General features: G+C 65.8%; 83 protein-coding genes, 3 tRNA genes and 2 pseudogenes. 24 read left to right on the top strand and 64 right to left on the bottom strand.

The window, feature by feature from the left end; translation table 11 throughout:
* The first annotated feature begins 177 nt into the window (after positions 1–177).
* On the top strand, positions 178–840 hold the full coding sequence (gene grpE, locus ACN0T5_RS07670; protein WP_417768031.1) for a nucleotide exchange factor GrpE: 663 nt from the start codon (positions 178–180) through the stop codon (positions 838–840).
* 150 nt (positions 841–990) lie between these two features.
* Positions 991–1,614 carry a trimeric intracellular cation channel family protein gene (locus ACN0T5_RS07665; RefSeq protein WP_417768030.1) on the top strand — a complete coding sequence of 208 codons (624 nt, stop codon included), beginning with the start codon at positions 991–993 and terminating at the stop codon, positions 1,612–1,614.
* Between the two features lie 152 nt (positions 1,615–1,766).
* Here the strand turns inward: ACN0T5_RS07665 and ACN0T5_RS07660 are convergent, their stop codons facing one another.
* The 3 genes from ACN0T5_RS07660 to sppA form a co-directional block, all read right to left on the bottom strand.
* Positions 1,767–2,120, bottom strand: a complete 354-nt coding sequence (locus tag ACN0T5_RS07660; RefSeq protein ID WP_417768029.1) for a LapA family protein — start codon at positions 2,118–2,120, stop codon at positions 1,767–1,769.
* 113 nt (positions 2,121–2,233) lie between these two features.
* Positions 2,234–2,530: an integration host factor subunit beta gene (locus ACN0T5_RS07655; protein WP_306028187.1), complete on the bottom strand. Its 297-nt coding sequence runs from the start codon at positions 2,528–2,530 to the stop codon at positions 2,234–2,236.
* Positions 2,527–3,531 (bottom strand): signal peptide peptidase SppA, encoded by a 1,005-nt coding sequence (sppA, locus tag ACN0T5_RS07650; protein ID WP_417768028.1) that lies wholly within the window; start codon positions 3,529–3,531, stop codon positions 2,527–2,529. The genes ACN0T5_RS07655 and sppA overlap by 4 nt, the downstream gene beginning before the upstream one ends.
* A 196-nt stretch (positions 3,532–3,727) precedes the next feature.
* On the opposite strand from sppA, the gene panB reads away from it, so the two are divergent.
* Together panB and ACN0T5_RS07640 are read left to right on the top strand one after the other, a co-directional pair.
* Entirely contained in the window at positions 3,728–4,537 is an 810-nt protein-coding gene (gene panB, locus ACN0T5_RS07645) for a 3-methyl-2-oxobutanoate hydroxymethyltransferase (protein WP_417768027.1), read from the top strand.
* Between the two features lie 96 nt (positions 4,538–4,633).
* Positions 4,634–5,020 (top strand): DUF488 domain-containing protein, encoded by a 387-nt coding sequence (locus ACN0T5_RS07640; protein ID WP_417768026.1) that lies wholly within the window; start codon positions 4,634–4,636, stop codon positions 5,018–5,020.
* Between the two features lie 126 nt (positions 5,021–5,146).
* On the opposite strand, the gene rpsA is transcribed toward ACN0T5_RS07640, so the two are convergent.
* From rpsA to aroA, 3 genes are all read right to left on the bottom strand, one after another.
* Positions 5,147–6,856, bottom strand: a complete 1,710-nt coding sequence (gene rpsA, locus ACN0T5_RS07635) for a 30S ribosomal protein S1 (protein WP_417768025.1) — start codon at positions 6,854–6,856, stop codon at positions 5,147–5,149.
* A gap of 302 nt (positions 6,857–7,158) precedes the next feature.
* Positions 7,159–7,785, bottom strand: a complete 627-nt coding sequence (cmk, locus tag ACN0T5_RS07630; protein WP_417768024.1) for a (d)CMP kinase — start codon at positions 7,783–7,785, stop codon at positions 7,159–7,161.
* A complete protein-coding gene (gene aroA, locus ACN0T5_RS07625; RefSeq protein WP_417768023.1) occupies positions 7,782–9,137 on the bottom strand; it encodes a 3-phosphoshikimate 1-carboxyvinyltransferase in 1,356 nt (451 codons plus the stop codon). The genes cmk and aroA overlap by 4 nt, the downstream gene beginning before the upstream one ends.
* A 142-nt stretch (positions 9,138–9,279) precedes the next feature.
* Here aroA and ACN0T5_RS07620 point away from each other — a divergent pair, with 142 nt between their 5' ends.
* Both ACN0T5_RS07620 and ACN0T5_RS07615 read left to right on the top strand, forming a co-directional pair.
* Entirely contained in the window at positions 9,280–9,768 is a 489-nt protein-coding gene (locus ACN0T5_RS07620) for a TIGR02300 family protein (RefSeq protein ID WP_417768022.1), read from the top strand.
* 248 nt (positions 9,769–10,016) lie between these two features.
* Positions 10,017–10,092: transfer RNA gene (locus ACN0T5_RS07615), tRNA-Ala, on the top strand.
* A 111-nt stretch (positions 10,093–10,203) separates the two neighbouring features.
* On the opposite strand, the gene ACN0T5_RS07610 is transcribed toward ACN0T5_RS07615, so the two are convergent.
* Complete coding sequence (locus ACN0T5_RS07610) at positions 10,204–10,935, bottom strand: zinc ribbon domain-containing protein (RefSeq protein ID WP_417768021.1); 732 nt, start codon at positions 10,933–10,935, stop codon at positions 10,204–10,206.
* 29 nt (positions 10,936–10,964) lie between these two features.
* On the opposite strand from ACN0T5_RS07610, the gene ACN0T5_RS07605 reads away from it, so the two are divergent.
* Together ACN0T5_RS07605 and ACN0T5_RS07600 are read left to right on the top strand one after the other, a co-directional pair.
* On the top strand, positions 10,965–11,222 hold the full coding sequence (locus ACN0T5_RS07605; protein ID WP_417768020.1) for a hypothetical protein: 258 nt from the start codon (positions 10,965–10,967) through the stop codon (positions 11,220–11,222).
* Positions 11,173–11,637 carry a tetratricopeptide repeat protein gene (locus ACN0T5_RS07600; protein WP_417768019.1) on the top strand — a complete coding sequence of 155 codons (465 nt, stop codon included), beginning with the start codon at positions 11,173–11,175 and terminating at the stop codon, positions 11,635–11,637. The genes ACN0T5_RS07605 and ACN0T5_RS07600 overlap by 50 nt, the downstream gene beginning before the upstream one ends.
* A gap of 105 nt (positions 11,638–11,742) precedes the next feature.
* Here the strand turns inward: ACN0T5_RS07600 and ACN0T5_RS07595 are convergent, their stop codons facing one another.
* The 8 genes from ACN0T5_RS07595 to hisD form a co-directional block, all read right to left on the bottom strand.
* Positions 11,743–12,738, bottom strand: coding sequence for an aminotransferase class IV (locus ACN0T5_RS07595; RefSeq protein WP_417768018.1), 996 nt, complete (start codon positions 12,736–12,738; stop codon positions 11,743–11,745).
* Between the two features lie 34 nt (positions 12,739–12,772).
* On the bottom strand, positions 12,773–13,765 hold the full coding sequence (locus ACN0T5_RS07590) for an ABC transporter ATP-binding protein (protein ID WP_417768017.1): 993 nt from the start codon (positions 13,763–13,765) through the stop codon (positions 12,773–12,775).
* Positions 13,762–14,742: an ABC transporter ATP-binding protein gene (locus ACN0T5_RS07585; RefSeq protein WP_417768016.1), complete on the bottom strand. Its 981-nt coding sequence runs from the start codon at positions 14,740–14,742 to the stop codon at positions 13,762–13,764. Before ACN0T5_RS07585 ends, ACN0T5_RS07590 begins: the two co-directional genes overlap by 4 nt.
* Before the next feature lie 13 nt (positions 14,743–14,755).
* A complete protein-coding gene (locus ACN0T5_RS07580) occupies positions 14,756–15,649 on the bottom strand; it encodes an ABC transporter permease (protein ID WP_417768015.1) in 894 nt (297 codons plus the stop codon).
* 4 nt (positions 15,650–15,653) lie between these two features.
* On the bottom strand, positions 15,654–16,595 hold the full coding sequence (locus ACN0T5_RS07575; protein ID WP_417768014.1) for an ABC transporter permease: 942 nt from the start codon (positions 16,593–16,595) through the stop codon (positions 15,654–15,656).
* An 81-nt stretch (positions 16,596–16,676) separates the two neighbouring features.
* Positions 16,677–18,260 (bottom strand): ABC transporter substrate-binding protein, encoded by a 1,584-nt coding sequence (locus tag ACN0T5_RS07570; protein ID WP_417768013.1) that lies wholly within the window; start codon positions 18,258–18,260, stop codon positions 16,677–16,679.
* A gap of 116 nt (positions 18,261–18,376) precedes the next feature.
* Positions 18,377–19,858, bottom strand: a complete 1,482-nt coding sequence (locus ACN0T5_RS07565) for a M81 family metallopeptidase (protein WP_417768012.1) — start codon at positions 19,856–19,858, stop codon at positions 18,377–18,379.
* 37 nt (positions 19,859–19,895) lie between these two features.
* The gene (hisD, locus tag ACN0T5_RS07560) at positions 19,896–21,215 is read right to left on the bottom strand and encodes a histidinol dehydrogenase (protein WP_417768011.1); all 1,320 of its coding nucleotides are present in this window, start codon (positions 21,213–21,215) and stop codon (positions 19,896–19,898) included.
* 192 nt (positions 21,216–21,407) lie between these two features.
* Here hisD and ACN0T5_RS07555 point away from each other — a divergent pair, with 192 nt between their 5' ends.
* The 3 genes and pseudogenes from ACN0T5_RS07555 to ACN0T5_RS07545 all read left to right on the top strand — a co-directional run.
* Complete coding sequence (locus ACN0T5_RS07555) at positions 21,408–22,208, top strand: helix-turn-helix domain-containing protein (RefSeq protein WP_417768033.1); 801 nt, start codon at positions 21,408–21,410, stop codon at positions 22,206–22,208.
* 737 nt (positions 22,209–22,945) lie between these two features.
* Positions 22,946–23,224 (top strand): annotated as a pseudogene (locus ACN0T5_RS07550) (ParB/RepB/Spo0J family partition protein); the annotation flags it as partial.
* Positions 23,225–23,326: 102 nt separating this feature from the next.
* Positions 23,327–23,590, top strand: a pseudogene (locus tag ACN0T5_RS07545) (transposase); the annotation flags it as partial.
* Between the two features lie 151 nt (positions 23,591–23,741).
* Here ACN0T5_RS07545 and ACN0T5_RS07540 read toward each other — a convergent pair.
* Together ACN0T5_RS07540 and ACN0T5_RS07535 are read right to left on the bottom strand one after the other, a co-directional pair.
* Entirely contained in the window at positions 23,742–25,427 is a 1,686-nt protein-coding gene (locus tag ACN0T5_RS07540) for a methyl-accepting chemotaxis protein (RefSeq protein WP_417768010.1), read from the bottom strand.
* Between the two features lie 15 nt (positions 25,428–25,442).
* A complete protein-coding gene (locus tag ACN0T5_RS07535; RefSeq protein WP_417768009.1) occupies positions 25,443–26,051 on the bottom strand; it encodes a hypothetical protein in 609 nt (202 codons plus the stop codon).
* Positions 26,052–26,487: 436 nt separating this feature from the next.
* Here ACN0T5_RS07535 and ACN0T5_RS07530 point away from each other — a divergent pair, with 436 nt between their 5' ends.
* Positions 26,488–26,916 carry an Hsp20 family protein gene (locus tag ACN0T5_RS07530; RefSeq protein ID WP_417768008.1) on the top strand — a complete coding sequence of 143 codons (429 nt, stop codon included), beginning with the start codon at positions 26,488–26,490 and terminating at the stop codon, positions 26,914–26,916.
* Positions 26,917–26,990: 74 nt separating this feature from the next.
* The gene (locus ACN0T5_RS07525; protein WP_417768007.1) at positions 26,991–27,248 is read left to right on the top strand and encodes a DUF1150 family protein; all 258 of its coding nucleotides are present in this window, start codon (positions 26,991–26,993) and stop codon (positions 27,246–27,248) included.
* A gap of 120 nt (positions 27,249–27,368) precedes the next feature.
* Here the strand turns inward: ACN0T5_RS07525 and ptsN are convergent, their stop codons facing one another.
* From ptsN to ACN0T5_RS07470, 11 genes are all read right to left on the bottom strand, one after another.
* On the bottom strand, positions 27,369–27,833 hold the full coding sequence (gene ptsN / locus ACN0T5_RS07520; RefSeq protein WP_417768006.1) for a PTS IIA-like nitrogen regulatory protein PtsN: 465 nt from the start codon (positions 27,831–27,833) through the stop codon (positions 27,369–27,371).
* An 88-nt stretch (positions 27,834–27,921) separates the two neighbouring features.
* A complete protein-coding gene (gene hpf / locus ACN0T5_RS07515) occupies positions 27,922–28,497 on the bottom strand; it encodes a ribosome hibernation-promoting factor, HPF/YfiA family (RefSeq protein ID WP_417768005.1) in 576 nt (191 codons plus the stop codon).
* Positions 28,498–28,946: 449 nt separating this feature from the next.
* Complete coding sequence (gene rpoN / locus ACN0T5_RS07510) at positions 28,947–30,497, bottom strand: RNA polymerase factor sigma-54 (protein WP_417768004.1); 1,551 nt, start codon at positions 30,495–30,497, stop codon at positions 28,947–28,949.
* 220 nt (positions 30,498–30,717) lie between these two features.
* Positions 30,718–31,464 (bottom strand): LPS export ABC transporter ATP-binding protein, encoded by a 747-nt coding sequence (lptB, locus tag ACN0T5_RS07505; protein WP_417768003.1) that lies wholly within the window; start codon positions 31,462–31,464, stop codon positions 30,718–30,720.
* Positions 31,465–31,631: 167 nt separating this feature from the next.
* On the bottom strand, positions 31,632–32,186 hold the full coding sequence (lptA, locus tag ACN0T5_RS07500; RefSeq protein ID WP_417768002.1) for a lipopolysaccharide transport periplasmic protein LptA: 555 nt from the start codon (positions 32,184–32,186) through the stop codon (positions 31,632–31,634).
* The gene (gene lptC / locus ACN0T5_RS07495; RefSeq protein WP_417768001.1) at positions 32,183–32,956 is read right to left on the bottom strand and encodes an LPS export ABC transporter periplasmic protein LptC; all 774 of its coding nucleotides are present in this window, start codon (positions 32,954–32,956) and stop codon (positions 32,183–32,185) included. The genes lptA and lptC overlap by 4 nt, the downstream gene beginning before the upstream one ends.
* Positions 32,957–33,011: 55 nt before the next feature.
* Positions 33,012–33,647: a ribonuclease D gene (locus tag ACN0T5_RS07490; RefSeq protein WP_417768000.1), complete on the bottom strand. Its 636-nt coding sequence runs from the start codon at positions 33,645–33,647 to the stop codon at positions 33,012–33,014.
* A gap of 175 nt (positions 33,648–33,822) precedes the next feature.
* Positions 33,823–34,065, bottom strand: a complete 243-nt coding sequence (locus ACN0T5_RS07485; protein ID WP_417767999.1) for a restriction endonuclease — start codon at positions 34,063–34,065, stop codon at positions 33,823–33,825.
* Positions 34,032–36,626, bottom strand: a complete 2,595-nt coding sequence (locus ACN0T5_RS07480; protein WP_417767998.1) for a DEAD/DEAH box helicase — start codon at positions 36,624–36,626, stop codon at positions 34,032–34,034. The genes ACN0T5_RS07485 and ACN0T5_RS07480 overlap by 34 nt, the downstream gene beginning before the upstream one ends.
* Positions 36,627–36,630: 4 nt before the next feature.
* On the bottom strand, positions 36,631–38,346 hold the full coding sequence (locus tag ACN0T5_RS07475; protein ID WP_417767997.1) for a site-specific DNA-methyltransferase: 1,716 nt from the start codon (positions 38,344–38,346) through the stop codon (positions 36,631–36,633).
* Positions 38,347–38,592: 246 nt separating this feature from the next.
* Positions 38,593–38,679 (bottom strand) — tRNA-Leu (locus ACN0T5_RS07470).
* Positions 38,680–38,939: 260 nt separating this feature from the next.
* On the opposite strand from ACN0T5_RS07470, the gene ACN0T5_RS07465 reads away from it, so the two are divergent.
* The gene (locus tag ACN0T5_RS07465) at positions 38,940–39,938 is read left to right on the top strand and encodes a complex I NDUFA9 subunit family protein (RefSeq protein WP_417767996.1); all 999 of its coding nucleotides are present in this window, start codon (positions 38,940–38,942) and stop codon (positions 39,936–39,938) included.
* Between the two features lie 66 nt (positions 39,939–40,004).
* On the opposite strand, the gene ACN0T5_RS07460 is transcribed toward ACN0T5_RS07465, so the two are convergent.
* Positions 40,005–40,307, bottom strand: coding sequence for a DUF1127 domain-containing protein (locus ACN0T5_RS07460; RefSeq protein WP_417767995.1), 303 nt, complete (start codon positions 40,305–40,307; stop codon positions 40,005–40,007).
* A 155-nt stretch (positions 40,308–40,462) separates the two neighbouring features.
* Between ACN0T5_RS07460 and ACN0T5_RS07455 the strand changes: the two genes are divergently transcribed.
* Positions 40,463–41,476 (top strand): helix-turn-helix transcriptional regulator, encoded by a 1,014-nt coding sequence (locus tag ACN0T5_RS07455; RefSeq protein ID WP_417767994.1) that lies wholly within the window; start codon positions 40,463–40,465, stop codon positions 41,474–41,476.
* Here ACN0T5_RS07455 and ACN0T5_RS07450 read toward each other — a convergent pair.
* The gene (locus ACN0T5_RS07450; protein WP_417767993.1) at positions 41,459–42,265 is read right to left on the bottom strand and encodes an undecaprenyl-diphosphate phosphatase; all 807 of its coding nucleotides are present in this window, start codon (positions 42,263–42,265) and stop codon (positions 41,459–41,461) included. The genes ACN0T5_RS07455 and ACN0T5_RS07450 overlap by 18 nt on opposite strands.
* 187 nt (positions 42,266–42,452) lie before the next feature.
* Here ACN0T5_RS07450 and ACN0T5_RS07445 point away from each other — a divergent pair, with 187 nt between their 5' ends.
* Together ACN0T5_RS07445 and queG are read left to right on the top strand one after the other, a co-directional pair.
* On the top strand, positions 42,453–43,145 hold the full coding sequence (locus tag ACN0T5_RS07445; RefSeq protein ID WP_417767992.1) for a glutathione S-transferase family protein: 693 nt from the start codon (positions 42,453–42,455) through the stop codon (positions 43,143–43,145).
* On the top strand, positions 43,142–44,314 hold the full coding sequence (gene queG / locus ACN0T5_RS07440) for a tRNA epoxyqueuosine(34) reductase QueG (protein ID WP_417768032.1): 1,173 nt from the start codon (positions 43,142–43,144) through the stop codon (positions 44,312–44,314). Before ACN0T5_RS07445 ends, queG begins: the two co-directional genes overlap by 4 nt.
* Here queG and ACN0T5_RS07435 read toward each other — a convergent pair.
* The 17 genes from ACN0T5_RS07435 to ACN0T5_RS07355 all read right to left on the bottom strand — a co-directional run bounded on the left by ACN0T5_RS07435 (position 44,302) and on the right by ACN0T5_RS07355 (position 59,602).
* Positions 44,302–45,501, bottom strand: coding sequence for an acyl-CoA dehydrogenase family protein (locus ACN0T5_RS07435; protein ID WP_417767991.1), 1,200 nt, complete (start codon positions 45,499–45,501; stop codon positions 44,302–44,304). The genes queG and ACN0T5_RS07435 overlap by 13 nt on opposite strands.
* An 11-nt stretch (positions 45,502–45,512) precedes the next feature.
* Complete coding sequence (locus tag ACN0T5_RS07430; protein ID WP_417767990.1) at positions 45,513–46,277, bottom strand: SDR family NAD(P)-dependent oxidoreductase; 765 nt, start codon at positions 46,275–46,277, stop codon at positions 45,513–45,515.
* Between the two features lie 41 nt (positions 46,278–46,318).
* Positions 46,319–46,819 carry an RNA pyrophosphohydrolase gene (locus tag ACN0T5_RS07425; protein WP_417767989.1) on the bottom strand — a complete coding sequence of 167 codons (501 nt, stop codon included), beginning with the start codon at positions 46,817–46,819 and terminating at the stop codon, positions 46,319–46,321.
* Positions 46,820–46,986: 167 nt separating this feature from the next.
* Positions 46,987–48,165 (bottom strand): divergent polysaccharide deacetylase family protein, encoded by a 1,179-nt coding sequence (locus ACN0T5_RS07420; protein WP_417767988.1) that lies wholly within the window; start codon positions 48,163–48,165, stop codon positions 46,987–46,989.
* A 77-nt stretch (positions 48,166–48,242) separates the two neighbouring features.
* On the bottom strand, positions 48,243–49,580 hold the full coding sequence (locus ACN0T5_RS07415) for a S41 family peptidase (RefSeq protein WP_417767987.1): 1,338 nt from the start codon (positions 49,578–49,580) through the stop codon (positions 48,243–48,245).
* Positions 49,577–50,953 carry a murein hydrolase activator EnvC family protein gene (locus ACN0T5_RS07410; protein ID WP_417767986.1) on the bottom strand — a complete coding sequence of 459 codons (1,377 nt, stop codon included), beginning with the start codon at positions 50,951–50,953 and terminating at the stop codon, positions 49,577–49,579. Before ACN0T5_RS07410 ends, ACN0T5_RS07415 begins: the two co-directional genes overlap by 4 nt.
* A 255-nt stretch (positions 50,954–51,208) precedes the next feature.
* A complete protein-coding gene (gene rlmH / locus ACN0T5_RS07405; protein WP_417767985.1) occupies positions 51,209–51,691 on the bottom strand; it encodes a 23S rRNA (pseudouridine(1915)-N(3))-methyltransferase RlmH in 483 nt (160 codons plus the stop codon).
* A 99-nt stretch (positions 51,692–51,790) separates the two neighbouring features.
* Positions 51,791–52,201: a ribosome silencing factor gene (gene rsfS, locus ACN0T5_RS07400; protein WP_417767984.1), complete on the bottom strand. Its 411-nt coding sequence runs from the start codon at positions 52,199–52,201 to the stop codon at positions 51,791–51,793.
* A gap of 255 nt (positions 52,202–52,456) precedes the next feature.
* On the bottom strand, positions 52,457–53,101 hold the full coding sequence (locus tag ACN0T5_RS07395; RefSeq protein ID WP_417767983.1) for a nicotinate-nucleotide adenylyltransferase: 645 nt from the start codon (positions 53,099–53,101) through the stop codon (positions 52,457–52,459).
* Complete coding sequence (locus ACN0T5_RS07390) at positions 53,102–54,388, bottom strand: glutamate-5-semialdehyde dehydrogenase (RefSeq protein ID WP_417767982.1); 1,287 nt, start codon at positions 54,386–54,388, stop codon at positions 53,102–53,104. It abuts the gene before it with no gap.
* Positions 54,381–55,643, bottom strand: coding sequence for a glutamate 5-kinase (proB, locus tag ACN0T5_RS07385; RefSeq protein ID WP_417767981.1), 1,263 nt, complete (start codon positions 55,641–55,643; stop codon positions 54,381–54,383). Before proB ends, ACN0T5_RS07390 begins: the two co-directional genes overlap by 8 nt.
* 90 nt (positions 55,644–55,733) lie before the next feature.
* Positions 55,734–56,777 carry a GTPase ObgE gene (obgE, locus tag ACN0T5_RS07380; RefSeq protein ID WP_417767980.1) on the bottom strand — a complete coding sequence of 348 codons (1,044 nt, stop codon included), beginning with the start codon at positions 56,775–56,777 and terminating at the stop codon, positions 55,734–55,736.
* Positions 56,778–56,824: 47 nt separating this feature from the next.
* Positions 56,825–57,355, bottom strand: coding sequence for a GNAT family N-acetyltransferase (locus ACN0T5_RS07375; protein ID WP_417767979.1), 531 nt, complete (start codon positions 57,353–57,355; stop codon positions 56,825–56,827).
* Positions 57,352–57,930: a GNAT family N-acetyltransferase gene (locus tag ACN0T5_RS07370; RefSeq protein WP_417767978.1), complete on the bottom strand. Its 579-nt coding sequence runs from the start codon at positions 57,928–57,930 to the stop codon at positions 57,352–57,354. Before ACN0T5_RS07370 ends, ACN0T5_RS07375 begins: the two co-directional genes overlap by 4 nt.
* On the bottom strand, positions 57,912–58,532 hold the full coding sequence (locus ACN0T5_RS07365) for a GNAT family N-acetyltransferase (RefSeq protein WP_417767977.1): 621 nt from the start codon (positions 58,530–58,532) through the stop codon (positions 57,912–57,914). The genes ACN0T5_RS07370 and ACN0T5_RS07365 overlap by 19 nt, the downstream gene beginning before the upstream one ends.
* A 133-nt stretch (positions 58,533–58,665) precedes the next feature.
* Complete coding sequence (gene rpmA, locus ACN0T5_RS07360; RefSeq protein WP_306029127.1) at positions 58,666–58,935, bottom strand: 50S ribosomal protein L27; 270 nt, start codon at positions 58,933–58,935, stop codon at positions 58,666–58,668.
* Between the two features lie 46 nt (positions 58,936–58,981).
* A complete protein-coding gene (locus tag ACN0T5_RS07355) occupies positions 58,982–59,602 on the bottom strand; it encodes a 50S ribosomal protein L21 (protein WP_417767976.1) in 621 nt (206 codons plus the stop codon).
* A 551-nt stretch (positions 59,603–60,153) separates the two neighbouring features.
* Here ACN0T5_RS07355 and ACN0T5_RS07350 point away from each other — a divergent pair.
* Positions 60,154–60,243, top strand: a tRNA-Ser gene (locus ACN0T5_RS07350).
* A gap of 857 nt (positions 60,244–61,100) precedes the next feature.
* Here ACN0T5_RS07350 and arsB read toward each other — a convergent pair.
* Positions 61,101–62,153, bottom strand: a complete 1,053-nt coding sequence (arsB, locus tag ACN0T5_RS07345; protein ID WP_417767975.1) for an ACR3 family arsenite efflux transporter — start codon at positions 62,151–62,153, stop codon at positions 61,101–61,103.
* Positions 62,154–62,357: 204 nt separating this feature from the next.
* Between arsB and ACN0T5_RS07340 the strand changes: the two genes are divergently transcribed.
* Positions 62,358–62,690 (top strand): ArsR/SmtB family transcription factor, encoded by a 333-nt coding sequence (locus tag ACN0T5_RS07340; protein WP_417767974.1) that lies wholly within the window; start codon positions 62,358–62,360, stop codon positions 62,688–62,690.
* A 214-nt stretch (positions 62,691–62,904) separates the two neighbouring features.
* Here ACN0T5_RS07340 and ACN0T5_RS07335 read toward each other — a convergent pair whose 3' ends face one another.
* From ACN0T5_RS07335 to ACN0T5_RS07325, 3 genes are all read right to left on the bottom strand, one after another.
* Entirely contained in the window at positions 62,905–64,245 is a 1,341-nt protein-coding gene (locus ACN0T5_RS07335) for an NAD(P)-binding domain-containing protein (RefSeq protein ID WP_417767973.1), read from the bottom strand.
* 121 nt (positions 64,246–64,366) lie between these two features.
* Complete coding sequence (locus ACN0T5_RS07330; RefSeq protein WP_417767972.1) at positions 64,367–64,720, bottom strand: ArsR/SmtB family transcription factor; 354 nt, start codon at positions 64,718–64,720, stop codon at positions 64,367–64,369.
* Positions 64,707–65,993, bottom strand: a complete 1,287-nt coding sequence (locus ACN0T5_RS07325; protein WP_417767971.1) for a LysR substrate-binding domain-containing protein — start codon at positions 65,991–65,993, stop codon at positions 64,707–64,709. The genes ACN0T5_RS07330 and ACN0T5_RS07325 overlap by 14 nt, the downstream gene beginning before the upstream one ends.
* A gap of 203 nt (positions 65,994–66,196) precedes the next feature.
* On the opposite strand from ACN0T5_RS07325, the gene ACN0T5_RS07320 reads away from it, so the two are divergent.
* A complete protein-coding gene (locus ACN0T5_RS07320; protein WP_417767970.1) occupies positions 66,197–68,557 on the top strand; it encodes an EAL domain-containing protein in 2,361 nt (786 codons plus the stop codon).
* A gap of 15 nt (positions 68,558–68,572) precedes the next feature.
* Here ACN0T5_RS07320 and ACN0T5_RS07315 read toward each other — a convergent pair whose 3' ends face one another.
* The gene (locus ACN0T5_RS07315) at positions 68,573–69,199 is read right to left on the bottom strand and encodes a LysE family translocator (RefSeq protein WP_417767969.1); all 627 of its coding nucleotides are present in this window, start codon (positions 69,197–69,199) and stop codon (positions 68,573–68,575) included.
* A gap of 454 nt (positions 69,200–69,653) precedes the next feature.
* On the opposite strand from ACN0T5_RS07315, the gene ACN0T5_RS07310 reads away from it, so the two are divergent.
* Entirely contained in the window at positions 69,654–71,048 is a 1,395-nt protein-coding gene (locus tag ACN0T5_RS07310; protein WP_417767968.1) for a dicarboxylate/amino acid:cation symporter, read from the top strand.
* A 58-nt stretch (positions 71,049–71,106) separates the two neighbouring features.
* Here ACN0T5_RS07310 and ACN0T5_RS07305 read toward each other — a convergent pair whose 3' ends face one another.
* The 5 genes from ACN0T5_RS07305 to ACN0T5_RS07285 form a co-directional block, all read right to left on the bottom strand.
* Positions 71,107–74,262, bottom strand: a complete 3,156-nt coding sequence (locus ACN0T5_RS07305; RefSeq protein ID WP_417767967.1) for a multidrug efflux RND transporter permease subunit — start codon at positions 74,260–74,262, stop codon at positions 71,107–71,109.
* A gap of 362 nt (positions 74,263–74,624) precedes the next feature.
* Positions 74,625–75,812: an efflux RND transporter periplasmic adaptor subunit gene (locus ACN0T5_RS07300; RefSeq protein ID WP_417767966.1), complete on the bottom strand. Its 1,188-nt coding sequence runs from the start codon at positions 75,810–75,812 to the stop codon at positions 74,625–74,627.
* Positions 75,809–76,393 carry a TetR/AcrR family transcriptional regulator gene (locus ACN0T5_RS07295; protein WP_417767965.1) on the bottom strand — a complete coding sequence of 195 codons (585 nt, stop codon included), beginning with the start codon at positions 76,391–76,393 and terminating at the stop codon, positions 75,809–75,811. The genes ACN0T5_RS07300 and ACN0T5_RS07295 overlap by 4 nt, the downstream gene beginning before the upstream one ends.
* A 96-nt stretch (positions 76,394–76,489) precedes the next feature.
* The gene (gene amt / locus ACN0T5_RS07290) at positions 76,490–79,813 is read right to left on the bottom strand and encodes an ammonium transporter (protein WP_417767964.1); all 3,324 of its coding nucleotides are present in this window, start codon (positions 79,811–79,813) and stop codon (positions 76,490–76,492) included.
* A gap of 74 nt (positions 79,814–79,887) precedes the next feature.
* Positions 79,888–80,940 (bottom strand): LacI family DNA-binding transcriptional regulator, encoded by a 1,053-nt coding sequence (locus tag ACN0T5_RS07285; protein ID WP_417767963.1) that lies wholly within the window; start codon positions 80,938–80,940, stop codon positions 79,888–79,890.
* Between the two features lie 151 nt (positions 80,941–81,091).
* Between ACN0T5_RS07285 and ACN0T5_RS07280 the strand changes: the two genes are divergently transcribed.
* Positions 81,092–81,640, top strand: a complete 549-nt coding sequence (locus ACN0T5_RS07280; protein ID WP_417767962.1) for an invasion associated locus B family protein — start codon at positions 81,092–81,094, stop codon at positions 81,638–81,640.
* A 98-nt stretch (positions 81,641–81,738) separates the two neighbouring features.
* Here ACN0T5_RS07280 and ACN0T5_RS07275 read toward each other — a convergent pair whose 3' ends face one another.
* A complete protein-coding gene (locus ACN0T5_RS07275; RefSeq protein WP_417767961.1) occupies positions 81,739–82,515 on the bottom strand; it encodes a SapC family protein in 777 nt (258 codons plus the stop codon).
* Positions 82,516–82,648: 133 nt separating this feature from the next.
* On the opposite strand from ACN0T5_RS07275, the gene ACN0T5_RS07270 reads away from it, so the two are divergent.
* Positions 82,649–83,167: a hypothetical protein gene (locus ACN0T5_RS07270; protein ID WP_417767960.1), complete on the top strand. Its 519-nt coding sequence runs from the start codon at positions 82,649–82,651 to the stop codon at positions 83,165–83,167.
* Positions 83,164–83,466 (top strand): DUF6916 family protein, encoded by a 303-nt coding sequence (locus ACN0T5_RS07265; RefSeq protein WP_417767959.1) that lies wholly within the window; start codon positions 83,164–83,166, stop codon positions 83,464–83,466. The genes ACN0T5_RS07270 and ACN0T5_RS07265 overlap by 4 nt, the downstream gene beginning before the upstream one ends.
* A gap of 92 nt (positions 83,467–83,558) precedes the next feature.
* On the opposite strand, the gene ACN0T5_RS07260 is transcribed toward ACN0T5_RS07265, so the two are convergent.
* The 6 genes from ACN0T5_RS07260 to ACN0T5_RS07235 all read right to left on the bottom strand — a co-directional run.
* A complete protein-coding gene (locus ACN0T5_RS07260; protein ID WP_417767958.1) occupies positions 83,559–84,113 on the bottom strand; it encodes a GNAT family N-acetyltransferase in 555 nt (184 codons plus the stop codon).
* Between the two features lies 1 nt (position 84,114).
* Complete coding sequence (locus ACN0T5_RS07255; RefSeq protein WP_417767957.1) at positions 84,115–85,407, bottom strand: hypothetical protein; 1,293 nt, start codon at positions 85,405–85,407, stop codon at positions 84,115–84,117.
* Positions 85,408–85,514: 107 nt separating this feature from the next.
* Positions 85,515–86,039: a phage tail protein gene (locus ACN0T5_RS07250; RefSeq protein ID WP_417767956.1), complete on the bottom strand. Its 525-nt coding sequence runs from the start codon at positions 86,037–86,039 to the stop codon at positions 85,515–85,517.
* 13 nt (positions 86,040–86,052) lie between these two features.
* The gene (locus ACN0T5_RS07245; RefSeq protein ID WP_417767955.1) at positions 86,053–86,571 is read right to left on the bottom strand and encodes a phage tail protein; all 519 of its coding nucleotides are present in this window, start codon (positions 86,569–86,571) and stop codon (positions 86,053–86,055) included.
* Positions 86,572–86,616: 45 nt separating this feature from the next.
* Positions 86,617–87,132 (bottom strand): phage tail protein, encoded by a 516-nt coding sequence (locus tag ACN0T5_RS07240; protein ID WP_417767954.1) that lies wholly within the window; start codon positions 87,130–87,132, stop codon positions 86,617–86,619.
* Positions 87,133–87,426: 294 nt separating this feature from the next.
* Positions 87,427–93,611 (bottom strand): hypothetical protein (locus tag ACN0T5_RS07235; RefSeq protein ID WP_417767953.1); only part of this gene is annotated, 6,185 nt, incomplete at its 5' end.

Here is a 93,611-nt window from a genome sequence, read left to right as displayed (position 1 = left end):
GATCGAGACCGCATCTTGGGTCTGGTTGCGCCGGCGACCGAACGACTTTGGCGAATCGCGTGAGCTGCGTGCTGTCTTCTTCGGCGGCGTGCGATTCGCGCGATCCTTGCTTGAACATGGCGGGTCGTGCACAACTACGCTCCGGTCCGGGCCCCTGTCCCGGACCGGTATGCCGGAATGACTGAAAGTGCCGGAAAGACGATGAACGAGACAAACAACGAATCCGACGTCAATCCCGAGACGGCAGCCGAAGAGGCGGCCGCGGCCGATGCGCTTGCCGATGAGCAACGGGACGGAGATCCGACGGAGGCCCTGCTTGCCGAGAACGCGGATCTCAAGGACCGGGTGCTGCGCACCATGGCGGAGATGGAAAACCTCCGCCGCCGCACGGACAAGGACGTCCGCGACGCACGCCAGTATGCGGCATCGGGTTTCGCGCGGGACATGCTGGCTGTCAGCGACAATCTGCGTCGCGCCCTCGAAGCCGTGTCCGACGAGACGCGGGCGGCGGCCGACGATGCCATGCGCGCTCTGATCGAGGGCGTCGAAATGACCGAGCGGGAGATGCTGAACCAGCTCGAGAAGAACGGTGTCAAGCGGATCGACCCGGCCGGAGAGAAATTCGATCCGAACTTCCACCAGGCGATGTTCGAGGTGCCCAATACCGAGGTGCCCAACAATACGGTCGTGCAGGTCATGCAATCCGGCTACATGATCGGCGAGCGGGTCCTGCGCCCCGCACTTGTTGGCGTTTCCAAGGGCGGTCCCAAGGAACGCCGGCCGGAAGAGTCGCCGGGCGCTGCTTCCGAGCCCGGCTCGACCGTTGACCGGACCGCCTGAGGGCAGTCCCCGGGACGTGAACCGAAAACGCTGGCCTCTGGCCGGCGTTTTTGCTTGCAGGAGGGCCTCCCTCATGCCTGCATGATCTGCTGGACCGGGAGGTCCGCGGAAGTTCGCCCGTCACATCGCCGCCTGGATTGGCACCCGGTCATGATCATGATGCTTCAGATTCTCGATTTTCTCGGTGTGGCGGTTTTCGCGATCACCGGGACGATTGTCGCCTCGCGGCTGCGCCTCGACTGTCTTGCCTTCGTGTTCTTCTCCGTCTTCACCGGCGTCGGCGGCGGAACGCTGCGCGACCTTTTGCTGGATGCGCCGGTTTTCTGGGTCGAGAATCAGATTTATCTGGTCGTCTGCATCGCCATCGGAGGAGCGATGTGGTTTCTGGCCCCGTTCGTGGAAAAGCTCAGCAAACCGCTGCGCTGGGCCGATGCCCTTGGTCTGGCGGCCTACTCCGTCATGGGAGCGGCCAAGACGCTGAGCCTTGGTCATCCCTCCATCGTTGCAGTCCTCATGGGTGTCGCCACCGCGACCTTTGGCGGCATCATACGCGACACCATCGCCGGACAGCCCTCGGCCCTGGTCAAGCCGGAGATCTACCTGACATCCGCCTTTGCCGGGGCCGGGGTCTATGTCGGTCTTTGGGTGTTGGGAACGCCTGCCTGGCCTGCCGCACTGGGCGGGGTCTGTGCCGCGCTGCTGTTGCGGGGAGGGGCGATCATGCGGGGCTGGTGCCTGCCGCCCTATCGACCGCCGGAGGACCGGGGAGACTGAGGCGCGCCATACCTTGGGCGCGGCTGCCCGCAAAAAGCGGGTAAGGCTCCGCTCCCGTGATCCCCGGGCGAAGGATCAGTCGGGCGGTTTCCCGGTCTCGCCGCAGAAGCGTTGACCACGCTGCTTCGCAAGGGTCCCGGGACGACCTGCAATCAGGCGGCGGAACGGGAGGCGGGGGCAGCGAGCGCGGTGCCGGCCTTTTTCGGCTGTTGCTGCGATTTCAGCTTGTCGGCTTCCTGGTGCCAGCGATCGGCCTCGCGGCGCTTGACCCTGGCTTCCTTGCGCCACTTCCCCTGGGCTGCCCAGGATGCGACGCCGCCGACGAAGACCCCGAAGGCGACCGCTGCAAACAGGAACCAGAACATCGGTGCCTGGAGGCTCACTGCCGGCTCGGCGGACGAGAACGGATCCAGCGACAGGCGCACGTCGTGCCGGTTGGCCACCGCCAGTGCGATCAGAACCAGCGCGATCGGCAGCAACACAAGGTTCTTCAAAAAGCGTGTCAAAGGAAGTCTCCCGTCCAGGCGTCAGAAAACAGGCGCCGCGCGCCATCCTTCCGCCGATCAACCGCAGTCGCCATGTCGCGCGGGCGCGACAGGCCTGTCCCGGTTTCTGTCTGTCAGTCCTCGGAGCCGTCGCCGTCGTTGAGCCGCTCGCGCATTTCCTTCCCCGTCTTGAAGAAGGGCACGTATTTCTCGTCGACATCGACCTTTTGCCCGGTCCGGGGATTGCGCCCGGTTCGTGCCGGGCGGTTCTTGACCGAAAACGCGCCGAAGCCGCGCAACTCGACCCGGTTGCCGCTTCTCAAGGCATCGGTGATCTCGTCGAGAATGGCATTGACGATGTTTTCGACGTCACGCTGGTAGAGATGCGGATTTTGTTCGGCAATCCGCTGCACCAGTTCCGACTTGATCATTCGTGTCTCCCTGTCCGGTCGAGACCTTCCGTCGCGGCTTGAGCGTGCCAAACGGATACGACACCGTCAAGCGCAACCCCTTCCGGCACAATGCTGTTGGCGCCCTTGACAGTCTCCAGGATACCGTCCGCAAGGCCGCTGCCGACCCATTTGGCGATCCGGGCGGCGAAGGGCAGGCCGTCCAGTTCCCCGTTGCTCGACCAGTTGACGACCGGGAGGTCGGGGCTCACGCCGCGATCCTTCTCCAGCCAGGCGATGCTCGCCTCCTCGCCGCCGAGGGCATCGACAAGGCCGAGGCGCTTGGCCGCCTCGCCGGAATAGATGCCGCCCTCGGCGACGCCGCGGACAGCCTGTTCGTCCATCTTGCGACGCTCTGCCACCCGGGCGACGAACCACTCGTAGCTGTCGTTGATCACTGCCTGCAGATTGTCGCGCACGGCCTGGGGCGTGTCGGAATGGAAGTTCGGCTCGGCCTTCAACGGGCCGGAACGAACCACGTCGACCTTCACGCCGATCGTGTCGAGGAGACCGCCAATATTCCCGTACTGGATATAGACGCCAATCGAACCGGTGAGCGAGGTATGGCGCGCTACGATATGATCGGCGGCAATCGCCGTCATGTAACCGGCAGAGGCGCCAAGCGTTCCGATCTGGGCAACAACAGGCTTCTTCTCGGCCAGCTCGCGCAAGGCTTGGTAAAGCGCCTCGCCACCGACGGTGGAGCCGCCGGGCGAATTGATGTCGATGATCACCGCCGCAACGCGGTCGTTTTCGGTCAGTTGCCGGATCATCTTCAGCTTTGCGCGGTCGTCGATGATGACCCCGCTGACGCCAACCCGGGCGATATGCATCGACCGCTTCGACAGGGGGCCGAAACCGCCGGCCCAGGCAATGCCGCCAACGATCGCGATCGCGGCCAGAAGGAAGGCGGCGATGCGCCAGAACACGACCTTTCGGCGCAATCGCCGTCGGTCAACTATCGCATCCGCATCGAAGGACATGGACAAAGCCTTTCCGTCTCGTCGCTCGGGTGCCTATCGCTACATTGGCGGGACCTGAATGAAAAGCCCGACTTTCCACGAATAATGCTTTTGGGTGAACGCTCGCGGCATTGCTTTACGCTGCGGCGTCTGCAACTTGGCTCTGATCCGTTCCGGTCGATGGACGGAAGTCCTGAAACATGGGGGTGGCGCCAGGATGCCGCAGTTCACGCTTTCCACACTCGACAAGGCCAAGGCGGAGGGGCGTCGCTTTGCCATGTTGACCGCCTATGACGCGTCCTTCGCGCAGGTTGCGGCCGTGTCGGGCATCGAGACGCTGCTGATCGGCGACAGCCTTGGCATGGTCGTACAGGGACGGGGGTCGACGCTTCCCGTGACGATGGACGACATGATCTACCACACGGCCTGTGTTGCGCGCGGCGTCGAGACCTGCGAGCAACGCCCCCTTCTGGTCGCCGACCTGCCTTTCGCCGCCGCGAACACGCCTGTCGACGCGGCTGTGAACGCGGCCCGGCTGATGCAGGCCGGGGCAAACGTGGTCAAGATCGAGGGCGGCGGATGGCTGGCGGAGACCGTACGCCATCTGACCGACCGCGGAATTCCGGTTTGCGCCCATCTCGGGCTGACGCCCCAGACTGCGGACATGCTCGGGGGATTCAGGCTCCAGGGTCGTGACGAGGCGGCGGCGCGGCGCATCCGGGAGGATGCGGCCGTACTGGCGGAGGCCGGCGCCCGTCTGCTGTTGCTCGAATGCGTGCCGGACAGTCTTGGCGCGGCCGTGACGCAGGCCGCCCGCGTGCCGGTGGTCGGCATCGGCGCGGGACCGGCCACCGACGCGCAGGTCCTTGTCATGCACGACATGCTTGGCGTCACGAGCGGCCGCAAGGCCCGTTTCGTGAAGGACTATCTCGCCGGCCGGGGCAGTGTCGCCGAAGCTTTCCGCGCGTTCGCCGATGAGGTCAGGAGCGGTGCCTATCCGGCGCCGGAGCACTGCTACGGCAACTGACGCCGGCGTGCCGACGACGACACGGATGGACGGGCTCTCCCTTCAACGCGGGAGGTGCCCGTGTCATGCTCGCGGGTGGATGAGGGAGATCACACGATGAGCGTCAGGATCGTGCGGCTGGGGAGTGCCAGGACAGCCGGTGAAGGACCGCGCATTGGAACCGTGCGCCGCCCGCCGCGCGGTGTTCGCAAAGAGGATCACGCATCCGGCAACTGGTACGACACCTGGCTTCCCGAACTGTCCCCGAGCGCTGGCCTTGTCACCGAAGCGAGGGCCGTCGACACGGACAAGGACTGGCAGGCCTTCGTCAAGGCGTTCCGCAGGGAGATGGCGGAAGCGACCCCGGCCCGCCTGCTGGACATGCTGGCGCTCCTGTCACGCTCCGCGAATTTTTCACTCGGTTGCTACTGCGAGGACGAGGATCGCTGTCATCGCTCGGTTCTGCGCGCGCTGCTTGCCGAGCGCGGGGCGGATGTCGAGTGACGCGGGGTTCCGGTTGCCTCCGGAAGTGGCGTTGCCGATAAGAGCTGTCGAAGCGGCGCTCCTGAAACGAAAAGACCCCGGCCTTGCGGCCGGGGTCTCGCTTTTTGCTCGGGCCGTGTGGCCTGATCAGTCGTCGGTCTCGCGGGCCTTGAGGGCCGCACCGAGAATGTCGCCGAGCGACGCGCCGGAGTCCGACGAGCCGTACTGCGCGACAGCTTCCTTCTCCTCGGCGATTTCCAGCGCCTTGATGGAGACCGAAACGCGACGGGTCTTCTTGTCGAACTGCGTGATGCGGGCGTCGAACTTCTCGCCGACCGAGAAGCGCTCGGGGCGCTGTTCGGCACGATCACGCGACAGGTCGGCGCGACGGACGAAGGTGGTGATGTCGGAGTCGACGATCTTCGCCTCCAGGCCACCGTCCTTCACTTCGGTCACTTCGCAGGTGATGATGGCACCCTTGCGCAGTTCGCCGGCGGCTGCAGTGTCGAACGGATCGCCGCCGAGCTGCTTGATGCCGAGCGAAATACGCTCCTTGTCCATGTCGACGTCGAGCACGATGGCGCGAACCATGTCGCCCTTCTTGTACTCTTCGATGACCTGCTCGCCCGGACGGTTCCAGTCGAGATCGGACAGGTGGACCATGCCGTCGACGTCGCCGTCGAGACCGATGAACAGGCCGAACTCGGTCTTGTTCTTGACCTCGCCCTCGACCTCGGTGTTGACCGGGAACTTGTCGGCGAAGGCCTCCCACGGGTTCTGAAGCGTCTGCTTCAGGCCGAGCGAGATGCGGCGCTTGACCGGGTCGACTTCCAGGATCATCACCTCAACCTCCTGCGAGGTGGAGACGATCTTGCCCGGATGGACGTTCTTCTTGGTCCAGGACATCTCGGAAACGTGGATCAGGCCTTCGATGCCCGGCTCCAGTTCCACGAACGCGCCGTAGTCGGTGATGTTGGTCACGCGGCCGGTGAACTTGGCATCGACCGGGTACTTCGCCTCGATGCCGTCCCACGGATCGGCCTCGAGCTGCTTCATGCCGAGCGAGATGCGGTGCGTGTCCTGGTTGACACGGATGATCTGCACCTTGACGGTCTGGCCGATGGCCAGCACTTCGCTCGGATGGTTGATCCGGCGCCAGGCAATGTCGGTGACGTGCAGGAGGCCGTCGATGCCGCCGAGGTCGACGAACGCACCGTAGTCGGTGATGTTCTTGACCACGCCTTCCATGACCTGGCCTTCCTCGAGGCTCTGGACCAGCTCCGAACGCTGTTCGGCGCGGGTTTCTTCCAGAACGACACGGCGCGACACGACGATGTTGCCGCGGCGCTTGTCCATCTTCAGGATCTGGAACGGCTGCGGCGTGTGCATCAGCGGAGCCACATCGCGCACGGGACGGATGTCGACCTGCGAGCGCGGCAGGAAGGCCACGGCGCCGTCGAGGTCGACGGTGAAGCCACCCTTGACCTGGTTGAAGATCTGGCCGGTGACCTTCTCGTTCGCCTCGAAGGCGACCTCGAGACGGATCCAGCTCTCTTCGCGACGTGCCTTGTCACGCGACAGCACGGCCTCGCCGAGCGCGTTCTCGACGCGCTCCAGATAGACCTCGACCTTGTCGCCGACGGACACGCCGGCATCGTCGCCGTCGCGGCCCTTGACGCCGAATTCCTTGAGCGCGACGCGGCCTTCGACCTTCAGGCCGACGTCGATCACCGCGAGATCCTTCTCGATGGCGATGACGGTGCCGGTGATCACGGAGCCTTCATAGTGCTCCTGCTCCTCGAAGCTCTGCTCGAGAAGGGCGGCGAACTCGTCGCGTGTGGGATTCAAACTGTTCATCGAAACTCCTGGCAGCCAAACATGGCTCTTCGCCGGCGGGTTTGTGTTGCTCCTGGCGGTTCCTCCTTCCGGCAACGTCGCTCTGGACGATGCATCCGCGTGGGCCCCCGTGTCCGCATCTTGCGCGGGGACGAGGGATCCGGCGGGCCGGCGAGGCGAACGGTGAAACCGCACTCTCGAATAATCGCCAAGGTCGCCGGATGTCCGGTCAAAGACCGGACCGCGCCCGCGATCCTGCCGGTTGCCGCCCGAAGGCGGGCAATCCGGCACAGGCCATGGAAAAAACGCCGAGATCGTGTCCGCTACTCCGCGTACACGCTATCGACGATATCCACAGCCGCCTTGAACGCCGTTTCTATATCCATTTCCGATGTGTCGAGCAAGTGCGCATCGTCCGCGGCCTTCAACGGAGCCACCGTCCGGCTGGCATCGCGCTGGTCCCGGCGCTCCAGGTCAGCGAGGACCTTGTCGAAATCGGCTGGCTTGCCCTTGGCTTCGAGCTCCATGGTCCGCCGTTTTGCGCGCTCCCGGGCGCTCGCCGTGGCGAACAGTTTCACGTCGGCATCCGGACACACGACCGTGCCGATGTCGCGTCCGTCGAGAACGGCGCCAGGCGGTTCCATTGCGAACCGGCGCTGCAACTGCACGAGTTCCTCGCGAAGCCCCGGAAGAACGGCGATGCGCGACGCCGCCTCGCCGATCTCGTGGGCCGACAGCACGTCTCGGTCGAGTCTGGACAGGTCCAGGTTGCGGGCCGTGGCCACCGCGACGGCCTCGTCGCCAAGTGGCAGGCCGCGGGCCAGAAGGGCGGCTGCCACCGCCCTGTAGGTCAGCCCGGTGTCGAGATGGTGCAGTCCGTAATGCGCCGCCAGCCGGCGGGCAAGGGTTCCCTTGCCGGACGCGGCCGGCCCGTCGATGGCGATGATCATGCTGCCTTTACCTCCGCCGGGGAGAGGTCGCCGCCGAGTTCCCGGATCAGTTCCTGGAAGGTCGGGAAGCTGGTGGCGATCACCGCGCCGTCATCGACGGTCACCGGTGCATCCGCGGCGAGGCCGAGAACCAGGAAGCTCATGGCGATGCGGTGGTCGAGATGGGTGGCGACCGTGCCCCCGCCGATCTCGCTGCGCCGGCCATGCACGACGAGGCTCGTTTCGCCTTCCTCGCAATCGATGCGGTTGGCCCGCAAACCTGCCGCGACGGCGGCCAGGCGATCGGACTCCTTCACGCGCAGTTCCTCCAGCCCCAGCATCGTCGTTGACCCGTCCGCGAAGGCGGCGGCCACGGCCAGGACCGGATATTCGTCGATCATCGAGGGGGCTCGTTCGGCCGGCACGGTGATGCCCTTCAAGGCCGAATGGCGGACGCGGATGTCGCCAAGTTTTTCTCCGCCGGTCTCGCGGATGTTTTCGATGACGAGATCGGCTCCCATTTCCTGCAGCGACGTCAGCAGGCCGGTCCGGTGCTCGTTGAGAAGCACGTCGGCGACCGTCACGTCGGAACCCGGCGTGATCAGCGCTGCGACGATCGGGAAGGCGGCGGACGAGGGGTCCGCCGGCACGGTGATGTCCTGCGGCTGCAACTCGCCCTGTCCGGTGACGGTGATGATGCGTCCGCCCGAGCCGTCGGCCTCGACGTTGATTGCCGCGCCGAAGCCCATCAGCATGCGTTCGGTGTGGTCGCGCGTCGGGATCGGCTCGATCACCGTCGTCTGTCCGGGTGCGTTGAGGCCGGCCAGCAGGACCGCCGACTTCACCTGGGCGGACGGGACCGGCACCCGGTAGGTGATCGGTGCTGCCGTTCCCGGACCGCGCACGGACAGCGGCAGCCGGTCGCCCGAACGAGCGATGATGCGCGCGCCCATCTGGCGCAGCGGCTCGAGCACCCGGCCCATAGGACGGCGTGAAAGGGACGCATCGCCGATGAAAGTGGTGGCGATCGGGTGTGTTCCGGCAAGGCCGAGCGCCAGCCTGACGCCGGTGCCCGCGTTTCCGTAGTCGATCACCGTCTCCGGCTCGACAAGGCTGCCAAGCCCCGCGCCATCGACAGTCCAGACGCCGAGGGGGTCCCGGTCGATCCTGGCCCCGAAGGCGCGCATCGCGGCTGCTGTGTTCAGGACATCTTCCGATTCCAGCAGGCCGGTCACGGTGGTGCGGCCCACTGCGAGGGCGCCCAGCATCAGCGAACGGTGAGAAATTGATTTGTCGCCGGGTACGGTGACCCGGCCCTTCAGCGCGCTGCCTGAGCGCGCCACCATCGGCGCGACGGAAGTGGAATGGGACATGTTGCGATCCGGAGCTTGCAGGCCAAGTGTTGCGTCGCATCTCGTATCATGCTGGAACCGATACGTCACCGTGGCCGTTCCAGGCCGGGTGCCACTGTTGAACCGGCTTCCCGAGAGCTTTTGGGCAAAGGTCACAAAGCGTTTGACGAAGCAGGCCGGATTAGGCTTTGACATGACGTCGGGCAGCCTATATGCGAACGCCCGATTATCGAAAAAGACAAGGGTTGGAACCGTGGCGAAACCCGAACTTGGCACCAAGCGGCTGTGCGGCGGCTGCGGCGCGAAATATTACGATCTCAATCGCGATCCGATTACCTGTCCGAAATGCGGCACGGTCTTCGTCCTTTCCCAGGCGATGCGCGTGAAGGCAGCGGCCAAGGCGGCGGCGGTAGAGGAAGACGAGGACGACGACGTCGAGGCCGAGGATGACGGCGCCGAGCTGGTCAGCCTCGAGGAGGCCGACGCCGAAACCGAGGGCGATGCAGCGGTTTCGGTCGATGCGGACGACGACGAGGAAGACATCGACGACGATGATTCTGTCGATGACGTTTTCATCGATGATGAGGACGAGGAAGACGATGAAGTCCCTGGCATCGTTGTCGAGCGCGACGACGAGGACACGGACCGCTGAAACGGCGCCATCGCCGCCCCGCGCGGCGTTGGCACCAGCGACGGCAACCGGAGTTTGTCCACAGTCGTAGTGGTTTCCGGCGGGCGATGTTTGAACGAGCGGATTATTCCGCTTGACTTGAAGGGCGGAAGACGTATTTTCCGCCCGCATCGGCACGGCAGACCCAAACGCCGCGCCGCGATTTTCCGAAAGCGTGACAGCCTCTTCCAGGGAGTGCTTGAAGGTGTTTCGGAGAAAATCTGGAAGACGGGGCCATAGCTCAGTTGGGAGAGCGCTTGAATGGCATTCAAGAGGTCAGGGGTTCGATTCCCCTTGGCTCCACCAGTCTTCCCCTTGCAGGGTTTTGTCCCTCGGCAGTTTGATCCTCAAAGCAGCTTTGGCGGTTCGACACGTTTCCGCATGTGATGCCTGCGGCGTGCAGGTGAGGGCACCCTTTTAGCTCGGCACGGCCTTGCGATCATACAGCCCGCCAAGACGCGCTTCGTAGGCTTCCGCGAGCGCGCTGGTGCTGGCTCCCGTCACCCGGTCGACCAGCTGACGCACCTTCACCTCGACGCGCTGCAGCTCGCCGGCAACGGCACGGGCCATCTCCTCGCTGCGGGCAAGGCGGTCGTTCCACTGATCGCGCAGCATCTCGTAGATCGCGTGGAAGAGATGCGCGCTCGGCTTGAGCGCGGCCAGCAGCGTCTCGAACTCGCCCTCGATGATCTCCTGTCGCACTGATTTTCGGCGATCCGGGCAATCGCGTGTGTCGCAGAGATAGTAGGCGTAATGCTTGGTGCGGCCTTTCGACCAGCAGGCGGTCATCGGCTGGTTGCAGGAGGCGCAGCAGACGAAGCCGCGCAGCGGGAAGTCCTCGTTGAGGTCCTTGCGCACGGGAGCCTTGGGCGTGCCCTTGAGCCGCTCCTGCGCCCGCTGCCAGGTAGCAAGACACACCAGGGGCTCGTGTTTGGCCGGAATGAAGGACATGCCCCATTTGGGCACCTCGATATTTCCGGCATAGAGCATGCGGTTGAGCAGCTCGGCGACGCGCTCGAAGTGCACCTCGCCGCGATGGTCGCGCGGATAGGCGGGCTGGCTTTCCAGGAAGCGCTTTGCCTCGGCAACACTCTCCAGCCGGCCGCAGGCGAAGGCGACAGCGTTTGCCGCAGGAGTGGCTTGCCACATTCGATCGAGGAACGCTTGAGCGGACCAACGTGATCATCGACACACCGCGCGGAACGGGCGTCCCTCTCGCCGGCATCGTCTGGCCGCTGCAGCCGGACATTCTCGGCGAGTGGTTTGTGCTTTCCTCTCTGAACGGCGGCTTCATTGAGACGGAAGACCTATGTGAAGCGGCATGGAAATGCAGCCCCGCGCGCTTCTCGGCCTGTCTGCAGCGCTGTGTTCAGGATTTCCCGCTCCGTGCGGGAAACCCGCGAACTGCTGAACACTCCCTTTCCCTTGCCGGATGACGCCGCTCGCGCGGCCAGCGCGGTGATGATGTCGGGGCTGTTTGAGATAAATTGCCAGACGGTTTCACTGCAACTGCTGGAGCAATGCGAGGCGGCGGCGCTAGTGGATGAAAAATTAAAGGCGCATTCCCTGCTAGGATATTGCAAATTAAATGGTATTTGCTTCGATAAGAACGCAGAAGCCGGTTTTGCCCTGACAAAGAACGTTGCCGAAGCCGAACACGAGACCGCGATATTCAATCTTGGCGTCTGCTATGCAAGGGGCACGGTCGTCAAGGTGAATTTTAGGGAGGCGTTTCGCTGGTACCGCAAGGCGGCGGAGGCCGGAGAAACTGTTGCCATGCTCAACCTCGGCGCCTGCTACCAAGGCGGCACTGGCGTCGAGGCGGATTCCGAAGAGGAGGCGCGCTCGTGAGGCCCGCTGCGCGCCTCCCATTGGGTCCCTCCCGGCGGGGCTCTCGGTTTCACCTCCGTGGCCACTTGGCAGGGCTTCGTGTATGTCGCCTTCGCCATCGACGCATCAGCCGAGCCACTCCTGTGGAGTGGCGGCAGAATAGTCGATGGGGTCGCCCATGACGCCGTCCTCGCGCAGTGCCCAGTAGGCGGCGTGGAGCCGGGTGGTGAAGTTGCCCGGTGCCCCGTTGGCGACCGCCTTGCCGTCGACCGAGGTCACCGGAACGACGCCGCCGGCAGTGGTCGTCAGGAACACTTCCGACGCACCGCGCACCATCTCTGGCGACAGCGGCGCCTCCTCGACGGGAAGGCCTAGCTGTCGCGCCAGTTCCAGCACCGTGCGGCGGGTCATGCCGTCCAACATGTTGCGCGCCGGGGTCACCAGTGTGCCGTCGACGGTGGCGAAGATGTTGAAGCCCGGCCCTTCCACCACATTGCCGTCGCCGTCTGTCAGGACGACGGTCTCGCACCCCGCGTCATAGGCGTCGAGCAGGCCCATCTCGAAATCGAGCCAGTGATAGTGCTTGACCAGCGGGTCGGCGGAGGCGGGAGGAACGCGTAGACGCGAGGAAATGTGCAGGCTCATGCCCAGCGACTGCAGCTCCGGCGGCTTGAGCCACATGTAGGGCATGCAGAACGCCTGGAAGCGACTCTCGCACAGGCGCAGGTCGCGGCTGCCGATGGGCGGACGCCCGCGTGTGTTGATGATCTGCACATAGGCCTTGTCGTAGCCGCAGACCCGTACCAGCGCGTGGATGATCTCGCGGATCTGCGCCGGCTCGTAGCGGATCGGCATGCGCAGCCGCTCGCCGGAGCGGCTGAAACGGGCGAGATGATCGTCGAGGCGGAACACCTTGCCGTTCCACGCCGAAACGGTTTCCTGGAACGCGTCGGAGCGCAGGAAGCCCCAGTCGAGCAGCGGGATCCGCGCCTCCTCGATGGGGACGATCCGTCCGTCGATGAAGGCGGAGCCCTTCTCGAAGCCGGGCAGCGGTGCGCATGTCTGCGCGCCCTGGCCCGGTTCCGGCCAGTCCAGCGAGGGCCTGGTGTCCTGCAAGCTCATGTCTGTTTCCTTCCCAAAAATCGGCGTCATCATTTCAAGCGGTAGATTCGTTTTCCAGGAGATGGCAGGCGGCGGCGCCTTCCTCCAGCGCCGTCATTGCGGGCTCCTCGACATGGCAACGGTCGAAGGCATGCGGGCAGCGGGTGCTGAACCGGCAGCCCGGCGGCGGAGCGGTGGGGCTGGGCACGTCGCCCTGCAGGATGATGCGGCGGTCGGAGGCTGCCGGGTCGGGGACGGGCGCGGCGGACAGCAGGGCCTGCGTATACGGGTGGCCGGGCCTGGAAAAGACACGGTCGCGCGGCCCCTTCTCGACGATGCGCCCGAGATACATCACGGCCACCTGGTGGGAGAGATGCTCGACGACCGCAAGATCGTGGCTGATGAAGAGGATGGCGAGGCCGAGCCGCGTCTGCAAGTCGCACAGGAGGTTGATGATCTGCGCCTGCACGGAGACATCGAGCGCGGAGACGCTTTCATCGCAGATCAGCAGGTCCGGCTCGCCGGCAAGTGCGCGGGCGATGCAGATGCGCTGCCGCTGGCCGCCGGAAAACTCGTGCGGCCAACGCCGGCTGGACCCAGCCGGAAGGCCGACCAGCCCGAGCAGTTCCTCCACCCGGCCGGCGATCTTGCCGGCGGGCAGCAGCTTCAGGCTGCGGATCGGTTCGGCGACGAGCTCGCTCACGCGCTGACGCGGATTGAGGCTGGAGAAGGGATCCTGGAACACCATGCCCATGCGGCGGCGGTACGGGTGCAGTTGCGCCGCGCCGAGATCGTCGATGCGCTGTCCGTCGAGCCGGATCTCGCCGCCGGAGATCTTCTGCAGGCCGATGATGCAGCGGCCGACGGTGGTCTTGCCGCATCCGGATTCGCCGACGAGCGACAGGGTCTGCTCGCGCCGGATCTCCAAGTCGACCTTGTCCACCGCCTTGACGGTCCTGGTCGAACTGCCGAACAGCCCGCTGCGCAGGCGAAAGTGCATCTGGAGGTCGCGGACCTCGAGAATGGCGTCGTTGGTTCGCTCGCTCATGCGGCCTCCAGCGGATAGTGGCACGCGACCGAATGTCCTTCGCCCTGCGGGAGCAGCGCCGGGGCCACCGTGCGGCAGGTGTCCTGCACCCTGGCGCAGCGCGGGGCGAAGATGCAGCCTTCGTGACGCAGCCTGAGATCGGGCACGCTGCCGGGAATTTCCGCGAGCCTGCTCCTGTGCGAGCCGCGGGCCGAACCGATCTTGGGCACGGCCGCCAGCAGGCCGCCGGTATAGGGATGCATGGGCCGGGCGAAGAGCGGCCCGACCGGGGCTTCCTCGATCTTGCGGCCGGCATACATGACCACGACCCGCTCGGCGAACTCGGCGACGACCCCGAGATCGTGCGTGATCATCAGGACGGCGGAGCCGCGGCGCTTTTGAAGGTGCCGCATGAGGTCGAGGACCTGCGCCTGGATCGTCACGTCGAGCGCGGTCGTCGGTTCGTCGGCGATCAGCAGGGCCGGGTTGCAGGCCATGGCGATGGTGATCATCACCCGCTGGCGCATGCCGCCGGACAGCTCGTGCGGATACTGGCCGACCCGGTGTTCCGGCGAGGAGATGCCGACTTCCCGCAGCAACTCGACCGCCCGTTTACGCGCCTGCGCCCGGCTCATGTTCTCGTGCAGCAGCAGGGCTTCCTCGATCTGCCGGCCGACGGTCCAGACCGGATTGAGCGAGGTCATCGGCTCCTGGAAGATCATGCCGATCTCGCCGCCGCGCACCTGCCGCATGCGGCGCTGGGAGCGGTGCAGGAGATCCTCGCCGCGGAACAGGATGCGGCCGCCGATCCGGGTCGAGGCCTGTGGCAGCAGGCGCAGGATCGACAGGGAGGTCACGGACTTTCCGCATCCCGATTCGCCGACGATCGCCACGGTCTCGCCGGCGTCGACCTCGAGCGAGAGGCCGTCGACGGCGCGGTTGACGCCGCCGGGGGTCCGGAAGTGGATCTGCAGATCCGCTATCTTCAGCAAAGACATGTGCGGGTCCCCCTCACTTCGCCTGGCGCGGGTCGAGATAGTCCCGCAAGCCGTCGCCGACGAGGTTGACCGCCAGCACCGTCAGCGACAGGAAAACGGCCGGAAACGCCACGATATGCGGCTTGACCTGCCACAGGGCCCGACCCTCGGTCATGATGTTGCCCCAGGACGGGATGGTCGGCGGAGTGCCGGCGCCGATGAAAGACAGGATCGCCTCGATCACCATGGCGGAGGCGCAGATATAGGTCGCCTGCACCATCACCGGCGGCACCGCGTTCGGCAGGATGTGGCGGAAGATGATCGCCGGCGTGCGGGTGCCGGAGGTGATCGCCGCATCGACATAGGCCTGTTCGCGCAGGGTCAGCACGGTGGACCGCACGAGCCTTGCGACGCGCGGGATCTCGGCCACGGTGATGGCGAGGATGACGTTACCGACCGAACTGCCGATCAGCGCCATGAAGGCGACGGCGAGCAGGATTGAGGGAATGGCCATCAGCCCGTCCATCACCCGCATGATCACGCCGTCGAGCGGGCGCACAAAGCCGGCCAGCATGCCGATGGCAAGGCCGGCTGCGGTTGCGATGAGCGCGACGCTGAAGCCGACCACGAGCGAGACGCGGGCCCCGTAGACGACGCGCGAATAGACGTCGCGCCCGAGCATGTCAGCACCGAACCAGGCGGCTTCCGACGGGGAGGTGAGGCGGGGGACGACGTTCAGCGCGACCGGATCGGCGGTGGCCAGCAGCGGCGCGAAGACCGCCATCAAGAAGACCGCGGCGAGCAGGACGAGGCCGAGGCACATCGCCGGGTAGCGGCGGACCAGAATGGCCAGCTTCGAGTGGTCGGGCATCGTTTCGAACAGGTCCGGCAGCGGCCGTGCCTGCTGCGGATGTGTTGCATCGCTCATGGCGTCAGTACCGGATGCGCGGGTCGAGCAGCACGTAGCTGAGGTCGACCAGCAGGTTGACGAGGACATAGACGAGGCTGAACAGCAGGATCACGCCCTGGATCACCGGATAGTCGCGCTGCAGGATCGCATCGACCGTGAGCCGGCCGAGGCCGGGGAGCGAGAAGACGCTTTCCGTCACCACCGCACCGCCGATGAGCAGCGCGACGCCGAGACCGATGACCGTGACGATTTGCACCGAGCCGTTGCGAAGCGCATGCAGGAACAGGACGGCGAGCTCGCCGGCGCCCTTGGCGCGGGCGGTGCGGATGTAGTCCTGGTTCAGCACTTCCAGCATGGTGGTGCGGGTGATGCGCGCGATCAGTGCGATGTAGACGCCGCTGACCGACAGGACCGGCAGGATCATGTGGCGCAGCCAAGGCCACACACCTTCGGCGATCGGTCGGTAGCCCTGGACGGGAAGGAGTTGCAGCTTCTGCGCCAGGATCCAGGCGAGCAGGTAGCCGAGCACGAAGACCGGCACGGAGAAGCCGAGCACGGCTCCGGCCATGATGACATTGTCGAGCAGGCTGTTCTGCCGGTAAGCCGCGACGACGCCGATCGGCACTGCCACCAGGACCGCGAAACCGATGGTCAGGACCATCAGCGACAGGGTCGGCTCGATCCGCTGCCCGATCATCGTGGTGACCGGCTGCCTGGTGAAGACCGAACTGCCCAGGTCGCCGGACAGGACGTTGCCCGCCCAGGTCAGGAAGCGGGGAACGAAGGGCTGGTCGAGACCAAGGCTCTGGCGGATGCTGGCGATCTGCTCGGGTGTCGCCTGGTCGCCCGCCATCACCGCCGCCGGATCGCCGGGGGTCAGGAACAGAAGGCTGAAAACGATCAGGGCGACGATGCCGATGACCGGGATCGTCGCGAGAATCCGTTTGAGGATATAGCTTCCCATGCGTCGCTCCGTTCAGGGTGGGCGCCCCCCGCGTGCCGCGAGGGGCACGGGGAGGCGCCTGCCGGGGCGGATCATTCCGCGTCAGGCGACGTTCCAGAAGAACGAGGCTGAGCCGGGAATGACGCCGGAGAGCTCGTTCGACAGACCGCTGTTGACGTAGAACACGCCGAGCGGGACGACCGGCGCGCCTTCCATCGCGAGCTTCTGCACGCGTTCGAAAGCTTCCCTGGCGACAGCCGGATCGGAGGCGAACAGCCAGTCGTTGACGCCCTGTTCCAGGGCCGCGTCGTCGTACCAGCCGAACCAACCGGCCTCGCCCTTGCCGCGTACGTTGGCGTTGGTTGCCGGGTTCGAGATCGACGCGGAGGGCCAGTTGGTGTGGAAGATGCTCCAGCCGCCGTTCTCGACCGGTTCCTTCGACTGGCGGCGCTGGGTGACGGTGCCCCAGTCCATCGCCTGAAGCTCGACATTCAGCCCGAGCTTGGCCAGCAGGTCGGCGGTGATGAGGCCATGCGGCGCAAGGTTGGCCATATCGGTCGGATGCAGGATGACGACTTTCTCCCCGGCATAGCCGGACTCGGCCACCAGCTGCCTGGCCGCCTCAAGATCGGCCGGCATCATGCCCCAGTCGTCGGACAGGACGCCCGGCATGGTGGAGGGGAACATGCTCTTGCAGTCGGACCAGTTGTCCGGGTTGCTGCCGGTGATCGAGTTCATGTAGACGGCCTGGTCGACCGCCGCCAGAACGGCCCGGCGCAGCTTCGGATTGTTGAACGGGGCGACATGCGAGTTGAAGCGCATGTAGGCGGCAAAGCCCGTCGGGTCCTGACGCTGGACAGTGACGTTCGGTGCGGCGTCCAGCAGCGGCTGGAGATCCGGCAGGGCGATCTCGATCCAGTCGACCTCACCGTTCTGCAGGGCCGCGGTAGCGCTGGCCGCATCGGGGATGATGTGCCACTCGATCCTGTCGAACTTGGCAAGCTTGCCGCCCGAGGTCCATTCCGCCGGCTCCGAGCGCGGCACGTAGCCCTCGAACTTCTCGTAGACGACGCGGCTGCCGGAGACGTACTCCTCGGCGATGAAGCGGTAGGGGCCGGAGCCGATCATCTCGGTGACGGCTTCCGTCGGCGGTGTCTTGGCGATCCGCTCGGGCATCATCATGGCCGGCGAGGAGTGCGGTTTGCCGATGGCGGACAGAAGATGCGGGAAGGCCCGCTTCAGGCGGATGCGGATGGTCTTGTCGTCCGCCGCCTCGAAGGCCACTGTCGCATCGCGCAGTGACTGGCCGAACGTGTCGCGCTGGCTCCAGCGGTCGAGGCTGGCGGCGCAGTCGGCGGCGGTCACCGGTGCGCCGTCGTGCCAGACCAGGCCGTCACGCAAGGTGATGAGCCATTCGAGCCCGTCCTGCGAGACGGTCGCGCCCTCGGCCATCTGCGGGTGCGGCTCGAGATTGTTGTCGACGCCGTAGAGCGTGTCGAACACGCAGTAACCATGGGTCACGCTCACCGCCGCCGTCGTGAAGACGGGGTCGAGAATGGAAAGATTGGCTTGGGGCACAAATTTCAGGGTTTTGCCGGCATTGGCCAGGGCCCAGCCGGGACGGGCGACGATTGCCGTTCCCAGCATCGCCGCGCCAGCCTTCATCATGTCGCGTCTGTTGATCATGTCGTGATCCTCTGTTCCCAACGAATTCTTGTTTTTGTTCCCCGGCTTTTCGCCGGAGCTTGCTGCCGCCGGTCCGCTCTCCCCGTGAGGCAAGGGCGCGAGCGGACGACGTTCGTTCACATGAAAGGGGGAGCCTCGAAGTCGTCGCAGGGCCAGAACGGGCGCTGCTTGACATGCCAGTCGAGCCGCTCGAGCCGGGCGGCGGTCGGCCCCTTGCCGTCGACGCCGACGAACGCGATGCCCGGGCCCAGCAGGTTGCGGAAGTTCATCGGGTTCTTGAAAACCGCGATCCGCAGCTGGCGCCAGTCGATGCCCATCGATCGGTACTGCTCGTCGCCGTAGTCGTAGGTCGGGAAGCTGGCGACGAGGATGCGCAGTTCGCGGTGGCGCAGGACCACGCAGGGGCCCATGTTTCCGGACGGGCCGGCCATCGGGCCGCCGTCGTAGCTGAACCGGCCGTCGCCGATCCGCTCCACCTGTGCCTCGACCGGAACCGGAGCCCCGAACCGCTTGTCCTTGCCGGCCCCGACCGTCACCTGCACGGTGGCGTCGACGCCGGCGGCGATGGCCGTCTCGACGGCCTGCGGGTCCACCATCAGGATGGCCGAGGGCAGGTCGGGGGCAAAGCGCATCAGGGCATCAAGAACTTGCGGCAGGTCACCCGAAGAGCCGCCGCCGACGCAGTCGGGGGAATCCACCAGGATCACCGGCCCGGGCAAGTTCCGGGCCGCCAGGACGGCATCGTCGGCGTCCCTTTCCGGCAGGTAGAAGTCGTTCCGCCGGTTCCACATCTCGGTGACAATCCGGGTGGCGACGGCTTGCGCGCCGGCGTCGTCGCCGTCGGTCACCGCCAGTCCGCAGATGCCGATATCGGCAAGGTCCAGCCAGGGCTGGACGGGGAAGTAGCTGACGCACAGTGCCTCGCCGGCTGCTTCCATCTCGCGGGCCAGCTTGCGCACCTCACCCATCGGCTGGCCTTCGGCAGTGGCCCCGCCGATCACCGGCACGAAGGCATTGATGCGGCGGATGGCGAGCTTGGGCGAGATCTCGCCACGGATGGTGCGGACAAGAAGCCGGGCGGCGCGCTCGCCGGTGGAGTAGACGTCGTCATGCGGGTAGGTCTCGTAGCCGACGAGAATGTCGGCATTGTCGGCCTTCTGCTGCGTGACATTGGCATGCAGGTCCAAGCTGGCGGCGATGGGAACACCCTTGCCGACGATGCCGCGCACCAGCGCGAGAATGTCGCCTTCCGGATCCGGCCGGCTCTCGCAGATCATCGCGCCGTGCAGGGCGAGATAGACGCCGTCGAGCGATCCCGCGCCGGACAGGCCGTCGCGGATCGCGGCATGGATCTCGTCGAAGAAGGCGTCCTCGACTGCGCCGCCCGAACCGCCATAGGCGGCAACGATGGGCAGCAGCTCGGCGCCCGCTTGGCGCAGCACGTCGCAGCCGCCGGTCAGCGCGAGTGCACGCCCCTCGATCGCCGGCAGCACATCGGCGCCGAAGGCCAGAAGCCGCCGGGAGAATTCGCCGTGCCCGGCCCGCGTCAGGGAAAACGTGTTCCCTTCGAATTCAAAGCTGATGACAGCGACTTTCATTGCTCGTCCCGTTCTGCAGGTGATGGGGCATTCCGGCTCAGGAGGCGGAAAGGGGTTCGGCAGCCTGTGCGTAGGGAACATTGCGCCGGCCGTAGCGGCGGACGCGGACATTTGCCTGTTCGGCATGGCCGGCGAAGCCTTCCATCATGCACAGGCGCGAACATTTCTCGCCCAGCAGGGCGGAGGAGCTGTCGCTGTCGATCCGCTGATAGGTGCAGGTCTTCAGGAACTTACCGACCCACAAGCCGCCGGAATAGCGGGCTGCGCGCATGGTCGGCAGCGTATGGTTGGTGCCGATGACCTTGTCGCCATAGGCAACCGTGGTGCGCGGGCCGACGAACATCGAACCGAAGTTCTTCAGATTGCGGAAGAAATAATTGTCGTCCCGCGTCATCACCTGGACATGCTCGAAGGCGATCCGGTCGGCCTCGGCGAGCATTTCCTCGCGGCTGTCGCACAGGATGACCTCGCCGAAATCCGCCCAGGCTTTCGCCGCGATCCCGGCCGTCGGCAGGATCTCCAGCAGCCGGTCGATCTCGCGCAGCGTGTCACGGGCGAGCTTTTCGCTGTCGGTGATCAGGACTGCCGGCGAGTTGGTGCCGTGTTCCGCCTGGCCGAGCAGGTCGGTGGCGCAAAGCTCGCCGTCGACGGTCTCGTCGGCGATCAGCAGCGTCTCGGTCGGACCGGCGAAGAGGTCGATGCCGATGCGCCCGAACAGCAGGCGCTTGGCTTCCGCGACGAAGGCGTTGCCGGGGCCGGCGATCATGTCGACCGGCTCGATGCTCTCGGTGCCGAACGCCATGGCGGCAATCGCCTGGACGCCGCCGAGGACGTAGATCTCGTCGGCGCCCGCCAGATGCTGGGCGGCGACGATCAGCGGCGCCGGACGCCCGTCGAACGGCGGCGCGCAGGTGATGATCCGGTCGCAGCCGGCAACACGTGCGGTCAGGATCGACATGTGCGCCGAGGCGAGCAGAGGGTATTTGCCGCCCGGAACGTAACAGCCGACATTGGAGATAGGGATGTTGCGGTGGCCGAGCGTGACACCGGGCAGGGTCTCCACCTCTGTGTCGTGGATGGCGTCGCGCTGGACGCGGGCGAAGTTGCGCACCTGCTCCTGCGCGAATTCCATGTCTTCGCGCTGCTGGTGCGTCATCTGGTCGATGCAGGCGGCGATCTCGCCCGAAGAAAGCCGGTAGCTGTCGCGCTCCAGGCCGTCGAAACGCTTTGCCAGCTCCCGGACAGCCGCATCGCCGCCCCGCTCCACCATGGCAAGAAGTTGGTGCACTTTGGCCGTGAGGTCCGGGTTGTCGAACGATTGTTCGCCGCCGGCCGCCGCCTTGAGTCTGATCGCCATCGCTAGAAGGTTCCTCTGGTCGGCCGCCTTGCGCAGTCGGATCTGCTCTCCCTGCGGCCGCCTGCATCCGTCCTGTCCAGCCGAGTATGTCGACCGCCCGGCCTATCGACAATTTCGCACTTGCAGATAATCTGACGCGAAGTGACGCATTCTCGAGCGGCGGGGTGAAGCATCGTGAGCGATGGCGGGAAGATGGACGGACTACCTCGAAACCTCCGCTACCTGTGCGATAGCAAAGGGTCCGTTTCACATGTTTGCCGTGCAACGGGGGTGAACCGCCAACAGTTCAACAAGTACCTGGCGGGACTGCACAGGCCGTCGGCGACAAACCTGCGTCGGATTGCGCAATACTTCGGCGTGACGCAGCCGACGCTGGAAATGCCGCACGAGCAGTTCGTCTCGCTGATGGACGGCAACTATCCCCGAGTGCTCGACGAGTTGCGCAGCGCCCCCAAGGCGATGGACTTTCTCGATCACGCGATGAGAGGAGACGGGCCGCAGGGCGGTGAACTGCTGGGCCGGTACGACCGCTATCACTTCTCCAGCATCTATCCCGGCCGGATCCTGCGGGCGGCCTTCTGCATCTATCGGCACGGCTCGCTGCTGATGCACTACTACGTGGAGCGGTTCCCGGCCTACGACACGCCCGACAAGGCCGACTACGTCTTCAAGTATCACGGGATGACGATGCCGCTCGCGGGGCGCATCTTTGCGATCGACTACGAGAGCGCCCAGCGCAACGAGCTGACCATGTCGATCTTCGCCTCGCAGGACCGCTCTTCGCGGCGCTACCTGTTCGGCGTGACCAACGGCATCGCGGCGACGATGCTGCGCCAGCCGTTCTCCACCCGCGTGGTACTCCAGTATCGCGGAGAGGGGCTGCTGCAGCGCGAGGACCTGAAGCGCTCGACGGTGCTCGACCGCAACGATCCGCAGATCCCGTTCGAGGTGCGGGAGTTCCTGACCTCGAAGGAGGACATGATCATCCTGTGAACCGGTTGCTTCCGTGCGCACCGGAGGCCTGAAGTGAGACCGCAACGGCTCGCCTTTCACATGAGATTTACATTTTTTCTTGGGCTCTCCCTGTCTCTCAAACACTTATGTGGTTTCGCGCCACAGTCTCGGCACCATCGGTGACCGCCCGGCGATCACCCGCATTGGAAATGCGTGGAGCATGAACAGGCACCCTCCTTCGGACCGGGCTCTATCGCTTGGGGCTGCGCCCCTCGCGACCGAACCCCTTGGCCGGGCGCTGCGGGTTTCGGCCCATGCGGGTGACGATCCCTGGGCGGGAGAGTGGACGGCCGCAAGGCGGCCGGCATGTGGTTGGGGTGGTAGTCTTGTGGTTAGGCAGGCGGTCTGTCGCCGCCTGACCGGTGTTCTCCTGCGCGCCGGTTGCGCGCGTGATCCCCGTGTTCCGGCTTGCACCGACGGCGGGGCTCTCCGCCAATAGCCGAAGTCCGGGCGGGCCCGCTCCTTCGCCGGGTGCGCTTCGCGGTGCTCAGCTGCCCGTCTCCCGTGTGGCCCGGACCGCGTGACGCGCCGTTGCACGGTTCGTCTTTGGCCGCCCCGCCTTTCGGTACGACCGTCCCTTGCGTCGCCGCCGCCCGCCTGTCGGCGGCGGCGATGTTTCTATTTGTCTGGTCTGGGGACGCTCGCGCTGGCCAGGGGTTCATGCGCGGCCCTTCGGGGTCGTGCCTTCAACCCCCAACCGACAGGAGACTACCCCCATGAAACTCATTCACCTTACCCTTGATCAATTGTCCCCCTCGCGGGTCAATGTCCGCAAGAGAGGCGGCAAGGAGATCGCCGACCTGCTTCCCTCCATCCGGCGGCTCGGCATCCTGCAACCGCTTCTGGTGCGCGCCAGCGCAGACGGCTACGAGGTCGTTGCCGGACAGCGGCGGTTGGCCGCGCTCACTGCGCTGGCCGCAGAGGGGATTGCCAACCCCGTGCCCGTCATCGTCATGCAGGACGGGGACGATGCCACCGCGATCGAGGCTTCGCTCACCGAGAACATCGCCCGTCTGCCGATGGACGAGATCGACCAGTACAAGGCCTTTGCCGTCCTGCGCGGCGAGGGGCTGGAGATTGCCGGTATCATCGAGCCGGTGCTTAACGCCTATCAGGGATCGCAGTTCACATCCATCGACTTCACGGCGGTCTTGAAGAAGGCTGACATCGCCATCTCAATGGACGGCAAGGGCGCATGGCGGGACAATGTCTTTGTCGAGCGGCTTTGGCGGTCGATCAAATACGAGGAGGTCTATCTCCACGCCTATAAAACCGTGCCGGAGGCCCGAGCAGGCATTAGTCGATATCTGGCCTTCTATAACACCCGACGCCCACATTCGGCGATCGCGCTGCAGCCTCCGGTTTTGCTCGGACAGAGAGCGGGCCAGCCTTCGCCAATGGCGCCTCGCTACCGTCATCGCTTGTCAGGCGGAACGGCGGGGACAGGAAAACGGCCCCCGAGAATGCCGGAGGCCGTTTTGAGAGGCGCGGGCCGTCGTTTTCGGCGCCGGTTCAGGCGGCGCGGATCGTCGACAGGAACTCGTTCATCGCCGACTGCATGCGATTCGAGCGGTCATGCAGGTCGCGGATCGACTCACGCATCTCCGCGCTGAGGTCGCCGGTCTGGTTCGCCTGGTTGGACACCTCGACGATCGAACTGCTGACGCTCAAGGTGCCGCGTGCCGCCTCGGCCACGTTGCGGGCGATCTCGTTGGTTGCCGCGTTCTGTTCCTCCGTCGCAGCCGCCATGGCGGACGTGCGCTGGTGAATGGTCTTCACCATCTCGGCGACGGACGCCGTCGCGACGATCGAATCGTCCGCGGCCTGGCGCATCTCCGAGATTTGCGAGTCGATCTCCTCGGTCGCCTTGGCCGTCTGTTCGGCCAGTGCCTTGACCTCGGAGGCGACGACCGCAAAGCCGCGTCCTGCGTCCCCGGCACGTGCCGCTTCGATGGTGGCATTGAGGGCCAGCAGGTTGGTCTGCTCGGCAATGTCGGTGATCAGCCGGGTCACGTCGCCGATCTTGGCCACCACCTGCTGCAGCTTCCCGACAGCGTTGTTGGAGCGTTCGACCTCGCTGGAGGCTTCGGTCACCACCTTGGAGGAGGCGTGAACCTGCTCGTTGATCTCGGCGATGGAGGCGGAGAGCTCTTCCGTCGCACTTGCGACTGTGTTGACGTTCTCGGTCGCCTGCTGTGAGGCGGAGGAAACCGACAGGGCCTGGTCCGTCGTTCCGTGGGCGATATCGGCCAGAGATCCCGCCGAACCATTGAGCGCTTCAAGTCCGCTGATCATCTCCCGGGTGATGGTCAGGACGGTTTCCTCGAAGCTGCTCGCCACGGCTTCCATCTCGGCGCGCCGCCGTTCGGCCGTGTCGAGCCGCTGACGTTCGGTCTCCTCTTCCAGTTCGCGGGTCCGGATCAGGTTGGCGCGGAACACACCGAGCGCCTCGCCCATCTGGCCGATTTCGTCGGCGCGCTTGCCGAAGTCGACTTCTTCCTCCGTGTTGCCGTCGGCGAGTTTGCGGACGACGCCGGCAAGCTGGCCGAGCGGGCGCGACACGATCGCGAAGTTCAGATACCCGAGAAGACCGGCGAAGAGCGTGATCAGCAGGCCGCTGCCGAGCGCCACCATCTGCGCTGAGGCAAGTTCCGTCCTCTGCACGTCGAGCAGGGCGCTCTCGCGCTCCTTGAGCGTTGTCTGCAAGTCCGCGACACCCTCGAAGGTCGATGCGAGCAGGTTCGCGCCCGTTGCGGTCAGTTCCATCGCCCGCGCGAGGTCGACCGTCTCGGGAACCCGCATCAGCCGGATCTGCTCATTGGCGAAACTGTCGAACCAGGACTTCCAGGCCGTGCGGACGATCTCCGCCTGGCTGACAAGGTTGCCGTCCAGACCGGAAAGCCGTGCCTCCAGCCCGTCGATACGGGTCGAGACTTCGGTCGACTGGTTCTCGACCTTGCCCACCCAGTCGCGGTTTCCGGTCAGCAGGAAGTTCTTGACCCAAAGTGCCTGCTGGAGGACGGCCCGCTGCAACAGGTCGGCCTCGCGGGAGATCGAGGTGACGGTCTCCGCCTGCTGCACGGCCTCGGACGCGGTGATGGTTTTCGTGTAGGTGATGGCGCCGCCGATGGCGCCGATCAGCGCGAGGCAGGAGAAGGCGATGGCGCCCTTGGTCGAAACCGATAGCTTGGCGAACATGACGTTGTCCCTGATTTAGCTGGCGGGCGAGTTGCGACGCTGCAGTTCGGTGAGGTTGACCTCGACCGTGGCTGCACCGATCGGCTTGGCGGTCTCGGGATCGGTCAGGGCGAGGTTGAGTTGCGCGCGCCAGATCTTGCGCTCCTCGTCCCATTCGGCCTCGTCGATGAAGACCGCGTCGGCCCCGGCCGGGAACGTCTTTTGGAACTTGGCCTCGTCGCCTTGCCAGTAGTCGCCGGTGATTGCACTCTGGCCCACATTCAGACCATTCCCGTCCATCACGAAGATCTCGGTATAAAGACCGAGGGTCTGCGCCTGGATGCGCAGCAGGTAAATCGACAGCGGGGCTGACAGCGTGGCGGAAATCAGGGGCTTGTCGTCGCTCTTTCGCTCCGCCACCCACTGCTGGTCGAGTGCATCGATGGCGGTCTGGTCGAGGTTCCCGCGAAGGTCGTTCTGCGCCTTCACCGAAAGCGGGACGATCGGATTGGCCAGCCACTCGCGGGTCTGGGCGATGAAGGCATCGTCGATCAGGGCCGCGACATCGGGTGCTGGCGGTTCCGCCGCCGCCGACCCGGTCAGGGCAAGGATCGACAGAATGAGGGTACCGGCGATGCGTCGCATGTATGGCTCCTGTCTGAACAATGGCCACTTCACACTTCGGTCGCGCTGGTTAATGAGGCCTTTATAATATGACAAGAAAAATTCATATTAATGAAATCAATAAGTTAACCGGCTATCCTGTAGGAATTACGGAGCACTTCCGAATGGGGTGATTCGTAATTCCTGCAGGCGCTGCTTCGACGAGCGGTTTTCAGACGAAAACTGACGTTGCGTTAGGCAGGACTGCCGTCTTCGGCGATGTGGCGCCTGCGTCTCTGCCCTGGCGTTTCTTGAATCCGGCGCCGCATGTCGCCATATATACGACAACGGGGCACGCTGTCCCTGCCGGATGCCATGCTGGGTCCGGCTGTTCGAATGTCTCGGTCGCGTTCGGGTTCTTCGCCGCGCGGACGGGTCGTTTGTAAAATGGGCCGCTTTGAAAAAGGGCTTGATGCATATGACGCGCATGTCAGCGTTTTCCTCTCCGCTGCTCCTCGGCTTCGAGGATCTCGAGCGGATGCTCGACCGGGTAAGCAAGGGCGCCAATGACGGCTATCCGCCGTACAATATCGAGCGCCTTCCCAGGACCGAGACGCATGGAGAGACCATCCGCATCACGCTTGCGGTTGCCGGATTTACCCGCGATCAGCTCGATGTCAGCGTCGAGGAGAGCCAGTTGGTGATCCGCGGCCGGCAGGAGGATGACAAGTCTCGTCACTTCCTGCATCGGGGCATTGCGGCACGGCAGTTTCAAAGAGCCTTCGTTCTGGCGGAAGGGATCGAGATCCTCGGCGCCGAACTGAAGGACGGACTGCTTTCAATCGACCTTGTCCGCCCGCAGCCCGAGCGCATCGTGCGCCGGATCGAGATCGATGCGCGGGACTGATCCCGTGTCTCGGCTGTCCGGTTATCCGGGAAGGGGCGACGCGGCAAGTCCGGTCGCCGGAAAGGAGTAGTGCCATGACGCGTGACGAAGAACACCTCGAAATGCAGCCGGGCGAGCTGAAGGCTCTCGGCGCGGGGCAGATCGCTTATGTGAAGCGCATGACCTCGGACGATGTCTCGACGCTTTTTCCGCAAGCCCCGCATATGGAGCCGGGCCTGAACCTGTGGGTTCTGCTCAATGCGGACGGGACACCGATCATGCTGACCGACAGCCGCGAGGCGGCACTCGCCAATGCGGCGGAGCATGAACTGCACACGGTCGGTCTGCACTGACGTTAGCGAACTCTCCGGCCTTGACGACACAAAGACGCCCCGGTTCATGTGGATGAACCGGGGCGCTTCTGTTTCATCAGGGTGCGGCCGGCGAGACGGCCGCGGATCGTGCCTGAAGCCTCAGGCCGCGTTGGACGCGGCCGGCTGCGTCAGGATGGTGTAAAGCGCGTCGGCATCGCTGGTCGCCCGGAGCTTGGCGACGGTGCCAGGATCGCGCATCCGGCGGGCGATGCGCGCCAGCGCCTTGAGATGATCTGCTCCGGCCCCTTCGGGCGCCAGCAGGACGAAGACGAGATCGACCGGCTGGTCGTCGAGTGCATCGAAATCGATTGGCCGCTCCAGCCGTGCAAAAAGGCCGACCAGCTTGTCGAGACGGACAAGCTTGCCATGCGGAATTGCGATTCCGTTACCGACACCTGTCGATCCGAGGCGTTCACGCTGCAGCAGCGTATCGAACACGTCGCGTTCCGGCAGACCGGTGACCGCGGCGGCCTTGGCGGCCAGTTCCTGAAGCGCTTGCTTCTTGCTGTTCGCTTTCAGGCTCGGAACGATCGCTTTCGACGTGAGGAGATCGTTGAGATCCATAAGGCGACTCGTCGTTGGGGCAATGAGAGGCGATCGGCAAACCGCCGTACCCCCGGCCGGGGGTACGGCGGTGCCGGATGTTGCCTGACTACCTGGTTGCGTTTTCCGGGTCGATCCACCCGTAATTTCCGTCCGGACGGCGATAGACGACATTCACCGCCCCGCTTCCGGCATTGCGGAACACCACGACGGGCGCTTCCGCGAGATCGAGTTGCATGACCGCCATGCCGACCGTCATGGTCTTCACCTTGGCGGATGTCTCCGCCACGATAAGCGGTGTGAAATCGGCAGGAACTTCTTCCTCGTCCTCGACAGATGCGAGCACGTAGGATGTGGCGTCGAACACGTCGCGTCCGTTGGACGCGTTCCCGTGGTGGTCCTTCAGCTTGCGCTTGTAGCGGCGCAGGCGCTTCTCGATCCGCTCGGCGGCGGCATCGAAACTCTGGCGCGGATCCTGACTATCGGCGGAAACCTGCAGATCGATACCGGTGTCGAGATGCAGCAGGCATTCGGAACGGAAGCCGGAACCCTCGCGTCCGATGGTCACGTGGCCGGTATAGCCTCCATCGAAATATTTCGAGATACCTTCGGCGACGCGATCCTCGATATGCGTGCGCAGTGCGTCACCGACATCGACGTTCTTTCCCGATATCCGCAGTGTCATGGGAACCTCTTCTTGTTCTGGTCAATCCGACCCGACGATGAATATGACGCGATTCCCGCACATGTCATCGTCAGCCAACCCACTCTTGCAGACCGGGAGGCGGATTGATATCCGCAACCCGCCTAATTGCGTCCCGGTCCTGGGTTACACCTTTGTTGCAGCGGCGGATTGTCCGCCGTCCACGGGCCGGTTCATGCGCCCTGCCGGCGGCATCCTGCCGTGCGGGCGTCCTGAGACCACGCGTGCCGTTCCCGGCACGTCCGAGCGCGGCTCTATAAGCGCCCGGCCCGACGAAGTCAAATGCACTGCGGACCGGGGCCGGGCGCCGGATGTCCGCCGGGCCCGCAACGGCCTGCACAAGTGTCTGAAGATGCGAAGATTTCATCGCCCCCATATGCCGTGCCTTTCGTTCCGCGTTCCGAAGGCCAGTCCACCTCTGCGAGCTCGCGTCAATCCCGGCGAGCCTGCTTCTCCCGCCGTCTCTGGACGGAGGAGGGCAGGCGCAAGGACTCCCGGTATTTTGCAACCGTTCGGCGGGCGATGTCGATCCCCTCCGCCTTCAACACTTTGACGAGAGTGTCGTCCGAGAGCACGTCGGAGGGGCTTTCGGCCTCGATCAGCGCCTTGATGCGGTGGCGAACCGCTTCGGCCGAATGGGCATTGCCGCCACCGGCCGAAGGGATCGAGGCGGAGAAGAAATATTTCAGTTCGAAGATGCCACGAGGCGTCGCGATATATTTGTTGGACGTCACCCGGCTCACGGTGGACTCATGCATCGAGATCGCTTCCGCGATGGTGCGCAGGTTCAGCGGCCGCAGGTGCTGGACGCCCTCGGCCAGGAAGGCATCCTGTTGGCGCACGATCTCGCTGGCCACCTTCAGGATCGTTCGGGCGCGCTGGTCGAGGCTTTTCGACAGCCAGTTGGCGGTCTGCAGGCAATCCGTGAGGAAGGTCTTTTCCGTCTCGTCGCGCGCCTTCTTGCTGATCAGCGCGTAATAGGTCTGGTTGACCAGCACCTTGGGAAGCGTGTCGCTGTTCAGCTCCACCGACCAGCCGCCGTCGCGCGCCGCCCGCACGACGACGTCGGGCACGACCGGCTGGATCAGGGTCTCGCCGAAAAAGCTTCCTGGCTTCGGATCGAGGGCCCGCAATTCGGCGACCATCTCCTTGAGGTCTTCGTCATCGACGCCGCAGGCCGCTCGCAGGGCCGCATAGTCATGGCGTGCCAGAAGGTCGATATTCTCGATCAGCGCGGCCATCGCCGGATCGTAACGGTTCTTTTCCTGCAATTGCAGCTTCAGGCATTCGGCCAGAGAGGTGGCGAACACCCCCGTCGGTTCGAGCGTTTGCAGGAGCGACAGGATCCTGTCGAGGCGTGCCCGCTCGACGCCCATGCGCTCCCCCGTTTCGTCGAGATCCAGGCGCAGATAGCCGGCATCGTCGAGATTGTCGATCATCACCTGGGCGATCATCCGGTCCACGGGATCGGCGATGGCGAGCACCATCTGGTCGCGCAGATGCTGCTGCAGCGATACGTCGGACGCGACGAAGGCCTCAAGATTGTAGTCCTCGCTGACGTCGCCGCCGCCTGTCCGGCCGCCGAGTCCTGTCTGCCATTGGTCGGGCTGCTGCGTTTCGGCACCGCCCGCCGGCTGTTCGCGTCCGGTGCCGGGATCGTCCGGATAGATATTGCCGAGATCGGTGTCGAGCTGCGAGGCGATGTCACGGGAGCTGTCGGAAAGTTCCGCGCTCAACCATTCGCCGTCGCCTTCTCCGTCCCGCGGGGAGTTGCCCGTGTCCGCATCGGCGGCCTCGCCGCCCTCCGCCGGACCTGTGTCGGTCTCGACCCGCTCCAGAAGCGGGTTGCGCTCCATTTCCGCTTCGACATAGCTCGTCAGGTCGAGCGACGACATCTGCAGCAGCTTGATCGCCTGCATCAGCTGCGGCGTCATGATCAGGGTCTGGCCCTGGCGAATCTCAAGCTTTGGCGACAGCGCCATGCAGGCTCCCGGATTTCAGGGCACGTCACGCAAGGAGACATCCGTCCCGCCCGGCGTCAGCCCGGACAGGCGCGGCGGCGGACATGCCCCCTGTCCACCGTCTCCCGGACCGCTGCCGGCAACGGCGCGCCCTCGGCGCGTCCGTACGCGAGCGACCGGAACCCCTGGCCCCGTTCCGGTTGGTCCGCTTCTTGCTTTGTACCCTAAGGAAAGTTTCGCATCAAAGCGTAAACTGCTCGCCGAGATAGAGCCGGCGCACATCCGGGTTCGCGACGATCTCGAAGGGCGAGCCTTCCGTCAGCACCTCGCCGGCCGCGATGATATAGGCGCGGTCGATCAGGCCGAGCGTCTCGCGCACGTTGTGATCGGTGATCAGCACGCCGATCCCGCGCTGCGTGAGATGCCGGACAAGCTGCTGGATATCACCGACGGCGATCGGGTCGATGCCGGCGAAAGGCTCGTCGAGCAGCATGAAGGTCGGCCGACTGGCCAGCGCCCGGGCGATCTCGACGCGCCGCCGCTCGCCGCCCGAAAGGGCAATGGCCGGCGACTTGCGCAGATGCGTGACGCCGAACTCCTCCAGCAGGGACTCAAGGTCATGCGCGCGCTGCTTCCTGTCGGGCTCGACCACCTCCAGAACGGCGCGAATATTGTCCTCCACCGAGAGGCCGCGAAAGATCGAGGCCTCCTGCGGCAGGTAGCCGATGCCAAGCCGCGCCCGGCGATACATCGGCAGGCGGGTGATGTCGAAACCGTCGAGGCGGATCGTGCCGTGATCGGGCTGGATCAGGCCGGTGATCATGTAGAAGCAGGTGGTCTTGCCGGCGCCGTTGGGGCCGAGCAGACCGACTGCCTCGCCGCGCTGCACCATCAGGCTGACATGACGCACCACCTGCCGGCGCTTGTAGCTCTTGCCGATGCCGTCGACGATCAGCAGCCCGTCTTCCGCCGACGGGTCGTGGGGCATGGCGTCCGCCGCTGGGCCTTGCTTGCCCGAAGTAAGGAAGGAGAGGATCTTCACGTCGTGTCCGGATTTGTGCGCGGAGCGCGCCGTATCGTGTCGACGCCTCATGGCATGAAACGGGTATGGCATTCAATTGCATGCCCGCGCCGATCGGCGCGGGCATGCAGGTCTCAGTTCTGCGGCGCGCCGTTCTTCAGGCTGTTCGGCTGGATGAGAACCTTCACCCGGCCGCTCTTCGGCGCCTCCAGGTCGGCCTGTCCGGTCTTCAGGTTCACCGTCAGCTTGTTGCCGACGACAACGTTGGGCCCCTGCGACAGCACCACCTCGCTCCCGGTCATCACCATCAGCTGGCGGTTCATGTCGAAGGTTGCCCGCTCGCCCGTTGCGGTCTGGTCCTTGGACGAGATATAGACCCGGCCGCTCGCCTCCAGCCTGGAGATGCGCTGGTTGACGCCGCCGGCGGCGGATCCGTCATAGCGCACGATGAGCCGCTGGGTCTTCAGCACCGCATCGCCCTGTGTGACGACGACGTCGCCGCTGAACACCGCGCTCTGGTCCTTGTCCTGGACCTTTAGCTCCTTCGCCTCGATCTGGATCGGCTCGCGTTCGTTCGAGCCGAAGCCGGCAAACGCGTCGGAAAAGGTCTGGGCGCCGGCAAGGCCGGGCGCCAGCGCAAGCGCGACAATGGCAAGGGAGCCGATCAGGCGGCGCCGGAACTGGGTCATGGAGCTTTCTCCGCGTTCGGCGGCACCACCGTCATGGAGATGCCGTCGGTGAAGGTCAGTGTAGCGGCGTCCTGGTCGAAACGCATCCGTCCCGCTTTCAGCGACCCGAAGGAGGAGGTGAAATGCGTTTCCTCCTGGCTGGCGAGCCGGCCGGTCTTCAGCGCGACGTCAAGCGATCCGAAACGGGCCGTCTGGCCCTCGTTGGTGGTGACGTCGATGCCGTCGGTCAGCGACAGTGTTTCCTCGGCGCTGTTGTAGGTGCCGCGCGTCGCCACGATCCGCACGTGCTGGTCGGCGGACAGCCGCAGCTCGGCGGTGATCGCTTCCAGGTCGATGATGCGCGGATCGCTGATGCGCTGGATCGCGCGCCGCGCCGACACCCGGTACGACCGCTCGCCGTCATGGCCGGACAGCTCGGGACTGTCCATCACCAGCCCGTCGGTGGTCAGCGTGATGTTGCCAAGGCCGAGGCTGCTCAGGTAGCTGCTGATGCCGATCATGGCGAAGATGCCGAGCATCAGCACAAGGCCGACGCCGGGCACTGCCAGCCGCAGCCGGCGCACCCGCCTGCTGTGGCGCCGGGCCGCCTCCCGGGCGCTGGCGCGCGTCGCCGCGCGCCGCGCGTCCTCGCTGGGGCGCGGCACACCGTCATGCCCGTCAAACGCGGGGCGCAGCTGATGGGCCTCCTGGTCCAACCCTTGTCCGTTCGTTCCGGTCGCGGCGAAACCGGGCTCGCGCGCCGCGCTGCCGATCCGTCGATGCTGCAACATATATAGGTTGCCGTCGCGCGCTTGTCGCGACGCGGCGAACTGCTGGCACGCCACGTCAGCTGTGGGCGAAAATGTCCGTGTCGTCCCAGCCGGCGAGATCGAGCCGGGCGCGTGTCGGCAGGAAGTCGAAACAGGCCTGCGCAATCTCGGTGCGGTTCTCGCGCGCCAGCCGCGCGGCCAGCTGTTCGCGAATCGCGTGCAGATAGAGCACGTCCGATGCGGCATAGGCCAGCTGCGCATCGCTCAGGGTCTCCGCCGCCCAGTCCGAGCTTTGCTGCTGCTTGGAGATCTCGACGCCGATCATCTCCCGGGCAAGATCCTTCAGCCCGTGCCGGTCGGTATAGGTGCGCACCAGCCGCGAGGCGATCTTGGTGCACCACACGGGCGCGCAGTCGATGCCAAGGCCGTTGGAGAGGACGGCGACATCGAAGCGGGCGAAATGAAACAGCTTGGTCTTCGACGCATCGCCAAGGAGCTTGGCCAGGTTCGGTGCGCTCGTCTGGCCGGCGGCGATCTGCACCACATCGGCGGTGCCGTCGCCCGGCGACAGCTGCACGACGCAGAGCCGGTCGCGATGCGGCTTCAGGCCGAGCGTCTCGGTGTCGATGGCGATCGCGTCCGCCGACGCGTAGGCGGCAAGTTCGGAGGAGGAAAGGTCAGGCAGGTCGCCACGATGCAGGCGGATGGTCATGGAGGGTCCTTGTCTCGAAACGTGAGGCTCTTGATATCGGCCTTTGGGCCTTGCGTCCATATTGGCCGCGCCTGTGTGGCCGCCCCGCCATGAACCGCGCGTGAATGCAACCGCGCGTGAATGCGCCGGCGGAACGGGTTGGCAGGCGCGTTCACGCACACGGCCCAGCCGCCGTTCAAAGCCCGTCGAACCAGGCGCCGTCGATCGTCACCTCCTCGATCATGCGGGTGGCGACGCCGAGGTCGTATTGCTTGAGCAACTCGCACAGCCGCTCGCCGTCGATGAGGTCGATGGCGATGGCCCCGTCCCGGGTGGCTTCCTCCGAGGCCTGGCTGGTGAAGGCGCCGGTGGTGATGAACAGGCCCTTGTCGGCGTGACGCTCGGTTAACGCAGATGTTCTGGAAGTTTCGCCTTCCATTCGCTCATCAGGATCAAGGTGCCTTCTACGGTCTCGCCGTTACTGACCAGTTCCAGCTCGCCGACCGGCGTTGCCTCATCCCATTCGAAATGCTCAGAGAGGAACGACAGCGCCTCGCGCTTGTAGGCCGTGTCGAGGTTGTCGAGCTGGTCGCCCTTGGTTTCCAGCACCGTGATCCGCTTCGCTTCGCCATCGCGCTGCACGGCGAAGATGAAATCCGGATAGATTTTGGCCTTCTTCCACCCCTGAATGCCGTATTGCGTTCGCGCGACATTGCGGTGCCACCAGGCCAGAGTCTTCTCACCGTCGAGATAGACCGCCACATCCCGCTCGTCGCTGTTCAGCTCGTTCTCGTAGACCGGCGCGAACAGGCTCTTTTCGAGCGGGCCGCCCGCGCGGTTCAGGAGCTGGCGCGCGTTCTTCGGTTCCGTTGTTTCGATGCTGAACGGCATCCGCCAGTTGCGGCCATCGAGCCGCAAGCGGAACTGGATGCGTCCCGCTGCGACCTCGGTCTTGAACTGGGCTTCGGCGCGCGCGTTCCGCGCCGCTTCGAGGCCTTTGCGCAGCTCTTCCACGATCAGACTGGCGAGCAGGCCGAGCTTCGCGTCATCGAAGCCGCGCGTTCGCAGGGCCGCAACCGTCGCGCCGACAATCTCCCGGCCGACGAAGGGATTCGGCACGATGTCGGAAATCATCCGGACAGCATGCGCCGGATCGAAGGCGAGAATTTCCGCGTTGGCGGCGATAGTCTCGCCGACGAACAATTCGTCGCCGTCCTCGGCAAGTCTGATCCGTTGGAGCTGGCTTTCCGCTGCTTGGGCGTTTTCGGGTACCCGATCCGCGATGTCCTGCGGATCGAAGCCCCGCCAGTCGAGCGCGGAGAGCACATCCGTCTCGTAGTCAAGCTCGCGCGCGTTGCCGCTTTCCACCACCATCACCTTGGGCAGGTAGATTTCCGTGGAGGCGAAAGCCGGGCGGCGATTGATCGTGCGGGCCGTCTTGCCGGTCCCGCTCTTGTCGTCCTGCGTCACGCGCAGGACCAGATCGCCGAGACCGTCCTGTTCGAGGCCGTTTTTAATGGCACCGACGACCGTCGCGGTATCGGCGTGATGCGTGATGACATGGCACTCGTCGAGCGCTTCAACGTCCGTCTTGAGCGCGCCCGGCTGGCGGAGAATACGGCCGACAAGCTGGGTCATGGCCTTGAGATTGGCGCTGGCCGCAAGGCTGCACAGCACATAGGCGAAGGGGCAATCCCAGCCCTCTTGCAGGGCCTGCTTCGTGATGATCGCCCGGACTCGGTTGGTGGGCGACAGAAGGTTCTGATTTTCGGGATTGTTGAGATCGTTTTGCTGCGCGGTTTTGATCGCGATTTCCGCCTGATCGAAACCCGCCGTCAGGAGCCAGTCCTTCACGTCTTCGGCGTGGATATGGCTGCTTTCGCGCTGATCCGCGCCCGTGCGCTCGACCTGGATCAGCATGATGGGGCGAATATAGCGGCCCGTATCGGCCCGCAGTTGCCGGGCTTCGGTATCGAGCGCGTTGAGCTTGGCAAGCGCCGCGTTCAGCGTCGCCTTCCAGTCATTGCCCTGCCGGGGATCGAGGTTGAGCGGCATCTTTATCATGCCCTCGCGGTCCAGCTCGCGCCCCGTCACTTCCACCAGCACATTGGCATAGCGGCCTTCACGCGGACTGCGGCCGCCGCGCGGCTGCACATCCTGCGGCGTGGCCGTCAGCTCCAGCACGAAACACGGGTTGAATCCGTAGAGCGTGCCGAAGGCGAGATCGGAAATGGCGCGGTGGCCTTCATCCATCACGACCACGGGCCGGATGATCCGAAGGGCGTTCCCGAGGGAATCCTTCACCATCGGGAACATGCCCGTATAGGCGGAGAGGTTCGGGGTGCGGTCGATGGCGGCCTGATGCGCCTGTTGTTCGCCTTCGGGCGGGAAGAAGCCGTGCACGTCGCCCCGGTCCTGAAACATTTTCAGGGAATCCTGCGTCTCGCGGTTCGCGGATTGCAGCATCAGCAGCATGACGCAGAGATTTGTTTCCACGTCCCGCGCATCGAGCCGGTCGGTTTTCTCCATGATCTTCACGCGCCCCGCCGCCGCGCGGTCGAGCGCCTGGCGGTAGGGGTGCTGGCGATCCTTCAGGTGCTTGAGCGTCTGCGTATAAATCGCCTCGTTCGGTACAATCCACAGGACGAAGCCCGTGTTGCGGTCGAGATAGCGGCCCATCACGCGCGACACGGCGGAAACGGCAAGCCATGTCTTGCCGCCACCGGTCGGCACTTTCAGCACGGCATTGGGCACGGGCCGTTCGCAGCCGTCCATGCGCGGCGAGAACGGAATGGCGGCGCGGGAAGCAGGCAGCTTGCCCGCCGCCTTCATCGCTTCCCAAGCCTCTTTCGCAAAATCCGGAATGGCAAGGCCAAGGTCGGGGTCTTGTTCGGCGAGCGCTGCCACCTTGTCTGCACGTGCTTTCTTCTCCTTCAGGAGGTCCAAATAGGCGTCGAGCGTCGAGAGTACGCGGTCTTGATAATCGAGCTGGCGAAACACAGTGTCAGCTCCGATCTATCCGGTAGAGCGCGAAGGGCAGCGGCACGAACTCCACGGGGATGTTCTGTTCCGCCAGCATCTTCTGGCTCACGAAGCGCGCCGGGGCGAAGACAAGGTGTCGCTTGTCCGGATCGGACGCAGCGAATGCCTTGGCGCGCGCTAGTGTCAGGGCCGCTTCCGGCGATTTCAGCCAGTCGAGATCGGGCTTGTAGATCAGCCAGACATGCTGGTCTTCCATGGCACCGAGATAGAAATCATCCTCGCGCACAGCGGCGGGATCGAGCGCGTGATTGGTCGCCATATGGAACAGCGCCGCGCCGAGACCGGCATAGGGCGGCAGGGTTTCACCACTCAGCACCTTGTCCAGCTCGACGGGATCGCCGAGGGTGCAATAGGTGAAGGTGCCACCAAGGCCGGAGCGGAACGGTTCCTGTTCCGCTCCTGGAACCCCGCTTTGCACTCGCACGACGCGCTCTCGCGTCAGTTCATCCGCGTAGTCTTCTCCCTCAACCAGAATGAAGCGGCGTTGACCGCCATCTTTCGCATTGAGGTTCATAACTGAATGCGCTGTCGTTCCCGATCCCGCAAAGCTGTCTAAGACAAGGGAATCTTTTCTGGTCGCATACGAAAGAATCTTATCCACCAATTGAGTCGGCTTTGGATTGTCGAATGCTTTTTTTCGGTCGGGGAATAGCTGCCGAAGCTCGTATGCCGCCGTGCGCCCATCCAGCTCAATCACACTCGGAAGTTTGTCCAGAAAGTCTTTCGCGTAAACCTTCAGCTCGATGATCTTCTCGTGGTCGTCACCAAACAGGATTTTATCTTGAGCGAGTAAGTCGCGCATTGTCTCTTCGGGGAATCGATACCCCATAAGCGGTTGCTTGCACGGTTTTCCCGTTTTTGGGTGCATCACGTCATAGCGATACCCCTCTCTGCCGGGGTTGTGCACACTTTGACTTCCCGTGTAGATGCCATCGGCATCGATGTATTTGTACCGGTCAAGCGGCCAAAGCTCGCTTTTATGCTCACGAAACCATGCGGTATATGTCGCCTGCATTTCTTCCGGGTCCGGATGTTCGGTGGCGAACTCGGAGCCGATACGGACGAGCAGGTCCTTTACATCAGAGAATTGCGACTTCCATACCTTTTCGACGAAGTCCTTATTCTTCGAGAAACAAACGATATATTCGTGTTCAACGGCAATCCGAGTCGGATTGTTATCGGTCACGTTCTTCCAGACGATAGTGCCGATCCAGTTTGATGGGTTTCTGGAAAGCTCGTCCAGCATGAGCCGCAGATTATACAGCTCGTTGTCATCTATGCAGATGAAAATGACCCCATTATCGGAAAGCAAATCGAACAGGAGCCGCAGACGCGGCCACATCATGGCGCACCATTTGTCATGGCGTAGGCCATCTTCGATGCCGATGGGATTCGCTTCCAACCACTCCCGGATCATCGGGGCGTTGACGTTATCGTTGTAGCACCAACCCTCGTTGCCGGTGTTGTACGGCGGATCGACAAAAATGCAGTCCACCTTGCCCGCGTAGAGCGGCAAAAGCGCTTTCAGGGCGTGCAGGTTGTCACCGTGGATGACGAGATTGCCGTCGAGCGCGACGGGGCCGATGCCCTTTTTTTCATCGGGCACGAGCGGGCGGAAGGGTACCGCCAGATGGTGGTTATAGACAAACTCTTTGCCCTTGAAACTCAGCTCGGTCACATGTGCCCCATTCGATCAAACTATTGTGGTTGAAGTGCAGTGAATCCGATACCCGAGCCAAACGCAACCAAGCCTTCGGTTGCGCGCCTTCTATTGCTTCTGCCTGAGGGATTCTGCGATGAGATCGAACGAGACAGGTCGGGGAGGTAATCCATCCAGTAGCCGTCCGTCGCAAACGAAAAAAGGTCCGGAAAACCGGACCTTTTTCGCGCGGCATGACCGAATTGGGCGGCCTGCCGAAAATGTTGGTGCCCAGGAGAGGACTCGAACCTCCACGCCCTTTCGAGCGCTAGCACCTGAAGCTAGTGCGTCTACCAATTCCGCCACCTGGGCACGTGAGGGGCGCTTGTAAGGAACGCTCGCGACCTTGTCAACGGGGCTTTTGCGACCAAATGCCGATCATGCACAACTGCCCTTCACAGACGCCGGTGCAGGGGCTAAGAGACGCGAGGAGACTGGCCGTGCCCCGCCCTACGGGCGGCGTGTCTGGCCGTCGATCGGATCACCCCCCGCGGCACGCGGGCAATATCAACGTGGCGACGCGGCGCCCCCGCAAGGGCAGGGCGCCGGGCCACCGGCAGGGAGCGACAGCCATGTCCGCGGCATCTGGTTCGAAGGCCTTGAACGGCAAGCTCGTCACCGTCTTCGGCGGATCCGGCTTTCTCGGCCGACATGTGGTGCGGGCGCTGGCGCGGCGCGGCTACCGGGTGCGCGTTGCCGTGCGCCGTCCCGATCTCGCCGAGCACGTGCAGCCGCTCGGCGCCGTCGGCCAGATCATGCCGGTGCAGGCGAACCTGCGCCATCGCTGGTCGGTCGATCGCGCGGTGGAGGGGGCGGATGCCGTCGTCAATCTGGTCGGCGTGCTTTACGAGGCCGGCGCCCAGACCTTCGACGCGGTTCAGTCCTTCGGGCCGCGCGCGGTCGCCGAGGCCGCCCGGGCCGCCGGCATCGACCGCGTCGTGCATGTCTCGGCCATCGGTGCCGACCCGGCATCGTCCTCCGCCTATGGCCGCTCCAAGGCGGCCGGCGAGGCCGGTGTGCTGGAAACCGTGCCGGGCGCTGTAATCGTGCGCCCCTCCATCGTCTTCGGCCCCGAGGACGGTTTCTTCAACCGCTTCGCCGGGATGGCGCGCATGTCGCCGGTGCTGCCGCTCGTCGGCGGCGGCGAGACGAAGTTCCAGCCGGTCTTCGTCGGCGATGTCGCGGAAGTCGTCGCCCGCGCGGTCGATGGCGAACTGACGGCCGGCGCCGTGTACGAGCTTGGCGGGCCGCAGGTGCGCTCCTTCCGGGAGTGCCTGGAGCTGATGCTGAAGATCATTCGCCGCAAACGCATCCTGGCGCCGATCCCCTTTGGCCTTGCACGCATCAAGGCGCGGGTCCTGCAGCTCTTGCCGAACCCGCTGCTCACCGTCGATCAGGTCGAGCTCCTGAAGAGCGACAATGTGGTCTCCGAGGCTGCGCGTGCCGAAGGTCGCACGCTCGAAGGGCTGGGCATCGAGCCCCGCACCATGGCCGCGATCCTGCCGACCTATCTGGAGCGTTTCCGCGAGCACGGCCAGTACGACGCCAACCGCGCCGCACCCGAAAGCTGAGCCGGAAGGCCGGCCGCGTCCGCGGGTCTGGCACGCGCGACTTCGGCCGCCAGGCCCGCGGGCGCCTCAGCGCCACAGGCGCAGAACCGAGCCAGCTCGCCTTGCCCTGCGGTTCATGCCGTCCATCGGCTCATAACCGAAATAACCGCGCGACAGGCCGATGTCGCGCAACGTGGCCTCGTCAAGGCCCTCGAGCGCCCGGCGGGTCTGCTCTGCCGCCCGCCACAGGCGCCAGGCCGCGATGAGCCGCTTCACCTGTCGCCACAGCCACACGGTGGCAGACGGTCGGCGGACGACGGGGCAGGGAAGCATGGTCCCTGTCGAATCCGTCCTGATCGCGCCTTTCTGGTTCACCCGGATATCGGTCATTGCTTTCTCCTGTCGCTGCAGCCGGGCCTCAACGTCTCGGCGTTGTGGAAACCGGCGATGAAACGCAGGATGGCGGTTCAAACCTGACACCAGCGCGTCAGGTTTGATTTGCCGTTATGACGGCGGGGCGGTTTTTGTGACGGAGAGGGAAGACGATGAACGCGATCGAGCGGGCGCTTGGCATCCTGCTTCTCCTGACCGGCGGACAGCGCAGTGCCGTTGACCTTGCCCGGCGCTTCGACGTGTCGGTGCGCACCATCTATCGCGATGTCGACAGGCTGATGGCACTGGGCATCCCCGTCGAGGCCGAGCGCGGGGCGGAGGGCGGCTACCGGCTGGCACGCGACTATATCCAGCCGCCCGTGGCGCTGACGCGCGGCGAGACGGCGGCGCTGCTCGTCGCCCAGGCCCTGGTGCGCGGACTGAGGGCGACGCCGCTGGTGGCCGAACTCGACAGCGCCGAGGCGAAGCTGCTTGCCTCGCTGCCGCGTGCCGCGCGGGAGCTTTTCTCGCAAGGCGAGCGTATCGTCGGCATCGAGCGTCCGCCCGCCGACATCTTCCATACCGAGCCGGAGATCGCCGGCCCGGGCGACATGCAGCGGGCGGTCGACGGGTTCATGCATGGGGTGCTGGCCTCCCGGCGGGTGCGTATCACCCACGAAAACCCCTATCGCGCCCGCATCGTCGACTACGACATCGAGCCGCACGGCATCCTGTTCGACCGCGACCGCTGGTATCTCTTCGGCCATGACGTCGATCTGGGATCCGACAGGCTGCTGCGCGCCGACCGGGTGCGGGAGATCGAGGTGAGCGGGATGGCGTTCCGCCCGCGCGCGGCCCTTTCCGTGCAGAGCCAGATTGGCCGGGCGTGGCTTTCGCGCGCCATGCGGCGCTGGGAGCAGGAGGGGGAGGTCAGCGTGCTGCGCGTCACGGCGGCGCAGGCGGCCCTGCTGCGGCGCGACTGGTATTACCGCCACGCGCTCTTCCGTGCGCCGGAGGGCGAGCGTGTGGAGGTCCGCATTCCCAATGTCGACCCGGCCGTGATCCTGCCACTGGTCCGCTGGCTCGGCCCAGGTGCGGAACTTGTCGCGCCGCAGGACCTGCGTGCGCGCCTCGCCGGCGAACTCGCGTCGATGCGGTCGCTCTACCCGTCAACCGACGAGATATAGGCCGGCGAAACCCGCAAGCCCGACCGCGATGCGCCACCAGGCAAAGGGCGCGAAACCGTGCCGGCTGACGAAGTCCAGCAACCCGCGGACAACGAACACGGCGGTGACGAAGGCGGCGATGAACCCGATGCCGATGATGGTCGCGTCGTCGAGCGAGAGGATGTCGCGGTTTTTGTAGAGGTCGTAGGCGAAGGCGCCGGCCATGGTCGGCATGGCCAGGAAAAACGAGAACTCCGCCGCCGAGCGCTTGTCGGTGCCCAGCAGCAAGGCGCCCGCGATGGTTGCGCCGGAGCGTGAAACGCCGGGCACCATGGCGAGCGTCTGGAAGAAGCCGATCGCAAGGCACAGCCACAGCGGATAGTCCATTGCATTGGTGTAACGCACGCGCAGGGTCATCTTGTCGACAACAAGCAGGATTATGCCGCCCAGGATGAGTGTCGTGCAGATCAGCGCGGGCGACTCGAACAGCACCGACTTGATGAAACCGTGCGCCATGACGCCAATGACGGCGGCGGGCAGGAAGGCGAGCAGGATGCCGGCGACGAAACGCCGCGCGGCCGCCTGATGCGGCAGGGCAAGGGCGATGGAGAGAAGACGCTGGAAATAGACCGTGAGAATGGCCAGGATCGCGCCGAGCTGGATCAGCACCTCGAAAGTCTTGCCGGTGCTCTCGAATCCGATGAAATGTCCAAGCAGCAATATGTGTCCGGTGGACGAAACGGGGATGAACTCCGTCAGTCCCTCGACAAGACCGAGAATGAGCGCTCCGACCAAGGTGTCCGCTTGCATGGGAAGGATCTCCGGTATTCTCTCGCGCTTGTGTCGCGCCTGTGCGGCATCCGGGGAAAACCGGGGTCCGCGTCATGCTGGATGATTGCCGCGTTGTAGGATGGCAGCGCGGGGCGTATACGGGTCGCCTGCCGGTGCGGCCCTGTTTTGCACCGTTTGATTAACCGTAACCGGTTACGATCCTGTTATGCTGACATTGTATCGACACCCTTTCTCGCCCGTGTCGCGGTTCGTCCAGCTTGTGCTGTCCGAATACGGCGCCAAGGTGGAGCTCGTCACCGAACGTCCGTGGGAGCGGCGGCGGGGTTTCCTGATGCTCAATCCGGCAGGTTCCGTGCCGGTGCTGCAGGAAAATGACGGGCCTCCCGTGTGCGGCGCATTTGCCATCATGGAATATCTCGACGAGACGCGCGGCTATGCCGTCGGCGACCGGCGGCTGATGCCCGACCATCCCGACGCGCGTGCGGAGACGCGCCGTCTTGTCGACTGGGCCGTCAACAAGCTGGATGCCGATGTCGTGGGACCCTTCGTGCGCGAGCGGGTCTACAAGCAGGAAATGCGGGGGTCCGAGGGCGGCGGTTCTCCGGATTCTGCCGTCTTGCGCGCGGCGCGGTCCAATATCGGCCACCACTTGCGCTATTTCGGCTATCTTGCCGCCTCGCGCAACTGGCTTGCCGGAGAGCGGCTGACCTTCGCGGATTTTGCCGTCGCCGCGGAGCTTTCCTGCGCGGATTACCTGGGTGAGGTGCCATGGGCGGAGGAGGAAAACGTGAAGGTCTGGTACGCGCGCATCAAGTCGCGTCCGAGCTTCCGTCCGCTGCTGGCGGAAAAGATGCTGGGCATGCCGCCGGCGCCGGCCTACGCGGATCTCGACTTCTGAACATCGACCAGGCCCGGCGCCTCAAGACGGGCCTGCTGGAAAAGGCCGAGGCGCTCGGCTTTGACGCCGCTCGCATCGCCGATGCGGACGCTGTCCCGCAGGCGCCTGCCCGGCTCCGTCAGTTCCTGGCCGACGGCCATCACGGCACGATGCAGTGGATGCCGGAGACGGAGGAGCGCCGTGGAAGCCCTTCCGTGTTGTGGCCGGGTGTGCGCCGCATCGTTACGCTGGCGCTGTCCTACACACCGCAGGAGGATCCCCTTGCCGCCCTGTCGCAGGCCGATCGGGCGAACATTTCCGTCTACGCCCGCAACCGCGATTATCATGATGTCATCAAGGGACGGCTGAAGGAACTGGCGCAGCATCTGCTGGCCCAGGCACGGCGCATGGGCGTCGAGGGAGAGGTCAAGGTCTTCGTCGACACGGCACCGGTGATGGAAAAACCGCTGGCGGAAGCCGCCGGCCTCGGTTGGCAGGGCAAGCACACGAATCTCGTGTCCCGCGACCTGGGGTCATGGTTTTTCCTCGGCGAGATATTCACCGACATCGACCTGCCCGTGGACACGCCCGAGCGTGATCATTGCGGCTCCTGCCGGGCCTGCCTCGACGCCTGCCCGACGGATGCCTTTCCCGCGCCCTATCGTCTCGATGCCAGGCGCTGCATCTCCTACCTGACCATCGAGCATGCCGGGCCGGTGCCGGAGGAATTCCGCGCGGCCATGGGCAACCGCATCTATGGCTGCGATGACTGTCTTGCCGCCTGCCCCTGGAACAAGTTCGCGCAAACGGCGCGCGAGGCAAAGCTGGCGGCGCGCGCCGATCTCGTCGCCCCGCCGCTGGCCGATCTCCTGCAACTGGACGATGCCGGGTTCCGGGCCCTGTTTTCGGGATCTCCGGTCAAGCGAATCGGGCGCGACCGCTTCCTCCGCAACGTGCTCATCGCGGCCGGCAACTCGCGCGACCCGGAGCTTGTGCCGGGCATCGAGCCACGTCTCGCCGATGCAAGCCCGTTGGTGCGCGGCACCGCCGTGTGGGCGCTGTCGCGCTTGCTGGGGCCGCAGCGCTTCGCCGCGCTGGCGGACGGGCACGTGCCTGCAGAACCGGACAGTGATGTCCTGGCGGAGTGGGAGGCGGGGCGTCACCGCCTCCGGAAGGGTCAGCGCCAGTAGTCGTTTCCGGCCTGCTTGTAGAGCCGTGCCAGCACCATCTTGTGCACTTCGGAGGCGCCGTCGACGAGGCGGGCGGCCCGGGCGTAGCGGTAGATCCATTCGAGGATCGTGTCGGTCGAGTAGCCGCGTGCGCCGTTGAGCTGGATCGCGGTATCGGCTGCCTGATGCAGCGTATCGGCGACATGGATCTTGGCCGAGGAAACCTCGGCGCGCGCCTTGTCGCCCCGGTCGAGCTGCCAGGCGGCGTTGAAGACGAGCAGCCGGCCGATCTGGATGTTGTGGGCAAGCTCGCCGAGGGCAAGTTGCACCGATTCGCGCTCGCCAAGCCGCGAGCCGAACCCTTCGCGCCCGTCGACATAGTCCTGGGCAATCTCCATGCAGCGCTGGGCAAGGCCGAGCCAGCGCATGCAATGGGTAAGGCGCGCCGGGCCAAGGCGGATCTGGGTAAGGCGAAGTCCGTCGCCGATCTCCATCAGACGGTTCTCGTCGGCGATCTCCAGCCCGTCGAATTCCAGCTCGCACACCCCGCCATGCTCGTCCGGTCCCATGTTGCCGATGCGGCGGACGATCCGCCAGCCGGGCTGGTCGGCATGGAAGAGGAAACCGGTCAGATGGCGTCGCTTCTCGTCCTGGTTCGGATCGGTGCGGGCCATCAGGATGAAATGCTTCGCGACCGCCGCGCCGGAAATGAACCACTTCCGACCGTGGATCCTCCAGGTGTCGCCATGACGCTCGGCGCGAGTCTGGATCATGCCGGGATCGGAGCCCCCACCGGGGTGGGGTTCGGTCATCGCAAAGGACGAATTGACCTTGCCGTCGACCACGGGTTGCAGCCACCAGTCCTTCTGCGCCGGCGTGCCGACTGCCTCGATGACACGCATGTTGCCGTCGTCCGGCGCCGCGCAGTTGAAGCAGGCGGGGCCGAAGATCGAACGGTTGGCCTCGGTGTAGAAGATGCTCTGTCCGACCATGGAAAGGCCGAGTCCGCCGCGCGCCGTCGGCATCTGGGGGGCCCACAGACCGGCCGCCTTTGCCTTCTCGCGGACCTGGTCGCGCAACTCCATGCGCAGGTTCTCGAATTCGTTGTAGTTCGCCCGGTCGTCTTCCAGGGGGCGAATATGCTCCGCAACGAAGGTGCGGACGCGGTCGCGCAATTCCGCGTGATACGGGTCGATGGCGAAATCCATGGGGTTACTCCTCATGCAAGCAGATGGCCGCCGTCGACCGGGATGGCTGCCCCGGTCATGAAGCGCGAGGCGTCGCTGGCCAGGAGCAGGAACGGACCGTCGAGATCCTCGAACCGGCCGATGCGACGCATCGGGATCTGGCGGATCGTCGCCTTGCCCGCATCCGTGTCGAAATACCCTTCGTTGATCTCCGTTTCGAAGTAGCCGGGTTCGATCGCGTTGACGCGGATGTTGTTGCGGGCGAACTCGAGTGCCAGCGCCTTGGTCATCTGCACGACGCCGGCCTTGGACACGCAATAGCAGGCAGTGCCGAGGCTGACCCGCTCGCCCAGGATCGAGGCGATATTGATGATGTTGCCGGGCGTGCCGGTGTCGCGCCAGTGGCGGGCGGTCGAGATCGCCATCAACCAGACGCCGCGCAGGTTCACCGACATGACCGCGTCGAAATCCTCGGCCGTCTGGTCGATGGCCAGGCCGCTGCGGGCTATGCCGGCATTGTTGACGAGGATGTCGAGGCCGCCGAGTTTGGCTACCACGTCGGCGACGCAGGCATGGATCGACGCGCCGTCGCCGACATCGAGGGCTATGGCAACCGCCTCGGGCGCTCCCAGTTCGCTCAGTTCTGCGACGAGTTCCTCAAGGCGGTCCGTGCGGCGGGCGGCGACGGCGACGGCCGCCCCGTTTCGGGCCGCGACCCGGGCGAAGTGGGCACCCAGGCCGCTCGATGCCCCGGTGATGAGAATCTTCCGGCCGGCAAGATCGGCGTTGAAGGTCATGGGCCTCCCTTTCTTGGTTTCTGGAAAGCCTCGCCCGGCGGTTACCGGGTGAGCGTGGAAAACGCGCGCAACACCTGCTCGTAGACGCTGCGCTTGAACGGGATGACGAGATCCGGAAGCTCCGCCGCCGGCCTCCAGCGCCAGTCGCAGAACTCGGCCCTGTGGCCGTCCGGCGGTGTCAGGATATCGATTTCGGTCTCGTCACCCTCGAAACGAAAAGCATACCATTTCTGCGTCTGTCCCTTGTAGCGCGCCGTGTGCTTGGTGGAGACCAGCTCCGGCGGATAGTCATAAGAGAACCATTGCGGCGCCTCGGCGAGCAGCGTGACGCTGCGGATCGAGGTCTCTTCGTAGAGTTCCCGCCTTGCGGCCGGCAGCGGGTTCTCGCCGGCATCGATGCCGCCTTGCGGCATCTGCCAGCAATGGTCCGGGTCGGCGCCGCCATCGGCTGCGCGTTTGCCGGTCCACACGAGCCCGTCGCGGTTGAGAAGCACGATGCCGACGCAGGGGCGATACCGGGGCAGGGCGGTGGGGCTGAGCAAGACGGATCTCCGGACATGATGTTTCGCACGGCGCGTCGTCGACGGGCCGGGGGAATGTCGGCCGAAACGGGCCGCGAACTCAAGTGCGGATTGTGCCGGGATGCCTTCCGGCTGCGGGGAACGGACATGGGGAGGTCGCCGGAGCGGCCCTGTCGGGGCCGTTTCGGCTAGCGGCCGGATCGGTCGATCGATGCGGAGATCGGCACCAGCTGCAGGCCGCGTTCTTCCAGGTCGCGCGACCATTTCGCGAGTTCGTCGATGGTGACGGGCAGCGCACTGGCAACGCCTACGGCGATCCCTTGCGCCCGTGCGGTGCCCTCCAGCTGCAGCAACCGGGCGGTGATTTCCTTCGGTCGCGGCACATCGTCTATGACGAGGTCGGCATGGGAGAAGGGGGTACGCATGCCGCTCGCGGTGGCGGTTGCGTTGCTGCGCGAGGAGGAGCCGTCATCCACATACATCAGCCCGCGTCTGGTGATCTCGCCGAACAGCAGTTCCAGCGATGTTTCCGTCGCGGTGAAGCGCGCGCCCATATAGTTCATCACCCCGACATAGTTGCTCATCCGGCTGAGCAGCCAGGCGAGCCGGTCGCGCAGTTCGCCGGCCGAGTTGCTGACGAGCAATGTATGGGGGCCCGGATCGTTGTCGGGATAATCGAACGGTTCCATGGGCAGTTGCAGCAGCAACTCGTGCCCGTCACGTCGTGCCTGCTGCATCCAGCGGTCGATGCTGGCGCCATAGGGGGCGAAGGCAAGCGTGATGTCGGGCGGCAGCCGGTCGATCGCGGCCTGCGTTCCCGTCTGGGAAAGGCCCAGTCCGCCGACGATGATCGCGATCTTGGGAACGGAGGAGAATGACTGGCTCGCCGGTCTCGCATAGACGTCGAGCGGCCGCAGGCCGCTTTCCGAGACGGCGGGCAACGCTCCGTGCGGCCCCGCCTCGATGACGCGCGCGTCCGGCCGTACCGACAGGGAGGCGGTCGACGCCCTTGCGGCCTCGCTCGGGTGAGGACCCGAATTCTGCTCGCCTGCGGGCTTGGGTTCGAAGCGCGGGCCAAGCGTTTCGGCACGCTGGCCTGGCCCCTGGCCGGCTTCCTGTCCCTGGTCGGGCAACGAGGGCCGGATCTCGACGACACCGAAATCGCGGGCCGAGAGACCATCAAGCGAGCGTTCGAGCGGCACGGACGCGGTCGGTTCGCCGCCAAGAGGGTCGTTGACGACGCCGATCCAGACCATCGCCGTGGTCAGGAGCACGGTGATGACACCGGCGCCGATCAGGCCGAGAGGGAGGTTGAGATATCTTTTCTTGCCGAGCCCCAGCGGGGTCGACAGGTCATTCCCCGCCATGATGCCTCATCTTGGTTGTGACGGGCGGATGCGGCGGTCCCTCCCCAGGGCAGCCGCATCCGGTCAGTCGCGCGGGTTCAGTTCGGGACAGCGGCCTTCTGATCGCCGACCGGCGGGAAGGCACTGTTCAGCTGGACGCCGTTGAGCAGGTCAAGTGCCAGCTTGAGCTGGGCATCGTCCTTGGGATCCGGCGGCACATAGGCCTGGCTGCCGGAGCTTTCCTCGCCCTCGCCTTCGCCCTGAAGGTGGCCGCGCAGGCCTGCCTCGCCCTTGGTCTCGACGTTGCCCTTGAGCTCGTCGGGAAGCTCCTGCAGCACCTCGATGTCGGGGGTGATGCCCTTCGCCTGGATGGAGACGCCCGACGGCGTGTAGTAGCGAGCCGTGGTCAGGCGGATGGCGCCATTTGCGCCCAGCGGCACGATGGTCTGCACCGACCCCTTGCCGAAGGAGCGCGTGCCCAGCACCGTTGCGCGGCGATGGTCCTGCAGCGCACCGGCGACGATCTCCGAGGCCGACGCCGAACCGCCATTGACCAGGACGATGACCGGCAGGCCTTCGGTGAGGTCGCCGGAGCGGGCGTTGTAGCGCTGCGTCTCGTCATTGTTGCGCCCGCGCGTCGAGACGATCTCGCCCCGCTGCAGGAATGCATCGGACACCGCAATCGCCTGGTCGAGCAGACCGCCGGGATTGTTGCGCAGGTCGAGCACATAGCCCTTGAGCTTGTCAGGGCCGATCGTCCTGGCCAACTCTTCGATGCTGTCCTTCAGTCCGTCATAGGTCTGCTCGTTGAACTGGGTGACGCGGACGTAGCCGACATTGCCTTCCTCGCGGTGGCGCACGGAACGGATGCGGATCACGTCGCGGGTGATCGTCAGCTTGATCGGTTTGGCGGCGCCCTCGCGGCGGATGGTCAGGTCGATGCCCGTGTTGACCGGCCCGCGCATCTTCTCGACGGCCTCGGACAGGGTCAGACCTTGGATCTGCTCTCCGTCGAGATGGGTGATCAGGTCGCCGGCGAGCACGCCGGCCTTGAAGGCGGGTGTGTCGTCGATCGGCGTCACGACCTTGACGAGGCCGTCTTCCATGGTGACCTCGATGCCAAGGCCGCCGAACTCGCCGCGTGTCTGCACCTGCATGTCGCGGAAGTGCTTTGGCGAGAGATAGCTCGAATGCGGGTCGAGCGAGCTCAGCATGCCGTTGATCGCGGATTCGATCAGTGCCGCGTCATCGGGCACCTCGACATAGTCGGAGCGGACCCGTTCGAACACGTCACCAAACAGGTTGAGCTGCCGGTAGGTGTCGGAGGCCGCGGCATTGGCCACGCCACTGACGCGCACCGGCATCTGCGAGAGGGCGGTGATGGTCGCGCCACCAATGAGCGCGCCGACCAGCAACAGGGAAGCTTTCCGAATCATCCGCGAGCCTTTTCTTCTTCGGACCGAGCCCACCAGGGGGTGGGGTCGATCGAAACGCCGTCTTTCCTAAATTCAACATAGAGCACCGGTTGCGGTGCCGCGAGATCAAGCGTGGCGGCGCTGGCTACGCGCGTCTCGCCCATGGTGGCGACGGGTTCTCCCGCCAGCACGAACTGTCCCTGTTCCACATTCGTCCTGTCCATGCCGGCCAGGAGAATATGATATCCGTCGCCGGCGTTCAGGATCAAGACCTGCCCGTAGGAGCGGAACGGTCCGGCATAGACGACCCAGCCGTCCGCCGGGGCCACGACCTGGGCCCCCGTGCGCGCCGCGATCGACCGTCCCTGCGTGCGACCGCCGAACCCGTCATCCACGCCATAATCGCGAAGCACCGCCCCGGTGACCGGGTTGTTGATTCGCCCCTTCGCCTCCGTGAAGGCGAAGGCTGGCGCCAGCCGGCCCGGGTCGCGGGAGGGATCGGACGAGGCCGTTCGCGTCTTCCGCTCCTCGGTTGCCCGTTTCGCGGCTTCCGCCGCCTCGCGGGCGCTGGTTATGTCTCTCTCGAGTGTGGCGATCAGCTCCTTCAGCGAGCTTGCGTCCTGTGCCAGCTGTTCGGAACGGGCCTTTTCCTGAGCCAGTTCCGCCTCGCTCGTCTCGCGCTCGCGCTTTTTCGACGAAACCAGAAGTTCGACCCGGGTACGCTCCTCCGCGAGACGGCGGGCGTCGGATACAAGCCGGTCTCGTTCCGCGGCGCTGGAAACCTTGAGTTGCCGCAATGATGCCAGGTCGCTTGCGAGCGCCTGGGCCTCGAGGCTCAGTTCCGGCATCACCGCATTCAGCAGGAGTGCGCTGCGCACCGCGCCAAGCGCATCCTGCGGCCGCACTGCGAGAGGCGGCGGCGGATGCCGGCCGATGCGCTGCAGGCCCGAGAGCACCTCGGCCAGCACATCCTGTCGTTCGACAAGGGAAGCGCGCACTGCGTCCTCGTTCTCTCCCAGGCGACGCAACCGGTCCTCGGTCGCCGCCAGTTGCTCCTCCAGGCGCGTCACCCGCTGCGCCGTGCGCAGGAGATCGGCATTCAGCGCCTGCCGGTCGCGCTCGATGGCGCGAATGTCCCGGGCCAGTGCGGCCTGCCTGTCGGATGACAGCGACAGGTCGCGGGTCAGCGCCGAGAGTTCTTCCTCGCGTCGGGCCTTGCGCTTGGCGAGTGGCTCTCCGGTGGTTTCATTCCCGGTTGCCGTCTCGCCGGTGGCGTCCGTTTCCTCGCTCGCCAGTTCCTCGCTGGCCATGGCCATGTCCGGCATCAGATGCAGGACATGCACCACCGGCCCGGTGGCGAGGGCAAGGAAAAGCAGCACCAAGGCTGTTCGCATGGCTCCATCAGGCAGTTTGTCGCGCATCCACCACTCCGCCCGCGTCTGTCGCGGCGGCCCTGCACGACGGACTGCCATCCGGTATGCGCAAGACCCGCAGGACGGGCTGAAACTCGAGTGATCAGCTTGCCCCAGGGACGTTAACGAAACGTCAACCCTAACGAATGGTAAACCGTTCAATCCTGCCTCAGTCGACAGGCCTAGACGAGAAATAGGGCGGAATACGGGCAGGCACGGCTGCGAAACCCGGGGAGTTCAGCTTCGGTGATAGGGGTGTCCGGACAGGATCGTTACCGCGCGGTAGAGCTGTTCCGCCGCCAGTGCGCGCACGATCTGGTGGGGCCAGGTCATTGGCCCGAAGGCCAGCGTCAGTCGCGCCGCCTGCCGTACCGCCTCGCCATGTCCGTCCGGCCCCCCGATGGCGAGCACGAGATCGCCGGTGCCGGCGTCGCGGAAGGCGGCAAGCTGTGCGGCGAAGGCTTCGCTGGTCAGGGTCCTGCCGGTCTCGTCCAGGGCAAACACGACCGCTCCCGCCGGAATCGCTGCAAGCAGCGCCCGCGCCTCCTCGTTCTTGCGGTCCTCGGCGCGGGGGCTGCGCGATTCGGGGAGTTCGGTAACGGAGAGCGGACCGAGCGAAACGGCGCGCCCGGCCTTTGCCACGCGGCCGTCATAGCGGTCGAACAGGTCGCGTTCGGGTCCGGACTTCAGCCGTCCGATACAGGCGATATGCAGGCGCATCCGGTATCCGTGCCTTGCCGGGGAGGTGCGCAAGGATTTCTGTCCCGCCGCCGGTTGCGCGGCGGGTCCCCTTCCGGCGTGCTCCTCTGCCGTGTCGGCTCAGCCGGCGTAGTGTACCGGTGCGTTCACATCCGCAGACCACAGCTTCTCGATATTGTAGAAGTCGCGGACCTCGGGGCGGAACACGTGAACGATCACGTCGCCGGCGTCGATGAGCACCCAGTCGCACTGGGGCGCTCCCTCGATCTTGGCATTGCCATGACCGGCGTCCTTCAGGTCGCTCTGCAGGTGATCGGCGATGGCGCCGACATGCCTGTGCGAACGTCCCGAAGCGACGATGACCTGATCGGCCATCGGCGACTTGCCGGTGATGTCGATGGTGACGATGTCCTCTGCCTTGGAATCCGAAAGGGAGGCGAGAACGGTGTCGAGCAGGGCCGCACGCCCACGCGTGCCGCCTGCTGCGGGATGAGGAGCGGCTGCGGCCGTTGCCTCGGAGTCAAAGATCATGCTCAGACGGATAGCCTTTCATCCGGTTCGCCCGGCCGCCCGAAAGGGCTGGCGCCGGTCAGTCCTGCCGACCGCCTCGCCGCGACGTTCGCGTCCCGAAGGGCGGGTCTCGTCGTCGGTCGATCCGCGGATCGCGCCGATTGGGCACAGGACCTGCCGGCCGGCGGGTGTTCTGTACCCGGCCTTCTACGCCAGAACTCTGCCTAAAGCGACTCTTCTGACATGAGGATAGAGTGGCCCTGCTTGGTGGCGTTTTCAAGACATCCGTTTGGCGGCCTCTCCGGCCCGGATTCGCGTCGACGACGAGGGGTCCCTGGGACCATGCAGGAAGGTCCATGCCGGCGCCTGTGCCGAGGCCAGCATTGCCGCGTCTGCCTCGTCGATCCGCCACCTGGCGAATGTTTGCGCGGCGGGCGACCAGAGGGCCGACAGAGTGGCGCCCGGGCGGTCGATCACGGCGACCGGCATGCTCTCCATCAGCCCGCGCCAGTCCTGCCACCGGTGGAATCCGGCAAGATTGTCGGCGCCCATGATCCAGATGAACCGCAATTGCGGACGCTTTTGCGCCAGCAGGGCGAGCGAGCGGGCGCTGTAGCTGGTGCCGAGCCGCGCCTCGAGGGCGGTTACCCGCATGCGCGGATGGCGGGCAATGGCTGCGACGGCATCAAGCCGTTCACCCAGCGGGGCGAGCTGCGAATGATCCTTGAGCGGGTTGCCCGGGGTCACCAGCCACCAGAGCTGGTCGAGCCCGAGTCGCGACAGGGCGACATCGGCGACGAGCCGGTGTCCCGAATGCGGCGGATTGAACGACCCGCCGAACAGGCCGATGACATTGCCCGGTTCCGCATGCGGGATCGCCGTCCGCGGGTCGCCGCGCTGGCCGGTCGCGGTGGCGCGCATTCAGGGGCGCACCTGACCTGTACCGTGGACGCGGTATTTGAAGCTGGTCAGCTGCTCGACGCCGACGGGACCGCGTGCATGCATGCGTCCGGTCGCGATACCGATCTCGCCGCCCATGCCGAACTCGCCGCCATCGGCGAACTGGGTCGAGGCATTGTGGGTGAGAATGGCCGAATCCACCTCGGCGAAGAACCTTGCGGCGGCCTCCGCATCGTCGGTGATGATGCCGTCGGTATGATGCGAGCCGTAGGTCTCGATATGTCCGATCGCCGCGTCGAGGTCGTCGACCACGCGCACGGAAAGAATGCTGTCGAGATATTCCGTGCGCCAGTCTTCCTCGCTGGCCGGCACCGCCTCGGGGATGGCCGCGCAGACCTCGGCATCGCCGCGCAGTTCGCACCCGGCCGCGACCAGCGCCGTGCAGATCGGCGCCAGATGGGTGTCTTTCACCGCCCGGTCGACCAGAAGGGTCTCCATCGCGCCGCAGATGCCGGTGCGTCGCATCTTGGCATTGGCGGCGATTGCAACCGCCATGTCGAGATCGGCCTTGCGGTCGATGACGATGTGGCACAGGCCTTCCAGATGGGCGAAGACCGGCACCCGCGCCTCGTCCTGCACGCGGTCGACAAGGCTCTTGCCACCGCGCGGAACGATCACGTCGAGCGCGCCGCCGAGCCCTTTCAGCATTTCGCCGACGGCCGCCCGGTCGGTCACCGGCACGACCTGGATGGCGTCCTCGGGCAGTCCGGCTTCAGTGAGACCGGCGGCGAGCGCTGCGTGGATCGCCCTGTTGGAGCGGATTGTGTCGGAGCCGCCGCGCAGGATCACCGCATTGCCGGCCTTGAGGCACAGCGCACCTGCATCCGCGGTCACGTTGGGGCGGCTTTCGTAGATGACGCCGATGACGCCGAGCGGCGTGCGCACCCGCTCGATCCTCAGGCCGTTGGGCCGGTCCCATGCGGCGATCACCGTACCGATCGGGTCCTCGAGTGCCGCGACCGCCTCGATGCCGGCGGCGATCGCTTCGATGCGCTCTTCGCTCAAGGTGCCGCGGTCGAGATAGGCGGCGGTCTGGCCGTTCGCCGTCATCGCCGCAATGTCCTCGGCATTTGCAGCGAGAATTTCGGCCGCAGCCGCGCGCACCTTGCCGGCCATCGCGACCAGAGCGCGGTTCTTGGCACCTGCGTCGAGCGTGGCAAGCCTGCGCGCGGCCTTGCGCGCCCTCGCGCCCATATCCAGCATCAGCTCCGCGATGTCGTTGCTTCCGGTCGTTGCCCGTTCAAGCATCGTCCCGCACTCCCCTTGCTGTGCCGTGCTGCGCGGCCTGTCCTGTCTCGTCCATTTGCCCGCTTAGCACGAGATCGTCGCGATGCACCATCTCAGCCCGTCCGGCATATCCCAGGATGGCCTCGATCTCGCGGCTGTTGCGGCCCATGATCAGTTGCGCCTCAGGATGGTCGTAGGCGACGATGCCGCGGCCGATATCGCGTCCGTCCGGCCCGACGATGCGCACCGCATCGCCCCGGCTGAAGGTGCCGTCGACCTGGCGCACGCCGGCCGGCAGCAGGCTGCGACCGGCGACGACCGCCCGGATCGCGCCGGCATCGAGTGCCAGTGCCCCGCGTGGCTCCAGGTGTCCGCCGATCCAGGCCTTGCGGGCGCTTGCAGGGGTGGAGCGGGCAAGGAACCATGTCGCCCGTCCGCCGTCTTCCAGATAGGCCAGAGGATTGAGCCGCTTGCCGCTGGCGATCGCCATCGTCGTGCCGGCGGAGGTGGCGATCTTCGCCGCGTCGATCTTGGTGCGCATGCCGCCGCGCGAAAGTTCCGAGCCGGCGGCACCGGCCATCGCCTCGATCTCGGCAGTGATCGCCGGCACTTGCGGAAGGAACACCGCGTCCGGATTGGTCGCCGGCGGGGCGGTGTAGAGCCCGTCGACATCGGAGAGCAGCACCAGGCAATCGGCGCTCGCCATCGTCGCGACGCGGGCTGCCAGGCGGTCATTGTCGCCATAGCGGATCTCGGAGGTCGCCACCGTGTCGTTCTCGTTGACGATCGGCACGGCGCCGAGCTTCAGCAGCATGTTCAGCGTTTCGCGGGCATTGAGATAACGTCGCCGCTCCTCCGTGTCGCCGAGCGTCAGCAGCACCTGACCGGCGGTCAGCTGGCGCGCGCCGAGCGCTTCCGCATAGGCCTGCGCCAGCGCCACCTGGCCGACGGAGGCGGCTGCCTGCGCCTGTTCGAGTTTCAGGGGGCCGCGCGGCAGTTTCAGCACACCGCGCCCCAGCGCGATGGCGCCCGACGAAACGACGATCAGCTCGCAGCCGGAGCGGGCCAGCATGGCGAGATCGTCGGCGAGCGCGTCGAGCCAGTCGCGTTTCAGCCGGCCGTTCTCGACCAGAAGGGCCGAGCCGATCTTGACGACGACGCGGCGGTAGCCGGTGAGGCGGTTGCCAGAGGGGGGCGTGTGTTCGGGGGAGGTGCCTGTAAGGGAGGCAGCCGTGCCGTCCTTACCCGTTACGGCGGCCTCTTTGCTGGTGGACATGTGCGTCTGGGTCCGTGAGCTTCCTGCCCGAAGCGGGCGCGATGACGAAAGGGGCGGCATGGTGCCCGGGTCGCGTTCCCGGCAGCACCGTCACGGTCGCCATGGCTCGCTGGGAAGATGCGGCACCATGTTCGCCTCTTCCTCGCGGTCGCCGTCGATCGCCCTCTGGATCATGCGCAGCGTCCGCTCGACATTCTCGCCGCTGGCCGAGGACAGCAGCACCGGCTTCTGGCCGCTGGCTGCTTCCAGTTCAGCCGCGCGCGCTTCGCGCGTCTCCGGATCGAGCGCGTCGACCTTGGACAGCGCCACCACTTCGCGCTTCTCGTCGAGCCCGTTGCCATAGGCGGCAAGCTCGCCGCGTATCACCCGATAGGCCTCGCCCGGGTCTTCCTGGGTTCCGTCGACCAGATGCAGCAGCGTGCGGGTGCGTTCCACATGGCCGAGGAAACGGTCGCCGAGGCCGACCCCGTCATGGGCACCCTCGATCAGGCCGGGAATGTCGGCGATCACGAAGCCGCGCCCGTCGATCTCGACCACGCCGAGATTGGGATGCAGCGTGGTGAAGGGATAGTCGGCGATCTTCGGCCGCGCGGCCGATACGGCGGCGAGGAAGGTCGACTTGCCGGCATTGGGCAGGCCGACGAGACCGGCATCGGCGATCAGTTTCAGCCGCAGCCAGATCCACTTCTCTTCGCCTTGCAAGCCCGGATTGGCATGGCGCGGCGCCTGGTTGGTGGACGACTTGAAATGCGCATTGCCGAAGCCGCCATTGCCGCCCTTCATGAGCAGCAGGCGCTCGCCGACCGTCGTCATGTCGGCAAGCACCGTTTCGTTGTCGTCTTCCAGGATCTCGGTACCCACCGGCACGCGCAGCACCACGTCGTCGCCCTTGGCGCCGGTGCGGTTGCGGCCCATGCCGTGCATGCCCGTCTTCGCCTTGAAATGCTGGTGGAAACGGAAGTCGATCAGGGTGTTCAGGCCGTCGACGCATTCGACATAGACATCGCCGCCGCGTCCGCCGTCGCCGCCATCCGGCCCGCCGAACTCGATGTATTTCTCGCGGCGGAACGAAACCGCGCCGGCACCGCCGTCGCCGGAACGGACATAGATCTTGGCCTGGTCGAGAAACTTCATCTGTCTTGTCTTTCCGTTGGCCTGCCGGAATGCCGGTCAGGCCCCTGTCATGCCGATGTAAGACGGCGAAATGTGTCGCGGTCAAGCAGGCAGCGTCGTGCCGGCCGGCTCTCGTTGCAGGCAGCCGAGACACAGTCGGTTGCGCCGGCATCGGCGAAGCCGAGCTTCGCCAGAACCTTCAGCGAAGCCGTGTTTTCCGTCATGACGCTTGCCTCGACCGCGGACGTGGAATGGTTGTCGAACAACCAGCCGAGTGCCGCGGCCACCGCCTCGCTCATATAGCCCCGGCCCCAATAGGGACGGCCAAGCCAATAGCCGATCACTGGCGTTTCGTCCAATCCGCGAAGCGACAGCCCGCCGATCAGGCCGCTGCCGTCGTCGATGGCGAAATCGGCTCGCCCGGGATCGCCACCGATCCCGGCAAGCCACGCCTCGCCGTCCGACAGCGTATAGGGATGCGGCATCCGTTCCAGCATCCGTGCCACCTCGAAGTCGCCGGCAAGGAGCAGCAGCCGGTCGATGTCCCGGCCTGTCGGCGGCCGCAGCGTCAGTCTCGGGGTCTGAACGGTCAGGCTCATTGTGCTGCCTCCGCGAGTTGGCGCTCGTTCCGCTCCAGCCGCAGGACGACATTCTCCACCTCGCGGCCAAGAGCCCTCGACCGGCGCATCGTCCGCCCCGTCTCGCGAAAGCCGAGCCGCGCCAGCACCTTGCGCGAGGCGGCATTGTCGGCAAAGGCGCGCGCCGCGACGGCCTCGCAGCCATGTGCGGCAAACGCCCAGTCGAGTGCGGCGACGGCCGCCTCGCCGGCATAGCCGAACCCCTGGAAGGGCCGGCCGATCCAGTAGCCGAGCGTCGGGCAGTCCGGATGCTCGGCAAGGTCGCCGGGTGCCGTGATGCTGACAAGCCCGATCAGCACGCCGCCAAGTGTCACCGCGAAGGCCGCTTCGCCGCCCACCGGGTCCTGGTCCGTCGCCGCCGCGATGAAGCCTTCCGTCGCCCCGTCCTCGGGTGGCCAGGGCAGGCTTGTCATCCAGCGCAAGACCTCGAAGTCGTGGACGCACAGCGTGTCGATCGCATCCGCGTCCGCCGGGCGCAGCGGACGCAGGACGAGGCGCCGCGTGGCGAGATGGTCGCTCAGGCGCTGACGAGACATGACATCTGCCCCCAGCGCTTGAGGGCGCACCAGGTGCTGCGGTCGAGCGCGAAGCGGTCGACGGAAACCGGCCCGCCGGCGCCGCGCGAGACGATCATGCCCTGGTCGACGAACTGGAAGCCGCACTTCACCAGAACCCGGCGCGACGCCGGGTTGGTGACGCGGGCCGCTCCCGTCAGCCGCTCGATCCGCGTCGTGGAGAAGACATGGTCGATCATCGCCTGCGCCGCCTCGGTGGCGTATCCCTGACCCCAGAACGGTTCGCCGATCCAGTAGCCCAGATGCATCGGGCCGTCCTCGTCGAGCTGGCCGTAGCCGATCTCGCCGATGAAACGCCCGGTGGAGCGCATGCGGATCGCGAACTTGGCGCGGTTCACCGTGCGCGTCGCGGCTGCGGCGATCAGGTTGCGCCCGTCGGCGACGGTGAAGGGATGCGGCATCGAGGCGACCATGGTCGCGATGCGCCGGTTGTTGGCGAGGAAGACGATATCGGTGAGATCGTCCTGGCGCAGGGCATCGAGCCTGAGCCTTTCGCTGTCCTGTGGCCGGGCGGCCGCGCCCAGACTTTCCTCTTCCAGACTGTCTTCCAGATCCGCAACCATGGTGTCCTCCGGCGTTGCGACAAAGAAAAAGGGGAGATGGCGGCCCATCTCCCCTGATCTGTCGCGATCATGCCGGTTTTCTCAAACCGCCGGGTCGATGGGACGCCGGCGGTTGGAACCAAACACGTCGGCGTTACTCTGCTGCGTCTACGAGTGGCGTTACGGTAATAAACGTGCGTTTGTTGGCCTTGTTCTCGAAGGTCACCGTGCCCTCGACCATGGCGAAGATCGTGTGATCCTTGCCCATGCCAACACCCGTGCCCGGATGCCACTTCGTGCCGCGCTGGCGCGCGATGATATTGCCCGGAACGACTGCCTCGCCGCCGAACTTCTTGATGCCCAGACGTCGGCCCGCGGAATCGCGGCCGTTACGGGACGAGCCACCTGCCTTTTTATGTGCCATGACGAAACTCCTCGTCGAAACCTTAGCGTTAGCGTTGAACGGCGGCTTAGTTGCCGGCCAGCTCGCTCGCCTGCTGGACCCAGTTGTCGCGCTCGATACGGCCCTTGAAGGAAAGGGCGTCATCGACGCGGGCGATGTCTTCCGCGGTGAAGGCCGCGACCTGTGCGTAGGTCGTGATGCCCAGCGCGTTCAGCTTCTTCTCCAGCACGGGGCCGACGCCGGAGATCTTCTTCAGATCGTCGGCCGGTCCTTCCGGAGCGGTGAACAGCACCGGCAGCTCGCTCTCGGCGCCGGCGTCTTCAGCCTTCTCGGCCTTCGGCGCAGCAGCCTTCTTCTTCGGAGCGGCCTTGGCGCCACCCGTCAGGATATCGGTGATCTTGACGAGGGTGAAGCTCTGGCGGTGGCCGTTGCGACGGCGCGAGTTCTGCCGGCGGCGCTTCTTGAAAATGATGATCTTGCGGTTGCGGCCCTGGTCCACGACCTCGGCCACGACGCTGGCGCCGTCGACGACCGGGGAACCGATCGCGGTCGCGGTCTCGCCGCCGACCATCAGCACCTCGTCGAAGGTCACGGTCTCGCCCGGCTCGGCCGTCAGCTTCTCGATCTTGATCAGATCGTCCTGGGCGACGCGGTACTGCTTGCCGCCCGTCTTGATCACTGCGAACATGTCTCGCACGTCCTTCTTTTCGTTTTTGACACGACCCGGACCGGCGTGGCCCGGACGGCTTGCAGCCGCACCCTGTGGCGTCCCTTGCTGGCCGGCAACATGCCGGGGCGGGAACTTGAGTAAGCCGTCGGTGTCTCCTCATCGGGAACAACCGGTCCGGCCTGCCGAATTCGAAACCGTACGCGCGTCCTTGTCGGGACGGCTGTTGAGGGTTGCGGGGATCGGCGGAATGCCTCGGGCAACGGGGAGGGACACTTTCGGTCCCTTTGCGAAGCAGCGCGAATATACGGATCGGGAGGCCAAAGTCAACGCTTGCGCGTGCGGTTCCCGGCGCTTTTGTGCCGCTATCCGGGCAGCCTCCTTTGGCGGCGCGCGCCAGCCCGCCGGGACGGGGGCGCAGCGGCACCCGGCCCGCCCGTCACGCCGCCGCATGCACAACGCTCGGCAGGCATTGAAAAAACGGCGAGGAAAATCGCAATCCGCCCCTTGTGCGGCGCGCCGCACTTCGATATGTACCGTCGCACTTTGAGACCACGACATCTCGTCAATGCGGAGAGGTGCCGGAGTGGTTGAACGGGGCGGTCTCGAAAACCGTTGAGCGCGCAAGCGTTCCGAGGGTTCGAATCCCTCTCTCTCCGCCATTCTCTGACTTTGCGCTGTCGCCCTTCGGGCTTCGCTCCGGTCGGAGCCTCGCATGAGCTCGGACGGCTTTTTGCCTCGCGAGCCCTGCGGGTTCGAACTGTCTCCCCCAAATCTCCACCGGCCGCCGCATGCAATGGCTTTGTGCTGCCCGTCGCTGTCTGGCAAGAATGGCCGTTGTTTCCGTTCGGTGTTGCCGGCGCCCGCAGCCGAACAGACATACGCAGTCGATGCGAGAGAGGGCGGCCGCAAGGACTTTTCAGACATTGAGTTTTCAGGCGTCAGAGATATATTCGTGAAATGGAAGCGGCTCTGAGGAAACTTATTTTTCTGGTATCGCTGGGACTGTCTGCCATCTTCTGGTTTGCTTGTTATTCGTTCTATTTTAAATGGCTTGATTGTTTTGATGAACTGGGCGTGTGCTTCGACAGCGATGCTGGGGTGGTGTATTCGGAGCAGTCAAGACTGATCTGGCTGCCCTTGGCTGTACTGACGTCTTGTTTCTCGCTCTATCAGCTATGGCGATTGAGACGCTAGTTGAAGCTTCGGTATCCGGCCGAACCGTCGCCGCGTCGGGTGTGAAAGTCCGCTTCGGGAGTTTTGCTTGCCGTGAGACGCGACGCCATCGGGCCGGTTCGGTCATCTTGCGGGACCATGGCCCGGGTGTCGTCCTCGTTTTCGCCGGCTTCGGCCCGCCGGTTTCCGGGTCTTCGACAGATTGCAAAGCGTGCATGCCTGGCAGGGAGGCGAGGGCGTCGCCCTGCGCGCCCTTGAGTGCCCTCGGTGCGTGGCCGCCAGAGAACATGAAGACCGCTGCTTCAGCCGGTCTTCATGGGATTGTTTCGCCGGTCGAGAGCCGTCACGCTGAAGGATCCGGGAACCGGGCGCGGGTCCGGTTCGCGAAGGCGACCAGCGACAGCATCACCGGCACCTCCACCAGGACGCCCACCACCGTCGCCAGCGCGGCGCCGGAGTTCAGTCCGAACAGGCTGATGGCAACGGCCACGGCGAGTTCGAAGAAGTTCGAGGTGCCGATCATGGCGCAGGGCGCCGCGATCCTGTGCGGCACGCGCAGAATGTAGGCCGCGCCATAGGCCAACGCGAAGATGCCATAGGACTGAACGAGGATCGGCACCGCGATCAGCGCGATCAGGAAGGGTCGCTGCAGGATCACCTCGCCCTGCAGGCCGAACAGGATCGCCACCGTGGCGATCAGCCCGACAACCGACCACGGCTTGACCTGGGCGGTGAAGGCTTCGATCCGGTCGGGCCTGCGCAGCGCGCGGCGGGTCGCCAGACCCGCCAGCAGCGGCAGGACGACATAGAGAATGGTGGCAAGTACCAGCGTTTCCCAGGGGACCGAGATGTCGGTGACACCCAGAAGCAGGGCCACGATCGGGGCGAAGGCAACCACCATGACCAGGTCATTCACCGACACCTGAACCAGCGTGTAGGTCGCATCGCCGCGCGTGAGTTGCGACCAGACGAAGACCATGGCGGTGCAGGGCGCGGCTCCCAGCAGGATCAGCCCGGCGATGTATTGCGCGGCATCCTCGGGGGCGATGAATGGCGCGAAAACGTGCTCGAAGAACAGGACGGCGAGAAACGCCATGGTGAACGGCTTGATCAGCCAGTTCACCGCCAGCGTGACGATCAGGCCCTTGGGTTGCCGGGCGACACCGGCCACCGCGCCGAAATCGACGCTGACCATCATCGGGTAGACCATCGCCCAGATCAGAACCGCGACGACAAGGTTGATCGAGGCGACCTCGGCGCTGGCGATTGCGGACACCAGCCCCGGTGCGACCGAGCCGATCCCGATCCCGGCGATCATGGCAAGGGCGACCCACACGGTCAGATACCGCTCGAACGCGCCCATTGCCCCTTCGTCTGCACTCGTCGTATCGGTCATTCTCGAAAGTCCTCTTCCCGGGTCCTGGCGGATGCGCCAGGGAGGCGCTGTTTTTGCCCAATATCTGCCACCGCCCGGGAGGGCCGTTCGCACGCTCCGCAGCCGGCAAGACAAGAGTCAATTCGGTGATCGCCGAATTATGGTCGGAGCTAATTCACCGCGCGGGGACTTGTCAAGCTTCGATAATTCGGGCATCGACGAAACATGGATCAGGAAACCGCCATCGAGGCCTTCGCGGCACTCGCCCAGCCCTCGCGGATCGCAGTGTTTCGGCTGTTGATACGGGTCGGCCCGGACGGGCTCCCGGCTCTCGAGATATCTCGGCGCCTCGGCATCGTGCCCTCGACCCTGTCCGGGCACCTGGGCATCCTGAAGCGCGCCGGCATCCTGACCGCGACCCGGCACCAGCGCGAAATCCACTATGCGGCGAACCTGACGGCGATCAGCGATCTGGTCCGTTTCCTTCTGGCCGATTGCTGCGAGGGGCGCATCGAGAACTGCTCCGAGGTTCTCTGCCTGCTCGGTCCGGGCGGGTAGCACGTCCTGCCGGGACATACCGCGCGGCGGCGGATGGTCTCCGCCGTGACGCCGCGCGGGAAGGGGGCCCGGAACCCGTGATCAGCCGGCTTTGGGGAGGGCAGGCCTCACGGCAGCGGCCGACCGGCTTTCCGGGGACCGTAAAGGGAAGCAATGACGGGGCTTCCGCTTCGTTGCCGCCGGGATGGCTGTTCCCCTTTGGCCGGTGCCATGATCATGCCGCCCGGCAACCGCAGCCGGAGGCGCCGCCGCGCTTGGCCGCCGTGTCGAGTGCGCAGCAGTCGCTCTCGGTGCTGGATGCGCCGCCGCAGCAGCTCTGGCCGTCGCCTCCACCGGAACAGACACCGGTCTCGGGAAGCACAAGGCGCACGTCGTTCGCAGCGACCAGATCGCCCGCAAGCGCGGCGATGATCGAGCGCGCCTGTTCGTAGCCGGTTGCCATCAGGAAGGTCGGAGCCGTTCCGTAGCTTTTCGCGCCGACTGCGTAGTAGCCCTTCTCGGGATGGCCAAGAACGGCATGGCCGTGCGGAGGCACCGTCCCGCAGGAATGGATGCGCGGGTCGATCATCGGGGCGAGCCGGCGCGGGGCGATGATCAGCGGATCGAGATCGAGCGAGAGCCCGCGTGTGATCGAAAGATCGGGCCGCTGTCCGGTGGCGGCGACGATCGCATCGAAGGGGCCGATCTCGCGACCATCCCTGGCTGTGACGAGGGTGCCGGAACGGGTCGTGCTGACGATGTCGACGCGAACGCCCATGTGCAGCGTGACGCGCCCGGAATCCACCAGATCACGAACCGAAGCGCCGAGCGCCCCGCGCGCCGGAAGCTGATCCGCCGCGCCGCCGCCGAAGAGGCGCACGGGCGAGCCGCCGCGCACGGCCCAGGTGATTTCCGTGCCGGGTGCCTCGTCGGCGAGCCGGGCGAGGTCCATGAGAACATTGGCGGCAGAGTGGCCCGCGCCGACCACCAGCACGCGCCGTCCCGCATGGGTGGCGCGATCCCTGCCCAGCACGTCCGGCACGCCGTAGTGGACGGGAGCGCCGTCCTCTCCGGCGACGGGACCATCGTCTCCAAGAAAATTCGGCGTCCGCCAGGTTCCCGATGCGTCGAGAACCGCACCTGCCGAAACCGTCCCGATACCGCCCGCATGGCGAACCGTGAGGCGGAACGGTGCATCCGACCCGTCCGGCCGCTCGATCGCGAGAACTTCCGTGCGGGTTTCGATTGCCGGACCGAAGCTCTTGGCCAGCGGCTCGATCCAGCGATCCGCAAATTCCAGCCCGGTGGGAAAGTCGTCGAGCCGGGGGGCGGCCCAACCTTGCGTCCCGAGCCGGCGCAGGGCCGCGCCGTCGATGAGATGCCGCCAGGGTGTGAAGAGCCGGACATGGCCCCAGTCGCGGACATTCGCCCCCGGCGTCGGTCCGGCTTCCAGGACGCGGAAGGGCATGTCCCTTTCGGCAGCCCAGGCGGCGGCTGCAAGTCCGACCGGTCCGGCGCCGACGATTGCCAGGGGAGCGTCGCTGCCGACAGCGGGAAGATCCAGATGCTCACTCATGCGCGTCTCCAATTCGTAATATTACGAATAAAAGGTGGTGAAAAAGGGCGCTCAGGGCGCCCCGTTCTCTTTTCGTGTTTTTACGAATAGATCTGTCGCAAGCCGGCGTCAAGTCTGCCGGTCAGAGTTTCTCGATCATCGAGCGAAGGGCGGAGAGCCGCTCGGTTTCCACGCAATAGCAGCTGTGGGCCCCGTCATCCCATTGCCGAACCAGACCGGCGGCGCGCAACTGTGCCAGATGCTGTGCGACGGTGGAGGGGGCCAGCGGAACCAGGTCGGCGAGCGTGCCGAACACGCATGTGTCGGCGGCAAGCAGGCGGCGAAGGATGGCGATCCGTGCAGGGTGCGCGAGGGCCTTGCAGAGCGCGGCAAGGTCCCTGTCGTCGACGGCAAGGGGCGTCGGGGCCGTTGACGGGTTGCAATCGCAACGCGTCTGGCCGCAGCAGGATGTCATCGGGCTTTCAGTCGCGGTCATCCGTTTCTCCTGTTGTTCGAGCTTCGCCCTGCACCCAGTCGCGGAACGCCCGAAGTCGCGGGTTCGCGGCACTCTCGGGCGGATAAACGATCCAGTAACGCAAGGCGCCAGCCTCGACATCGGCCGCGTTCAGCGGTCGTACCAGCCGCCCGGCGGCGAGGTCGTCGCTGACGAGGGCATGACTGGCGAGGGCTATCCCGTGCCCAGCGATTGCCGCCTCGATGGCGAGTGTGAGCTGCGTGAACCGGGCTCCGCCAGATGGAACGGGGCCGAGACCGGCAGCGCTCAGCCAGTCCGCCCATCGCGGCAGCTTGGCGATCATGCCGTCCCTGTGGACATGCAGCAGCGGATGGGCGAGGAGATCGGCGGCGCATGGCGAGGGGCCGAGCCGTGCCGCGAGGGCCGGTGCGCAAACCGGGAAGATCGGATCTTCGAACAGCGCGATTGCACGCAACCGCGGATCGGGCTGGGCACCGAACCGCAAACCGATATCCACCCGGTCGGCGCCGAAATTCGAAACGCGCTCGGTCGCGTCGATGACGAGCTCGATGTCAGGGTGCCGCTCCATGAAACGGCCAAGGCGTTGAGCGAGCCAGCGTTGCGCGAGGGACGGGGCGACGCTGACCGAAAGCACTCCACCCGTCCCGGTCACACGCATCCGTTCCACCCCGTCCTGCAGACGGGCGAAGCCCTCCGTGAGCAGCGGCAGGGCCGCGGCTCCCTCCGGCGTCAGGGCCACGGCGCGCGTCAGGCGGCGAAAGAGCCGGACGCCGAGTTGCGTCTCGAGCAGGCGGATCTGGCGAGAGACCGCGGCGGGCGTCACGTTCAGTTCCTCCGCGGCCTCCGCGAAGCTGAGCCGTCTTGCGGCGGCCTCGAAGAAACGAAGGGCATTCAAGGGAAGCGTGCTCATTCCGGCTCGCACAAGGTTTTGTTGTTCGTAAGATAACGAACAGTCGTTTGTGAAGTCCAGCGCAAACAGGTCAGGTCGGGCAATGACACACACCACGCGGAGAATGCAATGTGGTCCCTTGAGCTTGGCGTCCCGCCTGAAATTGTCCGGTCCGGAGCCATCGAGCGTGCGCATCTGCTTCGTGCCCTGGCCTTCAAAAGGGTGCTCGCCGCGATCCTGAAGCCCGTTGCCGTGATGATCGGCGGGAAAACCCGGCGTCGCGGTGCCTTGCCCGGCCGGGCGCCTGCCGCCGCCCACCCGGACGGCGCCTTCGATCCGAAATCCGAGAGCGTTGCGGCCATCGGCTCGGCTGCCGATGCTCAACGGGAACGGTCGCCGCCGCCCGTTGCGGCATCGGTCAGGCTGGCCCTTCCTGCGGTCGAGATGCCTCCGGGTTCGTGAGGTGCCGACGCCTGAGAACAGGTCCGAGAAAACAGCCAGCCCGAAAAGATGAGAATGGAGGGCAAGTTAAGGAAGCTGAAGGGATTTTTCGCAATGGTCCGGCACAGCTGTTCAAGGATGCCATCATGCGTTTCTTCGTCTGCCTTTTCACCGAGCACGATCTCCGTCTTGTCGCGCTGGCGGCAGCGATATGCGTGCTGGGCTCGTGGATCACCATGCGTCTTTTGCTGCGCACGCAGGCGGCCGAGCGGGAAGCAAGACCTTTCTGGGTCTTCCTTGGCGCGGTTGCGGCCGGGTCGACGATCTGGTGCACCCATTTCGTTGCAATGCTGGCCTATCGGCCCGGTGTCCCGGTCTCCTACGATCCGATGCTGACAGGCCTGTCGCTGATGGTGGCGGTTGTTTCCGCTGCGGCGAGCCTGGCGGTTGCTTCCGGCCGGTGGCGTTTTGCCAGCGAGACGGGCGGCGCCCTGTTCGGCCTCGGCGTCGCGGCGATGCATTACACCGGAATGGCTGCCTTCAGCATTGACGGCGTCATCCTCTGGGACACGGTCTATGTTACCGTCTCGGTCGTGCTGTCGCTGGTTCTTGCAGGCGCCGCCTTCGTCGCCGCGACCCGCTTCGGCAGTCTCCAGACACGCGAAATACTCGGCGCAGCCACGCTTACCGCCTCGATCGTCGCCCTTCACTTCACCGGCATGGCGGCGGTCGGCATCCTGCCCGCGACCCCCGAGCCGGGAGCCCTGACCAGCGACGATGCCTATGGCGCCCTGGCGGTCGCGGTGGCGGGCGTCGGTCTGCTGGTGCTCGGCACAGGCCTTGCCAGCCACTTGCTGGACCGGCAGGCGTCGCTGCGCTCGAAGGCGCGCGCCAAGCAGATACTGGAAAGCTCCGTCGACGGCATTGTCATCGAGACAGCCGGACGGATCGTCGATTGCAACGAAGCCTTCGCGCTGCTGTTCGGCGAGGAGCGTGAAAGCATCATCGGCCGGGCCTTTGCGGATCTGGTGCCCCGCGGGCCGTCATCGGTCGACCAGTTGGTGCGGGCGACGCTCTTCACCTCCGCCGGGACTGATGTGCCGGTCGAGGTCGCCGCCCGCGACGACCGGGATGACAAGACCGAGCTTGGCACCCGCTACTATTCTGTGCGGGATCTGCGCCAGCGGCTCGCGCAGGAAGAGAAGATCACCTATCTCGCCAGCTTCGACAATCTGACTGGCCTGCCCAATCGCTCTTCCTTCCTCGAGCATCTCGACAGCCTGATCGAGACGCGTCCGGCCAGTGCCGGGATCGCGCTGTTCGCGATCGACCTCGATCGCTTCAAGGAGGTGAATGACGTGCATGGCCATGCGGCGGGCGATCACGTCCTGCGCGTCCTGGCCGAGAGAATGCGCGCCGCCGTCGGCAAGGACGCGTTCGTCGCGCGGCTGGGTGGCGACGAGTTTGTCGCCGCCGCCGTGGTCACCGACCGTGAGCAGGCCCTGTGCCTTGCCTCGCGGCTGGAACGCGAGCTGTTCGCCACTGTTGCCTATGAGCATGCCGACCTGACTTGTGGCGCGTCCATCGGCATTTCGCTCTATCCCGACGACGCGGCGAGCCCGGCGATGCTGATGAACAACGCCGATCTTGCCATGTACCGGGCCAAGGGATCGCACGCGGAGGTGATCTGCTTCTACGAGGAGGAGATGGACGAGCGCGTTCGCGAGCGGCGGGCGATGGCGTTGCAGTTGCGCACGGCGCTGAACGAGAAACAGTTCTTCCTGGTGTTCCAGCCGCAGATCTCGATCTACACCGGCGAGGTGATCGGCTACGAAGCCCTGCTGCGCTGGCGGCACCCCGGTCGCGGCGTGGTCCCGCCGATGCAGTTCATTCCCGTGGCCGAGGATACAGGTCTCATCCTGCCGATCGGGGAATGGGTCCTGCGCGCCGCCTGTCTGGAGGCGGCGTCCTGGACGCAGCCCTACAAGATTGCGGTCAACATGTCCGCGCTGCAGCTCGGCAACACCGAACTGCCCGACACCATCCATGAAATTCTGCTTGAAAGCGGTCTGCCGCCGCGCCGGCTCGAGATCGAGATCACCGAAACGTCGCTGATCCACGACACGGAGCGAACGCTTCATATTCTCAGGCGGATCAAGGCGTTGGGCGTGTCGATTGCCATGGACGACTTTGGCACCGGCTATTCGTCTCTCTCGACGCTTCGAGCCTTTCCGTTCGACAAGATCAAACTCGACAAGTCGTTCATGGACGATCTCGACAAGGGACCTCAGGCCTGCGCGATGATCCGGGCTGTTCTGGCGCTGGGCGACAGCCTGCACATTCCCGTCCTTGCCGAAGGCGTCGAGACGCGGGCACAACTGGCGTTTCTCGAGCAGGAAGGCTGTTCGGAAGCTCAAGGTTATCTGGTCGGCCGCCCCGCCGAGAGCACCGTGCCTGCCGTGGAAGGCCTCGTGGAGGTCACGTCGCCACTGAAGTCGGCCGGGTGAACAGCAAAACAGTGCCTAGCGCTGCGTCGCGGCGACCATCGCCCCGACCCCGACAAAGGCGCTGCCGGTGATCCGGTTGAAGACCCGGCCCCAGCGCTCCAGCCAGGGCGCGAGCCTTCCGGCTGCCCCGGCCAGCATCACTTCATAGGCGAATTCGATGGCCCCGTAGGTGCCGGCGAAAATGACGAACTGCAACCACAGGGACTGGCCCGGCTGCATGAACTGCGGCAGGAAAGTTGCAAAGAAAATCAGCGCTTTGGGATTGGAAACGGCGACCAGGAGGCCTTGCGCGAAGGCGCGGCGCCGGGAAATCGGACGGGCGGCCGCCATGGCACCTTCGACGGTGGCAGCGGAAAAGCCCGGTGCCCGCCAGAGCCGGATGCCGAGCCAGACGAGATAGGCCGCACCTGCCCATTTGACCAGTGTGAAAAGCAGCTCCGAAGCCTGCATGACGGCGCCGAGGCCCGCGAGCGAGGCGCCGATCAAAAGGCTCATTCCGGCGACCGCGCCGAGCGCGGTGTAGGTGCTGCGGGAAAGTCCGTAGCGAACGCCGTGATCGAGGCAAAGCAGGCCGTTCGGCCCCGGCGTGAGGGACAGGGCAAGGGCTGCGAGGACAAAGACGAACCACAGTTCAGCGCTCATGTTTCTCTCCCGGAGCGGGCCGCATGGTGTTTCAGGAGCCGGCCCGACCGGTGGACACGCTAACGCGGTCCTTGGCGGACAGGAAGCGGTTTTGAAGCCCGTCCGAGGGGGAACGCGGCCAAACGCGTGAGCGAATGAACCGTGTGCCGGGAGTGCCGGCAAAGCCGGAACTTGGACAGGTTCGGACAATTTCTGCGCCGGATTTTCGAGAAATTGATTCATTTTTTTTCGAAATTGCACGGCGCGAGGCGTCATGCCGGATGTGCCTCCCGGCGGTCTCCCGGCGCTCTGGCGGAGGTCGCCGCCGGAGCTATCCTCGGGGCCACGAAATCTTGTCCCCGGGTCGGCGACTGCGGGGTTTCCCGACTTGTCCCCGCCGGAGCGGCCTGCGCTATTGTGGCGGGTACGAAAGACTGGCCAGACGGAAGCGGCGGGGAGCTCGGAAGGGGGTGGAATGACCGAAATGCGTGCCGGAGGACCGACGGAGGTCGAGGCAGACCATCTTCGGGGAACGGGACATCTTTCGGGTCAGCGCTTCAAGCTGAGGGTGTGGATCACCTCGCGACTATGGGCGCAGGTCATGGTTGGCATGGCACTCGGTTTCGGCCTCGGCCTGATGCTCGGCGAAAGCGCCGGACTGGTGCCGCCCGACAGGGCGGAGGCGATCGGCCTGTGGCTGGCGCTGCCGGGCCGCATCTTCCTGGCGTTGATCGCCATGGTGCTGGTGCCGCTGATCTTCTCCTCGATCGTCGGCGGGCTCGCCGGCGCGGGCAGCGGCGGCACGCTGCGGCGGGTCGGACTGCGACTGGCCGGCTTCATCCTGGCGACCACGACGGCGGCGGCCCTGGCCGGCGTCGCGCTGGCGCAATGGCTGCAGCCGGGCGCCGGTCTCGCCGGTTTCCGCCCGGCCGAGCCCGTGCACCATGGGCCCCTCGGGGACGGTGCGGACGTGGCGGTGCAGGCGGCCGAGGCGCCGTCCGCCACGACGCTGCCCGACCTGATCGTCAACATCCTGCCACAGAACCCGACCGCCTCGATCGTCCAGGGCGACATGCTGGCGGTGGTGGTCCTGGCGCTGCTGGTCGGCATCTCGGTCACCCAGGTCGACCGGGCGCGGGCGGAGCCTTTCCTGCAACTGATGGAGGCGCTGCTGTCGATCTCCATGAACATCGTCAAATGGGCGATGTTCCTCGCCCCTTTTGCCGTGTTCGGGCTGATGGCGCAGCTGGTGATCCGGGTCGGTCCCGATACGCTGGTCGGCATCTCCGGCTATGTCGGGGTGGTGCTGGCCGGTCTCGCCTTGCTGCTTGTGCTCTATCTGGCGGTTGCGGGGCTGGCCGGCGGGATTGCGCCGTGGCGCTTCCTGGAGGCGGCTGGCGGCAACCTGCTGCTGGCCTTCTCGACCTCCAGTTCCTCGGCGGTGATGCCCGTGACAATCCAGACGGCGCGTCGCCTTGGCGTGCCGGAAGAAATTGCCAGTCTCGTGGTGCCGCTGGGCGCGACGATGAACATGGCCGGCACGGCGCTTTACCAGGCGGTGGCGATCCTGTTCATGGCGCAACTGGCCGGCGTGGAACTGACCGGCGCTCAGGTCGCGGTGGTGACGACGACGCTGGTCGCCTCTTCCATCGGCGCGCCGGGCACGCCCGGCGTCAGCATCGCCATCCTGCTCAGCGTCGCCGCCAGCGCCGGCATTCCCGCCGACGGGATGGTGATCATCCTGGGTGTCGACCGGCTGCTCGACATGTGCCGCACCGTGGTCAATGTCAGCGGCGACCTTGCCGCTGCGGTGTGGCTGCGCGACCTCGGCGAGGGGGCGCCGGTCACGGCCGATCCTGCATCGCCATAGATCGCTGCCGACGCCCGAGCCCCGTCTTTCTGTGCATGCCTCCGCCGGGGAGCGCCGACTACTCCGCCGGCGCCTTCGGTGCCGCTGCGTCTTCGTCGATACGCGGCTTCAGCTTGCCGTCGACCGGGATCCGGACGAACAGACGCATGACGAAGACGTAGAAGACCGGCACGAAGAAGATCGCGAGCACGGTGCCCGAGATCATGCCGCCGAGCACGCCGGTGCCGATGGCGTTCTGGCTGCCGGCACTGGCGCCGGTGGCCACCGCCAGCGGCGTCACGCCGAGGGTGAAGGCGAGTGACGTCATCAGAATCGGCCGGAAGCGCAGATGCGCCGCCTCGACCGTTGCCTCGAACATCGTGCGCCCTTCCGCCATCAGGTCCTTGGCGAACTCGATGATGAGGATCGCGTTCTTGGCGGACAGTCCGACGATGGCGATCAGGCCGACGGTGAAGTAGACGTCGTTGGGCATGCCGCGCCAGGTCACCGCGATCACCGAACCGATGACGCCGAGCGGCACCACCAGCATCACGGCGAAGGGGATCGACCAGCTTTCATAAAGCGCGGCGAGCAGCAGGAAGACGAACAGGATGCTCAGACCGATCAGGAACGGCGCCTGTGAACCGGACTGGATCTCCTGCAGCGACTGGCCGGTCCACTCGTAGCCGAAACCGGCGGGGAGAGAGGCGGCGATGCGCTCCATTTCGGCGATCGCCTCGCCGGAGGAATAGCCGGGGGCGGCCTGACCGGAGATGCGGATCGAGGGATAGCCGTTGTAGCCGACGATCTGCGAGGGACCCTTGACCCAGCTGACGGTGGCGAAGGCCGACAAGGGCACCATGCCGCCATTGGCGTTGCGCACCGTCAGTTTCAGCAGGTCGTCGGTCTGCATCCGGGCGTTCTCGCCGGCCTGCACGGTGACCCGTTGCATGCGCCCGGAATTGGGGAAGTCGTTGACATAGCTCGAGCCCAGATGCGCCGAGATGGTGGCGTTGATGTCGGCGAAGGCGACGCCGAACGCATTGGCCTTCTCGCGGTCGATCTCCAGATTGACCTGCGCCGCGTCGGGCAGGCCGTCGATGCGCAGGCCGGCGATGACCGGGCTCTGGCCGGCCGCACCCATCAGCTGGTCGCGGGCGGCGCCAAGCGCCTCTGTGCCTCGTCCGCCGCGGTCCTGCAGGCGGAAGGAGAAGCCGTTCGAGGTGCCCAGGCCCTGGATCGCCGGCGGCGACAGGGCAAAGGAAATGGCGTCCTTCAGCCCGAACAGCTGGCCGTTGCCGCGTCCGGCGATGGCGGCGGCCGAATCCTGCGGTCCGCGTTCGGACCAGTCCTTCAGCGTGACGAAGGCAAGGCCGGCATTCTGGCCGGTGCCGGAGAAGGAGAAGCCGAGGATGCCGACGATGCGCGAGACGGCGCTTTCCTTGCCGAAGATCTCCTCGACATGCTGGATCACCTCCAGCGTCCGGTTGGCGCTGGCTTCCGGCGGGGCCTGGATGTTGACGAGCAGGAAGCCCTGGTCCTCGTTCGGAAGGAAGGAGGAGGGCAGCCGGGTGAACGCCCAGCCGAGCCCGACGAGCAGGGCGAGATAGATGATCATCATCCGTCCTGCGCGGCGCGACAGCCAGCCGACGGTGGAACTGTAGCCCTTCGTCGTGCGGTTGAAGCCGCGATTGAACCAGCCGAAGAAGCCCTTCTTCTCGTGATGCCCCTTCGGGATCGGCTTCAGCATGCTGGCGCAGAGCGCCGGCGTGAAGGACAGTGCAAGAAAGCCGGAGAACAGGATCGACACGACCATGGTCAGGCTGAACTGCTGGTAGATGATGCCGACGGCGCCGGGGAAGAAGGCCATCGGAATGAAGACGGCGGTCAGGACGAGCGTGATGCCGATGATGGCGCCGGAAATCTGCGACATCGCCTTGCGGGTGGCGGCGCGGGGCGACAGGCCTTCCTCGGCCATGATGCGCTCGACATTCTCGACCACCACGATGGCGTCATCGACGAGAATGCCGATGGCGAGCACCATGGCGAACATGGTCAGAACGTTGATCGAGAAGCCGGCGGCGAGCATCACCGCGCAGGTGCCGAGCAGCGCGACAGGCACGACCAGCGTGGGAATGACCGTGTAACGGAAACTCTGCAGGAACAGGAACATCACCACGAAGACGAGGCCGACGGCCTCGAGCAGCGTGTGGATGACCTTTTCGATCGAGGCCTCGACGAAGGGGGAGGTGTCGTAGGGGATTTCGTAGGCGATGCCTTCGGGGAAGAACCGGCCCAGTTCCTCCATCTTCGCGCGCACGGCCTCCGACGTTGCCAGCGCGTTGCCGGTGGAGGACAGCTGCACGCCGATGGCCGCGCTCGGCTGGCCGTTCAGGCGGGTGGAGAAATTGTAGCTCTCGCCGCCGATCTCGACACGGGCGACGTCGGAAAGTCGCACGGTCGAGCCGTCCGGATTGGCGCGCAGCACGACGGAGCCGAACTCCTCGGCCGAGGTCAGCTGGCCCTTGACCAGAACGGTCGCGGAAATCTGCTGGGTGACCGGATTGGGCTGGGCGCCGATGCGTCCGGCCGCGACCTGCGCGTTCTGCGCCTGGATCGCGGCGATCACGTCGCTGGCCGTCAGGTTGAGACCGAGCATCTTGTCCGGGTCCATCCAGACGCGCATCGAGCGCTGGGTGGCGAACATCTGGGCGCTGCCGACGCCGTCGATGCGGCGGATCTCGCCGAGCACGTTCCGGCTCAGGTAGTCGCCGAGATCGACCACGTCGAGCGACCCGTCGGTGGAAGTGACGGAGACGACCATGAGGAAGCCGGCGCCGGCCTGCTCGATGCGGATGCCCTGCTGGGTGACGGTGCGCGGCAGGCGCGGCTCGACACGGCGGATCGAGTTCTGCACGTCGACGGCGGCCTGCGATATCTCGGTGCCGGGCGCGAAGGTCGCGGTGATCGCGATCCGTCCCGAGCTTTCCGAGGTCGACTCGAAATAGATCAGCCCGTCGACGCCGTTGAGCTCCTCCTCGATCGGCCGGGTGACGCTCAGATAGGCGTCCTCGGGCGAGACGCCCGGATAGTTGGTCTGCACGGAAATCTGCGGCGGGGCGACGGTCGGGTACTGGGCAACCGGCATGAAGGGGATCGCGATCACGCCGGCGAGCGTGATGAAGATGGCGATGACCCAGGCAAAGACCGGCCGGTCGATGAAAAAGGACGGCATGCGATCATATCCTGCTGGACCGGGAGGGGAGGCGGCGCGGTGGCGCCGTCATCCGGTCCTTTGTGTCGTGGCGAAAGGCTCGGGCCACGCGAACGCGGGCGGGAGCCTTCCGGGGTTCTAGGGTCTGGACCTATTAAATTGGCGGAACCGGTCGGAGCGAATTTGCGCGGCGACGAGGAGCAAGACCGAAGGAAGGCCAATGCCTTTCAAGGGTTTGCGACGCTGGCGCCCGTGCAAATCCGCCCGATCCGAAGGACGTTCGATCTGACGGCGATCTGCCGCGTCAAAGCTCTCCACCGGGGCGCCAACCCCGCTCTTCGAGCTTTTCCTGGCATCTCTTGTCATATCGAACGCCATTTTCGTCAATTTGATGGGTCCTGACCCTGGTTGGCGGAGAGTTCCGCGGTCTTGGCCTCGGCAACCCAGGGGGTGGCGGCGAGCGGCGCGCCGGGGCGCAGCTTCTGGAAGCCCTCGACGATCACCTTGTCGCCGGGTTCGATTCCGCTTGTGATGACCCAGCGCGAGCCGACGACGCGGCCCGTTTCGACCGGACGCAGCTCCGCCTTATCGTCGGCGCCGACCAGATAGACCTGGGCCTGGCCACCGGCATTGCGCTGCACGGCCTGCTGCGGCACGGCGATGGCGTTCTCTTCCTTGCCCTGTTCGAGCAGCACGCGCACATACATGCCCGGCAGAAGGTCGCCGTTCGCGTTGGGAAACTCGCCGCGCAGGGTGATCTGGCCGGTGGTCGCGTCGACAGCGGCCTCGGAGAACAGCAGGCGGCCGGGATGCGGATATTCCTCGCCGTCGTCGAGCAACAGGCGGACCGAGGCTTCGCCCGACTTCGGCCCGTTCGGCCCGCCGACATCAAGCGCGCGGCGCAGGCGCAGCAACTGGTTGGCCGACTGGGTGAAGTCCGCATAGACCGGGTCGAGCTGCTGGATTGTCGCCAGCACGCCGCGGGAGGGATCGACCAGCGCACCCTCGGTAAGCAGCGCCCGTCCGATGCGTCCGGTGATCGGCGCGCGAACCTCGGAGAATTGCAGGTTCAGCTCGGCCGCGTCGAGACCGGCACGTGCCAGGGCCACGTCGGCATTGGCCTGCGCAAGCTCTGCGGTGGCGGTTTCGAGGGCCTGGGCGCTGGTCACCTTGCGGTTGCGCAATTCCTTCTGCCGGTCCGCCTGCTGGCTGGCCCGGAGCCGGGAGGCCTCGGCGCGCTGGAGCGTCGCCTTGGCGCGCTCCACCTCGACGCGGAAGGTCTGCGGGTCGATGCGGTAGAGCACGTCGCCTTCCTTCACCACCGAACCCTGCTCGAAGACGCGTTCGACGAGGATGCCGGAGACGCGCGGGCGCACCTCCGCGATCCGCGTCGGAGCGATGCGGCCGGGCAGTTCGTTGGTGATCGGGATCGTCTCGGCCGCGACTTCGACAAAGCTCACGCCGGTGGGGGGCGGTGCCTTGGCGGCCCCCGCCTCACCCTTGCTGGAGACTTCGTTGCAGCCGGCCAGAAGGGCAGCGGCGAGGAATGCGGCGATCAGTTTCCGGTTCATGTCGTCGACCTTTCGGGGAGAGGGGCGGGCTCCGGGTTCTGGTCCACCAGCCAGCCGATCTCCGAAATCAGGCGGGCGCGCTCATCGGGCGCCCATGTGTGCAGGCCAAGCCACTCCAGGGACATCAGTCCCTCAAGGGCGAGAAAGGCGAGCAGCGCGGCGCGCGGATGGCGCGACGACTCCTCGACTTCGGCGAGGCGCTCGCGATAGGCACGGGCGATCGGTTCGCGCAACTCCGCCTCCTGGGCGAGCGATGCGAGAAGGCCGAGCGCCACGGCGCGGTCCTCGTCGGTCAGGGAATGGGAGGCGACGGATATGCGAGCGCGGATTGCGGCATCCGCCACATCGCCGAGTTCGTCCGCCGCATCCCGTTCGCAGGCCCGGTGCGCGGCCAGCCGTCGTTCGACCACCGCCCGGATCAGGGCCTGCTTGTTCTTGTAGTCGTAAAGGACGCTGGCCTTGCTGATGCCCGCGGCGCACGCGACCGCATCCAGCGTCAGCCGCGCCGCGCCATCGCGCATCACGACCTGCTCGGCAGCATCGAGAACCGTATCGGGTTCTATGGTGCGCTTGCGTCCCATCCGGATCCAGAGATTTTTCCGACCGAACGGTTATATATATCGCCGCGCCGCCGGTGCAACGATTTTTTTGCGGTGCAAAATAAGCCGGCGAACCCCCTATTTGCCGCGCCGCAGCCGGCCGGACCGCATGCGCAGGCCGCGCAGCCGCCCCGCCCTGGCGCCGGGATCGCGCATGTGCGCGGCGGTGCTGCGCAGGGCCGCGACGGCACGGTCGGTGCTCTCGGCGAGCGGTGTTGCCGGCTCGGCTTCCGCGGCCGGGCGGCTGAGTTCGCAAAGCAGTGCCCGCGTTTCTTCGTTGAGTTCGGTTTGCAGCGCGTCGAGCGGGGTCGGCCGGCCGACGAAATAGCCCTGGATCTCGTTGCAGCCTTCCTCCACCAGCACCCTCAGGTCGGCGGCGTCCTCGATTCCCTCGGCGACAACGCGCATGCCGAGCGCGGCACCAAGGCGCACGATCGTCTCGACGATGGGACGGGCGCTCGCCGTCTGGCGCATCGCCTTGACGAAGGAGCGGTCGATCTTGATCACGTCGAAGGGGAAGCGGCTGAGATAGCCGAGCGAGGAATAGCCGGTGCCGAAATCGTCGAGCGCGACGCGCACCCCGAGCGCCTTCAGCGCCTTGAGTATCTGCAGTGCCCGGCGGTCGTCGTCGATCAGCACATTCTCGGTGACCTCCACCTCCAGCCGGTTCGCCTGCAGGCCGGTTGCCTCCAGCACCTCGCGTACCGTTGCCAGGAAGTGTTTCTCGCGGAACTGCAGCGGGCTGACATTGATCGAGATGCGGGCGATCTCCGGCTGCCGGCGGGCGATCTCGCAGGCGCGTCTGAGAACCCATTCGCCAATGGCGATGATGCGTCCGGATTGTTCGGCGACGGGAATGAAGTCACTCGGGCTGATAAGCCCCTTCTCCGGATGATGCCACCGGATCAGCGCCTCGTAGCTGCCGATCGCCTGCGAGGCGATGCAAAGGCGCGGCTGCAGATAGAGTTCGAACTCGTCGTTCTCTATGGCCTTGGCCAGATCTGCCTCGAGCAGCCGACGCTTGCGCAGAGCCGCATCCATGCCGTCCTCGAAGACGCAATAGGTGTTGCGGCCCTGGCTCTTGGCCCTGTAGAGCGCGGTGTCGGCGCGTGAGACGATCAGCTCCGGGTCCTCGCCATGCAACGGACTGACGGCGATGCCGATGCTGGCGCCGGTGCGGAGCGTTACGCCATTGCCGCAGTCGATCGGTTGCGACAGCGCGTGGACCAGCCGGTGGGCGAGGTCGGCCGCCTGGTTGGCGAAGGCGATCTGGTGCTGGATGATGGCGAACTCGTCGCCGCCCAGCCGGGAGACGGTGTCGCTTTCAGGCACCAGCGCCTTGAGCCTGTCGGCCGTGGCGCGGATCACCCGGTCACCGGCCAGATGGCCGTGTACGTCGTTGATTTCCTTGAAGCGGTCGAGATCGATCATCAGCACCGCGGCGGCGCCATCGCTGGCCCTTGCGGCGCCGAGCACCGTCGCGAGCCGGTCGGCGAAGACGGCACGGTTGGGCAGGTCGGTCAGCGGATCATGCTGGGCCAGGTGACGGATATGCTGCTCCGCCTTCTTGCGGTCGCGCAGGTCGACGGCCGCCGACACGCGTGTTCGCTGGCCGCGGTAGAGGATTTCGCGGGCGCGAACCTCGACCGGGATCCGGGTTCCGTCGGAATGGATGACATGCAGCTCGTAGGGGCCGCTTTCGGCTTCCGAAAGCTGGGCGGCGACCTTGCCCCGGTCGTCCGGGTCGATGAAGTCGAGCATGTTGCGGGACTTCAGCTCGGACAGCGGCGCCCCCATCAGGCGTTCCAGCGCGTGATTGCCGTCGATGATCGTGCCGTGCACCGAAATGACGATCGCCTCGAACGTGGCGTTGGCGAGCGCGGTCAGGCGTTCCGCCTCCTCCTCGGTCCGGCGCACATCCTCCTGGCGGCCGCGCGCAAGCTCCTCGCTCTGGATGGAATCCATCAGCGCGTTGAACAGGACGGTCATGCGTTCCGCCTCGTCTCCGGTCTCGACCGGAAGGCGCAGGTCGAGATCGGCCTTGCCCTCGACAAGGCGCCCGACCGCATCCTCGATATGGCCGATACCGATTCGTGTCCCGTGCTCCGCTTCGTTGAGGCCGCGAACCTCGCCCTCGGCGGAGACGCGCACCGACATCACCCGCCGCAGGGCCAGGAAGAAGGCGAGGCCGAGGCCGAAGGCCCAGGCGAAGTTGAGTGCAGCGCCCGCCGCCTGCACGCCGAGTTGCGCAAGCCGTGTGCCGGCGGCGAGATTCTCCACCGGTGCGAGCAGGGCAAGGCCGAGCGTGCCGACAACGCCGGCGATGCCGTGAACGCCGATGGCCCCGACCGCGTCGTCGATGCGCAGGCGCTGCTCCAGAAATGAGATGCCGTAGATCGCCGCCGCGCCGCCGGCAAGGCCGACCACCATGGCGCCGCGGGCCTCGAGCACCATGCAGCCGGCGGTGACGGCGACGAGACCGCCGAGCATGCCCGAAAACGCCTTCTCCGGCAGCAACACGCCCTCGCGGTGCCAGCCGATGACGTAGCCGGCCGCCGCGCCGGTGGCCGCGGCGAGCACGGTGTTGGCGATCACGTGGGCGATGTCGGGCGAGGCGGCCAGCGTCGATCCGCCGTTGAAGCCGATCCAGCCGACGAAGAGCAGCAGCGCGCCGGCGGGGGCCAGCACCGGGCTGTGGCCGTTGAAGCGCACCGGCCGGCCGTCGGCGTCGAAACGGCCGACGCGCGGGCCGATGACGATACAGGCGGCGAGCGCGATCCACGCGCCCGTGCCATGCACGACGGTGGAGCCGGCGAAATCGATGAAGCCGGCCTCGGCGAGGAAGGCGCTGGCGTTCTCGTTGAGTGCCGTGCCCCAGGCCCAGTGGACGAAGACGGGGTAGACGAAGCCGGCGATGAACACCGAACAGGCCACATAGGCAGCCAGCGGCATTCGCTCCGCCACCGCGCCGGACACGATCGTTGCCGCCGTGCCGCAGAACATCACCTGGAATACGAAGAAGGCAAAGCCCCAGGCGTCAAGCTTGCCGAGCATGAACAGCTCCGCGTCGAGGCCGACGACGAAGCCGCCCGACGCGCCGAAGGCGAACATGAAGCCGAAAAGGGCGAAGACGACCACCGAGAAGGTGAAGTCGAGAAGGTTCTTCTGCGCCACATTGATCGAGTTCTTGGAACGGACCATGCCCGCTTCCAGCAAGAGGAAGCCGACCTGCATCAAAAGGACAAGGCCGGCGGCGACGAGAATCCAGACGAAATCGAGGGTGCGCTGCAACGATGCGAGGTTGCCTGCAAGGTCTGAGGCCCAAGCGGGGACGGGGATGGCCGCCATCGGCACCATCAGTGCCGAAACGCGTTTCCAATGCCCGGAATGCAATGCCGCCATGTCCCGTGTCCCCTTTGTTTGCGGGAGCTTAGGAGGCAGCGGTTAAAAACCGGTTGCACCATGTGTTCCTGCAATTATTCGCGAGGGACGTTTCTTTGGGTGTGATCGTTTTGGCTATGTTGCGGCGCCGCAATTCTTGCCGATCTGCGCAGGATCAGGGCTCCGTCGACGATGACCCGTTCGGGTGAGGGGGCGCCCGCCTCGATGTTGGCAAGCAGGATGCGCACCGCTGCCCCGACCATTTCCTCCGCCGGTTGGCTGACCGTGGTCAGGGCATAGGAGGGCCAGTCCGCCATCGGGGCATCGTCGTAGCCGACGACGGAGACCTCGCCCGGCACGTCGATGCCGAGCTCGTGGCGAAGCGTGTCGAGTGCCGCCACCGCCATGTGGTCATTGGCGCAGAACAGTGCGTCGGGCCGGCTCTGCCTGGAAAACAGGCGGCGGGTCGCGGCGCAGGTCGCTTCACGTTCGTAATTGCCGACCTCCTCGGCGAACAGGGTCCGTCCGCTGCGCGCCAGTTCCTCGATGAAACCCTCGCGCCGGTCCCGGTTGGTGGAACTTCCCGGCCAGCCGGCGAGATAGGCGATCCGCGAGTGGCCGTTCTCCATCAGGAACCGCGCCACCTGGCCGCCGCCGGCCCGGTTGTTGGAGCTCACCGCCGACAGGGTGTCATCGTCCAGGGTGCGGTTGAACAGGACAACGGGTATGCCGGCGGCGCTGCAGCGCGCGGCGAAGGCCGAGCTGAGCCCGGCCGATACCATGACGAGGCCGTCGATCTGGTACTCCAGCAACTCGCGCAGGACGTCGTCCATGGGATCGTTGGACTGGCCGGTGAAGAACATCATCGCGTGGTAGCCGCGCGCCTGCAGCTGTCGCGACAGTTTTTCCAAGATCGCCGGATAGTAGGGATTGTCGAGATAGGCCGCGACGATGCCGACAATGCCTGAGCGCCGTGTGATCAGCGAACGGGCGATCTTGTTGGGACGGTAACCGAGCTCCTCGGCCGCCGTCATCACTTTTGCCCGGGTCTGCGCGGAGACGCTGGCGCCCGCAGTGAAGGCGCGGCTGACGGCGGACTGGCTGACGCCGGCGCGGCGCGCGACGTCGAGTGAGGTGACGCGGGGCATGTTCTTGGTCTCCCGCCCCTGTCTTGCCGTCCCTTACGTCATTTGGCAAGCCGGAAGCCGTCGGCGGGGCGCGACCATTGACCTTGCGGGTGCCCGGCACTTAGGATCGCGCGCAAATTGAAACGTCCACACCTTGCCTGGAAAACCGATCATGTTTCAGACCTTTCCCTTCGCGACCGGGTGCCTGCGCGCTCTTGCGAGACCCGTCATCCTCGCCGCCGCTCTCGCCGTATCAGGGTCCGCGCTTGCCCAGGACAAGGCGGCCGAAGGTGCGGGCGCGGGCCAGGGCGGCGAAAACTGGGTCCTGCAATGCAGCGAGGCGACCGAGAAGACGCCGAAGAGCTGCCGGGTGCTGCAGAACATCGTCATGAAGGACAGCGGCCAGCGGCTGCTGACCGTCGTGGTCGAGCCGCGCGAGGGCGCGCCCAACCATGCGCTGGTGCTCGCCCTGCCGCACGGCGTGTTCCTGCCGGCGGGCGCGGCGATTCGCGTCGACGACGGCGAGCCGACGCCGCTGGTCATCCAGACGAGCGACGCCAACGGTGCCTATGCGGGAACGGCGATCAGCGACGACCTGCTCGCCTCGCTGAAAAAGGGCCAGCGGCTGATCATTGCTTTCAAGACGGCGCAACAGCAGGATCTCGCGGTGCCGGTGACATTGATCGGGTTCACCGCCGCCTATACCAAGCTGGGAAGCTGACGACGCTCTGGAAGCAAGGCGGCACTGCTGCCGTGGATTGCAGGCAGGCTTTCCCGGGAAAGCCTGCCTTTTCCTTGTCAGTCTTCAGGGTTCACTCTTCAGGCAGCGGCCGTGCGGCGGGTCAGGTCGGCCCAGTTGCGCATCGACCACAGGTGCGCGTAGATCACCGGCAGTGCGCCGCTGCGGCGCAGGTCTAGAAAAACCTCGTCGGAAAGGGCCGAGAAGCGTGCCTCGTCGACGATGCAGAAGTCGTTGACAGTCAGGACCTCGCCACCGGGAAGCGTGAAGCGTCCCTCGTTGGCGACAAGCAGGTCATGTTCGGCAAGCTTGGCCAGGACCGCCTCGCTCTCGCGCGCCTCGCGCTGGAAGGCGCCGCAGAAGTCGAGCGCCTTGCGAACCGCCTCGGACGGCTCCGAGCCTTCGAACAGCGGCATGTCTCCATCCGGACCGATCTTGCCGCTTTCCATGTCGATGCACAGGGCGAACTCGCTGGCGTCGTCGTTGCGAGCCAGCACGAAGGGATAGCGCCGGACGTAGGAGGGTATGTAGATCTCCTCCGCCCAGGCTCCGGCCGCGTCGACGAACAGGTTCCGGTTGCGGCGCAGGCCAAGCACGGCGACGGCGGCCGGCGGTGTGGTGCCGGCGGCGAAGACGATCGGGTAGTGCCGCGCCGCGATGCCGAACTCGATCGCGTTGACCGGCACCGCATGGGTGTCGGCGGCAAAGCCGTAGTCCGGGGCAAGCGTCACGCCGAGCGCTCCGTGCCGGTCGGCGCGCAATGCCTCCGGACGCTTGTAGAACAGCGGCATGGCGGCGGGGCTGCCTGCTGCTGCGCGCGGAGCGGAGTTGTCGGCCTCGGCGTCGGTCTTGGTCATCTATGATCCGTCCTTCGGGCGGTTGAATGAATACGCGGAAATCGGGCAAGGCATCAGGCCACGCGACTTTTTTGTACAATTCCAGCGGCGGGTTGCCTAGGGTGGCCGGGCGGATGAATGTGCATACCGGCGGTTGAAAACGGCAGCCGGCACCGGAGAGCGGGAGACGGGAGGCGAGATGGGGCAGGCCGTGGCCGGACAGGCGCGCGTCACCGGCGCGCATGCGGGCGTCAGTTTCACCGGCGAGGAGATATTGCTCGACGGCGGTGCCTTTCGCGATTGCAGCTTCGAGCGGTGCCATCTGCATTATGATGGCGGTGTGCTGCCGGTGCTGAGCGGTTGCCGTTTCTCCGATTGTGCCTGGTTCTTCGGCGATGCCGCGGCCGACACGCTGACCATGCTGGCGGCGCTCAATCAGGGCGGGTTTTCGGCGATGGTCGAAAGAACGCTGGAAGCGGTTCGCAGCGGCGCCGTTCTCGAACAGGCGCCGGCGGACACGCGCCCGACAGGGCGACGGGGACGGGCGATCGATCTCGGCTTCGGCCAGTTCCCGGTGCCCCGGGTGCTGCATCGCCCGGCGCGGGCCGGCGCCACGCGAGCCGGCTCTCCAACGGCCACAGCCACGACGGACAGGAAGGAAAACGACGAATGAGCGGACTGAGCGACCTTGCGACGGCGACCATGGCCGACTTCGAAGCCTGCAGGGACAAGCCGATACGCCTTGTGGCAGGCGGCGAAAGCATGGATCTGGCAATCACCGAAGTGACGGCCGTCAGCGGACCGGAACGGCCGGGCGGCGCGTTCTCGGTGGTGTTTCGCGGACCTCGCGAGCCGGTGGTGGAACAGGCCACCCACCATATCGCCGTCGAGGGGCACGGCGAGGCGGAAATCTTTCTGGTGCCGCTCGGTCCCGACAAGGACGGCATGCTTTACGAGGCGGTGTTCAACTGAACGGGCGAGCCGGGCCGCTCCCGGTCATCTGCGCGCGTGAAAGGTAAGCCGGCGCAACAACAGCGCCGGGCCGCCCGCATGAGGCAAGGCCGTCATGCGGGCGCTGGCGCATCCCAGCGCATCAGGTGGTAGACGCCCTTGTCCTCCCGCTTCGAGAAACCGAGGCGGAGATAAAGGCGCATGGCCGGGTTGTTGTGCTCGACATGGATGCCGACCCCGAGTTCCTCGCGCGCGGCGAGCGCCTGCACATCCTCCAGCACTGCCTGGCCAAGGCCGGCGCCGCGCGCATCCGGCATCAAGGCGATGTCGATGATGCGGATCTCCGACGGCCAGCGCTCCAGATAGAGCCGGCCGACGGGTTGGCCGTCTCGTTCGATCACCAGCCAGTCGGCATCGGGATAGTGCTGCATGTAATGGGCGTGCTGGGCGCGGAACTGCTGCTCCAGAAAGGCGCGCTTCTCCTCCGCGCTCCAGGGCAGGGGGGCAAGCTCCCCGACCCGCGTCGAGGCATACAGATCGCTGAGGAAGGAGAGGTCGTCGGCGTTCATCCGCCGCAGGACGAGGCCGCGTGCGGTGGCGCGCGGCAGAACGGGAAGCGGCCGCGCATCCTTCGCGGCCGCCAGTATCGTGTGCCCGGGGTCCGGCATGTCAGTCCGGCGTCTGCTCGGGCGGTGTCAGGTCGCGCACCACCGTGTAGCCAAGCTGGAAGCCGCTGTCGGCAAGCGTCGTCCAACCGGCCTCCCAGGACGTGGATTCAGGCCCGGCTTCCGGCAGGCAGGCAACCCCGTGGGTGCCCGTCTGCTGGAAATAGAACAGACGTCCGTCCGAGCTGTAGTTCATCGCCGCGTAACCGAAGCCGGGGGAGATGCCGACCTTCTGCCAGCCGCGCCACTGCTGGAACAGCGCATCGATCTGCTGGTTGGCATGCAGGCCGCGGTTCTCGTCCTGGGCCACCAGCATGATTTGGCCGTCGGCGTCGAAACCGGCGGCAAGGTTGACGAGCTTTGTACCGACCATGCCGGGACGGATCCAGCGCGACCATGTCAGCGATCCCGGCGGGCTCTGGCGGATCTGCACGACGTCGGAAGCGTCTCCGATCATGAAGATGTTGAGCGCGCCTTCCTTGTCGAGGACCGGGCAGGGCAGGCTGTCTGCCGGGCCGCTGGCGCCGGTGTCGATCTGCGTCCAGCCGGTCCATTGCTGCGGCGTCAGGGTCTGCGCCACCGTCTGCTGGTTGACATAGAGATGGCGGTCGTTCGGGTCGCTGCCGACACCGGCGATGAGAATGCGGCCGTCGACATTGGCCGCGACCTCCATCAGCGCGATTGATTGCCCGCCCAGCTGCTGCCAGGCACCCCACACCTGCTCCGGCGGCTGCGCCATCGGCACGGTGATCGTGATCGGTTCGCTGGCGCCCGGCGGCACGATCCGGATCGTCTCCTCGACGATACGGTCCGGGTTCTGCCGGATCCACCACAGGTCGCCGCCGGTTGCCAGCGCGAAGACGGAAACGCGGCCCTCGGCATCGGCGATCAGCCGCAACTGATGAAGCCGGGTGACGCCAGGCGGCAGGCCGAGCGAGACGGCCGCGTTCCAGCTTTGTACCGGGCCTGCGCCGTCGCCCGCCTCGTCGATATAATCGATGGAGGCTTGCCCGCTCCTGACCGCGACGATGGCGACCCGCCCGTCAGCCGTGGTGCCGGAGGCCAGCGGTGCGCCATAGGCATCGGGGGTCACCGTCACCCACTTTTCCGACCAGGGGCCGTTCGGCGCGACCTGGGCCTTCCACACGAGCGGGCTGCCTGCCTCGGTCTCGATGCCGATGACCATGAGGCGCGAGTTCTCGAAGAACGGAACCTCGCGGCTTTCGCCTTCCGCGATGGGGTTTGGAAGGAAGGCACCGTCCTCCAGTTCAACTTCGGTCCTGGCTGCCTCTGTCATGTCGGCGCTCCCGCAATTGGTTCAAAAGAATGTCGAAAGCCGGTGTGGCGGATATGAAGTTCGCCGTGAGCGTGGTTCGAAATGCGGCGAACTTCGCTCTCGGAACACTAGCCGCGCGAGGGGTAGAGACCCTGCAGCGCGATGATGAAATTGACCGTCAGATAGGGCTGCATGTTGTTGTGCGCCTGCGAGCCGCCGGCCTGGGGAAGCATCTGCTCGGCCATGGTGCTGTTCGGCGAGTTGAGCGAAAAGGCGTTGCCGCCGCTCGAAAAGGCGAAGGCGGTGTTCTGGGTCGGCGTGGTGACGTCGGCGGGATCCGAGCCCACAGCCCGCAGCGTGTGCGTGTGGTCGGGCATCTGCGCCTCGCTCAAGGTCACCATCTCGACGCCGCCGCGCTGGCCGAGCCGCCGCGAGGTGAGACCCGGGCCGCGCCCTGGATGCATCGGCGCGCGGCCCATCATGTTGGGCAGGGCGGTGGTCGACCGGCCGTCGCCGCCATAGACGGTGCCGATCAGCGAGAACAGGGCCGTGTTCTGCGATATGGGGAGCAGCTGGCCGTCGCAGAAGGCCCAGCTGCGCGGTGCGAAATTGCCGGCGAAGATACGGATCTCGGCAATGAACGGTTCGGACATGGGATCGTCTCCTTCAGTGCCGGCTCGGATAGACGCCGTACAGCGCTATGATGAAATTCACGCAGAGAAACGGCATCGTGTTGGTGTGCGAGCGGCTGCCGCCGGCATGGGTGACGGCCGCCGGGCTCAGGTTGGTGTCGGCCATGCCGTCGAAATAGATGTCGACCGCCGTCGATGTCGCGGTGACATTCTCGGACGGACTGGACTCGATGCCGATATTGGTATCGGCGCGCGGCGGGTGGCCGTGGCTGGGCATCTGGTTGACGGTGAGCGTCACCTCTTCCGCACCACCCTTGGCACCGAGCCGGCGCTCGCTGAGGCCCGGCCCGTGGCCGGCATGGATCGGCAGGCGGCCGCGCATGTCCGGCAGGCCGAAGGTGGTGCGCCCGTCACCGCCATAGATGGTGCCGAGCAGGGAAAAGAGCGCGTCGTTCTGGCTGACTGCCAGAAGCTGGCCGTCGCAGAAGGCCCAGCCGCGCGGAGCGAAATTGCCCGCAAACATGCGGATCTCGCCGACGAAAGGTTCGGACATGGATAAGGCCCTCCCAGCCTTCAGGAATATCGGGAAAGGAACGCGTCAGTTGCGCGAGGGAAAGAGCCCCTGCAATGCGATGCAGAAATTGACGGCGAGGTAGGGCTGCATGTTCTCGTGCGCCTGGCCGCCGCCGACATTGGTCAGCGTGCCGGACCGCAGTGTCACCGAGTTGGCGGAGTAATCGGCATAGCCGCCGGGAAAGCCGCCGAGGACATGGCCGGTCGGCGAGCGGGTCGTGCCGCTGGCAGAATCAGCCTGGACGTAGTGCTTGTGCTGCGGCATCTCGTTCGCCGACAGCGTGTGGGTTTCCTCGCCGCTCTTTTGCCCGAGCGTGTGGATGGCGCCGCCATCGGAACGCCCGACATGGATCGGTGTGCGGCCGCGCAGGTCCGGCAGGGCGAAGCTGGTGCGCCCGTCGCCGCCATAGGTGGTGCCGAGCAGGGAATAGAGCGACTGGTTCTGGTTGATCGGAAGGATCTGCCCATCGCAGAACCCCCAGCCGCGCGGGGCGAAATTGAACCCCACCATGCGGACTTCGGCAAGAAACGGCTCCGACATGAATCCTCCAACTTTCAAAAAAGTGTAATAATCGGCTCGGCAACCTTCGGTATCATGCACGAGATTATTAGCGATTGAAAGACCCTAAGGGACTTGCCCGCTATCCGTGAAAATGTCGATCAGGGGTTGTGAACACCGGTCGGCTGACGCGGCGCCCGGAGGGGTGCCGCCATGCGGCGGACGCAGCCGGTGGCCGGTTTGCCGCGTCCCTGCCGCGGCAATGCGGAAACGCCCGTGTGACGGGCATTTCCATTCGGTCCTCTCGCCGCGTTCGGGCCGCCTGGTTCGGGCCGCTTAGTTCGGGCAGCTGACGACGAAGGAGAGCGTGCCGGAGCTCGAATCGACCGCGTCGATGGTCTGGGTGACCGTGTTGTTCGCGGCACCGGCCAGATACGCTTCGACGCCGGCCTCGCTGGCGGCGCCGCCGGCGCCATTGGCGATCTGCAGGTTGCCATTGTTGCGCGCCCGCACCCGGATGCCGTGGCCTGCATAATGGTTGCCGGTCACGGTGTTGTTGGTGATCGTCGCGCAGATCGTCGGCGTCGGGCCGCTGGTTGCACCCGAATCGACCATGATGCCGTCGAACTCGAAACCGGTGGCCGTGTCCTGCACCAGGTTGTTGTCGATCAGCACGCTCATCTGGTGGCTGGTGCCGGCGCCTTCGCCCGCGCGCACCCAGATGCCGCGCTCGTTGTGATCGTAGATCTGGTTGCCGGTGATCCGGTAGATCGACGAGCCGCCGCCGTCGCCGTCGACGCTGATGGCCGTGAAGGCCGTGCCGGAGCCGTTGCTGCCGTTCGTGCCGATCGTGTTGCCGGAGATCGTCATGTCGACCGTGCCGGTGAACGTGCCCGATCCGTTGACGCTGCCGACATCGATGGCGTTGTTCAGCGAACGGAGCTGCGTCATGTTGTTGTTCGAGATGGTGACGTTGAACAGGCCCGAGCTCTGCGTGCCGGCAAGGATGCCGATGCCGCCGTTCCCGACGATGCCGGAGTGCCGGGTGAAGGTGTTGTTGTCGATCGTCAACCCGTAATTGGCCGTGCCGGAGGAAACCAGCTGCAGGTGTGAGGCGACGGCGGCGACGAAGCTGTTGCCGCTGATCGTGCCGTTGACGTTGCCCGCGCTCGCCTGGATGGTGATGCCGTTGTTGCCGAGCGACGCGTTGCTGCCGTCGCCGGTGGTGATCGACATGCCCGACATGGCCAGCGTCAGCGTGCCGCTCGTGCCGTCATTGTCGATATTGATCGAATCCTCGATGCCGCCGAGATAGGTGCCGCCGGTGAAGGTCGCCGTGCCGGTCAGGTTGTTGACGTAGAAGACGCCCTCGTCGGCGCCGGCATTGTTGCCGTGGACGCCGGTGAAGTCGACATTGTTCATCGTGATGCCGTTCACGCCGAAGCCGCGCACACCGAAGTTGGACGTGTTCTGCACCTGCAGGTTGGCGATGCGGATGTCGGCGACATTCTCCAGATAGATCGCCGTGCCGATGCCGCTTGCCGTCGGCGTCTCGTCCGGCATGTCGGCGCCGCCGATGTTCTGGATCAGGCCGCCGGAACCGTCGGTCGAGCCCGAGCCGGTGATCGAGAAGAAGCCGGTCGAGCCGGTGTTGCGCAGGTTGATGGCGTTGCTCGCGCCATTGGTGGAGACCGACTGGAAGGTGACGCCGGCCGCGCCCAGCGTCGTGCCGTCGATCTGCACCGCCCGGCCTAGCGTCGTCGTCACGGAATTTCCGGTGCCGGTGACGCTCACCGTGCCGCCGCCGGTTGCGACGAAGCCGGCGCCCGACGTGGTGTCGATGTCGAGCCCGCCATTGGTGAAGCTGATCGTCGACCCGGTGTTGTTGGTTAGCGAGACGGCGGTATTGGCGCCGCCGTTGACGGTCGCGCTTGTGCCGGCGAAGGTCACGCTGGTGCCGGCCTGCAGGTTGGAGATGTCGATCGTCGCGCCTGCGCCGCCCGTGTTGGACAGGTTGAGGTTGCCGGTCGTCATCGTGCCCGAGACATTGTTGAGGCGGATGCCCCGGCCCGTGCTGGTCGGGGCGATGACGGTGCCGAGGGTGAGGTTCAGCGCGGTGTTTGTGATGTCGATTGCGCCGGCACCGTAGGACGTCACATCGACCGCGGTCACCGTGCCTATCGACAGGGTACCGGCATTGTTGGCGAAGACCGCGGTCGTATTGCGCGTCGAGATACCGGTGGCCGCCTGAACGGTGAAGCTGCCGGTGTTGTTCTCCAGATAGATGCCGCCGCCGCTCTCGCCGCCGTCGTCCGTGTCGATGTTGAAAGTGTTGAACGTGATGTTGGTGGCGGTGTTGCGGATGTCGACCGAGGCGACGCCGTCGCCGAGCGCGTTGTTGGAAAGGACCGAGCCGCCGGAAATGGTGAGATTGCCACCCTGATTGACCAGGATGCCCTGGCCGCCGGCGGCTCCGAGGCTGCGCTGGAAATCCGTGAAGACGAAACCGCCGCCGAAGGTGGTGGTCGAGCCGGCGTTGTTGGTCGTCATCACCAGGCCGTCGCCGCCCGCCGTATAGGCGACGTTGTTGCGGTTGGCGACTTCCATCTGGCCCTGGAAATCGGCCACGAATGTTGACTGGGCGTTGGCAATCCGGATGCCGGCCGTCTGGGCATAGTAAATGATGTTCGACGCCGTCGTGGTGAAGGATCCCGAATTGCCGTCGAGATCGATGCCGTAGGTCATCGGACCCGGCGTGCTGGCGTCGCCAAGCGTGATCGAGTTGAAGGTGAAGGCCGCGGACGAGTTGTTGATCCGGATGCCGGTGCCGGTGACGCCGGAGGCACCGGTGGTGGCAACGCGGAAGGCCCCTCCGGAGACGTTCTGAAGGTCGATGAAGTTGCCGCTCGCGGTACCGGTGGCGGTCGCATTGTTGAAGAAGACGCCGCTCGCGCCGACCGCGACCGTGTTCATGACGATCCCGCGGCCGGTCGCCGTGTCGATTGACCGGGCGCCGCCGCCGGCGAGGTTTACGGTCAACAGGGTTCCGGCAGTGCCGTTTGCGTCGAAACCGGTGCCCGTATTCGTGTCGATGTTGAGGGCGCCGGTGAAGTTGACCGTGGCCGTGTCACCGGCTCCCAGGTCGATGTCGACGCCGCCGCCGGCCGAGCCGGCATTGTTGATGACCGTCGTGCCGAGTGAGAACGTGCCGGTCGAATTGGTGATCCTGAGGCCGGCATTGGTCGAGCCGGTGACGTTCAATGTGCCGATGGTCAGCGCGTTGTTGCCTGCCGCCGTCGCGTTGCCGCCGTCGATGAAGACGCCGGAGCCGCCGGAATTGGTCGAGCTCACCGTTCCGAAGGTGAGGTTCATCGTCAGCGGGTCAAGGAAGAGGGCCGCTCCGCCCGTCGTGTTGACGGTGCCCGAACCGCCGCCGTTCAGCGTGAAGACGGTGTTGTTGCCATTGGTCTTGGTGTCGACCTCAAGACCCGTGCCGTTGTTGTTGAAGATGTTCAGCGTGGTGAAGCCGAGTTCGCCGGTCGTGTCGATCAGGGACAGGCCGTCGCCCTGCACCCGGCTGCTCGTGCCCTGGCCGACATTGAGCGTGCCGCCCGCGACCGCGCCGCCCGCGCCGTTGCCGTCGAAATCGACACCGGAGAACAGGATGCCGCCGCCCGTGCCGTTGCCGATCACCGTGTTGCCGGCGAAACCGCGCACGCCGATGCTGCTGGTCGTGGTCGAGACGTTCTGGCCGGTGACGGAAACGCTCGGCACGCCGGCGGCCACGCTTTCGAACGTCGTGTTGTTGACGGTGAGAAGCAGGTTGTTGGCGGTTCCGGCCCCGGTCTCGTTGACGGTCATCGCCTGGCCGGTGGAACGGATCGTGTTGGTGCCTGTCAGGTTGACCGTCAATACGCCCGTGCCCGTGGAATCGATGTCGAGGCCGATCCCGGCAATGTCGCCGGTGTCTCCGTTGCCGCCCGAACCCATCGTGATGCCGGACAGCGTCACGGTGTTGGCGACAGCATTGCTGCCGATGATCCGGATGCCGGCGCCGGTGATGTCGTCGCCCGAGCCCGTCGCCGAGCCGCCGAGCGTCAGACCAGAGATCGTGGCATTGACGTCCTGGATAAAGAGACCGTTGCCGCCGGTCGCATCTATCGTGTTGGTGCCGGCCAGCGTGAACGAGCCGACCGCATCATTGTCGACGAGTTGGATGCCGTTGGAGAGCGAGTTCGTGCCGGTGCCGTTGATGTCGATGTTCGTGACGGTGACCGTGGCATCGGAGGTCATGTATCCGATGCCGTAGGCCTGGGAACTGCCCGCATTGACGGCAATCGTGGATGTCGCTCCCGCATGGCCGACCTCGAACGTGCCGGTGCTGTTGTTGTTGAACGAAATCGCCGCGCCGCGGCTGGCGATCTGCACGCCCGTGCCTGCGGTGCCGACGTTCACTGCGCCGTGCGAGCCGTTGAACAGCAGACCGAACTGGGTGCCGTCGATGGTCACGCCGTTCGCACCGGTGCCGATGTTGATGTTCGAGGTACTGGCGCCCGTCGTCTGCACACCGGCGATGTTCTGCGTGTTGCTGGAATCCACGTCCAGGTTGGCGATGGTCAGCGTGCCGGTCATGGTCTGGTCGGCAATGGTGATCACGTTGTTCGTGGTCGTGCCGGACCGGTTGAAGCCCGCGTTCTGGATCAGGACGCTGCCGGTGCCCGAGATCGTGTCGAGCGTCATGCCGGCCGTGTCGCCGGTGGAGGTGATCTGGTCGAAGGTGAGGCCGCCGGCCCCGGCTACGACGGTGTCGAGGCTCAGCGCCTCGGTCTGCGAACTGGTGATCGTGTTGGTGCCGGTGGCCGTCGCCGTCAGCGAGCCGCCGCCCGTACCGTTGAGGCGCAGGCCGCTGGTCAGCACCAGGTTGGAGAAGGCCGCCGTCGAGGCACCGTTCGTGGTGGCAAGGTCGATGCCGTAGGCGCCGGTGCCGCCGCCGATCGTGCTGGAGCGGATGATGGCGTTCGAGGCCGCGCCGAAGCTTGCCGAAACGCCGCTGCCCGTGCCGGAATTGGTGATGAAGACGTTCTGGATCGTTGCCGTGCCGGCGAGCACCACCGTGTCGTTGGCGCCGGATGTTGTCAGGATCGGTATGACGCTGTCGATGGTGGTGACGCCGCTTGTTGCGGTGATCGTGCTGCTCGAGGAGATGCCGGTGAGACGGATGCTCGCCGGCGCGCCGCCGGCCGAAATGCCGAGCGTCGAGGCGTCGACGCTGTCGCCATTGGCCATGCCGATCAGCGCCTGGCCCGCCGCAAGGTTGAGAATGCCGTCGCCCTGCGCGACGAGGTCGATCGTGTTCTGCACCCCGCCGGCGGTGCTGTCGATCAGCACGATGACGCTGGCGCCCGAGGCTTCCGCCTGGGCGGCCGTGCCCGGGTCGTCGAAGGTGCCGGCGCCCGACGTGCCGGCCGTGACGACGACGAAATAGCTGACGCCCTGCAGGTTCGACACGTTGCTGGTGCCGAAGCCGACATCCTCGAAATCATACTCGCCGGTGCCGGTCGCACCGGTGGTGATGATGGCGAAGTTGCCGGCAATGCCGGAGGTGTCGATCGTGCTGGCGACCGGAGCCGAACCGTCGCCGAACTGGAAACGGACACCGTTCGCGATGTTGGAATTGGTGAGATTGACGCCGGTCTGCACGCCCTGGATCGTGCTGGACCCGGTCGTCACCACATCCTGCGTGTTGTCGTAGTCCGTCAGGTTGATGCCGGTGGAGCCGGTCACGCCGGTACCGGTGATGTCCAGCGTCGCGAAGGTGATCTGCCCGTCGAAGGTTCCGCCGGAGAGGTTGAGGCCGGTGCCGGCGCCAAGGCCTGTCACGTCGACATTGCCGAACGTCATCGCGCCGTTGGCATTGGTGGCGCGGATGCCGTTGCCGCCCGTGCCCATGGCGATGGTCATGTCGCCGGTGGTCAGGGTGCCGCTGTTGCCGTTGAGCAGGAGGCCGTCGCCGCTGGTCAGCGTCAGATTGACGGTTCCCAGGCTGACGTTTGAGGCGACGCTGGCGAGCGACACGGCCGAGCCGGTGGTGCCGGAGACCGTCGTCGTGCCGGAGACGGTGAAGGCGCCGCCGGTGAGGTTGTTCAGTCCGATGCCGGTCGCGCTCGCCACATTGGTGTTGGACAGCGAGGTCAGGTTGATGCCGCCGGCGGCGATCGCCGTGTTGGAAAGGTTGATGCCCTGGCTGGCATTGGCGCCGACCGTGCCGGTGGTGATGCCGAGCGTGCCGCCGGACTGGAAGACCACGCCGAAGGCACCGTCGACGATGATGTCGAGGTCGGCGAAGCTGTACGTGCCCGCCTGGCTGTTGTTGTCGATGAACAGGCCGGAATTGCCCATCGCGATCGTCGTGCCGAGATCGACCGCGCCGGTGAAGGAAACTGTATGCGCGCCGGTCGCGCCCGAGGAGGTGATGCCGCCGGGACCGGCGCCGCTCGAGGCGACGCTGCCGGCCTGGGTGG

The organism is Stappia sp. (assembly GCF_048261845.1).
Classification (GTDB): Bacteria; Pseudomonadota; Alphaproteobacteria; order Rhizobiales; family Stappiaceae; genus Stappia.
The sequence above is the reverse complement of the archived record's forward strand: the minus strand, read 5'-3'. Positions and strand labels throughout refer to the sequence as shown.

Coding starts and splice junctions, on each gene's coding strand:
- grpE (WP_417768031.1), top strand. CDS start 178: ATGACTGAAAGTGCCGGAAAGACGATGAACGAGACAAACAACGAATCC.
- ACN0T5_RS07665 (WP_417768030.1), top strand. CDS start 991: ATGATCATGATGCTTCAGATTCTCGATTTTCTCGGTGTGGCGGTTTTC.
- ACN0T5_RS07655 (WP_306028187.1), bottom strand. CDS start 2,530: ATGATCAAGTCGGAACTGGTGCAGCGGATTGCCGAACAAAATCCGCAT.
- sppA (WP_417768028.1), bottom strand. CDS start 3,531: ATGTCCTTCGATGCGGATGCGATAGTTGACCGACGGCGATTGCGCCGA.
- panB (WP_417768027.1), top strand. CDS start 3,728: ATGCCGCAGTTCACGCTTTCCACACTCGACAAGGCCAAGGCGGAGGGG.
- ACN0T5_RS07640 (WP_417768026.1), top strand. CDS start 4,634: ATGAGCGTCAGGATCGTGCGGCTGGGGAGTGCCAGGACAGCCGGTGAA.
- rpsA (WP_417768025.1), bottom strand. CDS start 6,856: ATGAACAGTTTGAATCCCACACGCGACGAGTTCGCCGCCCTTCTCGAG.
- cmk (WP_417768024.1), bottom strand. CDS start 7,785: ATGATCATCGCCATCGACGGGCCGGCCGCGTCCGGCAAGGGAACCCTT.
- aroA (WP_417768023.1), bottom strand. CDS start 9,137: ATGTCCCATTCCACTTCCGTCGCGCCGATGGTGGCGCGCTCAGGCAGC.
- ACN0T5_RS07610 (WP_417768021.1), bottom strand. CDS start 10,935: ATGTGGCAAGCCACTCCTGCGGCAAACGCTGTCGCCTTCGCCTGCGGC.
- ACN0T5_RS07595 (WP_417768018.1), bottom strand. CDS start 12,738: ATGAGCTTGCAGGACACCAGGCCCTCGCTGGACTGGCCGGAACCGGGC.
- ACN0T5_RS07590 (WP_417768017.1), bottom strand. CDS start 13,765: ATGAGCGAGCGAACCAACGACGCCATTCTCGAGGTCCGCGACCTCCAG.
- ACN0T5_RS07585 (WP_417768016.1), bottom strand. CDS start 14,742: ATGTCTTTGCTGAAGATAGCGGATCTGCAGATCCACTTCCGGACCCCC.
- ACN0T5_RS07580 (WP_417768015.1), bottom strand. CDS start 15,649: ATGAGCGATGCAACACATCCGCAGCAGGCACGGCCGCTGCCGGACCTG.
- ACN0T5_RS07575 (WP_417768014.1), bottom strand. CDS start 16,595: ATGGGAAGCTATATCCTCAAACGGATTCTCGCGACGATCCCGGTCATC.
- ACN0T5_RS07570 (WP_417768013.1), bottom strand. CDS start 18,260: ATGATCAACAGACGCGACATGATGAAGGCTGGCGCGGCGATGCTGGGA.
- ACN0T5_RS07565 (WP_417768012.1), bottom strand. CDS start 19,858: ATGAAAGTCGCTGTCATCAGCTTTGAATTCGAAGGGAACACGTTTTCC.
- hisD (WP_417768011.1), bottom strand. CDS start 21,215: ATGGCGATCAGACTCAAGGCGGCGGCCGGCGGCGAACAATCGTTCGAC.
- ACN0T5_RS07555 (WP_417768033.1), top strand. CDS start 21,408: ATGGACGGACTACCTCGAAACCTCCGCTACCTGTGCGATAGCAAAGGG.
- ACN0T5_RS07540 (WP_417768010.1), bottom strand. CDS start 25,427: ATGTTCGCCAAGCTATCGGTTTCGACCAAGGGCGCCATCGCCTTCTCC.
- ACN0T5_RS07535 (WP_417768009.1), bottom strand. CDS start 26,051: ATGCGACGCATCGCCGGTACCCTCATTCTGTCGATCCTTGCCCTGACC.
- ACN0T5_RS07530 (WP_417768008.1), top strand. CDS start 26,488: ATGACGCGCATGTCAGCGTTTTCCTCTCCGCTGCTCCTCGGCTTCGAG.
- ACN0T5_RS07525 (WP_417768007.1), top strand. CDS start 26,991: ATGACGCGTGACGAAGAACACCTCGAAATGCAGCCGGGCGAGCTGAAG.
- ptsN (WP_417768006.1), bottom strand. CDS start 27,833: ATGGATCTCAACGATCTCCTCACGTCGAAAGCGATCGTTCCGAGCCTG.
- hpf (WP_417768005.1), bottom strand. CDS start 28,497: ATGACACTGCGGATATCGGGAAAGAACGTCGATGTCGGTGACGCACTG.
- rpoN (WP_417768004.1), bottom strand. CDS start 30,497: ATGGCGCTGTCGCCAAAGCTTGAGATTCGCCAGGGCCAGACCCTGATC.
- lptB (WP_417768003.1), bottom strand. CDS start 31,464: ATGCCCCACGACCCGTCGGCGGAAGACGGGCTGCTGATCGTCGACGGC.
- lptA (WP_417768002.1), bottom strand. CDS start 32,186: ATGACCCAGTTCCGGCGCCGCCTGATCGGCTCCCTTGCCATTGTCGCG.
- lptC (WP_417768001.1), bottom strand. CDS start 32,956: ATGTTGCAGCATCGACGGATCGGCAGCGCGGCGCGCGAGCCCGGTTTC.
- ACN0T5_RS07490 (WP_417768000.1), bottom strand. CDS start 33,647: ATGACCATCCGCCTGCATCGTGGCGACCTGCCTGACCTTTCCTCCTCC.
- ACN0T5_RS07485 (WP_417767999.1), bottom strand. CDS start 34,065: ATGGAAGGCGAAACTTCCAGAACATCTGCGTTAACCGAGCGTCACGCC.
- ACN0T5_RS07465 (WP_417767996.1), top strand. CDS start 38,940: ATGTCCGCGGCATCTGGTTCGAAGGCCTTGAACGGCAAGCTCGTCACC.
- ACN0T5_RS07460 (WP_417767995.1), bottom strand. CDS start 40,307: ATGACCGATATCCGGGTGAACCAGAAAGGCGCGATCAGGACGGATTCG.
- ACN0T5_RS07455 (WP_417767994.1), top strand. CDS start 40,463: ATGAACGCGATCGAGCGGGCGCTTGGCATCCTGCTTCTCCTGACCGGC.
- ACN0T5_RS07450 (WP_417767993.1), bottom strand. CDS start 42,265: ATGCAAGCGGACACCTTGGTCGGAGCGCTCATTCTCGGTCTTGTCGAG.
- ACN0T5_RS07445 (WP_417767992.1), top strand. CDS start 42,453: ATGCTGACATTGTATCGACACCCTTTCTCGCCCGTGTCGCGGTTCGTC.
- ACN0T5_RS07435 (WP_417767991.1), bottom strand. CDS start 45,501: ATGGATTTCGCCATCGACCCGTATCACGCGGAATTGCGCGACCGCGTC.
- ACN0T5_RS07430 (WP_417767990.1), bottom strand. CDS start 46,277: ATGACCTTCAACGCCGATCTTGCCGGCCGGAAGATTCTCATCACCGGG.
- ACN0T5_RS07420 (WP_417767988.1), bottom strand. CDS start 48,165: ATGGCGGGGAATGACCTGTCGACCCCGCTGGGGCTCGGCAAGAAAAGA.
- ACN0T5_RS07415 (WP_417767987.1), bottom strand. CDS start 49,580: ATGATTCGGAAAGCTTCCCTGTTGCTGGTCGGCGCGCTCATTGGTGGC.
- ACN0T5_RS07410 (WP_417767986.1), bottom strand. CDS start 50,953: ATGCGAACAGCCTTGGTGCTGCTTTTCCTTGCCCTCGCCACCGGGCCG.
- rlmH (WP_417767985.1), bottom strand. CDS start 51,691: ATGCGCCTGCATATCGCCTGTATCGGACGGCTGAAGTCCGGACCCGAA.
- rsfS (WP_417767984.1), bottom strand. CDS start 52,201: ATGATCTTTGACTCCGAGGCAACGGCCGCAGCCGCTCCTCATCCCGCA.
- ACN0T5_RS07395 (WP_417767983.1), bottom strand. CDS start 53,101: ATGCGCGCCACCGCGACCGGCCAGCGCGGCGACCCGCGGACGGCGATC.
- ACN0T5_RS07390 (WP_417767982.1), bottom strand. CDS start 54,388: ATGCTTGAACGGGCAACGACCGGAAGCAACGACATCGCGGAGCTGATG.
- proB (WP_417767981.1), bottom strand. CDS start 55,643: ATGTCCACCAGCAAAGAGGCCGCCGTAACGGGTAAGGACGGCACGGCT.
- obgE (WP_417767980.1), bottom strand. CDS start 56,777: ATGAAGTTTCTCGACCAGGCCAAGATCTATGTCCGTTCCGGCGACGGC.
- ACN0T5_RS07375 (WP_417767979.1), bottom strand. CDS start 57,355: ATGAGCCTGACCGTTCAGACCCCGAGACTGACGCTGCGGCCGCCGACA.
- ACN0T5_RS07370 (WP_417767978.1), bottom strand. CDS start 57,930: ATGTCTCGTCAGCGCCTGAGCGACCATCTCGCCACGCGGCGCCTCGTC.
- ACN0T5_RS07365 (WP_417767977.1), bottom strand. CDS start 58,532: ATGGTTGCGGATCTGGAAGACAGTCTGGAAGAGGAAAGTCTGGGCGCG.
- rpmA (WP_306029127.1), bottom strand. CDS start 58,935: ATGGCACATAAAAAGGCAGGTGGCTCGTCCCGTAACGGCCGCGATTCC.
- ACN0T5_RS07355 (WP_417767976.1), bottom strand. CDS start 59,602: ATGTTCGCAGTGATCAAGACGGGCGGCAAGCAGTACCGCGTCGCCCAG.
- arsB (WP_417767975.1), bottom strand. CDS start 62,153: ATGACCGATACGACGAGTGCAGACGAAGGGGCAATGGGCGCGTTCGAG.
- ACN0T5_RS07340 (WP_417767974.1), top strand. CDS start 62,358: ATGGATCAGGAAACCGCCATCGAGGCCTTCGCGGCACTCGCCCAGCCC.
- ACN0T5_RS07335 (WP_417767973.1), bottom strand. CDS start 64,245: ATGAGTGAGCATCTGGATCTTCCCGCTGTCGGCAGCGACGCTCCCCTG.
- ACN0T5_RS07330 (WP_417767972.1), bottom strand. CDS start 64,720: ATGACCGCGACTGAAAGCCCGATGACATCCTGCTGCGGCCAGACGCGT.
- ACN0T5_RS07320 (WP_417767970.1), top strand. CDS start 66,197: ATGCGTTTCTTCGTCTGCCTTTTCACCGAGCACGATCTCCGTCTTGTC.
- ACN0T5_RS07315 (WP_417767969.1), bottom strand. CDS start 69,199: ATGAGCGCTGAACTGTGGTTCGTCTTTGTCCTCGCAGCCCTTGCCCTG.
- ACN0T5_RS07310 (WP_417767968.1), top strand. CDS start 69,654: ATGACCGAAATGCGTGCCGGAGGACCGACGGAGGTCGAGGCAGACCAT.
- ACN0T5_RS07305 (WP_417767967.1), bottom strand. CDS start 74,262: ATGCCGTCCTTTTTCATCGACCGGCCGGTCTTTGCCTGGGTCATCGCC.
- ACN0T5_RS07300 (WP_417767966.1), bottom strand. CDS start 75,812: ATGAACCGGAAACTGATCGCCGCATTCCTCGCCGCTGCCCTTCTGGCC.
- ACN0T5_RS07295 (WP_417767965.1), bottom strand. CDS start 76,393: ATGGGACGCAAGCGCACCATAGAACCCGATACGGTTCTCGATGCTGCC.
- amt (WP_417767964.1), bottom strand. CDS start 79,813: ATGGCGGCATTGCATTCCGGGCATTGGAAACGCGTTTCGGCACTGATG.
- ACN0T5_RS07285 (WP_417767963.1), bottom strand. CDS start 80,940: ATGCCCCGCGTCACCTCACTCGACGTCGCGCGCCGCGCCGGCGTCAGC.
- ACN0T5_RS07280 (WP_417767962.1), top strand. CDS start 81,092: ATGTTTCAGACCTTTCCCTTCGCGACCGGGTGCCTGCGCGCTCTTGCG.
- ACN0T5_RS07275 (WP_417767961.1), bottom strand. CDS start 82,515: ATGACCAAGACCGACGCCGAGGCCGACAACTCCGCTCCGCGCGCAGCA.
- ACN0T5_RS07265 (WP_417767959.1), top strand. CDS start 83,164: ATGAGCGGACTGAGCGACCTTGCGACGGCGACCATGGCCGACTTCGAA.
- ACN0T5_RS07260 (WP_417767958.1), bottom strand. CDS start 84,113: ATGCCGGACCCCGGGCACACGATACTGGCGGCCGCGAAGGATGCGCGG.
- ACN0T5_RS07255 (WP_417767957.1), bottom strand. CDS start 85,407: ATGACAGAGGCAGCCAGGACCGAAGTTGAACTGGAGGACGGTGCCTTC.
- ACN0T5_RS07250 (WP_417767956.1), bottom strand. CDS start 86,039: ATGTCCGAACCGTTCATTGCCGAGATCCGTATCTTCGCCGGCAATTTC.
- ACN0T5_RS07245 (WP_417767955.1), bottom strand. CDS start 86,571: ATGTCCGAACCTTTCGTCGGCGAGATCCGCATGTTTGCGGGCAATTTC.
- ACN0T5_RS07240 (WP_417767954.1), bottom strand. CDS start 87,132: ATGTCGGAGCCGTTTCTTGCCGAAGTCCGCATGGTGGGGTTCAATTTC.